The organism is Bacillus tuaregi (assembly GCF_900104575.1).
Classification (GTDB): Bacteria; Bacillota; Bacilli; order Bacillales; family Cytobacillaceae; genus Bacillus_BD; species Bacillus_BD tuaregi.
Map to the genome: position 1 here is coordinate 694879 of NZ_LT629731.1, position 115343 is coordinate 810221.

The 115343-nt window shown below is 42.3% G+C and carries 107 protein-coding genes, 1 tRNA gene, 1 other RNA gene, 1 pseudogene and 3 riboswitches (1 of these 113 running past the window's edge); of the genes and pseudogenes, 86 read left to right on the forward strand and 24 right to left on the reverse strand.

The features are described from left to right. From BQ5321_RS05535 to glnA, 20 genes are all read left to right on the forward strand, one after another. Positions 1–2129: the 3' portion of a Lon protease family protein gene (locus BQ5321_RS05535; RefSeq protein WP_071393565.1), read on the forward strand. Its footprint begins 292 nt before the window's first position; the window shows 2129 of its 2421 coding nt (coding positions 293–2421); its start codon lies off the left edge, out of view; the stop codon is at positions 2127–2129. A gap of 20 nt (positions 2130–2149) precedes the next feature. Beyond that, positions 2150–2350, forward strand: a complete 201-nt coding sequence (locus BQ5321_RS05540; protein ID WP_071393566.1) for a YjfB family protein — start codon at positions 2150–2152, stop codon at positions 2348–2350. 167 nt (positions 2351–2517) lie between these two features. Next, positions 2518–2895, forward strand: a complete 378-nt coding sequence (flaG, locus tag BQ5321_RS05545; RefSeq protein ID WP_071393567.1) for a flagellar protein FlaG — start codon at positions 2518–2520, stop codon at positions 2893–2895. A gap of 30 nt (positions 2896–2925) precedes the next feature. After that, positions 2926–5037 carry a flagellar filament capping protein FliD gene (gene fliD / locus BQ5321_RS05550; protein ID WP_084786664.1) on the forward strand — a complete coding sequence of 704 codons (2112 nt, stop codon included), beginning with the start codon at positions 2926–2928 and terminating at the stop codon, positions 5035–5037. A 26-nt stretch (positions 5038–5063) separates the two neighbouring features. Beyond that, a complete protein-coding gene (gene fliS / locus BQ5321_RS05555; protein ID WP_071393569.1) occupies positions 5064–5465 on the forward strand; it encodes a flagellar export chaperone FliS in 402 nt (133 codons plus the stop codon). Further along, entirely contained in the window at positions 5465–5815 is a 351-nt protein-coding gene (locus tag BQ5321_RS05560) for a flagellar protein FliT (RefSeq protein WP_071393570.1), read from the forward strand. Before fliS ends, BQ5321_RS05560 begins: the two co-directional genes overlap by 1 nt. 664 nt (positions 5816–6479) lie before the next feature. Beyond that, the gene (gene hpf / locus BQ5321_RS05565; protein WP_071393571.1) at positions 6480–7031 is read left to right on the forward strand and encodes a ribosome hibernation-promoting factor, HPF/YfiA family; all 552 of its coding nucleotides are present in this window, start codon (positions 6480–6482) and stop codon (positions 7029–7031) included. Between the two features lie 223 nt (positions 7032–7254). Next, entirely contained in the window at positions 7255–7491 is a 237-nt protein-coding gene (locus BQ5321_RS05570; RefSeq protein WP_071393572.1) for a hypothetical protein, read from the forward strand. Further along, on the forward strand, positions 7476–9986 hold the full coding sequence (secA, locus tag BQ5321_RS05575) for a preprotein translocase subunit SecA (protein ID WP_071393573.1): 2511 nt from the start codon (positions 7476–7478) through the stop codon (positions 9984–9986). Before BQ5321_RS05570 ends, secA begins: the two co-directional genes overlap by 16 nt. 295 nt (positions 9987–10281) lie before the next feature. Continuing rightward, positions 10282–11383, forward strand: a protein-coding gene (prfB, locus tag BQ5321_RS05585) for a peptide chain release factor 2 (protein WP_139187761.1) whose coding sequence is annotated in 2 segments (ribosomal slippage) — positions 10282–10353 and positions 10355–11383 — 1101 coding nt in all. Because the reading frame shifts where the segments join, the coding sequence is not laid out codon by codon here. A 316-nt stretch (positions 11384–11699) separates the two neighbouring features. Next, positions 11700–12050: a cytochrome c551 gene (gene cccB / locus BQ5321_RS05590; protein WP_071393576.1), complete on the forward strand. Its 351-nt coding sequence runs from the start codon at positions 11700–11702 to the stop codon at positions 12048–12050. 581 nt (positions 12051–12631) lie between these two features. Further along, complete coding sequence (gene ftsE / locus BQ5321_RS05595; protein ID WP_071393577.1) at positions 12632–13318, forward strand: cell division ATP-binding protein FtsE; 687 nt, start codon at positions 12632–12634, stop codon at positions 13316–13318. Further along, on the forward strand, positions 13308–14201 hold the full coding sequence (ftsX, locus tag BQ5321_RS05600) for a permease-like cell division protein FtsX (protein WP_071393578.1): 894 nt from the start codon (positions 13308–13310) through the stop codon (positions 14199–14201). The genes ftsE and ftsX overlap by 11 nt, the downstream gene beginning before the upstream one ends. A gap of 129 nt (positions 14202–14330) precedes the next feature. Continuing rightward, a complete protein-coding gene (locus BQ5321_RS05605) occupies positions 14331–15617 on the forward strand; it encodes a murein hydrolase activator EnvC family protein (protein ID WP_234978360.1) in 1287 nt (428 codons plus the stop codon). 394 nt (positions 15618–16011) lie between these two features. Then, on the forward strand, positions 16012–17499 hold the full coding sequence (locus BQ5321_RS05610; RefSeq protein ID WP_071393579.1) for a S41 family peptidase: 1488 nt from the start codon (positions 16012–16014) through the stop codon (positions 17497–17499). Between the two features lie 218 nt (positions 17500–17717). After that, a complete protein-coding gene (locus tag BQ5321_RS05615; RefSeq protein WP_071393580.1) occupies positions 17718–18296 on the forward strand; it encodes a DUF2238 domain-containing protein in 579 nt (192 codons plus the stop codon). 156 nt (positions 18297–18452) lie between these two features. After that, entirely contained in the window at positions 18453–19694 is a 1242-nt protein-coding gene (locus BQ5321_RS05620) for a PDZ domain-containing protein (protein WP_071393581.1), read from the forward strand. A gap of 628 nt (positions 19695–20322) precedes the next feature. Further along, positions 20323–24840 (forward strand): glutamate synthase large subunit, encoded by a 4518-nt coding sequence (gene gltB, locus BQ5321_RS05625; protein WP_071393582.1) that lies wholly within the window; start codon positions 20323–20325, stop codon positions 24838–24840. Positions 24841–25168: 328 nt separating this feature from the next. Further along, on the forward strand, positions 25169–25612 hold the full coding sequence (locus BQ5321_RS05630; RefSeq protein WP_071393583.1) for a diaminopimelate epimerase: 444 nt from the start codon (positions 25169–25171) through the stop codon (positions 25610–25612). Positions 25613–25657: 45 nt separating this feature from the next. Continuing rightward, entirely contained in the window at positions 25658–26992 is a 1335-nt protein-coding gene (gene glnA, locus BQ5321_RS05635) for a type I glutamate--ammonia ligase (RefSeq protein WP_071393584.1), read from the forward strand. A gap of 85 nt (positions 26993–27077) precedes the next feature. Here glnA and BQ5321_RS05640 read toward each other — a convergent pair whose 3' ends face one another. The 3 genes from BQ5321_RS05640 to BQ5321_RS05650 all read right to left on the reverse strand — a co-directional run bounded on the left by BQ5321_RS05640 (position 27078) and on the right by BQ5321_RS05650 (position 29107). Next, entirely contained in the window at positions 27078–27410 is a 333-nt protein-coding gene (locus BQ5321_RS05640) for a hypothetical protein (RefSeq protein ID WP_234978361.1), read from the reverse strand. A 57-nt stretch (positions 27411–27467) separates the two neighbouring features. Then, positions 27468–28055, reverse strand: a complete 588-nt coding sequence (locus BQ5321_RS05645) for a YitT family protein (RefSeq protein ID WP_084786666.1) — start codon at positions 28053–28055, stop codon at positions 27468–27470. A gap of 185 nt (positions 28056–28240) precedes the next feature. Then, positions 28241–29107 carry a cation diffusion facilitator family transporter gene (locus BQ5321_RS05650; RefSeq protein WP_071393585.1) on the reverse strand — a complete coding sequence of 289 codons (867 nt, stop codon included), beginning with the start codon at positions 29105–29107 and terminating at the stop codon, positions 28241–28243. A gap of 277 nt (positions 29108–29384) precedes the next feature. On the opposite strand from BQ5321_RS05650, the gene BQ5321_RS05655 reads away from it, so the two are divergent. Then, on the forward strand, positions 29385–30317 hold the full coding sequence (locus BQ5321_RS05655; protein WP_071393586.1) for a cation diffusion facilitator family transporter: 933 nt from the start codon (positions 29385–29387) through the stop codon (positions 30315–30317). On the opposite strand, the gene BQ5321_RS05660 is transcribed toward BQ5321_RS05655, so the two are convergent. After that, the gene (locus BQ5321_RS05660) at positions 30314–30631 is read right to left on the reverse strand and encodes an ArsR/SmtB family transcription factor (protein ID WP_159433404.1); all 318 of its coding nucleotides are present in this window, start codon (positions 30629–30631) and stop codon (positions 30314–30316) included. The two genes, BQ5321_RS05655 and BQ5321_RS05660, sit on opposite strands and share 4 nt — an antisense overlap. Before the next feature lie 282 nt (positions 30632–30913). Here BQ5321_RS05660 and BQ5321_RS05665 point away from each other — a divergent pair, with 282 nt between their 5' ends. Next, entirely contained in the window at positions 30914–32242 is a 1329-nt protein-coding gene (locus BQ5321_RS05665; protein ID WP_071396793.1) for a hemolysin family protein, read from the forward strand. Between the two features lie 84 nt (positions 32243–32326). After that, the gene (locus BQ5321_RS05670; protein ID WP_071396794.1) at positions 32327–32560 is read left to right on the forward strand and encodes a CsbA family protein; all 234 of its coding nucleotides are present in this window, start codon (positions 32327–32329) and stop codon (positions 32558–32560) included. Positions 32561–32673: 113 nt separating this feature from the next. Here the strand turns inward: BQ5321_RS05670 and BQ5321_RS05675 are convergent, their stop codons facing one another. Further along, complete coding sequence (locus tag BQ5321_RS05675; RefSeq protein ID WP_071393587.1) at positions 32674–33681, reverse strand: DUF3231 family protein; 1008 nt, start codon at positions 33679–33681, stop codon at positions 32674–32676. A 278-nt stretch (positions 33682–33959) separates the two neighbouring features. Here BQ5321_RS05675 and uvrB point away from each other — a divergent pair, with 278 nt between their 5' ends. The 24 genes and pseudogenes from uvrB to BQ5321_RS05795 all read left to right on the forward strand — a co-directional run bounded on the left by uvrB (position 33960) and on the right by BQ5321_RS05795 (position 58941). Then, positions 33960–35939: an excinuclease ABC subunit UvrB gene (gene uvrB / locus BQ5321_RS05680; RefSeq protein ID WP_071393588.1), complete on the forward strand. Its 1980-nt coding sequence runs from the start codon at positions 33960–33962 to the stop codon at positions 35937–35939. Positions 35940–35946: 7 nt separating this feature from the next. Next, positions 35947–38808: an excinuclease ABC subunit UvrA gene (gene uvrA / locus BQ5321_RS05685; RefSeq protein ID WP_071393589.1), complete on the forward strand. Its 2862-nt coding sequence runs from the start codon at positions 35947–35949 to the stop codon at positions 38806–38808. Between the two features lie 99 nt (positions 38809–38907). Beyond that, positions 38908–40026, forward strand: a complete 1119-nt coding sequence (locus tag BQ5321_RS05690) for a DUF4097 family beta strand repeat-containing protein (protein WP_315970085.1) — start codon at positions 38908–38910, stop codon at positions 40024–40026. A 134-nt stretch (positions 40027–40160) separates the two neighbouring features. After that, positions 40161–40520 (forward strand): phage holin family protein, encoded by a 360-nt coding sequence (locus BQ5321_RS05695; RefSeq protein ID WP_071393591.1) that lies wholly within the window; start codon positions 40161–40163, stop codon positions 40518–40520. Positions 40521–40709: 189 nt separating this feature from the next. Continuing rightward, positions 40710–41639, forward strand: a complete 930-nt coding sequence (gene hprK, locus BQ5321_RS05700) for an HPr(Ser) kinase/phosphatase (protein ID WP_071393592.1) — start codon at positions 40710–40712, stop codon at positions 41637–41639. Positions 41640–41739: 100 nt separating this feature from the next. Further along, a complete protein-coding gene (gene lgt, locus BQ5321_RS05705) occupies positions 41740–42558 on the forward strand; it encodes a prolipoprotein diacylglyceryl transferase (RefSeq protein WP_071393593.1) in 819 nt (272 codons plus the stop codon). 73 nt (positions 42559–42631) lie between these two features. Beyond that, a complete protein-coding gene (locus tag BQ5321_RS05710; protein ID WP_071393594.1) occupies positions 42632–43588 on the forward strand; it encodes a nucleoside recognition domain-containing protein in 957 nt (318 codons plus the stop codon). Then, entirely contained in the window at positions 43578–44228 is a 651-nt protein-coding gene (gene ppaX / locus BQ5321_RS05715; protein WP_071393595.1) for a pyrophosphatase PpaX, read from the forward strand. The genes BQ5321_RS05710 and ppaX overlap by 11 nt, the downstream gene beginning before the upstream one ends. Continuing rightward, a complete protein-coding gene (locus BQ5321_RS05720; RefSeq protein WP_071393596.1) occupies positions 44225–44728 on the forward strand; it encodes an acyltransferase in 504 nt (167 codons plus the stop codon). Before ppaX ends, BQ5321_RS05720 begins: the two co-directional genes overlap by 4 nt. A 419-nt stretch (positions 44729–45147) precedes the next feature. Continuing rightward, positions 45148–46335: an ATP phosphoribosyltransferase regulatory subunit gene (locus BQ5321_RS05725; RefSeq protein WP_071393597.1), complete on the forward strand. Its 1188-nt coding sequence runs from the start codon at positions 45148–45150 to the stop codon at positions 46333–46335. After that, positions 46332–46973, forward strand: a complete 642-nt coding sequence (gene hisG / locus BQ5321_RS05730; RefSeq protein WP_071393598.1) for an ATP phosphoribosyltransferase — start codon at positions 46332–46334, stop codon at positions 46971–46973. The genes BQ5321_RS05725 and hisG overlap by 4 nt, the downstream gene beginning before the upstream one ends. 34 nt (positions 46974–47007) lie before the next feature. Beyond that, positions 47008–48273, forward strand: a complete 1266-nt coding sequence (gene hisD / locus BQ5321_RS05735) for a histidinol dehydrogenase (protein WP_071393599.1) — start codon at positions 47008–47010, stop codon at positions 48271–48273. Positions 48274–48375: 102 nt separating this feature from the next. Continuing rightward, positions 48376–48966 carry an imidazoleglycerol-phosphate dehydratase HisB gene (hisB, locus tag BQ5321_RS05740; protein ID WP_071393600.1) on the forward strand — a complete coding sequence of 197 codons (591 nt, stop codon included), beginning with the start codon at positions 48376–48378 and terminating at the stop codon, positions 48964–48966. Continuing rightward, positions 48967–49584 (forward strand): imidazole glycerol phosphate synthase subunit HisH, encoded by a 618-nt coding sequence (gene hisH / locus BQ5321_RS05745; RefSeq protein ID WP_071393601.1) that lies wholly within the window; start codon positions 48967–48969, stop codon positions 49582–49584. A 25-nt stretch (positions 49585–49609) separates the two neighbouring features. After that, positions 49610–50341 carry a 1-(5-phosphoribosyl)-5-[(5-phosphoribosylamino)methylideneamino]imidazole-4-carboxamide isomerase gene (gene hisA, locus BQ5321_RS05750; RefSeq protein WP_071393602.1) on the forward strand — a complete coding sequence of 244 codons (732 nt, stop codon included), beginning with the start codon at positions 49610–49612 and terminating at the stop codon, positions 50339–50341. Next, positions 50341–51099, forward strand: coding sequence for an imidazole glycerol phosphate synthase subunit HisF (hisF, locus tag BQ5321_RS05755; RefSeq protein WP_071393603.1), 759 nt, complete (start codon positions 50341–50343; stop codon positions 51097–51099). The genes hisA and hisF overlap by 1 nt, the downstream gene beginning before the upstream one ends. After that, positions 51096–51746, forward strand: a pseudogene (hisIE, locus tag BQ5321_RS24625) (bifunctional phosphoribosyl-AMP cyclohydrolase/phosphoribosyl-ATP diphosphatase HisIE). Before hisF ends, hisIE begins: the two are co-directional and overlap by 4 nt. Before the next feature lie 200 nt (positions 51747–51946). After that, on the forward strand, positions 51947–53446 hold the full coding sequence (locus BQ5321_RS05765; protein ID WP_071393604.1) for a tetratricopeptide repeat protein: 1500 nt from the start codon (positions 51947–51949) through the stop codon (positions 53444–53446). Between the two features lie 198 nt (positions 53447–53644). Beyond that, positions 53645–54598 (forward strand): thioredoxin-disulfide reductase, encoded by a 954-nt coding sequence (gene trxB, locus BQ5321_RS05770; protein WP_071393605.1) that lies wholly within the window; start codon positions 53645–53647, stop codon positions 54596–54598. Positions 54599–55079: 481 nt separating this feature from the next. Beyond that, positions 55080–55538 (forward strand): NUDIX hydrolase, encoded by a 459-nt coding sequence (locus BQ5321_RS05775; protein WP_071393606.1) that lies wholly within the window; start codon positions 55080–55082, stop codon positions 55536–55538. A gap of 113 nt (positions 55539–55651) precedes the next feature. Next, on the forward strand, positions 55652–56545 hold the full coding sequence (gene rapZ / locus BQ5321_RS05780) for an RNase adapter RapZ (RefSeq protein WP_071393607.1): 894 nt from the start codon (positions 55652–55654) through the stop codon (positions 56543–56545). Beyond that, positions 56542–57528, forward strand: a complete 987-nt coding sequence (locus BQ5321_RS05785) for a gluconeogenesis factor YvcK family protein (RefSeq protein ID WP_071393608.1) — start codon at positions 56542–56544, stop codon at positions 57526–57528. Before rapZ ends, BQ5321_RS05785 begins: the two co-directional genes overlap by 4 nt. 34 nt (positions 57529–57562) lie before the next feature. Continuing rightward, positions 57563–58504 (forward strand): DNA-binding protein WhiA, encoded by a 942-nt coding sequence (whiA, locus tag BQ5321_RS05790; protein ID WP_071393609.1) that lies wholly within the window; start codon positions 57563–57565, stop codon positions 58502–58504. A gap of 179 nt (positions 58505–58683) precedes the next feature. After that, complete coding sequence (locus BQ5321_RS05795; RefSeq protein WP_071393610.1) at positions 58684–58941, forward strand: HPr family phosphocarrier protein; 258 nt, start codon at positions 58684–58686, stop codon at positions 58939–58941. 95 nt (positions 58942–59036) lie between these two features. Here the strand turns inward: BQ5321_RS05795 and clpP are convergent, their stop codons facing one another. Continuing rightward, positions 59037–59642 (reverse strand): ATP-dependent Clp endopeptidase proteolytic subunit ClpP, encoded by a 606-nt coding sequence (clpP, locus tag BQ5321_RS05800; RefSeq protein WP_071393611.1) that lies wholly within the window; start codon positions 59640–59642, stop codon positions 59037–59039. A 277-nt stretch (positions 59643–59919) separates the two neighbouring features. Next, positions 59920–59991 (reverse strand) — tRNA-Arg (locus BQ5321_RS05805). A 188-nt stretch (positions 59992–60179) separates the two neighbouring features. Between BQ5321_RS05805 and rpoN the strand changes: the two genes are divergently transcribed. The 14 genes from rpoN (at position 60180) to ssrA (ending at position 75233) form a co-directional block, all read left to right on the forward strand. Further along, positions 60180–61511 carry an RNA polymerase factor sigma-54 gene (gene rpoN / locus BQ5321_RS05810; protein WP_071393612.1) on the forward strand — a complete coding sequence of 444 codons (1332 nt, stop codon included), beginning with the start codon at positions 60180–60182 and terminating at the stop codon, positions 61509–61511. 21 nt (positions 61512–61532) lie between these two features. Continuing rightward, the gene (locus tag BQ5321_RS05815) at positions 61533–61772 is read left to right on the forward strand and encodes a glutaredoxin family protein (protein WP_071393613.1); all 240 of its coding nucleotides are present in this window, start codon (positions 61533–61535) and stop codon (positions 61770–61772) included. Positions 61773–61906: 134 nt separating this feature from the next. Next, positions 61907–62929, forward strand: coding sequence for a sugar-binding transcriptional regulator (locus BQ5321_RS05820; protein WP_071393614.1), 1023 nt, complete (start codon positions 61907–61909; stop codon positions 62927–62929). Between the two features lie 61 nt (positions 62930–62990). Further along, the gene (gene gap / locus BQ5321_RS05825) at positions 62991–63998 is read left to right on the forward strand and encodes a type I glyceraldehyde-3-phosphate dehydrogenase (RefSeq protein WP_071393615.1); all 1008 of its coding nucleotides are present in this window, start codon (positions 62991–62993) and stop codon (positions 63996–63998) included. A gap of 450 nt (positions 63999–64448) precedes the next feature. Further along, positions 64449–65633: a phosphoglycerate kinase gene (locus BQ5321_RS05830; RefSeq protein ID WP_071393616.1), complete on the forward strand. Its 1185-nt coding sequence runs from the start codon at positions 64449–64451 to the stop codon at positions 65631–65633. Positions 65634–65675: 42 nt separating this feature from the next. Further along, positions 65676–66437: a triose-phosphate isomerase gene (gene tpiA, locus BQ5321_RS05835; RefSeq protein ID WP_071393617.1), complete on the forward strand. Its 762-nt coding sequence runs from the start codon at positions 65676–65678 to the stop codon at positions 66435–66437. Continuing rightward, positions 66430–67965: a 2,3-bisphosphoglycerate-independent phosphoglycerate mutase gene (gene gpmI, locus BQ5321_RS05840; RefSeq protein WP_071393618.1), complete on the forward strand. Its 1536-nt coding sequence runs from the start codon at positions 66430–66432 to the stop codon at positions 67963–67965. Before tpiA ends, gpmI begins: the two co-directional genes overlap by 8 nt. A gap of 522 nt (positions 67966–68487) precedes the next feature. Then, on the forward strand, positions 68488–69783 hold the full coding sequence (gene eno, locus BQ5321_RS05845) for a phosphopyruvate hydratase (RefSeq protein ID WP_071393619.1): 1296 nt from the start codon (positions 68488–68490) through the stop codon (positions 69781–69783). A 185-nt stretch (positions 69784–69968) separates the two neighbouring features. Continuing rightward, positions 69969–70250: a hydrolase gene (locus BQ5321_RS05850; protein WP_390622138.1), complete on the forward strand. Its 282-nt coding sequence runs from the start codon at positions 69969–69971 to the stop codon at positions 70248–70250. A gap of 173 nt (positions 70251–70423) precedes the next feature. Next, the gene (secG, locus tag BQ5321_RS05855) at positions 70424–70657 is read left to right on the forward strand and encodes a preprotein translocase subunit SecG (protein WP_071396796.1); all 234 of its coding nucleotides are present in this window, start codon (positions 70424–70426) and stop codon (positions 70655–70657) included. 150 nt (positions 70658–70807) lie between these two features. Continuing rightward, positions 70808–71554 (forward strand): alpha/beta hydrolase, encoded by a 747-nt coding sequence (locus tag BQ5321_RS05860; protein ID WP_071393620.1) that lies wholly within the window; start codon positions 70808–70810, stop codon positions 71552–71554. 96 nt (positions 71555–71650) lie between these two features. Beyond that, entirely contained in the window at positions 71651–74017 is a 2367-nt protein-coding gene (rnr, locus tag BQ5321_RS05865) for a ribonuclease R (RefSeq protein ID WP_071393621.1), read from the forward strand. 166 nt (positions 74018–74183) lie between these two features. Beyond that, positions 74184–74651: an SsrA-binding protein SmpB gene (smpB, locus tag BQ5321_RS05870; RefSeq protein WP_071393622.1), complete on the forward strand. Its 468-nt coding sequence runs from the start codon at positions 74184–74186 to the stop codon at positions 74649–74651. 220 nt (positions 74652–74871) lie between these two features. Continuing rightward, positions 74872–75233, forward strand: a transfer-messenger RNA (tmRNA) gene (gene ssrA / locus BQ5321_RS05875). A gap of 144 nt (positions 75234–75377) precedes the next feature. Here the strand turns inward: ssrA and BQ5321_RS05880 are convergent. From BQ5321_RS05880 to BQ5321_RS05915, 8 genes are all read right to left on the reverse strand, one after another. Beyond that, positions 75378–76454: a Ger(x)C family spore germination protein gene (locus BQ5321_RS05880; RefSeq protein ID WP_084786667.1), complete on the reverse strand. Its 1077-nt coding sequence runs from the start codon at positions 76452–76454 to the stop codon at positions 75378–75380. Beyond that, the gene (locus BQ5321_RS05885; protein ID WP_071393623.1) at positions 76438–77538 is read right to left on the reverse strand and encodes a GerAB/ArcD/ProY family transporter; all 1101 of its coding nucleotides are present in this window, start codon (positions 77536–77538) and stop codon (positions 76438–76440) included. Before BQ5321_RS05885 ends, BQ5321_RS05880 begins: the two co-directional genes overlap by 17 nt. A gap of 10 nt (positions 77539–77548) precedes the next feature. Then, positions 77549–79030, reverse strand: coding sequence for a spore germination protein (locus tag BQ5321_RS05890; protein WP_071393624.1), 1482 nt, complete (start codon positions 79028–79030; stop codon positions 77549–77551). A 144-nt stretch (positions 79031–79174) separates the two neighbouring features. Next, a complete protein-coding gene (locus tag BQ5321_RS05895; protein ID WP_390622139.1) occupies positions 79175–79591 on the reverse strand; it encodes a DUF350 domain-containing protein in 417 nt (138 codons plus the stop codon). Beyond that, complete coding sequence (locus BQ5321_RS05900) at positions 79588–80886, reverse strand: glutathionylspermidine synthase family protein (RefSeq protein ID WP_071393625.1); 1299 nt, start codon at positions 80884–80886, stop codon at positions 79588–79590. Before BQ5321_RS05900 ends, BQ5321_RS05895 begins: the two co-directional genes overlap by 4 nt. Before the next feature lie 2 nt (positions 80887–80888). After that, on the reverse strand, positions 80889–81194 hold the full coding sequence (locus BQ5321_RS05905; RefSeq protein ID WP_071393626.1) for a hypothetical protein: 306 nt from the start codon (positions 81192–81194) through the stop codon (positions 80889–80891). A gap of 16 nt (positions 81195–81210) precedes the next feature. Then, positions 81211–81672 carry a hypothetical protein gene (locus tag BQ5321_RS05910; RefSeq protein ID WP_071393627.1) on the reverse strand — a complete coding sequence of 154 codons (462 nt, stop codon included), beginning with the start codon at positions 81670–81672 and terminating at the stop codon, positions 81211–81213. A 183-nt stretch (positions 81673–81855) separates the two neighbouring features. Further along, positions 81856–82053 carry an IDEAL domain-containing protein gene (locus tag BQ5321_RS05915; protein WP_071393628.1) on the reverse strand — a complete coding sequence of 66 codons (198 nt, stop codon included), beginning with the start codon at positions 82051–82053 and terminating at the stop codon, positions 81856–81858. A gap of 209 nt (positions 82054–82262) precedes the next feature. Here BQ5321_RS05915 and BQ5321_RS05920 point away from each other — a divergent pair, with 209 nt between their 5' ends. Further along, positions 82263–83471: a hypothetical protein gene (locus BQ5321_RS05920; RefSeq protein WP_071393629.1), complete on the forward strand. Its 1209-nt coding sequence runs from the start codon at positions 82263–82265 to the stop codon at positions 83469–83471. A gap of 85 nt (positions 83472–83556) precedes the next feature. On the opposite strand, the gene BQ5321_RS05925 is transcribed toward BQ5321_RS05920, so the two are convergent. Next, on the reverse strand, positions 83557–84951 hold the full coding sequence (locus BQ5321_RS05925) for an arsenic transporter (protein ID WP_084786918.1): 1395 nt from the start codon (positions 84949–84951) through the stop codon (positions 83557–83559). Positions 84952–85482: 531 nt separating this feature from the next. Here BQ5321_RS05925 and BQ5321_RS05930 point away from each other — a divergent pair. From BQ5321_RS05930 to BQ5321_RS05945, 4 genes are all read left to right on the forward strand, one after another. Further along, entirely contained in the window at positions 85483–86433 is a 951-nt protein-coding gene (locus tag BQ5321_RS05930) for an ABC transporter permease (RefSeq protein WP_071393630.1), read from the forward strand. Beyond that, positions 86426–87370: an iron chelate uptake ABC transporter family permease subunit gene (locus tag BQ5321_RS05935; RefSeq protein WP_071393631.1), complete on the forward strand. Its 945-nt coding sequence runs from the start codon at positions 86426–86428 to the stop codon at positions 87368–87370. Before BQ5321_RS05930 ends, BQ5321_RS05935 begins: the two co-directional genes overlap by 8 nt. Positions 87371–87385: 15 nt before the next feature. Beyond that, positions 87386–88144, forward strand: coding sequence for an iron ABC transporter ATP-binding protein (locus BQ5321_RS05940; RefSeq protein WP_071393632.1), 759 nt, complete (start codon positions 87386–87388; stop codon positions 88142–88144). A 166-nt stretch (positions 88145–88310) separates the two neighbouring features. Further along, a complete protein-coding gene (locus tag BQ5321_RS05945; RefSeq protein WP_071393633.1) occupies positions 88311–89288 on the forward strand; it encodes a siderophore ABC transporter substrate-binding protein in 978 nt (325 codons plus the stop codon). Positions 89289–89424: 136 nt separating this feature from the next. On the opposite strand, the gene BQ5321_RS05950 is transcribed toward BQ5321_RS05945, so the two are convergent. Beyond that, a complete protein-coding gene (locus tag BQ5321_RS05950) occupies positions 89425–89958 on the reverse strand; it encodes a QueT transporter family protein (RefSeq protein ID WP_071393634.1) in 534 nt (177 codons plus the stop codon). Positions 89959–89964: 6 nt separating this feature from the next. Further along, positions 89965–90009: riboswitch (PreQ1 riboswitch) on the reverse strand. Between the two features lie 506 nt (positions 90010–90515). Between BQ5321_RS05950 and BQ5321_RS05955 the strand changes: the two genes are divergently transcribed. After that, entirely contained in the window at positions 90516–91331 is an 816-nt protein-coding gene (locus BQ5321_RS05955) for a TerC family protein (protein WP_071393635.1), read from the forward strand. 95 nt (positions 91332–91426) lie between these two features. Continuing rightward, positions 91427–92005, forward strand: a complete 579-nt coding sequence (locus BQ5321_RS05960; RefSeq protein ID WP_071393636.1) for a serine/threonine-protein kinase — start codon at positions 91427–91429, stop codon at positions 92003–92005. A gap of 290 nt (positions 92006–92295) precedes the next feature. Here the strand turns inward: BQ5321_RS05960 and BQ5321_RS05965 are convergent, their stop codons facing one another. The 4 genes from BQ5321_RS05965 to BQ5321_RS05980 all read right to left on the reverse strand — a co-directional run bounded on the left by BQ5321_RS05965 (position 92296) and on the right by BQ5321_RS05980 (position 95629). After that, positions 92296–93033 (reverse strand): ABC transporter ATP-binding protein, encoded by a 738-nt coding sequence (locus tag BQ5321_RS05965; RefSeq protein ID WP_071393637.1) that lies wholly within the window; start codon positions 93031–93033, stop codon positions 92296–92298. Continuing rightward, positions 93030–93728 carry an ABC transporter permease gene (locus tag BQ5321_RS05970; RefSeq protein ID WP_071393638.1) on the reverse strand — a complete coding sequence of 233 codons (699 nt, stop codon included), beginning with the start codon at positions 93726–93728 and terminating at the stop codon, positions 93030–93032. Before BQ5321_RS05970 ends, BQ5321_RS05965 begins: the two co-directional genes overlap by 4 nt. 76 nt (positions 93729–93804) lie before the next feature. Next, a complete protein-coding gene (locus BQ5321_RS05975; RefSeq protein WP_071393639.1) occupies positions 93805–94710 on the reverse strand; it encodes an ABC transporter substrate-binding protein in 906 nt (301 codons plus the stop codon). Positions 94711–94729: 19 nt separating this feature from the next. Then, positions 94730–95629 (reverse strand): substrate-binding domain-containing protein, encoded by a 900-nt coding sequence (locus BQ5321_RS05980; protein ID WP_071393640.1) that lies wholly within the window; start codon positions 95627–95629, stop codon positions 94730–94732. A gap of 470 nt (positions 95630–96099) precedes the next feature. Between BQ5321_RS05980 and BQ5321_RS05985 the strand changes: the two genes are divergently transcribed. Continuing rightward, on the forward strand, positions 96100–97269 hold the full coding sequence (locus tag BQ5321_RS05985) for an FtsW/RodA/SpoVE family cell cycle protein (protein WP_071393641.1): 1170 nt from the start codon (positions 96100–96102) through the stop codon (positions 97267–97269). A 41-nt stretch (positions 97270–97310) separates the two neighbouring features. Here BQ5321_RS05985 and BQ5321_RS05990 read toward each other — a convergent pair whose 3' ends face one another. From BQ5321_RS05990 to BQ5321_RS23650, 3 genes are read right to left on the reverse strand one after another with little or no spacing between them, the layout of a single operon-like run. Next, positions 97311–97676 carry a spore coat protein gene (locus BQ5321_RS05990; protein ID WP_071393642.1) on the reverse strand — a complete coding sequence of 122 codons (366 nt, stop codon included), beginning with the start codon at positions 97674–97676 and terminating at the stop codon, positions 97311–97313. A gap of 22 nt (positions 97677–97698) precedes the next feature. After that, complete coding sequence (locus tag BQ5321_RS05995; protein WP_071393643.1) at positions 97699–98004, reverse strand: hypothetical protein; 306 nt, start codon at positions 98002–98004, stop codon at positions 97699–97701. Between the two features lie 31 nt (positions 98005–98035). Next, a complete protein-coding gene (locus BQ5321_RS23650) occupies positions 98036–98173 on the reverse strand; it encodes a YuzL family protein (protein ID WP_084786668.1) in 138 nt (45 codons plus the stop codon). Positions 98174–98358: 185 nt separating this feature from the next. Between BQ5321_RS23650 and BQ5321_RS06000 the strand changes: the two genes are divergently transcribed. The 17 genes from BQ5321_RS06000 (at position 98359) to sufU (ending at position 115286) form a co-directional block, all read left to right on the forward strand. Next, complete coding sequence (locus BQ5321_RS06000) at positions 98359–100743, forward strand: 3-hydroxyacyl-CoA dehydrogenase/enoyl-CoA hydratase family protein (protein ID WP_071393644.1); 2385 nt, start codon at positions 98359–98361, stop codon at positions 100741–100743. A gap of 68 nt (positions 100744–100811) precedes the next feature. Next, positions 100812–101987: an acetyl-CoA C-acetyltransferase gene (locus tag BQ5321_RS06005; RefSeq protein WP_071393645.1), complete on the forward strand. Its 1176-nt coding sequence runs from the start codon at positions 100812–100814 to the stop codon at positions 101985–101987. Between the two features lie 16 nt (positions 101988–102003). Next, the gene (locus BQ5321_RS06010) at positions 102004–103788 is read left to right on the forward strand and encodes an acyl-CoA dehydrogenase family protein (protein WP_071393646.1); all 1785 of its coding nucleotides are present in this window, start codon (positions 102004–102006) and stop codon (positions 103786–103788) included. A 196-nt stretch (positions 103789–103984) separates the two neighbouring features. After that, entirely contained in the window at positions 103985–104341 is a 357-nt protein-coding gene (locus BQ5321_RS06015) for an arsenate reductase family protein (RefSeq protein ID WP_071393647.1), read from the forward strand. A 65-nt stretch (positions 104342–104406) separates the two neighbouring features. Continuing rightward, entirely contained in the window at positions 104407–104790 is a 384-nt protein-coding gene (gene gcvH, locus BQ5321_RS06020; RefSeq protein WP_071393648.1) for a glycine cleavage system protein GcvH, read from the forward strand. Between the two features lie 50 nt (positions 104791–104840). Further along, the gene (locus tag BQ5321_RS06025; protein WP_071393649.1) at positions 104841–105197 is read left to right on the forward strand and encodes a toprim domain-containing protein; all 357 of its coding nucleotides are present in this window, start codon (positions 104841–104843) and stop codon (positions 105195–105197) included. 4 nt (positions 105198–105201) lie between these two features. Continuing rightward, entirely contained in the window at positions 105202–105510 is a 309-nt protein-coding gene (locus tag BQ5321_RS06030) for a thioredoxin family protein (protein WP_071393650.1), read from the forward strand. Between the two features lie 172 nt (positions 105511–105682). Continuing rightward, positions 105683–106048 carry a hypothetical protein gene (locus BQ5321_RS06035; protein WP_071393651.1) on the forward strand — a complete coding sequence of 122 codons (366 nt, stop codon included), beginning with the start codon at positions 105683–105685 and terminating at the stop codon, positions 106046–106048. 50 nt (positions 106049–106098) lie between these two features. Continuing rightward, positions 106099–106198, forward strand: a riboswitch (SAM riboswitch). Positions 106199–106280: 82 nt separating this feature from the next. Continuing rightward, positions 106281–107585 carry an O-acetylhomoserine aminocarboxypropyltransferase/cysteine synthase family protein gene (locus BQ5321_RS06040; protein WP_071393652.1) on the forward strand — a complete coding sequence of 435 codons (1305 nt, stop codon included), beginning with the start codon at positions 106281–106283 and terminating at the stop codon, positions 107583–107585. Between the two features lie 136 nt (positions 107586–107721). After that, positions 107722–107838: riboswitch (SAM riboswitch) on the forward strand. A 132-nt stretch (positions 107839–107970) separates the two neighbouring features. Further along, positions 107971–108996 (forward strand): methionine ABC transporter ATP-binding protein, encoded by a 1026-nt coding sequence (locus BQ5321_RS06045; RefSeq protein ID WP_071393653.1) that lies wholly within the window; start codon positions 107971–107973, stop codon positions 108994–108996. Then, positions 108989–109657, forward strand: coding sequence for a methionine ABC transporter permease (locus BQ5321_RS06050; RefSeq protein ID WP_071393654.1), 669 nt, complete (start codon positions 108989–108991; stop codon positions 109655–109657). The genes BQ5321_RS06045 and BQ5321_RS06050 overlap by 8 nt, the downstream gene beginning before the upstream one ends. Before the next feature lie 13 nt (positions 109658–109670). Further along, positions 109671–110519 (forward strand): MetQ/NlpA family ABC transporter substrate-binding protein, encoded by an 849-nt coding sequence (locus tag BQ5321_RS06055; protein ID WP_071393655.1) that lies wholly within the window; start codon positions 109671–109673, stop codon positions 110517–110519. Positions 110520–110835: 316 nt separating this feature from the next. Further along, positions 110836–111009, forward strand: coding sequence for a YuzK family famiily protein (locus BQ5321_RS24380; protein WP_187143721.1), 174 nt, complete (start codon positions 110836–110838; stop codon positions 111007–111009). 501 nt (positions 111010–111510) lie between these two features. Further along, positions 111511–112296, forward strand: a complete 786-nt coding sequence (gene sufC, locus BQ5321_RS06060; RefSeq protein ID WP_071393656.1) for a Fe-S cluster assembly ATPase SufC — start codon at positions 111511–111513, stop codon at positions 112294–112296. A gap of 17 nt (positions 112297–112313) precedes the next feature. Continuing rightward, entirely contained in the window at positions 112314–113624 is a 1311-nt protein-coding gene (gene sufD, locus BQ5321_RS06065; RefSeq protein ID WP_071393657.1) for a Fe-S cluster assembly protein SufD, read from the forward strand. After that, positions 113624–114853, forward strand: a complete 1230-nt coding sequence (locus BQ5321_RS06070; protein WP_071393658.1) for a cysteine desulfurase — start codon at positions 113624–113626, stop codon at positions 114851–114853. Before sufD ends, BQ5321_RS06070 begins: the two co-directional genes overlap by 1 nt. After that, positions 114843–115286: a Fe-S cluster assembly sulfur transfer protein SufU gene (sufU, locus tag BQ5321_RS06075; RefSeq protein ID WP_071393659.1), complete on the forward strand. Its 444-nt coding sequence runs from the start codon at positions 114843–114845 to the stop codon at positions 115284–115286. The genes BQ5321_RS06070 and sufU overlap by 11 nt, the downstream gene beginning before the upstream one ends. The last annotated feature ends 57 nt before the right edge of the window (positions 115287–115343 follow it).

Sequence of the window (115343 nt, forward strand, 5' to 3'; positions counted from 1 at the left end):
GGTGCTATGTTTATAACTTTGATAACCCAGATCGTCCGCTTGTCATTTCCTTTCCAACCGGTGAGGGTCAGCAATTTCAACGTGAAATCGAGATTTTACTAATCGACATTCAACGGGAAATCCGCTCGGCTTTTTCCAGTGAAATGTTCGAGAAGAAAAAGCGGACCATTCTCGAGGAATTTCGGTCAAGCATTGATGAGCTTTGGGCTAAAGCAGATACCTATGCGTTCGAGCATTCGGTGAAAATTGAACGCACCCATGCGGGAATCAATACAATTCCGCTCTTGTTCGGCCGCCCGATTCAGGTTCAGGAATTTGAGAAAATGCCTGATGAAACAAAGGATATGATTAAGGAGAACGAAAAAAACGTCGAGGAAAAAATCCAGGAAACCGTCTATCAAATCCGAAAAATGGATGAACAGCTTCGGAAAAACGTCCAGCAGTTTATGAAGCAAACCACAGTCAACGCTGTTGAAGGCTTATTCCTGCCGCTTCGTGAAAAATATACCGAGCATCAAAAGGTCCTCCTCTATTTAGACGCCTATTTACGTGATGTGGTCGAGCATTACTCCTTTTTCACCGATCAGGAAGAGGAAAATCAACTGATGAGTGCGTTAACGGGTTCCAAGGAGCAGCAGCTTCATCGCTATACCGTTAACCTGTTTGTCAATAATCGGCAGTGCAAGGGGGCGCCGGTTATTTACGAAACCAATCCAAGCTACCATAATTTATTCGGTAAAGTAGAATACAGGGGTGCCTTTGGCAGCTATGTGACGGATTTTACATTTGTCAAACCAGGTGTCCTGCATTTGGCCAATGGAGGCTACCTCATTCTGCAGGCAACAGAGCTATTGCAGCAGCCGAATGCCTGGGTTCTGTTAAAAAGGGCACTGCAAACAGGAAATATTCAAATTGAAAATCCATATGAAGACCGGAGTGTTTTTCCAACGAGCGGGATTAAGCCTGAGCCGATTCCGCTCAATATTAAGGTCATTATTATCGGTTCTTACTATCTATATGATTTGCTCTCCACAGTGGACGAGGATTTTCATAAGCTTTTCAAGGTAAAAGTAGAATTTGATACGGTCATGAAAAAGGATGAGGAAAACAGCCAGAAAATGGCTCGCTTTATTAAAAATTATGGCGACAAGCATGGGCTGCTGCCTTTCCATCGCAGGGCTGTGGCAAAAATCATTGATTACAGCTCCCGTTTAGTTGAGGAGCAATCCAAGCTGACCACGCGGTTTCAAGAAATCACGAAGGTGCTGGTGGAATCCAGCTATTGGGCGAAGAAGGATGAGCAGGACTTTGTCGATGAACAGCATATCCATAAGGCGCTGATTGAAAAAATGAACCGCTCCAATCATGTATCAGAAAAGTATCGGGAATTGATTCATAATGGTACGATTATGGTGGATACAGACGGATTTCGAATTGGACAAATCAATGGTTTGGCGGTAATGGGAACTAGAGATTCGATTTTTGGTATTCCGACGAAAATCACCGCTCAAACCTTTGTTGGCAAAAGTGGGATTATGAATATCGAAAGAGAGGCGGCACTTAGTGGACAAATTCACAGCAAGGGTCTGATGATCCTAACCGGCTTCCTTTCCGGTGAATTTGCGAAAAACCGCCCGATTCCACTCTCAGCCAGTATTACGTTTGAGCAAACCTACTCACCGATTGACGGCGACAGCGCTTCAAGCACCGAGCTTTATGTGCTGCTCTCCTCTCTGTCAGAGGTACCGATTAACCAGGGCATTGCCGTAACAGGCTCTGTTAACCAATGGGGAGAAATCCAGCCCATTGGCGGTGTGAATGAAAAAATTGAAGGCTTTTACCATATCTGTAAAGAAAAAGGGCTGACCGGCAAGCAGGGTGTGATGATTCCGGTACAGAATGTGAAGAATCTCATGCTGGATATCGAGGTCGTCGATGCGGTGAAAAAAGGAAAGTTCCATATATGGTCTGTCAGCCATATTGCCGAAGGAATGGAAATCTTAACCGGTGTTAGTGCCGGAAATATCCGAGATGCTAACGGAGAATATCCGTCCGAGACGATTTTTTCAAAGGTAGAAGGCCGGTTTAACAAAATGTATGAAGCAGCAAGAGAAACCAAAAAATCATAGTGTAAAAGGATGATAGCATAATGGATATTGCAGCTATGTCAATGGCGCTGAGCCAGGGACAGTTGAGCCAACAGGTATCACTGAGCCTGATGAAGCAGGTGATGGATCAGGCGGAGGGAAATGCTGATTTCATCAACAAGATGATGAGTCCACATGCAGTAAAGGCCCTGGAGCTGAAAGCACAGCCCCATTTGGGCGGGAATATCGATATAAAAGGATAGATAAAAGTTGAAAAAGTCTGAGTGGACTAGGACTCAGGCTTTTTCATTTTTTGACACCGACACCCATTTCCTTAAGAACCTTATAAATTCTGCTTTCTTTCTATTAAAAATTTCTAGCTATTGCCGATATAAAGGGTAGCAAGTGAATTGTATAGGAGTGAAATTCTATGAATATTGAGCGGTTGCCGAATCTAACTAATCCTAATCCTTCTAATGCATCAAGAGTAAAGCCGGTAGAAAAAACTCAGCCCGCCCAACCGGTTGAAGAGCTTTTGAAAAAAATGGATCAACAGCAGCAAGAATCCAAGCTAGTAGAGATAGATAAGGAAAAAATGGAGGAGGTTGTGAAGGGGTTAAATGAATTTATTCAGCCTGTCAGCACCTCAATCCGCTTCGAACTTCACGATAAATTGCACGATTACTATGTAACGATTGTTGATGATAAAACAGATGAAGTAATTAGAGAAATTCCATCAAAAAAGCTGCTGGACACCTATGCCAACATGCTGGAGTTTGTCGGATTGCTCGTAGATAAAAAGATTTAAACGTTTAAAGAGATATAGAGGTGAATGAATATGGTGCGAATCAGTGGATTAGCGAGCGGAATGGATATTGATTCCATTGTGGCCGACATGATGAAAATCAAGCGAATGCCGCTCGACAAGCTCAAGCAGCAAAAGCAAACAATGGAATGGCAGCGTGACGATTATCGCGAAATGAACACATTGCTACTCAACTTCCGTTCGGAATTAACACAAATGAAGCTATCGACAAGATACCGAACAAGGACCACGACTACGACAGATGATTCGAGAGTGACGGCAACAGCTTCAAGTGCTGCGGCGCTTTCTTCGTATTCGATATCAAATGTTAAACAATTAGCGAGTGCAGAAACTAGAATTAATACAGGAAGCATCTCCAAGACGGGTAAATCTTTTGAAGCTAACAAAAGTATGTTCTCGCAAATGGATGCATTAGATGCAGAAACTTTCACTTGGAATACAGGGGCAGTTTCAAGTAAAACAATAGATGTCAAAACAGCGAATAATACGTTTAAATTAGAGGATGATACTGCTAAAACTTCATCGATTAGCACTTGGAGTGTAAGAGTAAATGGAATAGGCTATAAAGTGGTAGCCAGTGATTCAAACGATCTTAAATTAAATGAAAATGAAGTACAAATCAAAACAACTGGAGAAATGGTTTTCGGGAAAACATTAGCTGCAAATAGTACTGTAAAGGTTGATTATGTTGCTAATAATCGTACAGATAAAATTAGTATATCTTCAGATAGCGCAACAATAAAGTTAAGTAAAGGTGCTATTAATAATATAGTAGACAATAAGATTACATTAAAAACAATTAATGATGGAGTTGAAGCCGAACCTATTATTTTACAGATAAGTAATGAAGTTAATGATAAAGGTTTATATACAATAAAAAATGGCGATGACACTGTCGGCAAATTAAATAAGGAAACTGGTGAGATTACATTAGAAGGTAAGATGCCAAGACCTGATAAAAATTCAAAAACAACCATGTCACTTGAGGTTACTTACGACCATAATTATAAAGCCTTTTCTATTGATACCCATACTTCAAAAGGGGAAAGACATGATTTCTTCCTTATATCTGCTAGTGACTCTCTGAATTCCGTAATTAATCAAGTGAATACGTCTAGCGTTGGTGTTAACATGTTTTTTGATTCAGTTACTGGCAGAATGACAATGACCAGAAATGAGACAGGTGATTTTAACTCTGATGAAAATAAATCAGATATAAGTTTTACTGGTACCTTTATGAATGATGTGCTTAAATTTAGAAATTCTGAGACAGTAGTTAAAGGTCAAAATGCAAAATTCACAATCAATGGTTTAGAAACCGAACGTGATTCCAACACCTTCGCCATCAACGGAGTCACGTTCACCCTAAAACAAACCTTTAATGAAACTGAAGATAAAACTGCTCCACCCGTAACCATCGCGATCAACAACAACAACGATGCGATCTTTGAAAATATCAAAGGCTTCATCGATAAATACAATGAGCTAATCGGGAAAATTCAAGAAAAAACGCAGCAGGAGCGGTACAAGAGCTATACGCCGCTGACGGATGAGCAGCGCGAGCAGCTGTCGGACAAGCAGCAGGAGCAGTGGGAGGAGAAGGCGAAGAGTGGTCTTCTTAGAAGGGATCAGACCCTGACAAGCCTGCTTTCCTCGATGCGAATGGATTTTTACGGAAAAGTAGAGTCCGAGAAGATCAATCCAATCTACAGTCAGCTTGCCAGCATTGGCATTAAGACAACCGCTAACTACCTGGAAGGCGGAAAGCTTGAAATCAATGAAGCCGAGCTGAAAAAGGCAATTGAGGAGGACCCACAATCCATCGAAGCATTATTCAATGCATCCGGTACAACAAATGGACAAAAAGGGATTGCCCAGCGCCTTTACGATACAGTCGGCAGAACGATGGATATCCTAAATGAAAAAGCAGGAAAAGCCTTTTCCACAAACAATCAATTTACGATTGGTAAGCAGCTGAACAGTATCGATGATCAAATCGACAGTCTCGAGGACAGAATGAAGGCTTTAGAGGACCGCTACTATAGACAATTTACCGCGATGGAAAAAGCCATCCAAAGTGCCAACCAGCAATCGGCCTATATTATGCAGAACTTTTTCAATTAATGGAGCAATAGAAAGGAAGTACTAAAATGGCAGTTCAAAACCCGTATCAATCCTATAAGCAGAATTCTGTGAACACCGCTTCACCGGGGGAATTAACGCTTATGCTCTATAACGGATGCATTAAATTTATTCGCTTTGGCAGAAAAGCGATGGAAGAAAATCAGATTGAGGAAAAAAACACGAACCTCCTCAAGGCACAGAAAATTATCCAAGAGCTGATGGTGACATTAAATATGGATATCCCTGTTTCTCAAAACATGATGTCTCTATATGATTATTTGCACCGTCGCTTGATTGAAGCCAATACAAAAAATGATCCAGCGATTTTAGATGAAGTGGAGGGCTTTGTCACAGAATTCCGTGATACCTGGAAGGAAGTCATTCAAGTGAATCGGCAGAAGAAATATGCTGAAGGCGGTCAAATCTAGTGAGCGCCGTAAAGGATTACTATTTGATCACGGTAGAATTAATAAAACTACTTCAAAACGAGCAGTCTAATGACCGGGAAGCTAAAATGGCGAAAATCGAAGAGCTATTAGAAAAAAGGGCGGGTTTCATGCAAGGGATGAAGCCCCCTTTTTCACCAGAGGAACAGGAGACAGGCAAGCAGCTTGTTCTGCTGGAAAAAAAGCTGGCATTGCTCTTGGATCATCTAAAAGAGGCGATCAAAAGAGATCTTGTCACACTCAATAAGAAGAAGCAATCGCAAACAAAATACCATAATCCGTACGAATCCCTTTCCACAGCTGATGGCGTCTTTTACGATAAAAAAAATTAAGGCTGTGTTAAAGTACATGGTTGATTTTTAGCAGGTTGATTGTAGTGGAAGGTACGCAGACTCCCGCGGGAGAAGCGAGGCAGTCGAGACCCCGCTAGAACAAAGTGGCGAGGAGGCTCGGCGGTCGCCCGCAGGAAAGCGAAGTGCCTGGAACGAAAATCAACACTCATGTTTAAAATAGCCAAAATTAAAAATAACTTTGTTATCTAGTGTGAGATTTATCTCTTTTAACATCATTCAGCAAAAGTCTTCCACTTCTACAAGTGGAGGATGAAGGCAAATGGTACTTCGATTCAGTGGGGGTTCAAACCCCGGCTGAATGAAGTTAAGCCTCCGGCGGATGTCACGGATTTTTTAAGGGAGTTTATCGAGCGAACTCGATAAAAATCCGGACGCAAATTCGACGGGCGAATTTGATTTGCCTATCAGCCCTGTTATTCCTGCTATTCTACAAAAATGTCACTTTTTCGACATATTTTTAAAAAAATAACTGATTTAGCAGGAGATTGGAAGGGCAACATAGAAATATAATCCTATAAGAAATTAAAAACACACACAACGGCAATTTCTAAGGTTATAATACTGATAAAGGTAGGAATAAAACGCTTACCTTTACAAATAACTTTGGCATTGCCGAAAGTGAAAGAAAAGGAGGAGTTCACTTATGAACTACAACATTCGTGGTGAAAACATTGAGGTAACTCCAGCGATAAGAGAGTATGTTGAGAAGAAAATCAGCCGTCTTGAAAAATACTTTACAGAGACACCTAAAGCAAACGTAAATGTTAACCTAAAAGTATACAATGATAAAAAGGCAAAGGTTGAAGTTACCATTCCAATGCAAAACCTAGTGTTACGTGCCGAGGAAGTAAATGAAGACATGTATGCCGGAATTGACCTCATTACTGACAAGCTTGAGCGCCAAATCCGTAAACATAAAACAAAGGTAAACCGTAAATTCCGTGAAAAGGGCGGAATTAATACATTATTTAATGTAACGACTGAACCAGGTGAGCCAGTCGTTGAGGACGACAATGAGCTTGAGGTTGTTCGTCAAAAAAGCTTTGACTTAAAACCAATGGACAACGAAGAAGCGATTCTTCAAATGAACATGCTTGGTCACAGCTTCTACGTCTTCACAAATGCTGAAACAAACCGTACAAACGTTGTGTACAAGCGTAAAGACGGACGTTATGGCTTAATCGAAGCTCATTAAGACTCGAAGGATAAGTGAAATCCGATTCTAAGAACTTACAACGCAGCTCTTCCAAACAAGGGCTGCGTTTTCCTATCTTCAATGAGGCTAGCGAAGTGCCTGGAACGAAATCAACTACAACATTAACCCCAAACCATCTATCCTAAATCAGCCAAGACATATTTCTTCATCTGTAATATCCATCTTGCATAAGTTGTCACTATCCAATGGAAGTGGTAAGATAATGAAGGAAATTAGCGGTTTTTATTGGGAGGATTCGGTATCTAAAAAGCGAATCTTTTTTCATTCAAATAAAAAAGTTAAACAACAGGTCTATGAAGGAAGCAGGCGGATCCAACACCGCCGTTGCATAAAGGAAGCAGGAGTTCCAATACAATGCTTTCTAAATGGAAGTAACAGCACCAACCCCGTGCTTCCTCATGAAACAAATAAAGGAGCGTTTGTATGGCTGGGATTTTAAGTAAAGTATTTGACCCGAATAAGCGGGAGTTGAAACGCCTCACGAAAATGACGGAGAAGGTTGTGGCTCTTGCGTCTGATATGGAAAAGCTTTCGGATGACGAGCTGCGCGGCAAGACAGAGGAATTCAAGGCTCGTTATCAGGGCGGAGAATCCCTTGATGATTTATTATATGAAGCGTTTGCTGTTGTGCGTGAAGGAGCCAAACGGGTTCTTGGCATGTTTCCATATCCTGTTCAAATCATGGGAGGGATTTCCCTTCATGAAGGAAATATCTCTGAAATGAAAACAGGGGAAGGGAAGACGTTAACGTCAACCATGCCTGTTTACTTAAATGCCATAACAGGAAAAGGCGTTCACGTCGTAACCGTCAACGAATATTTGGCAAGCCGAGATGCCAGCGAAATGGGCCAGCTCTATACATTCCTTGGACTGACAGTGGGATTAAACCTGAACAGTCTTTCAAAGGAAGACAAACAGGCCGCCTATGCCTGTGATATCACCTATAGCACTAATAATGAGCTGGGCTTCGATTATTTACGTGATAACATGGTTCTGTATAAAGAGCAAAAGGTACAGCGTCCGCTGCATTTTGCCGTGATTGACGAGGTCGACTCGATTCTGATTGATGAGGCTCGTACGCCGTTAATTATTTCCGGCTCTGCACAGAAATCAACGCAGCTATACATTCAAGCCAATGCGTTTGTCCGCACACTTGTGAAGGAAGAGGATTTTACCTATGATGAAAAAACAAAAGGGGTCCAATTAACTGAGAGCGGGATGACAAAGGCTGAACGTGCTTTTGGGATTGAGAACCTGTTTGATATTCGTCATGTTGCGCTTAACCACCATATTACCCAAGCGCTAAAGGCTCATTCTAGCATGCACCGTGATGTTGACTATGTCGTGCAGGACGGAGAAATTATTATTGTTGACCAATTTACCGGTCGTCTCATGAAGGGGCGTCGTTATAGTGATGGTCTGCACCAGGCGATTGAAGCAAAGGAAGCCCTTGAAATTCAAAATGAGAGCATGACCCTTGCGACGATTACCTTCCAGAACTATTTCCGGATGTATGAAAAATTGTCAGGTATGACAGGTACAGCCAAAACAGAGGAAGAGGAATTCCGTAACATTTATAATATGAACGTTATTGTGATTCCAACGAACCTGCCGATTGCTCGTGATGACAGAGCCGATTTAATCTATGCCAGCATGGACGGGAAATTCCGTGCTGTTGTGGAGGATATTGCTGAGCGTCATCAAAATGGTCAGCCTGTCCTTGTAGGTACGGTTGCAATTGAAACGTCAGAGCTGATTTCCCGCTATTTAACGAAAAAAGGGATTAAGCATAACGTCCTTAACGCGAAGAACCATGAGCGTGAAGCAGAAATCATTCTTAATGCCGGACAGCCTGGTGTCGTTACGATTGCGACTAATATGGCTGGTCGTGGTACAGACATTAAGCTTGGTGAAGGTGTGAAGGAGGCTGGCGGTCTTGCTGTAATCGGAACAGAGCGCCATGAGAGCCGTCGGATTGATAACCAGCTACGTGGACGTTCAGGCCGTCAAGGAGACCCTGGTGTCACACAGTTCTATCTTTCCATGGAAGATGAATTGATGCGCCGCTTTGGCTCTGACAATATGAAGGCGATGATGGAAAAGCTGGGCATGGATGATACCCAGCCAATTCAAAGCAAAATGGTGTCAAAAGCGGTTGAATCTGCGCAAAGACGAGTGGAAGGGAACAACTTTGATGCCCGGAAGCAGCTTTTACAATATGATGATGTCCTGCGTCAGCAGCGTGAAATTATTTACGCTCAGCGTAATGATGTGTTAGAATCAGAAAATCTCCGCAGTATTGTCGAGAATATGATTCAAGCCGCCTTATCACGGAATGTAGCGATTCATCTGACAAGCGGAGACAATCCGGAGGATAAGGATTACCAAGCACTCTTAGATTATATCAACGGTAATCTTTTAGCAGAGGGCGATATCACACTGGATGATCTTCATGGCAAGGACAGCCAGGAAATTATCGAGTTCGTATTAGCAAAGGTACAAGGTAAATATAATGCAAAAGAAGAACAGCTGGGTGAAGCGCAAATGCGTGAGTTTGAAAAGGTCATTGTTCTAAGAGCGGTTGATTCGAAATGGATGGATCATATCGACACAATGGACCAGCTGCGTCAGGGAATTCATTTGCGTGCCTACGGTCAGGTCAATCCGCTTCGTGAATACCAGCAGGAAGGCTTTGCAATGTTCGAGGCCATGGTTGAAGCGATTGAAGAAGATGTGGCGAAGTATGTGATGAAGGCAGAAATTCGCAACAACCTTCAGCGTGAGGAGGTTGCCAAGGGGCAGGCTGTCAATCCGAAGGAAGACGGAGAAGTCAAGAAAAAGCCGGTTGTGAAAAAGAATATCATCAAGCGTAATGATCCGTGCCCATGCGGCAGCGGTAAAAAATATAAAAATTGTCATGGATTGTTGGAGTAGTCCAGTCCATCCATGATGTTGCTGCATAACAAAGTCTATTGTGAATAGACTTTGTTATGTCTGTTTTTTGGGTGTCTACTTAACTTCATTCAGCGAAAGTCCTCCACTTCTACAAGTGGAGGATGAAGGCAAATGGTACTTAGATTCAGTGGGGTTCAAACCCCGGCTGAATGAAGTTAGGCCTCCGGCGGATGTCACGGATTTTTTAAAGGTAGTTTATCGAGCGAGCTCGATAAAAATCCGGACGCAAATTCGACGGGCGAATTTGATTAACTATTGTTTCGAGGTGAAGGTAATGGAATTAGCGGAGATTCGTAATGAATTAGAAAAAACAGCTAAAAAATTAGCGGACTTTAGGGGGTCTCTTTGACTTAGAGAACAAAGAGGCGCGTATTGCCGAGCTGGATGAGGTGATGCTTCAGCCGGGATTTTGGGATGATCAGCAGCAGGCACAGGGTGTTATCAATGAATCCAATGCCTTAAAGGATCAGGTCAATGAGTTTCATGGTCTTTATGAAATTTATGAAAATCTGGAGCTGACCTATGAGCTTGTGAAAGAAGAGCCGGATGATGAACTTCAAGCGGAATTAGAAGATGAAATTGGGACACTTGCGGAGCGCCTGGCACAATTTGAGCTACAGCTTCTGTTAAGTGAGCCATATGATAAAAATAATGCGATTCTCGAGCTTCACCCTGGTGCGGGCGGTACAGAATCACAGGACTGGGGCTCCCAGCTTTTACGTATGTATACACGTTGGGCTGAGAAAAAGGGCTTTAAGGTGGAAACGCTCGATTATCTGCCTGGTGATGAGGCTGGAATTAAGAGTGTCACGCTTGCGATTAAAGGTCACAACGCCTATGGCTATTTAAAGGCTGAAAAAGGTGTACACCGTCTCGTGCGAATTTCACCGTTTGATGCTTCAGGTCGTCGCCATACATCGTTTGTTTCATGTGAAGTGATGCCTGAGTTCAATGATGATATTGAAATTGATGTTCGGACAGAGGATTTGAAGGTGGACACGTATCGTGCCAGCGGTGCCGGCGGTCAGCATATCAATAAAACAGAATCCGCGATTCGGATTACCCATCTTCCAACAGGCATTGTCGTAACCTGTCAATCGGAGCGTTCACAGATTAAAAACCGTGAGTCAGCGATGAAAATGCTGAAATCAAAGCTGTATCAGCTGGAAATTGATAAAAAGGAAGAGCAGCTGGCTGAAATCCGTGGCGAGCAAAAGGATATCGGCTGGGGCAGCCAAATCCGTTCCTACGTTTTCCATCCGTATTCGATGGTAAAAGATCACCGCACCAACACAGAAATTGGAAATGTGAATGCCGTCATGGATGGCGATATTGATGAATTTATCAACGCTTATCTCCGTTCGAAGATTTCCTAATTATTAATTGGTTTGTAATATTTGGTAATATTATCGTAATCAAACAGACCTTTGTCCATGGGGAGGACGAAGGTCTGTTTTTATTATTAATAGATTTTATTAATAATATAATTTTTATAAAAATAATGAAGTGGATATTAAACTTCTTTACTAGTTAAAAATAATTCACAAATTTGAAACAAATGACACAAAACCTTCATACTATTGGACTTTTCGCAAAAAGCAACCATAAAAGAAGATTAGAAATAGTTTTAAAAGAAAATGATTATGCTATAATATATCTGAATTATGTAGTCATTTCAAAGGGGGATCTAGCATGAAGTTTAAGGGGAAACTAGCAGCCCTGTTAGTGGGTTCTGCACTTGTACTTGCAGCCTGTGGCGGCGGGGATGAAGAAGCATCAACAAGCACATCTAATGATAGTGCTTCAACCACAACGGATACAGCAAGTGCGAACGGTGAGAAAATTTTCAATCAAAAGTGCTCAAGCTGTCATGGGATGAATCTTGAAGGTGGAGTGGGACCTGAATTAACAACAGTCGGCTCCAAAATGTCACAGGAAGACATTGAAACCTTAGTTAAGGATGGAAAAGGCGCCATGCCTCCAGGCTTAATTGATGGTGAAGATTTAACGGCTGTTGCAGAATGGCTGGCAGCTAAACAGTAATTTTTGTCTATCTAAGGGGGCCGATCACGCTAAGATGTGTTCACATTGTCTGTGTGAGAAGCTACCCTTATTTCGGGTTGTTCATCTCCTTCTTTTTAGCTACTAAATGGGAATATCTTTAACTTCATTCAGCAGAAGTCCTCCACTTCTACAAGTGGGGGATGAATGCAAATGGTTCTTCGATTCAGTGGGGGTTCAAACCCCAGCTGAATGAAGTTAAGCCTCCGGCGGATGTCACGGATTTTTTAAAGGTAGTTTATCGAGCGAGCTCGATAAAAATCCGGACGCAAATTCGACGGGGCGAATTTGATTAAAACACTCCTTTTATCCTGTACATTGCATAAATTACCAACCTATCTTCTTCTCCTCATAAAAATCCATGATGTGTCTTTATTTTACAAGCATAAACCTCCGTTAAACGACATTTTTTTCACCGTGAAAAGAAACTGTAATATTTTTAACACTATTTTTGCTGGATTATGATGTTATAATGGTGTGTGTGAGAAAAACATAAATATTTTGTAGAAAAATGTCGACAGACTTTTCTGTTTTTTTCAACACAAAAAACTTTGGGTGATAACATGATAGAAATGGAAGATGTTTTTAAGAAGTATCCTAACGGGGTAGTTGCAGCCAATGGGATTACCGTTTCCATTAAGCAAGGTGAATTTGTCTATGTCGTAGGACCTAGTGGTGCAGGTAAATCTACGTTTATAAAAATGATGTATCGCGAAGAAGTTCCAACAAGAGGAACGATTATGATTAATGGTGTCAATCTGGAAAAGTTAAAAGCAAACAAGGTTCCGATGCTGCGCCGTCAAATTGGCGTTGTATTCCAGGACTTCAAGCTGCTTCCGACCTTGACGGTTTTTGAAAATGTCGCCTTTGCGATGGAGGTTATTGAAGCCCAGCCGGAGGACATTAAGCGGCGGGTGATGGAAGTGTTGACACTTGTAGGCTTAAAGCATAAGGCGAGGATGCTGCCATCAGAGCTATCGGGTGGGGAGCAGCAGCGTGTCTCGATTGCCCGATCGATTGTGAACAAGCCTAAGGTGGTCATTGCCGATGAGCCGACAGGAAACCTGGACCCGGATACATCCTGGGAGATTATGAAAATTTTTGAAGAAATTAATATGAGTGGGACAACCGTTGTCATGGCCACACATAATCGTGATATTGTTAACGCGATTAAGCATCGGGTCATTGCCATCGAAAATGGTATGATTGCCCGTGACGAACTGAGAGGTGATTACGGTTATGAAGGCTAGTACACTTCGCCGCCATGTGAGAGAAAGCTTTAAGAGCTTAGGAAGAAATGGTTGGATGATGTTTGCATCGGTCAGTGCAGTCACCATCACGCTTCTCTTGGTTGGGGTCTTTTTCGTTATTATGCTGAACCTTAATAATGTGGCAAAAAGTATCGAAGAGGACGTTGAAATCCGTGTCCATATTGATGTTGCGGCAACAAAAGAAGAACAGACGGTATTAAAGAGTGAAATAGAAAAGCTGCCCGAGGTGGAAAGTGTTAAATTTTCCCCTAAGGAAGACGAGCTTGATAATCTGATTACCAGCTTAGGTGAAGAGGGAGAAGCCTTTACATTATTTGAACAGGATAATCCGCTTAACGACGTATTTGTCGTAAAAACGAAAAACCCAACAGATACCATGAAAGCGGCTAAGCAGATTGAAAAAATGCACTTCGCTTCAAAGGTAAAATATGGACAGGGCAGTGTTGAGAAGATTTTTGAAGTCACGAGCATCAGTCGAAACATTGGTCTTATTCTAGTCATCGGACTCTTGTTTACGGCCATGTTCTTAATCTCCAATACGATAAAGATTACAATTTTTGCAAGAAGAAAAGAAATCGAAATTATGAAGCTTGTAGGAGCGACAAACGGATTTATCCGCTGGCCGTTTTTCCTTGAAGGACTATGGCTTGGATTGCTAGGCTCTATTGTCCCCATTATTGTTGTTGGAATCAGCTATTACTATGCCCACGGCTATTTATCACAGAAGCTTACAGGGAATTTCATTCAACTATTAGAATTTAGCCCGTTTATTTATCAGATATCGGCCCTGTTAATTCTATTAGGGGCACTAATTGGGGTTTGGGGAAGCCTGATGTCTGTTCGAAAGTTCTTAAAAGTATAAGAATGTATGAAGGGAACAAGCAGGACTTGTTCCTCCCTACATATTAAATCCATCTCACTATTGATGGATTTTACTATCTTACTAGAATAAGAGAAACATAACTTGCCTGGTAGAGAGGAGAAATCACAATTGAAGAAAACCATCATGACATTATCCATTGCAGCTTCAGTTGGACTGGGTACAGCTTTTACAGGAATTCCAGCCGGGACCGTTTCGGCGGAATCAATCAGCGAACTACAAAAGAAGAGTCAAGAGATTCAAAGTAAGCAGGAAGGCGTCCAGAATGAAATTAATCAGACGGAGGCCCAACTGAATGAAATCAGTGCTGAAAAGGCGCAAATCAATGCAGAGATTAATAGAATTGATTTGGCGATTGGTGATACAACAACGAAAATCATAGAAAAAAACCAGCAGATTGATGAAAAGAATGCTGAAATTACTCAGCTTAATAAAGAAATAGACGGCTTGAAAGAGCGAATTGAAACTAGAAATAAATTATTAAAAGACCGAGCGCGCTCCTATCAGGAAAGCGGCGGTATGGTTAGCTATATTCAAGTGCTCGTAGGAGCTGAAAGCTTTTCTGACTTCATCGATCGTGTGGGAGCGGTCGCGGTTATTTTAGAAGCCGACCAGGACATTCTTGCACAGCATAAAGCAGATAAAGCGGCACTTGAGCAAAAACAGGCCAAGCTTGAAAAGGATTTAAGTGAGCTTGAGGCGATGCGTGCAGAGCTTGCAGAGCTGCAGGCAGGTTTAAATGTGCAAAAGGAAGAGAAAAATCAATTAATGACCTCGCTTCTTCAGGAAGAAGCACAGGTGAACGAGTTAAAAATGAGTCTTGAGGAACAAAACGAGAACCTGGCTGCCCAGGATGCAGCGGTGCAAAAGGCGATTGAGCTAGAGCAGCAGAGACAGGCTGAGCTTCGAAAACAGCAGGAGGCTGCCGCTTCATCAAGAGGCACATCAAATGGAGGCTCTGGTGGTGCTGTATCAACGATTCCAGTTTCATCCGGAACCTTCACTAGACCAGCAGCCGGTAGTATTACATCAGGCTTTGGCTGGCGCAGCTTTAATGGCGGCGGCTTCCACTACGGTGTGGACATCGCTAAGGCTGGCAGTGTGCCAATTGTTGCCGCAGCGGACGGCGTTGTTTCTAGATCCTATTCATCGTCATCGTACGGTGAAACGATTATGATTACCCATATTATTGACGGACAAACCTACACAACAGTTTATGCGCATCTGAGCAGCCGTTCAGTTGGAAACCTTGTCCCTGTCTCTAAAGGGCAGGTCATCGGCTATATGGGCAACACCGGCGATTCCTATGGTCAGCACTTACACTTCGAGCTTCACCGTGGCGGTTGGAATGCAGCGAAATCGAACGCAATTAATCCAGTTGGAATTGTCCCATTGTAAAAAGGATAGATTGCTAGCTTCAGATAAAAACGGAAGAGTGCTGAATGAACAGCTCTTCCGTTTTTTTTGTGCGTTTATGGAAGGAAATGTAAAAGCGCGGATAAGTGGTCTAAAACCGCGGATATCCGCTACACGGTGGTGAGAGTTCCGTAAAAACGTATATTTCCTGCTGAATTTTATGGTTGCTGTCTATGAAAATAACATCATTACCAAGCAGCAATATATCCTTTTATCCCGCTTCATTTTTTCCCCCTCTTAAATACCGTTTTTTTTCATAACCTGTCCATTCCAACATATATTGAACTAAGAAAGCTTGTGTTATTCCAGTTGAGGACATGCAGGATCCGTTTTAATAAAAAGCTAGGGTTCGTGAAAGGCAGAGAGGAAGATGGAGATGAACCGGAAATGGTTAGCGTTTCTTATGGCAGGCTCCCTGCTGACAGGGGCCGGCGGGACATATGCAGCCATCATGTTTAAAATGGAAACGATACCGCTCAAGCAGGAGCAACAGACTAAATTAGAATCGGATGAACAGGGACAGCAGTCCATGCCTAACCAGACGATTGGGGAAGGCAATATGGATAAAATTGTCCAGGCCTACCAGCTCATCAAAGGAAATTATATCGAGGAAGTGAAGGAGGAGCAATTGGTCGAGGGTGCCATTCAGGGGATGCTCACGACCTTGGATGACCCTTATTCCGTGTACATGGACAAGGAGACCGCTAGGCAGTTCAGCCAGTCGTTGGATTCATCCTTTGAAGGAATTGGCGCAGAGGTGAGCATGGTCGACGGGAAAATTGTCATTGTGTCACCATTTAAGGATTCACCGGCAGAAAAGGCAGGAATCAAACCCAATGATCAAATCCTCAAGGTGGACGGTCAAAGTGTGGAAGGGCTTGATTTATATGAGGCAACATTAAAAATCCGTGGGGAAAAAGGTACAACAGTCAAGCTGCAGATTATGAGACAAGGGTTAAAGGATCCGATAACGGTCCAAGTTAAGCGTGATGAAATCCCGCAAATTACTGTTTATTCGAAGGTCAAAAAGCAGGAGGAGCAATCTGTCGGATATATCGAAATTACGTCTTTTTCAGAGGAGACGGCTGCTGAATTTAAAAAGCAGCTGAAGCAGCTTGAGAAAAAGAATATCGATGGACTTGTGATTGATGTACGTGGCAATCCGGGTGGTTTCCTCGAAAGCGTGCAGGAAATTCTGAAGGAATTTGTCACGAAGGAAAAGCCGTATATGCAGATTGAAAAGCGTAATGGTGAAAGAGAAAAGTATTTTACGACGTTAAATAAGGAAAAGACTTATCCGGTTGCGGTATTGATTGATAAAGGCAGCGCCTCAGCCTCGGAAATTATGGCAGGTGCTCTCCAGGAGGCAGAAGGGTTTACCTTAATCGGCGAGAAGACCTTTGGCAAAGGGACTGTGCAGCAGGCCGTTCCAATGGGCGATGGCAGCAATATAAAGCTGACCCTGTTTAAATGGCTGACACCGGAGGGAAATTGGATCCACAAAAAAGGCATCAAGCCGGATTTACAGGTCACCCAGACCGAGCTTTATCATACCCATCCATTGCAGCTGACAGAGCCATTAAAAAAGGATATGAACAATGAGCAGGTGAAAAATGCGCAGCAAATCCTCCTAAGCCTTGGCTATGAAACGGGCAGAAAGGATGGCTATTTTAACAAAGCGACCGAAACGGCCGTGAAGGCATTCCAGCAGGAAAATAAGCTGAGCGTAACCGGCATGATTGATGACAAAACGTCTGCTGCCCTTGAGCAGAAGGTGATGAAGGAATTGAAAAAGGAAAGCAATGACCTCCAATTACAGGCAGCGTTAAAATTTATCGCCCAAGCGGCAAAAAGAGAACCATAACAGGTTCATCCTATAATCCAAATGGCTGAAATAGGTGCTGAGTCTGGCAATCAAACAGAACTGGGATCAACCCAAATTCCAGCTCCTGCCTTTTGCTAGGTTCAGCGCTTTTTCGTACACTTTTGTTAACTTTTCAGAATATCAGAAACATGTCGAAGCCATAAGCAGTACAATAATCATAGAGTATAAAAAAACATCTCATGAAGGAGATGGACAAAATGGCTGAAAAGAATAACCGCCATAGACAATATGAAACAATAACCGGATGGCTGTTCATTGTCCTCCTTACAATAGCGACTGCAGTGAAGTTCCTAAATGGAAGCCTCGCAAAGGGAACGATGGGAATGATGACCATTGTGTTGTTAGCCGGCATCCTATTGTATCAGAGCCGTTCACCACGTCCTTTTCCAGTCGCCTTTACCATCATCATCTACAGCTTTACCTATATAGCCGTTGGACTTGGAACATTAGGCGGATTCTATGCAATCCATCATTTTGACGATGTTTTGCACTTTTTATCAGGAGTTTGGATTGGCTATGGAAGCTTGATTCTACTTCAAATCTTGGCAGGTGAGGACATGGCCGCACGTCTCCCAAAAGGGTTTGTCACCCTTTATATGATTAGCTTCGCCCTAGCGGCGGCGGGTCTTTGGGAGCTGTTTGAATTTGCTGGTGACAAATGGTTTCATATGACCGCCCAGGGCAGGAATCACGATGATACGATGTTCGACATGATCAATGGACTCACAGGAGGCACTGTAGCGGCACTCATCTATTGGCGAAAGCAGCGCAGCTGAGTACTCATCATACTTCAATCAACATCTTTAATAGAATTCTAAAATGTGTCAATACGCCTAATTTACTGTCACGCTTTAATTTGATAGAATAATATAATAGAAATGATAGAGATTCTGAATTTCTAAATGAATGATCAATAGAGGTTGGTGGCAGTATTGGCACTAGATTGGGGCATCGAGTTGTTAAAAGGAGTAGAAAGGCTCTTTCTACATCCGCTGTTTTATTATTTGTTGGTCGTTGCAGCTATGTTGGGAATCTCAAGAGTAAAGCGGGAACGCAAGCAATTCCATGTTCGTGTGAAAAATGCTTATTATGAATTACGACAGCTTTTACCGCTCGGATTCATCCTTGGTTTAAGCCTGTCTGTTGTAACCATTGGCGCCGGACTGGTGATTCCAATGGAAACGATTATTTTCGTTGCATTATTTACGTTTTTATGGAGCTTGACCACTAATTTTCGCTTTTTATCTCCGGTTTACACTGTTGGTTTTGCCTTTTTCACTACGCTGTTTTTTCTTAGTAAAAAATGGTCTCTTCCCCTTATTGAAAGTCATACGCCTGAGTGGAATCCATCCATTCTTCCTTCGATTGCCGCCTTGCTTGGTTTATTAATCGTGGCAGAGGGTATTTTTATTTTTCGAAATGGAAGGAAGGGCACGTCCCCTAAGCTGATCAAAGGGAAACGGGGAATGCGTGTCGGCGTACATGAAGTGAAGCGTCTATGGATGCTGCCTTTATTTTTGATTATTCCAGGTGAAGCCTTACAGGCACCCTTTGAATGGTGGCCGGTCTTTTCAGTCGGCGGTCAAACGTATTCCATTCTGCTTGTTCCGTTTGCCATCGGATACTACCAGCAGATTCAAGGGAAGCTGCCGGTCATGGCGGTTAAGCAGACCGGAAAAAAGATCATCCTATTCGGGGTTGTCATTACGATTCTCTCAGCAGCAGGATATTGGTATCCGCTTGCAGCGATTGTCGTTACCGCACTGGCGATGATTGGTCGCGAAATCTTATCGATGCGCCAGCGTATCGTCGAGGACAATCTCCCGTTTTATTTTTCAATGCGAAATCAAGGGGTCATGATCCTTGGTGTTATACCGGATTCACCGGCGGAGAAAATGGGTCTTCAGGTTGGTGAGGTTGTGTCAAAGGTGAATGGCGTGACGGTTGCAGACGAGGAAAGCTTCTATGATGCGATGCAAAAAAACCGGGCCCACTGTAAGCTAGAGGTGCTTGATGTAAACGATCAGATCCGCTTCGTGCAAAGAGCGCTCTATGAGGGTGACCATTACCAGCTCGGTATCCTCTTTGTTCAGGATGAGAAAAATTGGGCTGAGGAAGATAGGGTTATGAAACAGCAAAACGATCCGACAGTTATTAATCATTTCCCAGAATAACAACCATGCATGATGAATGACTGAAAAATATTGATTACAAAAGAAAAAACCACTTGTTAGATATCCAATCGATATCCATCAAGTGGTTTTTATTTTTGTGAAGTTATTGCATTTTTTTCGTAATGTAAAAAAATATTCTATTTAACTTCATTCAGCAAATGCTTTTTGTAAGGCAAATGGTACTTCGATTCAGTGGGGGATCAAACTCCAGCTGAATGAAGTTAAGCCTCCGGCGAGTCTTGCGATTTTTTAAAGGTAGTTTATCGAGCGAGCTCGATAAAAATCCGGACGCAAATTCGACGGGCGAATTTGATTGCTTCTTTAAATAAATTATTTTCATTAATTTTTAAAAATTTATATGGATTAATCTATATAATATTGACTAGAAAATGCCTGTCATGTAAGCCTTTACCATCCTAATATTAGGCATATGGCATCATTTTTCTTCTATTCATCTCGAAATTAGATTGATTTTATCCAAAATCAATATTAGAAAGATTACCGATGTTGTAATATGATGAATATATCGAAAATCAATACCAATTTGAGAACAGTTTGAAACAACCTATCTTGATATTGATATTAATGCTAGGTCATCATATTTTTATGCAAAGGGTGAAGTGAATTGATGAATCAAAGTAAAATTCCGGTAAAACAAGGTCTTTATAATCCAAGCTTCGAAAAGGATGCCTGCGGAATTGGCTTTATTGCCAATGTAAAAGGACAGAAAGAGCATAATATTGTTCAACAAGGTCTAACGATGCTGGCACGGATGGAGCATCGAGGCGGTCAAGGAAGTGACCTGGATACAGGTGATGGGGCAGGGATTATGACGCAAATTCCTCATGCTTTCTTCGCAAACATAAACCCCCAATTGAACACATATGGAGAAGGAAATTACGGAGTTGGAATGGTTTTCCTTCCGAGAAACGCTGAACAACGTGAGCAATGTGAAGCCGTATTGGCGAACTTGATTAAAGCGGAAGGTCAGGTTGTACTAGGCTGGAGAACGGTACCAACCAATGATCGTGCTATCGGAGTGAAGGCAAAGGCGAGCCAACCCATGATTCGTCAGTTATTCATCGGAAAATCAAAGGACATTCAGACAGAGCTCGATTTTGACCGAAAGCTATATGTCATCAGGAAACGAGCTGAGAAAGAGGTCCGTGAAAATCAGCTTGCCAAGGATTCTACCTTTTATTTTGCGAGTCTTTCGACAAAGACAATCGTCTACAAAGGGATGCTAACCCCTGAACAAATGGACCAATACTATTTGGATTTACAGGATGAAAGCTTTACATCTGCCTTTACCTTAGTTCATTCACGTTATAGCACCAATACCTTCCCGAGCTGGGAAAGAGCCCATCCCAATCGTTATTTGATTCATAATGGAGAAATTAATACCGTAAAAGGGAATATCAATTGGATGAAAGCACGCGAAAATATGTTTGAAAATTCTGTATTTGGTAAGAGCGGCCATGAAGTGCTTCCGGTTATTGATGAAACCGGCAGTGACTCCTCCTCCTTTGACAATGCCTTGGAATTTCTCCACCTATCCGGTCGTTCCTTAGCACATGCTGCGATGATGATGGTACCGGAGCCATGGGAAAAGGATGATGTAATGGATGAAAGCTTAAAGGCCTTTTATGAGTATCACAGCCATGTAATGGAGCCATGGGATGGTCCTGCTGCCTTTGCCTTTACAGATGGGAAGCAAATTGGTGCGATGCTCGATCGAAATGGTCTTCGTCCTGCCCGCTATTATGTGACCGCAGATGAACAGATCATCTTTGCCTCTGAAGCAGGCGTACTCGATGTGGATGAAAGCCGCATTCTTGAAAAAGGAAGATTAAGTCCAGGGAATCTGCTACTGGTTGATTTAGAAAAAGGTCGGATCATTCAAAACGATGAAGTGAAAAAACAGGTGGCCAATCAGGAGCCCTATCGACAATGGCTAAATAATCAAAGCGTTCATATCAATCAATTACCAGAGGGTGGAGACAGTGCGAAGACCGTAACAGCCAAGCTGAAATCATTTCAGCAAGCACATGGTTTTACACAAGAAGAATTAAATGATCAGCTTCTTCCCATGGCAAGAGACGGAAAGGATCCGATTGGTTCGATGGGGAGTGATACACCGCTTGCCGTACTCTCGAATCATTCACAGCTGCTATACAACTATTTCCAGCAGGTGTTCGCACAGGTAACGAACCCGCCGATTGATGCGATGCGTGAACAATATGTCACGTCAACCTCTACATTATTAGGTCCTGAAGGGAATCTTCTGCAGCTAACGGAAGCAAGCTGTCAGCGAATCCGGCTTGATGGACCGATTTTGACAAATGAAGATTTGCATAAGCTAAAGAATTTGAATGGAGTACCCTTCCAAGCTAGAACCTTCTCGATGCTGTTTGATGTGAAAAAGGGAGAGCAGGGTCTCGAGTCAGCCTTAACCCAGCTGTTCCAAGCTGTAGAAGCAGGCATTCATGAAGGAGTATCATTGGTTATTTTATCAGACAAGGGCTTGAGTCAAGAGGCAGCCGCTATTCCAGCCTTGCTTGCAGTCAGTGGACTACACCAGCATTTAGTCCGTCAAGGTACACGGACAAAGGTGAGTATCCTTGTGGAAACCGGTGAAGCGAGAGATGTCCATCAATTATGTATGTTAATTGGCTATGGGGCCGATGCCATCCATCCATATCTTGCCTATGCGACCATTGAAGACCTATTCGAAAATGGAAAGCTAGGAGAAATAGAGCTTCCACTCGCCATCAACCATTATGTTAAGGCCGTAACAATTGGGATTGTAAAGGTCCTCTCAAAAATGGGAATTTCAACGATTCAAAGCTATCGGGGAGCCCAAATCTTTGAGGCTGTTGGCATTCATCCGGATGTGATCGAAAAATATTTCACAGGTACAGCTGTTCAGCTAGGCGGCATAAAGCTTGAAACGATTGCAAAGGAAACGCTGATTCGTCATGAAAAAGCCTTTGGCGATGCTGAGAACGAAGCCCAGCCACTATTTGTCGGCGGTGATTTCAAATGGCGCAAAGGTGGCGAAGAGCATGCCTACAGTCCCGATATCATTCGCCAGCTAAAAATGGCTTGCCGGGCAAATGATTATGAGCAATATAAAGCCTATGCAGAAAAAGCAAACGAATCGAAACTCATCTTTATTCGCGATTTATTTACCTTCAAGGCAAATAGCCCGATTCCAATTGAAGAGGTTGAATCGGTAGAATCAATCGTTCGCCGCTTTAAAACCGGTGCCATGTCATACGGTTCCTTAAGTCAGGAAGCACATGAAACGATTGCGATTGCGATGAATCGTCTTGGAGCGAAAAGCAATAGCGGTGAAGGCGGAGAGCACCCTGATCGTTATCTTCCAGATGAAAATGGCGATCTGCGCCGCAGTGCCATTAAGCAGGTAGCATCCGCGCGCTTTGGCGTTAACAGCCATTATCTAATGAATGCAGAGGAAATTCAAATCAAAATGGCGCAGGGAGCAAAGCCTGGGGAAGGCGGACACCTGCCTGGCAGCAAGGTCTATCCGTGGATTGCAGAGGTTCGGGGCTCGACACCAGGAATTGGCTTGATTTCACCGCCACCGCATCATGATATCTACTCGATTGAGGATTTGGCCCAGCTGATTCATGATTTGAAAAATGCTAATCCAAAGGCGAGAATCAGCGTGAAGCTGGTATCTAAGGCAGGGGTTGGAACGATTGCAGCCGGTGTGGCCAAAGGACTTGCAGATGTTATTTTAATCAGCGGAGCAGACGGTGGAACGGGTGCAGCCCCAAGAACAAGCATTAAGCATGCCGGTATGCCGTGGGAAATCGGTCTTGCGGAAACGCATCAAACCTTACAATTAAATGGCCTGCGCGATCGGGTTGTCCTTGAAGCAGATGGGAAGCTGATGACTGGCCGTGATGTCGTCATGGCAGCCATGCTTGGGGCAGAGGAATTTGGTTTCGCCACAGCACCGCTGATTGTTTTAGGCTGTGTCCTTGTTCGCCAATGTCAAAATGACACTTGCCCAGTTGGGATTGCGACACAAAATCCAGAATTACGTAAGAAATTTCTTGGCAAACCAGAGCATGTGGAGAACTTTATGCGCTTTATTGCCCAGGATGTTCGTGAAATCATGGCGAGCTTAGGCATTAGAACGGTCCATGAATTAGTCGGTCGGACTGATTTATTAAGCCAGAGCGAAAAGGCCAAAACCCATTGGAAAGCGAAGGATTTAGATATTTCGTCTATTTTTTACCAGCCAGAGGGTACAGCAAATGGCGGACTAGGAAATAAACAAAAACAAGACCATGGTCTGGAAAAATCACTCGATTCTCGTGAGCTTTTAGCTGTGTGTCAGCCTGCCTTAGAACAGGGACAAAAGGTGGAAGCTAGCTTCCAGATTCAAAATATTAATCGAACAGTGGGTACGACATTAGGAAGTGAAATAACCAAACGCTATGGTGCGAAGGGACTGCCAGAGGATACGATTCTGTTGAACTTTTCAGGAACAGCAGGTCAAAGCTTTGGTGCCTTTATTCCAAACGGACTGACGCTTTCTCTAGAGGGCGAGGCAAATGACTATGTTGGAAAAGGACTATCAGGCGGAAAAATCATTGTAAAGCCATCTGACAAGTCAGTTTTTGTCGCGGAGGAAAATGTGATGATTGGTAATGTCGCATTTTATGGTGGAACAGCGGGAGAAGCCTATATCAACGGTCTTGCTGGTGACCGCTTCTGTGTTAGAAATAGCGGGGTCAACGCAGTAATTGAAGGGGTTGGAAACCATGGCTGTGAATATATGACAGGTGGCCGTGTCGTTGTATTAGGCTCTGTTGGTAAAAACTTTGCTGCTGGGATGACAGGTGGAATCGCCTATGTATATGCAGAGCAATATGCTGAATTCCAAACCCATTGCAATCAGGAATTAGTCGATTTAGAGGCTTTAGAGGAAGAGCAGGATATTCATGAGGTACACAGCCTTGTCCAAAACCACTACAACTATACAGGCAGTGTGAAGGCCTTCAACATTCTGAACAACTGGAATCAAAACCTTAAGAAGTGGGTGAAGGTGATTCCAAAGGAATATAAGGGAAAGCTTCAAGCGTTTTCAAGTCAGGCCCTAATGAAATAAATTTAACTTCATTCAGCAAATGCTTTTTGTACCGAAAGCTTGCGACAGGTACAGAAGTCCTCCACTTCTACAAGTGGGGGATGAATGCAAATGGTTCTTCGATTCAGTGGGGGGGGTTAAACCCCGGCTGAATGAAGTTAAGCCTCCGGCGGATGTCACGGATTTTTTAAGGTAGTTTATCGAGCGAGCTCGATAAAAATCCGGACGCAAATTCGACGGGCGAATTTGATTCGATAGGAACGACATAAGGCAGAAGGGAATCAGGATATTTTCTCGTTTGCCAATGAATTAAGTAAAGCGTCGCCGATTGATGGAGGTGAGAATTGGAATGCAGTTTACAAAAATGAACTGCCTCGGGAGCTCATTTGTCCTATTTAATCTTTTAGAAGACTCGCTCGATCAGGTTGATTTCCCGGGATTGGCGAAACGGGTTTCAGATGTAACGATTGGAATTGGCAGTGATGGGATGATCTTGATTGGTCCTTCCCATCGGGCCGATTTTAAAATGAGAGTCTTTAATAAAGACGGGATTGAAGCAGACACTTGCCTAAATGGCTTACGCTGTGTAGCGGCCTATCTCTATGACACGATGTATGCTGATACACCAGCCTTCACGATTGAGACATCAGCTGGAGGGATAGGCGTGAAGGTAGACATAGGTAAAAAGCGAAAGGCGAAAAGCGTACTAGTATGGGATAAACGTAAACGTGCCTGGACAAAAGGAGAGGTCAGTTATGTTTGTTATGGAGAATTAGAGAAGCTGAAAACGTAAGAATGTCCAACAACCCACTTAATGATAAAAAAGGAGAGATATGTGATGGCAAAGTATACAAAAGATGATGTGAGACGTATGTGTGAGGAGCAAAATGTAAAATATATCCGCCTTCAATTTACAGATATTTTAGGTGTAATCAAAAATGTCGAAATTCCAATCAGCCAGCTAGAAAAAGCGATTGATAATAAAATTATGTTCGATGGTTCCTCTATCGAAGGCTTTGTGCGGATTGAGGAATCAGATATGTACCTATACCCAGACCTTGATACCTTCGTTGTCTTCCCTTGGACAGCTGAAAAAGGAAAAGTGGCTCGCTTTATTTGTGATATTTATAAGCCTGATGGTACTCCATTCGATGGCGATCCGCGCAGTAATTTAAAGCGAGTATTAAAGGAAATGGAAGCCCTCGGATTTTCCGACTTCAACCTTGGACCTGAGCCTGAATTCTTCCTCTTCAAGCTGGATGAAAAGGGAGAACCAACGTTAGAGCTGAATGACAATGGCGGCTACTTTGATTTAGCCCCTACCGACCTTGGCGAAAACTGCCGTCGTGATATCGTGCTTGAGCTTGAGGAAATGGGCTTTGAAATCGAAGCCTCTCACCATGAGGTGGCTCCGGGACAGCATGAGATTGACTTTAAATATGCCGATGCCATTACAGCCTGCGACAACATCCAAACCTTTAAATTAGTCGTTAAAACGATTGCACGTAAGCATGGTTTACATGCGACCTTTATGCCAAAGCCATTATTTGGTGTCAACGGCTCTGGTATGCACAGTAATTTATCCTTATTCAAGGATGGCGAAAATGCCTTCTTTGATCCAAAGGCAGATTTACAGCTGAGTGAAACCGCTCGTCAATTTATTGCCGGTATCGTCAAGCATGCGGAAGCCTTCACCGCGATAACCAACCCGACAGTCAACTCTTATAAGCGTCTCGTTCCGGGATACGAAGCACCATGCTATGTAGCTTGGTCCACAAGCAATCGTTCGCCGTTAATTCGGATTCCAGCCTCCCGTGGTCTAAGTACTCGTATCGAAGTACGTAGTGTGGATCCATCGGCAAACCCTTATTTAGCCTTAGCGGTTCTTTTAAAAGCAGGTCTTGATGGTGTAAAGAATCAATTAGCTGCTCCTGCACCAGTTGACCGTAATATCTATGCCATGAATAAAGAGGAGCGTCTTGCAGAAGGAGTTTCTGACCTTCCGGCAACATTAGCACAGGCGCTTGAGCTATTAAAGCAAAATGAAGTGATAGTCTCTGCTCTCGGTGAGCATATCTTCGAACACTTCATTGAAGCAAAGGAAATTGAATGGGATATGTTCCGCACCCAGGTTCATCCATGGGAACGTGATCAGTATATGAGTGTCTATTAATCCAGCACTTTAACCCAGCTGAACATAGAAGAAAGCAGCCTTCGTAAAAAGGCTGCTTCTTTCATGTAAGTATTCATCATCCATATTAAAAATAATACGGGAATGGGAAGATGAAAGGAAATCCGAAGGCAAAGAATGGAAATCTGCGCCGGCGGAATCGTCTGAATCTTCTTCTGCCATAACCTCCAAAGCCTCCGTAACCACCATAGAATCGATCATCCTCTGCTTCGACATCCTCAGGCACTAGCATTGTGACACCATCATCGTCCACATTTTCTAGGATACCTTCCATTTGCGTGCCATCACTCATTTGCGTAATGACATGATAATTCATGTATTTCATGCAAAGGTCCTTCATATCTTGATTATTTTGCATATTGGGCATTTGTCCTGATGGGTAACCATGATTTTGGTTCATAACCATCCCTCCCTTTCTCCTTCTCTTCTCCCAAAATATGCAAATATTTAAAGATGGTTACTTGAATTTTTCGGGACCGATAATAAGGGAACTGATGACCCCAACCGTGATAATCGCAATGCAGGAAAAAAGAAAGATTCTCAGGCCTAATACACGGAGTCCAGCTGTCACAATCAAACCGTCAATCATGAAGATAATGATTCCTATATTCAAGGAAGAGGCGTTGGCCACTAATTTTGCCACTAAATCCGTCCCGCCGGTGCTAGTCTGATAGTGGAGCATGAGTCCGGTACCCACTCCAATAAAGGTTCCGCCTAACAGGGCGCTTGCCAGAATCGGCAGATGCAGCTGACCCTTAAGCGGTGCCAGCCAATCAATGAAAAAGGCCGCCGTAAACAGACCGTATAGACTGTGATAAAAATACATTCGTTCCCGATACCATGTATAGAGAAATAAAGGAATACTTAGCAGTACCATGCTAATTCCAATTTGGGTATCAAAGTAATAATGTAAAATAAGGGCAATCCCAATGATGCCGCCATCTATTAGATGATAAGGGACTAAAAAACCATTAATACCAATCCCGATTAACAGGCAGCCAATTAACACAACAGGTATTTTCTGAATAATAAAAGTCACCTTCATTTTAGAGGAGATAAACTACGGAATAATATATGTCCAAGACTTTTATCTTAGAAGGATTTTATGATTCGTCATTTATGAAAAAAAGTATATCTGGTGAGGGAATCGTAAAGAATGAAATAAGTTAAGAAAGCAGACAAAAAGAGCTAATCAGGCTGATTAGCTCCTTTGTTTCTGCCTATTGGGGTTTAGCCCATATTGGGTTCTATATGAATATGAGAATCATTAATCTGATGCTCGTCAAACAGACGGTCTTCCACATCCTCGGCAATCTGGTGGCCTTCAATCACCGTTAAGCTCGGTTCAACAAAGATGGTCGCATCAACAATCGGACGATTTCCATGGAGACGTGCTTTAATGTCCTTAACCAGCTGAACGCCAGGAGTGTTACGAATCGTCTCCTCAATTTCGTTTAGCTTTGACACCTCAAAGGCATCTGTTAAATCGAGGGCTGCATCCTTGAAAATATTCCAGGCCGTATAGCAAATGATAACCCCGACAATGCCGGCCGTCAGTGGGTCAAGCCAGCCAATTCCAAAATAGGAGCCTGTAATTCCGATGGCAGCACCGATACTAACCAAGGCATCTGAGCGGTTATCCTGTGCCGCTGAATAAAGGGACTTATTATTGAGCTTTTTTGATAAACCAAGATTGTAGCGGTAAATACCAAACATAAAGAGGGCAGAGGCTAGGGCGACAAAGGCCGTTATGATTTCAGGGGTCGTATCACTCGGATTGAAAAAGGCCTCGACCGAGCCGATAATAACTTGAATTCCCACTGATATCATAATAAACGCCGCCACTAATGAAGCAATCGTTTCAGCTCTGGAATGGCCGTAGCGATGATTTTCATCGGGCGGTTTTTGTGAGATTTTTAAGCCGATAAGGACAGCGAGTGAAGCCATAATATCGGTTAAGTTATTCAAACCATCTGCTTTTAATGCTGCAGAATTCCCTATATAACCCATAATAAGCTTAAAAGCCGATAATACCACGTAGGCTGAAATACTAATCAAGGCTCCTCGTTCCGCCTTTTTTAAGTTGGAGTTCCCCATTGCAAGCCTCCTAGTCATTACATACAGTTTTTCCACCTATATAGTATTGATTGGGGCAGACGATTATATACAAAGCGGGAGTAGTGTCTGAAAGGGTAAAAATGGAAGGAATCATGGCAAAAAAACCAATTTACCGTTTATTTATCTAAAATTCAAAAAATATACACATGACTTCTCTTTTTTTAGTTGAACTTTTCGCTAAAGTTTATCATAATATATATGAACACATATTCATATAAGAAAATATAAAGAACAGATTAGAAAGCAGGGATTGGAAATGGGTCATCATCACGGTCATTCGCATGGGCATTCACACGGTCATCACCATCATGGGCATTCTGCAAATAAAAAAGCGCTATTTCTTTCATTTATTATTATTACCTCCTTTATGGTGGTGGAGGTAATCGGAGGATTATTAACAAACAGTCTAGCACTTCTAGCTGATGCCGGCCATATGCTCAGTGATGCGGCAGCACTTGGACTCAGCTTCTTTGCCCTTAAATTAGGGGAAAAGGCTGCATCACATTCCAACACTTATGGATATAAACGGTTTGAGATTATCGCCGCTGCCTTAAACGGACTGACCTTAATCATCATCTCATTATATATTTTTTACGAGGCGTTCCAACGCTTTGCCAATCCACCTGAGGTGCAAAGCCTTGGCATGCTGACGATTTCAACGCTTGGCCTTGTCGTAAATATCATTGCTGCTTGGATTTTAATGCGCGGTGACAAGGATGAAAACCTCAATGTGAGAAGTGCTTTTCTGCATGTATTAGGGGATATGCTTGGCTCTGTTGGTGCCATTGTCGCAGCACTGCTGATGATTTTCTTTGGCTGGGGAATCGCCGACCCTATTGCAAGCTTGATTGTCGCAGTACTGATTATTATCAGCGGCTGGAGAGTGACAAAGGATGCGTTTCATATTCTAATGGAAGGCGCACCCGCTCAAATTCAAATGGAGGATGTAAAGGCGTCATTAGGAAAAATTGCAGAAGTGACAGAGGTGCATGATCTTCATATTTGGTCTATCACTTCGGGAATGCCGATGCTGAGCTGTCATATTGCGATTTCAGAGCATGGCGTTCATGATCATATTTTGGAGCAGGCGCAGGAGATTCTCCATGATGATTTCGGGATTGAGCATAGTACCATTCAAGTCGAAAGAAATGAATTAGGCTGTCCAAACCCGCATCAAGGCTGTAATTAATGGTGGGCATGCTCAATCGTTTGCTTTAATATATCCATGACATGCTCATCATCATGTGTGTAGTATAGAGTGGTCCCTTCACGGCGGAAGGTCACGAGCCGTAAATTTTTCAAAAACCGGAGCTGATGGGAAACCGTCGATTGCAGCAGGGATAATTTCTCAGCAATCTCATTGACTGAATGTTCGCCGGTAAATAATAAGTGAAGAATCCGGATTCGGGTTGGGTCTGATAAGGCTTTAAAGGTCTGTGACACAATAAAAAGGGTCTCTTCATCAAGCTCTTTAATGTCTTCAGTAGGATTTTCATTTTCCAAGGAAAACACCTCCACACCCTATTATAACGATTTTAAGAATAAAAATCATGGGCCGCCCTATACAGCCCATGATTTTTTTGCTTTTTATGTTAGAAGCCTATTTAAATAGGAAATCATACTGTTTCTTTTCATCCTTATAGCTTAGTAGTAAAATAAGAATAGATGAATTATACATTATTTATTCCGATTGGTTGTTTTCGTTTCAACGCAGCACTTCCTTTTTGATGAACAGGAAGGCTGCTTATTCAAGGAGGTGAACCTTCACGAAAGGTGAAGGGGGAATTGGACAGTCTAAACTTACTCATTCTTTTTATTTTAATTGCTTTAACGGCTTTTTTTGTAGCCGCAGAGTTTTCCATTATTAGAGTAAGAGGGACAAGAATTAATCAGCTGGTTGAGGAAGGCAATAAAAAGGCGCAAGCCGCACAAAAGATAACGAGTCATTTAGATGAATATTTATCAACCTGTCAATTAGGTATTACCGTGACAGCCTTAGGAATTGGCTGGCTGGGGGAACCGACCGTTTCCCACTTGATTAAACCGATTTTTCAAAGTCTGCAAATACCAGAATCGATCATAGGCACGGTCTCCTTTGTCATTGCCTTTTCTATCATTACTTTTTTAAACGTGGTGGTCGGGGAATTAGCACCAAAGACTGTTGCGATACAAAAAAGCGAGCAGATTACATTAGCAATCGCCAAGCCATTAGTCTGGTTTAATCACTTAACCTACCCGCTGGTTTGGTTTATGAACCATTCCGCGCGCTTTATTACCCGGTTATTCGGGATGAAGAATGTATCGGAAAATGAACTGTCGCGTTCAGAGGATGAGCTGCGGATTATTCTATCAGAAAGCTATGAAAGCGGAGAAATTAATCAATCTGAGTATAAGTATGTAACGAATATTTTCGATTTCGATGAGCGGATTGCCAAGGAAATCATGGTACCGAGAACAGAAATGGTCACCATTTCAACCGATGCCACGAAGGAAGAGGTCATTGAAATCATGGAAAAAGAAAAATACACCCGTTATCCTGTTGCCGAGGGTGGTGATAAGGATAGGATTGTTGGCATCATCCATATCAAGGATCCGTTAACCGCCTGGGTGGATAACCCTGATGTGAAGATCCAGGATTTTGTTAAGCCGGTCGTGTCGGTTATTGAATCCATTCCGATTCATGACCTCCTGTTATTGCTGCAAAAGGAACGCGGCTACATGGCGATTCTCCATGATGAATATGGCGGGACGGCGGGTCTAGTCACGATGGAGGATATGATTGAAGAAATCGTTGGTGAGATTCGTGATGAATTCGATGCAGATGAAGTGCCTGAAATCAGGAAAAAGGGAGAAGGGCACTATATATTTGACGCTAAGCTTCTGATATCAGAAGCCAATGATTTACTTGGCACTCATTTGGATGAAGAAGACGTTGACACTATTGGCGGCTGGTTTTTAACGAAAAGATATGATGTCAAATTAGGCGATGACATCGAAGCCGATGGTTATCGATTTACGATAAAGGAAATTGACCAACAGCATATTATGTTTATAGAAGTTGAAAAAATCGTCCAGGCTGACACAGAAGCTATGGAGCTAGAAGAAATGAAATAGTTCATAAGTCATGAGCGCTATTCAAACGGGAAAAGACTCTTGTACCGTTAAAGCTAAAATCTCCATGAGGAGCAGGTGATGTTTTTGTTTATTAAATTTTTATCCGCCTTTTTTCTACCCGGCCTCTTGGTCGTCTGGTTTACAAGGGTAACCTATAACCGCGTGCTTGCCCTCGTTCTGACGGTAGCACTCATTGCAGCCTCAGTCTATAAAGGCTATACCAATCATATTCTGCTGATTATTGTAGATGCCTTTTCCCTGACGGTCGGATTTTGGTATGGAGAACGGATTAAGCAAAGAATGAAGCAAACCTCATAAGTGTAAACACAGCCAAGACCCAAGTAATACTTGTGAAAGCTTGGCTGCTTCAAGAGAAAAATGGCGTGTTAACGGCTCATAAGTTATACACGCCATTTTTATACTCGCATTCTCTAGTCTCCTTTGATTAAATGATCTCGTCTGTCGGTTTGCGGCGGCTCCTCTAACCAGGCGTGCTTGATCATAATATTGGCTCCATCCTCGGCATATAAGGCAATCTCGGGGATCAACGATGCATATTTTAATCCCAGGTCTCTTCTCGGGCTGCCTGACATGGAGGCGCCATAGTTTCCAATTCCCGCAGCGATCATCGCTGAAATATGAAACATCATAAGCTTATCCGAATAAACCGGGTAGGTGGAATCGGTTACCGCCGTATCCCATGTCATGGGGGCAGGCAAATCCTCCTTTTTGAGAATCTCACTAAATAGGTCGATATGCTTTTGAGCAATTTTTTTTCCGCGTATAAAGAATTCCTTCACCTCTTTATTCTGTGAGGTTTGGGCAAACCCGACAATCAATGTTTTCCCAATCGCGTTTGTTTGAACATTGTTAAAAAGCATTGTGATTTCCTGAACGGTTAATGGCCGTACTTCCCCAAAATACCCCGCAAGGAACTTTTGTTTCTCGACAAAATCAGGCTTATCAGGATAGGAGGTAAAGGGAGGCCTCACATATGTACCTTGGGCTAACATTAATTCTCTCGTTAAATCCTGAAGGCCGACCGCTGTTTTCAGTACAATCTTAAAAAATGAAATGATATCCGGTCTAGTCACAAATCCAAGTGCAGCGCTCGCAGCAGCCATGGCTAATATAGACATATTCTTTAAATACATTAAGGTAAAGGTATCAGAAAATAATCTTGGTGCATCAGGATAAACATCCTTTTCGGTAAATCCAATCGGGATTGGAAAGTTTTCCTTTGTAAATAGGTCCGTTAAGAACGCTATATTATGCTTTGAACCATTCATCGCAAACTCAATGACAGGCCGTACCTCTTTGTCCTCCACCTTCTCTAAAAAATGAGAAAGAACACAAACCGTAGCCGTATCATTAATATATTGCGTCCATAAGGTAGCCATTTCAGCCGCTGTAAAACGGATTTTTGTCTTATCTTCCATAAGTTAGCGAACACCCTTCATAATATACATGGCATTATCTTTCCACATTAACGCAAATAGAATGTATAGCAGAATACATTTTTATCTACATTCAGCAAAAGCGCTCCACTTCTAAAAGCGGGAGCTGATAGCAAAACGTTCTCTCGCGAAAAAAATGGAATGTTTGTTCGCTATATTAGTGGTTTGTTTTTATGGCAATGTGGTAGAATGGGAATAGATGAAAAAATTGGATACGGTAGATAGTGAGACTGGAATAGAAGGAATGGGAGGAACACACCTTGAAGGATCAATTTGAGTTAGTTTCAAAGTATTCACCACAGGGGGATCAGCCGGAGGCGATTAGACAGCTTGTAGAAGGAATACAAGCCGGTAAACGTCATCAAACCCTGCTTGGAGCAACAGGAACAGGGAAAACCTTTACCATTTCAAACGTGATTAAAGAGGTGAACAAGCCGACGCTAGTGATTGCCCACAACAAAACCCTCGCAGGACAGCTGTACAGCGAATTTAAAGAGTTTTTTCCCAACAATGCAGTGGAGTATTTTGTCAGCTACTATGATTATTTCCAGCCGGAAGCCTATGTCCCTTCAACAGATACCTTTATTGAAAAGGATGCTAGTATAAATGATGAAATTGATAAGCTGCGTCACTCGGCCACATCCGCATTATTTGAACGGAAGGATGTTATTATCATCGCGAGTGTTTCCTGCATCTATGGTTTAGGTTCGCCGGAGGAATATCGTGACCTCGTCGTTTCCCTGCGTGTCGGCATGGAAATCGAACGAAATCAGCTCCTTCGTAAGCTGGTGGATATTCAATATGATCGCAATGACCTTAACTTTATCCGTGGGACGTTCCGTGTGCGCGGCGATGTTGTGGAAATTTTCCCTGCCTCAAGGGATGAGCATTGTCTGCGGATTGAATTTTTCGGAGATGAAATCGACCGCATTCGTGAAGTGGATGCGTTAACAGGAGAAATTATCGGTGAGCGAGAGCATGTCGCGATTTTCCCGGCCTCCCACTTCGTTACCCGTGAGGAAAAGATGCTGGTGGCGATTCAAAATATAGAGAAGGAGCTTGAGGAAAGATTGGCTGAGCTTCGTGAAGATGGGAAATTACTGGAGGCGCAGCGTCTTGAGCAGCGGACACGCTATGATTTGGAAATGATGAGAGAAATGGGCTTTTGTTCGGGGATTGAAAACTACTCCCGGCACCTGACTTTACGGCCTCCCGGTTCGACGCCGTACACACTGTTGGATTATTTCCCGGAGGACTTTATGATTGTCATTGATGAGTCCCATGTCACCCTGCCGCAAATTCGTGGCATGTATAATGGGGACCGGGCGCGTAAGCAGGTGTTGGTGGATCACGGTTTCCGTCTGCCGTCAGCGCTTGACAATCGTCCGCTCATTTTTTCCGAATTCGAACAGCATATCAAAAATATCGTCTTTGTCTCGGCTACTCCTGGACCGTATGAAATGGAGCATACACCGGAAATGATTGAACAGATTATTCGTCCGACAGGGCTGTTGGATCCGAATATTTCCGTTCGTCCAATTGAAGGACAGATTGATGACCTTATTGCAGAAATCAATGAGCGGGTGGAAAAGAATGAGCGTATCCTTGTGACGACACTGACGAAGAAAATGTCCGAGGATTTAACCGATTATTTAAAGGAAATCGGAATTAAAGTGAATTATTTACATTCTGAAATCAAAACGCTGGAGCGGATTGAAATCATTCGTGAGCTGCGACTAGGTAAATATGATGTCCTCGTTGGGATTAACCTGTTAAGAGAGGGCTTGGATATTCCTGAGGTATCCCTGGTGGCGATTCTTGATGCAGATAAGGAAGGCTTCCTTCGTTCCGAACGCTCGTTAATCCAGACCATCGGACGTGCCGCTCGTAATGCGAACGGAGAGGTCATTATGTATGCTGATAAAATGACCCATTCGATGGAAGTGGCGATTAATGAGACAAAGCGTCGTCGTGCGATTCAGGAGGAGTACAACGAAAGGCATGGCATTACGCCGATGACAATCCAAAAGGAAATCCGTGATGTAATCCGCGCGACACATGCAGCAGAGGAGCAGGAGGAATACAGTGCGGTATCAGGCTTTGTCAATCTGTCGAAGAAGGAACGCGACAAGGTGATAGCCGATATGGAAAAAGAAATGAAAGAAGCCGCGAAGGCACTGAACTTCGAACGTGCCGCAGAGCTTCGTGATTTAATTTTAGAATTGAAAGCGGAAGGATGACCTATAAATGGCGATGGATAAACTGATTGTAAAGGGTGCCAGAGCCCATAACCTGAAAAATATTGATGTCACGATTCCGAGAGATAAGCTTGTGGTGCTGACAGGACTTTCCGGTTCAGGAAAGTCCTCGCTTGCCTTTGATACGATATATGCAGAGGGACAGCGGAGGTATGTGGAATCCCTGTCAGCCTATGCTCGTCAATTTCTCGGCCAGATGGATAAGCCTGATGTGGATTCGATTGAAGGCTTATCACCGGCGATTTCGATTGACCAAAAGACGACAAGCAATAACCCGCGTTCAACGGTTGGGACTGTAACGGAAATCTATGATTATATGCGTTTGCTTTTCGCCAGGGTTGGTCATCCGACTTGCCCAACCCATGGAATCGAAATATCGTCGCAAACGATTGAGCAAATGGTTGACCGAATTATCGAATATCCTGAAAGAACGAAGATTCAAGTACTATCTCCTATCATTTCCGGTAAAAAGGGAGCACATGTTAAGGCCCTCGAGGACATTAAAAAGCAGGGCTATGTCAGAGTCCGCATTGATGATGAAATGTATGATTTAGGTGAAGACATTGAGCTTGAAAAAAATAAAAAGCATAGCATTGATGTCGTCATTGACCGGATTGTGGTGAAAGAGGGAATAGAAGCCAGACTGGCCGATTCACTGGAATCTGCCTTAAAGCTTGGTGGCGGCCGTGTGAAAATTGATGTCATCGGCGAGGAAGAGCTGTTATTCAGTGAGCACCACGCCTGTCCGATTTGCGGATTTTCGATTGCGGCCCTTGAGCCGAGGATGTTTTCTTTTAATAATCCATTCGGTGCCTGTCCTGAATGTGATGGTCTTGGAATGAAGAAAAAGGTAGACGTCAGTCTTGTGATCCCCAATAAGGATTTAACCTTAAATCAGCATGCGATTGCCCCTTGGGAGCCAGCCAGCTCGCAATACTATCCACAGCTGTTGAAATGCATTTGTGACCATTACGGAATCGATATGGACGTCCCGGTCAAGGATATTCCGCAGCATCAAATGGACAAAATCCTTCTTGGCTCTGATGGTGAAAAAATTCGTTTTCACTATGAAAATGATTGGGGACAGGTCCGAGATAATGAGATTGAATTTGAAGGGGTTCTCCGGAATGTGGAGCGCCGTTATTTAGATACAAGCTCCGATTATATTCGTGAGCAGATGGAAAAATATATGGCTGAGCATCATTGCCCGACCTGTAAAGGCTACAGATTGAAAAAGGAAACCTTGGCGGTCCTGATTGACGGCAAGCATATTGGGGAGGTAACGTCACTATCTGTTATCGAGAGTCTCCGATTTTTTGAACAGCTCGTGCTGTCAGAAAAGGAAATGAAAATTGCCCACCTGATTTTCCGTGAAATTAAAGAACGTCTCGGCTTTCTCGTCAACGTTGGATTGGATTATTTAACGCTGAGCCGTACGGCGGGTACACTGTCAGGAGGAGAAGCACAGCGAATTCGTCTCGCCACACAGATTGGTTCACGCCTAACGGGTGTCCTCTACATCCTTGACGAGCCGTCCATTGGACTTCATCAGCGTGATAATGACCGTTTGATTGAGACATTACGAAATATGCGCGATATCGGGAATACCCTTCTGGTCGTGGAGCATGATGAGGACACGATGATGGCAGCTGACTTTTTGATCGATGTTGGACCGGGTGCCGGAATCCGCGGCGGTGAAATTGTATCAATGGGTACACCGCAAGAGGTAATGGAGGATCCGAACTCGTTAACCGGACAATATCTGTCAGGCAAGAAGTTTATTCCACTGCCGCTCGAAAGACGGAAGCCGGATGGGCGCTTAGTGGAAATAAAAGGTGCGAAGGAAAATAACCTCAAGAATATTAACGTAAAATTTCCACTTGGCGTTTTTATGGCTGTAACAGGTGTTTCAGGGTCAGGCAAAAGTACGCTTGTTAATGAAATATTACATAAAGCATTGGCCTTAAAGCTGAACAGAGCGAAGAGCAAGCCTGGTGAGCATCGCTCCATGACAGGGCTTGAGCATTTAGATAAGGTGATTGACATAGACCAAACGCCGATTGGCCGAACACCGCGCTCCAATCCTGCCACCTATACAGGTGTGTTTGATGATATCCGTGATGTCTATGCCTCCACGAATGAAGCCAAGGTCCGCGGCTATAAAAAGGGCCGCTTTAGCTTCAATGTAAAGGGCGGTAGATGTGAAGCGTGCCGCGGCGATGGAATTATCCGGATTGAAATGCATTTTCTCCCGGATGTCTATGTACCTTGCGAGGTTTGTCATGGGAAGCGATATAACCGTGAAACCCTTGAAGTGAAATATAAGGGGAAAAATATTTCCGATATTCTCGATATGACCGTTGAGCATGCGGTTGAGTTTTTCGAAAACCTTCCGAAAATTAAACGGAAGCTGCAGACACTGCTCGATGTTGGACTTGGTTATATTACGCTCGGTCAGCCGGCAACCACCCTTTCCGGTGGGGAGGCACAGCGGGTAAAGCTGGCTTCAGAGCTGCACAGACGTTCAACAGGACGCTCCTTCTATATTTTAGATGAGCCGACAACAGGACTGCATGTCGATGACATTGCCCGTCTATTAGTTGTACTGGAGCGGCTTGTAGAAAACGGCGATACCGTTCTGGTTATTGAGCATAATCTAGACGTGATTAAGCGAGCGGATTACCTAATAGACCTTGGTCCAGAAGGCGGGGATAAGGGAGGTACCGTGATTGCGACGGGAACACCTGAGGAAGTAGCCGAGGTAGCTGAATCCTATACAGGCAGCTATTTAAAACCGATTTTGGAACGCGACCGTGAAAGGATGCGCAGTCAAATCGAAGTGACGCAATAAAACGCTACACTCAGTCTCTAGACGTATTCTTATAATTTTTGAAACATAATGTTGTTCATTTCGTATGTATAAATGAAGATGTTTCTCTAGGGAGGAATCATGATGAAGGAACAACGTAAACGAATACTAAAGATGGTGGAAGAAGGAAAGCTAACCGTAGATGAAGCCTTAACTTTATTGGAAGAGCTGGAGAAATCAACGAAAACAATGGAAGAAAAACAGGAGCAGCTAGTCACAGAGCTGTCAACCGTTGTACATTCTGAAGGACACTCGAAAGAGGAGAAACACTCCTATTCGAATTCGCAGCACAGCTACCAATCGACAAAGGAGAAGTTTTTTGAATTTGTCGATTCGGCGGTGAAAAAGCTGAAGGACCTGGATTTGGACTTGAATTTTGGAAAGAAAATGGATATTTCTCATATTTTTCAGCAGACAGACGCTGATTTCAAAGAGCTGATTGTCGATGTAGCGAATGGAAATGTCCGCATCATTCCATGGGAGCAGCAGGATGTCCGGATTGAATGTCAAGCCCAGGTATTCCGCGGAGAAAATCACGATGAAGCTAAAGCCAGCTTTTTAAAGGAAGTCACGTTTGCCATTAAAGAGGATCGTCTTTATTTTTCAACGCGGCAAAAATGGATTAAGCTAGAAACCGTCATTTATATTCCGAAGGCAGAATATGAATATGGTGATATCCGTGTTTTCAATGGAAATATTGAAAGTACCAATCTCTCCGTGAAAAAATATAAAGTGAAAACAGCAAACGGAAAAGTCATTATGGATGGCATGAGCAGTCGCGAGGTTGAAACCGAGACAGGATATGGCTTGATTCAATGCATTGGCTGTGAAATAAAATCCATTGATGCGGAAACCCTCCATGGTGCCATTAGGCTGAATGGTGACTTTACTAAGGCAGAGCTGCAGACGTTTAACGGGAATATACAGTGTAAAACCATTAATCCTGACTGTGAAAGAATTGAAGCGAAGACCACCACCGGTAGCATTGACCTCTCCGTTCCAGAGGAGGCAGCGGTGAATGGAATCCTGAAATCCAATTTGGGTAATTTCAATGTCGAGCTAGAAGGCATTCAAATTATTGACGAGAAAAGTGAATTAATCCAAAAAACGTTGAATTTTAAAACGGTAAAAGAATCGATGCATCAGCTTCAACTGTATGCTGATACCAAAACAGGTTCGATTGCCATTCATAAAGCTTAACTTTATTCATCAGAAGTCCTCCACTTCTATAAGTGGGGGATGAATACAAATGGTCCTTCGATTCAGTGGGTTGATTTTGCGCTGTGGTAGGGATTGAATTCTCTATCACGGCTTCGAATAAGAGGTGTTAATATATGAGATGGTTAGTGGGGATATTGATTAATGCGATTTTATTTATGGCCTTAGCGGGTTTTTTCAAGGAATCCTTTTATATTGATGGATTTCTTGCAGCCGTTGGGGCGAGCTTTGTGTTATCGGTGCTAAATATGATTGTCAGGCCTATCCTCATCATATTGACACTGCCCATAACGGTTTTTACGTTAGGAATCTTTTTATTTGTGATCAATGCCTTGACCCTCGTCCTGACAGACAATATCATGGGGGATTCCTTTGAAATTGAAAGCTTTGGCATGGCGTTTCTAATCGCAGTCATCATGTCTGTTGTCAATATTATTATTCAAAACCAACTAAATCGAAAAGAAGATAAGCATTAGCCTCGAAAAAGCTGACATGAAGGGATGAAAATCCTGATTGTCAGCTTTTTTTGCCTTTTTTTCAAAAGTGGAAATTCGACCATAAAAGGAAATCTAATTTGGTTATTGGTAAAAAAATGATAAAATAATGTGAAACTTACTATCATATCCAGCCATGATTATGGTTCATATAATAAAGGAGGCACCAAGTTGGTTAAAGTACGAACGAAAGACATAATTGAAGAGTTTGGTCTCGAGCTGCTTAGTGGTGAAGAGGGAATTAATCGCCCCGTCACAACAAGTGATATTTCAAGACCCGGCATTGAACTGGCAGGATATTTTGATTATTATCCGGCAAATCGAATTCAATTGCTCGGTATGACCGAGATGACCTTTGCCAGTAAGTTGAACGAAAGCGAGCGCGATTATCGTTTGGAAAGGCTCTGTACAGATGTGACTCCAGGGATTATTATCACAAGGGGCTTGGAGGCGCCTGAAGTACTTCTTGAAGCAGCAGAGCGGGAATCTGTGCCGGTCATGCGCTCCAAGCAAAAAACAACCCGCTTTTCAGGACAGCTAACGAATTTTCTTGAAAGCAAGCTGGCACCGACGACAGCGGTACATGGTGTTCTTGTTGATATATATGGTGTCGGGGTTATGATTACCGGGCAAAGTGGTGTGGGAAAAAGTGAAACGGCGCTTGAGCTGGTCAAACGAGGACATCGTCTCGTTGCTGATGACTGTGTTGAAATTCGCCAGGAGGATGAGAATACCTTAGTTGGGACCTCGCCTGAATTAATTGAACATCTCCTGGAAATTCGCGGATTAGGCATTATTGACGTGATGACATTGTTTGGCGCGGGTTCTGTTTTGAAGCATAAGAAGATTTCGCTTGTCATTAGTCTTGAGAACTGGGATCAGCAAAAGCAATATGACCGACTAGGCATTGATGAAGAGAAGGTCAAAATTATTGATACAGATGTGACGAAAATTACGATTCCGGTCCGTCCAGGACGAAACTTAGCCATCATTATTGAGGTGGCAGCTATGAATTTCCGCCTGAAGCGGATGGGAGTGAATGCAGCAGAGCAGTTTACTAACCGCCTCAGTGAAGTGATTGATGAAAAGAAGGAAATGTAAATACCTGAAAGTTGTCAAATAACAGCCTATCCTTCATAGTGGAGGAAGAGAGCTTTGAATGCAGTCATGATAGGATGATGTTGTAAAAGGAGTTGTAGTAATGGAGGAGAGTATTCAACCGCTTGATCCGATAGCCATTTCGCTCGGACCCATACAGGTTCACTGGTACGGGGTTATTATTGGAGTGGGAATTGCGCTTGGATTATATATAGCGATTAAGGAGTCAGAGAGGCGTGGGCTTGATAAGGAGCTGTTCACAGACCTGATGCTGTGGGCGATTCCGATTTCCATCCTGTCCGCTCGACTTTACTATGTTTTATTCGAATGGGAATATTATGCTCGCTATCCGGGCGAGATTATGGCCATTTGGCATGGAGGCTTGGCGATCCATGGTGCTTTAATCGGTGCGGTAATCACGGCGATTGTTTTTACTAGAAAGAGAGGCGTTTCCTTTTGGAAGCTGGCCGATATTGCCGCCCCAAGTATTATTCTAGGTCAGGCAATCGGCAGATGGGGAAATTTCATGAACCAGGAAGCGCATGGCGGAGAAGTAAGTCGTGCCTTTCTTGAGAATCTGCATTTACCGGAATTTATTATCAATCAAATGTATATTAACGGGGTCTATTACCATCCCACCTTTTTATATGAATCACTGTGGAATTTACTGGGCTTCATTCTATTAATGGTTTTACGAAAAGTAAATCTAAAGCGGGGCGAGCTATTCCTATCCTATGTTATTTGGTATTCAATCGGACGCTTCTTTGTTGAAGGCATGAGAACAGACAGCTTAATGCTAACAGAGAACATTCGGATGGCCCAAACGATTTCAGTTGCACTTATTTTGCTCGCCGTCATTTTACTTGTCTATAGAAGAGTGAAGGGATACGCAAGCATTCGTTATTTAGATAACAAGAGCTAAGCTTGTGAAATCGCTATTCAAAAATAAAGGGGAGTTGTCGTTGGTAAGACAACGAAGAGAAGGATGAGGAGCTATGCTAGGAACCATTAAAAACGGCTGTATGGTCGGTCTCAGGGTAACCTGGACGTTTGGAAAAATTATTTTTCCCATCACACTGATGATCACGATTCTGCAGCATACCCCTGTCTTACCATGGATAATCGATAAAATTGCACCATTCATGAGCTTGTTCGGTCTCTCGGGGGATGCAGCGATTCCGCTTGTATTAGGGAATGTATTAAATATTTATGCGGCAATCGGAGCGATATTATCACTTGATTTTACGGTTAAAGAAGTTTTCATCATTGCCGTCATGCTGTCTTTTTCCCACAGCATGATTCTTGAATCAGGGGTGGCAATCAAGACAGGCGTTAAGCTTTGGGTTGTTCTTTTAGTTCGTATTAGCTTGGCGATCCTTTCGGCGCTTGTCATTAACCTTGTATGGCAGGGTGGCTCAGAGCAGGCTCAATATGGCTTCGTGTCTGCTTCACAAAGTAATGAAGCGGTGACAGGCTGGCTGCAAATCGGCTCGGCTGGACTGCAGTCAGCCATTATGGGTGTTGTGCAGCTGGCGATGATTGTCATTCCGCTTATGATTGGTATCCAATTTCTGAAGGATTTGAAATGGATTGATGTTTTTTCAAAATGGATGGCACCCATCACTCGTTCCCTAGGAATGAATCCCAATACATCGACCACCTTGGCAGCTGGCTTATTGCTAGGTCTTGCCTACGGGGCAGGGGTGATGATTCAGGCTGTCAAGGAGGACGGCGTCAGCAAGAAGGATTTAACGATTGCCTTTATTTTCCTTTCCGCCTGCCATGCTGTGATTGAGGATACGCTGATTTTCGCTCCGCTTGGCATTCCGGTGCTGCCGCTCTTGTTGATCCGTCTGGTAGTGGCGGTTGTGTTAACGGCTTCGGTTGCGCTTATTTGGAATCGATCTATTATGGCAAAGACAAGGAGTAAAGAAATAACCTATGAACAATAAGATTACAACATTATTATTTGATTTAGATGGTACATTAGTGGATACAAATGAATTAATTTATACCTCCTTTCAGTACACGCTAGACCAGTATTATCCTGGTCAATACAAACGAGAGGATATCCTTCCGTTTTTCGGACCCTCTTTAACTGACACCTTTAGTGGAATCAATCCGGAAAAAGCGGAGGAAATGATTAAGGTTTACCAGACGCATAATAAGGCCCATCATGATCAGCTAGTGTCGATTTTTCCAGGTGTTTTTGAGACCGTTGCGAAGCTGAAGGAAGAGGGCTACAAGCTTGGAGTCGTGACAACGAAAAGGACAGAGGTAGCGAGGATGGGCTTGAACCTGACGAAGCTGACTCCATTCTTTGATGCCTTCATCGCGTTTGAGGACGTGGAAAAAACAAAGCCGGATCCAGAGTCCCTTTTTAAAGCGCTCGATATCCTTGACGCTCGCCCAGAGGAAGCAATCATGGTCGGGGATAATTTTCATGATATTTTGGCCGGAAAAAATGCCGGTATGAAAACAGCCGGTGTATCCTGGACCATCAAGGGTGTTGATTATTTGAAATCCTATGAGCCGGATTATATCCTCGAATCGATGAATGACTTAATGGATATTGTTGAGGGGCGAAAATGAGAAATACGGAGCGGTACCCTGTTGAAGGACCGAATTCACTCTGGCATGTCTACAAAACCGTTCCGTTTTGGAAGGTCATCAAAAACTTTGTCGTTATTCAATTAGCCCGTTATAGTCCCTTTCTTGGTCTGAAGAATTGGCTATACAAGCATTTTCTCGGGATGAAGGTGGGCGAGCAAACATCGTTTGCGTTGATGGTGATGCTGGATATTATGTTCCCTGAGAAAATCAGTGTCGGGCGTAATACAGTGATTGGCTATAATACAACGATTCTTGCGCATGAATACTTAATTAAGGAATATCGTCTGGGAGATGTGAAAATTGGCAGCGAGGTCATGATTGGAGCCAATTCCACGATTCTTCCTGGCGTCACGATTGGAGACGGTGCTATCGTTTCAGCTGGCACCCTCGTCCATAAAGATGTACCGGCCGGAGCCTTTGTCGGAGGAAATCCAATGAGAATGATAAGAGAAGATGCTCAGGAGCTTCTGCAGGACTAGAGCATCTCATCGACGTTTATTTCGGTAAACGCCAACCGGATTGGATGGAAGGTGACAGACGCCCATAATTGGTGCGCTGTCACCTTTTTTGTTGATGCAGAATGCTTGGCTAAAAGCAGCCAGGCCAGATATTCACTGGCACTAAGCTTAGCTTCTAGCAAGCAAGGCTGAAAATAGGTAAATTAGTCAGAACAAAGGCTCTACTCAGACAAAAACTAGTAAAAACCAATAATATCTGTCCAAAACCGAGCCCTACCCTACACAAGCCCCGTTCCCCCGGCAAGCAAGGCTGGTTAGTTTTTCCTTGACAACTATCGACAGATAGCGATACAATATCTTCAACTTACTACCACATTAGCGAACTAAAGCAAAACTGAAATTTCAGTACGCAGTGTGATGAACAGAGGTGTTCTTAGCAAATGAGCCGTTTATTTATGTTTGAAAAACCACTAGGCATGCGAGATACATTACCAGGATTATATGAGACAAAGCACAAAATCCGCCATGCTATCGGAGATGAAATGAAAAAATGGGGCTATCAATTTATTGAAACGCCTACTTTAGAATATTACGAAACCGTTGGTGCAGCTTCGGCCATCCTCGATCAGCAGCTTTTTAAACTGCTCGACCAGCAGGGTCATACGCTTGTCCTTCGACCAGATATGACGTCGCCAATTGCCAGAGTTGCAGCCTCCAAGATGCTAAAGGAAATTACGCCATTACGGCTTGCCTACACTGCCAATGTATACCGTGCCCAGCAGCGCGAAGGCGGGCGTCCGGCTGAGTTTGAACAAATTGGCGTTGAGTGCATCGGGGACCACACCATTAGTGCTGACGGGGAAGGCATTACCCTCCTCATCTCTTCATTAGAAGCATCAGGCCTGAAGAATTTCCAATTATCTGTCGGCCATATTGGCTTCGTTAAAGAATTTTTCAGCGATATCTTAGGCACGGAGGAGCGTGTCAATGCGCTTACGACCTTTTTATATGAAAAAAATTATGTCGGCTACAGAGAGCACGTCAAACAATTACCGTTATCTTCTATTGATAAGCAGCGTCTGTTAGATTTCTTAAATCTACGCGGAGGAGAAGAGGTCATTGAAGCAGCCTACCGTCTGCTTGAAAACGGCAAAGGACGCCAGGCATTAGACAATCTAAAGCAGCTTTCGGAGACACTCGCAGATTACGGCGATGCAGGGGCAAGAGTGAAGTTTGATTTATCCCTTGTCAGTCATATGAGCTACTATACTGGAATTCTATTTGAGGTATATGCGGACCAGGTCGGCTTCCCAATTGCCAGCGGCGGACGTTATGACCAATTGCTGAGCAAATTTGGCAAGGATACGGGTGCAACCGGTTTTGCTATCCGCCTTGATCGTTTAGTAGAAGCACTTGGTACGATTGAAGCTCGTGAGCCTGTTCAATGTATCTTATTCAGTGCCGAGCGCAGAAAGGAAGCCTACGCTTTAGCTGTGGAAAAAAGAAACAGCGGAATAAAGGTGGTCCTTCAGGACATTAACGGAGTTGAAAATCTTGATGCCACAACAGAGCTTTACGATGAGGTTACGATGCTAGTCGGAAAAGCAGGGAAGGAGACAGCGCAATGAAAGAGCCGTTAACAATTGCCATGCCGAAAGGGCGTATTTTTGAAGAAGCGGCGGCATTGCTTCGTGAAGCAGGCTTCAAGCTGCCGCCGGAATTTGATGATTCACGGAAATTAATTATCGATGTCGAAGAGGAGAATTTCCGTTTTATCCTCGCGAAGCCGATGGATGTGCCAACCTATGTTGAGCATGGTGTCGCAGACCTTGGGATTGCCGGAAAGGACGTCATGCTTGAGGAAGACCGTGATGTCTATGAAGTACTTGATTTGAAAATCAGCCACTGCTACTTAGCGGTAGCGGGGCTTCCAAATACGAAAATGAATGATGTAGCGCCGAAAATTGCCACGAAATATCCGAATGTTGCTTCAAAATATTTTCGTGAGCAGGGTGAGCAGGTTGAAATCATTAAGCTGAATGGCTCAATTGAGCTGGCACCGATGATCGGTCTTGCTGACCGTATTGCCGATATTGTCTCAACAGGCAGAACACTAGTGGAAAATGGGCTGGTTGAATATGAGCAAATCGTTGATATCACTTCACGGCTGATTGTCAATCCAGTCAGCTACCGCATGAAGGATAAGCGAATTAGTGAATTAGTGGAACGAATTGCCGACGTGCTGAACCAGAAAGCAACGGTATAAAAAGTTATCAATCTTTTATGTTAGGATGAGTACGGTGAAAATCATAACGATAAATGAAGGCATTTCAATTAAAAGATCGGTCGACAGCGGAACAGAAGAGCAGCGAAAAATTGTAAAAGACATTATTGGAAAGGTCAAAAACAATGGTGACGAGGCGTTAAAGGCCTATACGGAAAAATTTGACCGTGTCCAGCTCACCAATCTTGCTGTCACAGAAGCAGAAATAGAGGAAGCCTACAGCCAGGTTTCAGAGGAAATCATCGCGATTATAAAAGAAGCAGCGGATAATATTCGTTCCTTCCATGAAAAGCAGCTACGTAACTCCTGGATTACAACCGAGAAAAACGGAACCGTGCTGGGACAGAAAATCACACCGCTTGATTCTGTCGGTGTTTATGTACCAGGCGGAACGGCTGCCTATCCATCATCCGTGCTAATGAATGTCGTACCAGCACAGGTAGCAGGAGTGGAACGGATTGTCATGGTATCACCACCAGGCGTATCTGGGAATCTACCAGCAGGCGTTTTAGTTGCCGCGAAGGAAGCGGGTGTAAAGGAAATCTACAAAGTAGGTGGGGCTCAAGCGATTGCTGCGCTTGCCTATGGAACCGAATCGATTCAATCCGTTGATAAAATCACAGGTCCGGGCAATATCTTCGTTGCCCTCGCAAAACGAGAGGTTTTCGGTGATGTCGATATTGATATGATTGCCGGACCAAGTGAAATTGCTGTTTTAGCAGATGAAACAGCAAGAGCCAATGAAATCGCAGCCGATTTGCTGTCACAGGCAGAGCACGATGCGCGCGCCTGCAGTGTGCTCGTGACACCATCTCGTAAGCTTGCAGAAGCGGTTGCACAGGAAGTCGAAAAGCAGCTGGCAACCTTACCGCGTAAAAGCATTGCCGCTCAATCGATTGCAGATTACGGCGTGATTTATGTAACCGAAACAGAAGCAGAAGCGATTGAAACAATCAATCAATTAGCACCAGAGCATTTGGAAATCATGATGGAAAATGCGATGGAAAAGGTTGGTCAAATCCGCCATGCCGGAGCGATTTTTGTCGGCAGATACTCTTCAGAGCCTGTCGGCGATTATTTTGCCGGACCAAACCACGTCCTTCCGACAAACGGAACCGCTCGTTTCTCAAGTCCGTTAAATGTCGACGACTTCCAAAAGAAATCAAGCATCATCATGTACAGCGAACAAGCATTCAATGAAAATAGCGAAAAAATTGCGGCATTCGCCCGCCTCGAAGGCCTCGAAGCCCATGCCAGAGCCATCGAAGCCCGAAAACAATAAGAAGCAGAGGGACGTTTCTTCTGCTTCCTTTTCAACTAACAGTAGCATTATATGTATAAAATCGCTCACGACATAAACGAGCCAGGATAGGGAGATAGGATCATGACAAGAAGCGCATCGATACAGCGAAAAACCAATGAAACAAGCATCGAGCTTGAGCTTAACATTGATGGCTCAGGCCAATCTCAATTAGAAACCGGAGTACCCTTTTTAAACCATATGCTCGATTTGTTTGCCAAGCACGGTCAATTTGATTTAACCGTTAACGCAAAGGGAGACATCGAGATCGATGATCACCATACAACAGAGGATATCGCGATTTGCCTTGGACAGGTGTTTAAAGAAGCACTCGGTGATAAAAAAGGCATTAAACGATATGGGACCTTCTTTGTCCCTATGGATGAAACCCTTGCCCAGGTGGTGGTTGATTTAAGTAACCGTCCGCATTTAGAAATCCGCGGTGCTGATTTTCCAAGTCAAAAGGTGGGTACCTTTGATACCGAGCTTGTCCATGAATTCTTGTGGAAGTTCTGTCTAGAGGCCCGGATGAATCTGCACGTGATCGTCCATTATGGTCAAAATACACACCACATGATTGAAGCTATTTTCAAAGCGATGGCAAGAGCGCTAGATGAAGCGACCATCATTGACCCACGGGTAAAAGGTGTTCCATCATCAAAGGGGATGTTATAAATGATAGGAATTGTTGATTATGGAATGGGGAATTTGTTTAGTGTCAGCCAGGCATTAAAGCGTCTCGAGGTGCCCTTCTTTCTTTCTGAGGACCCAGCTGAGCTGGCGAAGGCCGACGGGCTCATTTTACCGGGTGTCGGTGCCTTTAAGGATGCGATGGCTCGTCTGAATGAATCAGGATTAACAGACTTCCTGCATGACTATGTAAAAACAGGTAAGCCGCTCCTAGGCATTTGCCTTGGCATGCAGCTGCTTTTTGAAGAAAGTGAAGAGGGCGGAATGACAAAGGGACTTGCACTGCTTCCCGGACGTGTGGTCCGTTTTCAAGGACAAACGGAAAATGGTGAGCCCTACAAGGTGCCACATATGGGCTGGAATCGTTTAAAATGGGAAAGTAGCTCTCCCATCACCGCCAACCTGGAAGAGGATTATGCTTATTTTGTTCATTCCTATTATGTCAAAACCATTAATAGAGAGATTCTCATCGGAACGGCCTCGTATCATGAAGAGGTTCCGGCAGTAGTCGGTCTTAACAACGTCTTCGGCATGCAGTTCCACCCGGAAAAAAGCAGCAAGCTTGGCGTCGAGCTGTTAACAAACTTTACGAAACTAGTATAAAGGCAGTGGAAAGGGGAACGGATTGATGGCTTTTACAATATATCCTGCTATCGATATGAGAGGCGGGAAGTGTGTTCGGTTAATTCAAGGTGATTATAATCAGGAAACGGTGTATGGGGATTCTCCGTTTGATATGGCCAAGTCCTTTAAGGATGCGGGAGCGCAGTGGATCCATATGGTTGACCTTGACGGTGCGAAGGACGGCAAGCGCGTAAATGATACGTTCGTTATCCAAGCAGCAAAGGAGCTCAATGTGAACGTCCAAATTGGCGGGGGCATCCGTACAGAAGCGGATATCGCTCATTATTTAGACAATGGCGTCACAAGAGTCATCATCGGCAGCATCGCGATTTCCAATCCAGAGTTTGCGATTGAAATGGTGAAGAAGTACGGCAAGCAGATTGCGATTGGCCTTGATGCGAAAAACGGCTATGTTGCCACACACGGCTGGTTAAATACCTCGGAAGTCAAAGCGGTTGAAGTCGGTAAACGCTTTGCCGATGCCGGTGCAGAAACGTTTATTTTTACCGATATTGCGACAGACGGTATGCTGTCAGGTCCTAACATTGACGCCGTAAAGCTTCTGGCTACTGAAACAGGCAAGCAGGTGATCGCTTCAGGCGGTGTTAGCTCGCTTGACGATTTAAAACGTCTAAAGGAATTTGAAGCAGCCGGCGTAAGTGGTGCAATTGTCGGAAAAGCCATTTACGAAGGCCGATTCACGGTTTCTGACGCCTTGAAAGAGGTTGGTGTATAATGATTACGAAACGGATTATCCCATGCCTTGATGTAAAAGATGGACGAGTTGTGAAAGGAATTCAATTTGTGCAGCTTCGTGATGCAGGCGATCCAGTCGAACTGGCGCGTTTTTATGATGAGCAAGGCGCAGATGAACTGGTATTTCTTGATATTTCTGCCTCCCATGAAGGTCGCAAAACCATGGTGGATGTCGTTAAGGATGTGGCTTCAGAGCTGGCGATTCCGTTTACCGTCGGCGGCGGTATCAACTCACTCGAGGATATGAAACGGATGCTGCGGGCGGGTGCGGACAAGGTTTCTTTAAATACAGCCGCAGTCAACCGCCCGGAGCTGATTACAGAGGGAGCTGACTTTTTCGGCACTCAATGTATGGTCGTGGCCATTGATGCGAAATATGACGAAGAATTGGGCTCATGGCGCGTTTACACGCATGGTGGCAGAACGCCGGTCGATAAAGAAGTCATTGCCTGGGCTAAGGAAGTGGTCGAGCGCGGTGCCGGCGAAATTCTGCTCACAAGCATGGATTCTGACGGCGAGAAAAAAGGCTTTGACCTGGCGCTAACAAAGGCTGTCAGCGAAGCCGTGACCGTACCCGTTATTGCTTCTGGCGGTGCCGGCAATGCCGAGCACTTCGAGGAGGCGTTTAAAGAAGGCAAAGCAGATGCCGCTCTTGCCGCTTCTATTTTCCACTATAAAGAAACCTCCGTCCACGAGGTTAAGGCCTATTTACGGGAAAAAGGTGTGAATGTTAGATGAACTTGGAACAGGTTAAATACGACTCACAGGGCTTAATCCCGGCAATCGTCCAGGATGCCAACACGAAGGAAGTCTTGACACTTGCGTATATGAACAGGACTTCGCTGCAGAAATCAATTGAAACAAGAGAAACCTGGTTTTATAGCCGCTCACGCCAGGAGCTGTGGCATAAAGGGGCAACAAGCGGAAACACACAAAGGATTGTGGAGATGAAGCTTGATTGTGACCGTGATGCCATCGTTGTGCTCGTTCATCCAGCTGGTCCTGCTTGCCATACCGGTGCAGTCAGCTGTTTTTCAGAGCCGATTTTAGAGGAGGAATAAAAAGTGACAAAGGAAGCAAAGCTCGAGGATTATCAAATACTCATCGATTTAGAAAACATTATTGATCAACGTGAAAAAGAACGCCCAGAAGGTGCCTATACGACCTATCTATTTGAAAAAGGCGTCGATAAAATCCTGAAAAAAGTCGGTGAAGAAGCGTCTGAAGTCATCATTGCGGCGAAAAACCGTGATCCTGAGGAATTAAAATGGGAAGCTTCCGACCTTTTGTACCATTTGCTAGTTCTGCTGCGTGAACAGGAGCTGCCATTCAAGGAAGTACTCCAGGTTCTCCAGGAAAGACATCTGCAGAAAGAAAGTAAATAATTTTCGGTGCCTGACACCACAAAAAGACACGGTCCTTTTGTGGTGTCAGGCACCTTTTTTTACCTCCGTATTATTTTACAAACAGCCACTTTCTGCGATGGGGAGGGTATGTTATAATTGTTTGGTTGAGCAAAAAACATAGTCTCGTGAACGAAGCGAGTTTCTATAAGTAAGTTAATTTGTACTATTTGGAGGATTACATGAGTAAAAACTCTCAAGCTAAAAAATCAAAAGGACAATTATTGTCATTTATCCCTACGGGTGAATATTATTTTTCAAAGGGCTTGAAGGCTTTTCACCGTCGTGATTTTCATAAGGCAATCAAATATCTAAAACGGGCGATGCAGCTTGAACCGGGTGAACCGATGATTGTCTGTCAATTAGCCATTATTCATACAGAGCTGGGAGAATATCAGGAATCCAATAAGCTGCTTCATTTCATTCTCGAAGAGCTGGATGAAGAGATGATGGAGTGCCACTATTTCCTAGCTAATAACTATGCGCACCTAGGCTACTTTAAGGATGCCTATGCACATGTGACCCTCTACCTAAAGGAAGAGGAAAGCGGTGAATTTGTTGAAGATGCAGAGGATCTTCTTGAGGTTCTGACCCTGGAGGCAGATGATTTAGATGAAGTGCTATATGAGCAGGACGATTTAATGGTAAAGCAGGAGCAAGCGAGAGACTTACTTGAATCAGGACATTTTCCAAAGGCGATTGAGCTTCTAGAGGATGTGATTGAGGAGTTTCCGGAATATTGGTCTGCCTATAACAATTTAGCCCTTGCTTATTTTTATTTAGGTGAGCTTGAAAAAGCGGACGAAACGTTGGAATTGGTGCTGGAGCGAAATCCAGGCAATCTACATGCGATGTGTAACAAGCTTGTATTTGCCTATTTCCAGAAACAGAAAGAGGAAACCGCTGCGATTGCGGATATCTTGAAAAAAGTAAAGCCAATGTTAACGGAGCATCAATTTAAGCTTGGGGCGACCTTTGCCTTAATTGGTGAGTATGAGCCTGCTTATCGCTGGTTCCGAAAGCTTCATAAACAAGGATATGAGGGTGATGGTTCCTATTATTACTGGTTCTCCTATGCGGCCTATTTTACTGGCAAAGAGCAGCTTGCCCACTCCCTATGGGAAAAGGTGTTGGAGATGAACCCTGGTAAGGAAGGACTTGAGCCTTGGAATGAAGAGCATCCGAGTGCGAACGGCTTTGAGGAGTATAACACCTCCATTCTCAAAAAGCTTGAAAGTGATTATATCGAGGAAAGATTGTTTGCTCTGTTCCTTATTTCGCTTTCTGAGCAAAAGGAAACCCTGTTAACCTCACAGGAAGTCGTGAAAAATCATAAATTTTCGACACTGGAAAATCAATATGTAAACATGGTGAAAGTGGGCAAGATAGATAGTAGTCAGCTTGTGGTGGCGCACGAAACAGCAAAAGCTCTATACGAGCACCACCATCCGATTGGAACGGTTGAAGCAGGGCTATATTTAATGTGGTTTTCGATCTTTGTTGAAATGAGCGAAGCGAAGATTGATTTGAAAAATAAGGACGCACTAGCAGCTGCAACGGAATACATGTGGAAAAAACTTAGAAATGAAAAATCATCGCAAAAGCTAGTGGCGCAGCAATACGGATTGTCGCCATCTACATTGCAAAAATACATCAAATTAGTAAATGGATATTTACAGTGAGCAAATGGTTGGACATCTGAAGTGATGTTTAATAGGATAGGGATAGGGGTATTTGACCACAATATGAGGAAAACGGTTTGACCAATATAAAAGGTATCAGACAGCGCTATTTTTGTAGCTAATACCAAAGGCAGTATAATGGATAAATCCTTTGGATGCCTGACACCTAATGGTGACCGAAAGAGGAGGATTTCAGACGTGACGGAAGAAAAAATTTATGATGTGATTATTGCAGGAGCCGGACCTGGCGGTATGACTGCTGCTGTATATACTTCACGAGCTAATTTGTCTACGCTGATGATTGAACGTGGAGTGCCTGGCGGTCAGATGGCAAATACAGAAGAGGTAGAAAACTATCCTGGTTTTGAAACGATTCTTGGTCCAGATTTATCAACCAAAATGTTTGAGCATGCGAAAAAGTTTGGTGCTGAATATGCATATGGTGATATTAAAGAAATTATTGATGGTAAGGAATATAAAACGGTTGTTGCCGGCTCGAAGCAATACAAAGCTCGTGCGGTAATCATTTCAACCGGTGCTGAATATAAGAAAATGGGTGTTCCTGGTGAAAGTGAGCTGGGTGGACGCGGTGTCTCCTACTGTGCCGTATGTGACGGAGCTTTCTTTAAAAACAAGGAATTATTTGTTATTGGTGGCGGAGACTCGGCTGTAGAGGAAGGCGTATACTTAACAAGATTTGCGAGTAAGGTAACGATTGTTCACCGCCGTGATGAGCTTCGTGCGCAAAAAATTCTTCAGCAGCGTGCCTTTGATAACGAAAAAATCAATTTTGAATGGAGCCATGTCCTGAAATCGATTAATGAAAAGGATGGCAAGGTTGGCAGTGTGACGTTAACTTCAACTAAGGATGGAGCGGAGAAAACATTGCCGGCAGATGGTGTCTTCATCTATATCGGAATGGTGCCGCTGTCCAAGCCGTTTGAAAGCCTTGGAATTACGAATGAGGCTGGCTATATTGTGACAAATGAAAAAATGGAAACAAAGGTACCAGGTATCTTTGCTGCCGGTGATATTCGTGAGAAGACACTTCGTCAGATCGTGACAGCAACAGGTGATGGCAGTATTGCTGCCCAAGCGGCTCAGCATTATGTAGAAGAGCTGATGGAAGAGCTAAAGGCAGAAGCAAAATAAGCGAGGCATAGGCCTATCACCTATTCAAAATTCACTTGGATTTAACTGTTTTGTAACAAGAACGAAATATAATTACGGTATGATAAAAATAGAAATTGACCCCCTTTAAGATAGTTACTTATTCTAAAAGCACAGGCTGCTGGCCTGTGCTATTTTTTTTTCGTAAAATATATTCTTTATAAAGAACAAATGGAGTTTTGTTAATTTTGAGTAGGTTGATTTTCGTTTCAGGCACAAAGAGTTTAGCATAGCCGTAGAAAAAAATAATCCCTTATATCTGCTAGTTTGGGTGTGGTAAGATGGAGACTATATCCATTGTGACGACCCCATAAAAATAGTATAATATATGGAAATAGTTGAGTTTAAACTAGGGATCACCCCCTGAATGTGTACGAAACCAAACATTGATTCATAACTCTAGGAATAGAATAATTGATAATCTATAAATTACTGTTGTTTTCTGATTGTGAGGCGAGCCGTGATGCAGCGAGTAACGAATTGTGTATTGTTAAAGGATGATAAAGTATTATTGCTACAAAAGCCGCGCCGTAATTGGTGGGTGGCACCGGGCGGTAAAATGGAGCCGGGTGAATCGGTTAGAGATTCCTGTATCCGTGAATTTAGAGAAGAAACAGGGATTTATTTACGCAATCCCAATATTAAAGGAATCTTTACCTTCATCATGAAGGATGGCGATCAAATCGTCAATGAATGGATGATGTTCACATTTTTCTCAAGGGATGCCGATGGCTTAAGTTTAGATGAATCGGATGAAGGAATTATCCGCTGGCAGCCTATCAATGAAATAAGAAAACTGCCAATGGCCGAAGGTGACTACCATATCCTAGACTACATGATCCACGGAAACGGAATCATCTACGGAACCTTCACCTACACACCAGACTTTGAATTACTCAGCTATCGACTAGACCCAAGTTAAAGGGCTGATAGTTAGTTGGACAGTTGGTTAGGGGTTAGTAAGCTTTTTTGATTTTTCTAACCAACGAACCGCTAACCAACTAACTTTTATTATTACAAGGAGGAGGAAAACAAATGAGTACCGGATCGCTTAATGACTCTCAAGTAGTGATTATTACAGGTATGTCAGGGGCGGGAAAAACAGTTGCTATCCAGAGCTTTGAAGACTTAGGTTTTTTCTGTGTAGATAATTTACCTCCTACTCTGCTTCCGAAATTTCTCGAACTGATGAAAGAATCAGGCAATAAAATGAATAAAGTCGCTTTAGTGATGGATTTACGCGGAAGAGAGTTTTTTGAAGACCTCTTTAAAGCGTTGGATAATTTAGTGGAAAGCTCCTGGGCAACCCCACAAATCTTGTTTCTAGAAGCAGATGATGAGACCCTCGTCAGAAGATATAAGGAAACAAGAAGAAAGCATCCGTTAGCAGGTACTGGCCTTCCGCTTGAAGGCATCCAAAATGAAAGAGCGATGCTGGCAGATTTAAAGGGAAGAGCGCAACACATATACAACACATCGCAGATGAAGCCACGCGCACTACGTGAAAAGATCCTAACAGAATTCTCTTCTAATAAAAAAGCAATCTTTACCGTCAACGTGATGTCGTTCGGCTTTAAACACGGAATTCCAATTGATGCTGATCTTGTGTTTGATGTTCGTTTTTTACCAAACCCGCACTATATTGATTCGATGCGACCGTTAACCGGCTTGGACAGTGAAGTCTCTGGTTATGTGTTAAAATGGAATGAAACGCATAAATTCCTTGAAAAAGTGACAGACCTGCTTGCTTTTATGCTTCCACATTATAAACGGGAAGGGAAGGCACAGCTAGTGATTGCCATCGGCTGTACGGGTGGACAGCACCGCTCAGTGGCATTGGCAGAATACATTGGGCACCACTTTGAAAAGGATTATCATACCCGTATCTCACATCGTGATATTGAAAAAAGAAAGGAACCACTAACATGACGCAAAATGGGCAGCCGCCAAGAATCGTCATCATCGGTGGCGGAACAGGATTGCCGGTATTATTAAGAGGATTGAAGAAATATCCTGTTGATATCACGGCAATTGTTACAGTTGCCGATGATGGAGGAAGCTCAGGTCGACTTAGGGATGAGCTGAACATTCCTCCTCCTGGTGATGTTCGCAATGTATTGGCCGCTCTATCAGATGTTGAGCCATTAATTGAAGAAATGTTCCAGCATCGATTCAAGTCAACTAATGATTTATCCGGTCATTCGCTTGGAAATTTAATCTTAGCGGCGATGACTTCTATTACAGGGAATTTCATGAACGCGATTCAGGAAATGAGCCGAGTATTGAATGTGCATGGAAAGGTTCTGCCTGCCGCTAATCAAAGTGTTGTTTTGCATGCAGAGCTGGAGGATGGTCATATGATTTCCGGGGAATCCAAGATTCCATTCTCTGGAAAAAAGATTAAGCGTGTTTTTTTAACTCCGGAAAATATTAAACCGCTTCCAGAAGCCCTTCAGGCGATTCAATCCGCAGATTTAATTATTATCGGACCGGGCAGTCTTTATACAAGTATTCTGCCGAATCTTCTTGTTCCGCAAATCGGTGATGAGGTTTGCCGGGCGAAGGCAAAGAAGGTCTATATCTGTAATTTAATGACCCAGGCAGGAGAGACACATGACTACTCAGCAAGTGATCATGTGCAGGCTGTCTATGATCATCTGAATGAACCATTCATCGATACGATTCTGGTTAACAGTGAGGATATACCAGAGGCGATTCAAAAGCGCTATAGTGAAGAGGCTGCCAAGCCCGTTCATTTTGATGTGAGCAATCTCTATGATTTAGGACTTGAGGTAATCTATGGTGAAATCGTGAGTCTGGAAAATGGTGTGATTCGCCATGATACAAATGAAGTAGCAAAAATTTTATATTCGTTCTTAATAGATGAAACCAACAAGCGTCATAATGCGTAATAATAGATAGAGCTTGTCAATGGGAGGTGCAGCAATGTCTTTCGCTTCAGAGACAAAAAAGGAACTGACAAATTTAGAGGTAAAGGATTGTTGTGGAAAGGCCGAACTATCAGCCCTCATTCAAATGAATGGCTCCCTCTCTTTTACAAATCGAAAGCTAGCAGTGGATATTCAAACCGAGAATGCAGCGATTGCTAGAAGAATTTACACGCTAATAAAGAAATACTATACCGTTAGCGTGGAGCTATTAGTTCGAAAAAAAATGCGCTTAAAGAAAAATAACGTGTATATTGTTAGAATGGTAGAAAATACGCGCAGTATTTTAGAGGACTTAAAAATAGTTGGGGAAGGCTTTGAATTTCAAACTGATATTTCACCAGAGCTAATTAAGAAAAAGTGCTGTAAGCGTTCCTATTTACGTGGAGCGTTTTTAGCAGGAGGCTCTGTCAATAACCCGGAGACTTCCTCCTATCATCTTGAAATCGCTTCACTCTACAAAGAGCACAACGATTCACTATGTGAACTCATGAACTCTTTTGATTTAAATAGCAAGACACTGGAGCGTAAGAAGGGCTTTATCACGTACCTAAAGGAAGCAGAGAAAATAACTGATTTTCTCATTATTATTGGGGCCAACAATGCCCTCCTTCGGTTTGAGGATGTTCGGATTGTTCGGGATATGCGAAATTCAGTCAATCGGTTAGTGAACTGTGAAACCGCTAATTTAAATAAAACGATTGGAGCGGCCATTCGTCAGGTGGAGAATATTAAATATATTCAAGAATCTGTCGGTCTCGAGATTTTGCCGGAAAAATTGCGCGAAATCGCCGAGCTTCGTGTTCATTATCAGGATGTGACCCTAAAGGAACTAGGTGAAATGGTTTCCGGCGGCACCATTAGCAAATCGGGCATCAATCACCGGCTTCGAAAAATTGATGAAATCGCAGAAAAATTACGAAAAGGTCAAACGATTTAAAATACTCTAAACAAAAGAAGTGTATAATAAAATAGTATAGTTACGAGAGCAAGGTCCACAGCAATGAAGGAAAATCGGAAATCGTATAGCTTTGTATCGTGACAGCTGGTTACAATTAGGGTCAAAACCCATTAATGATAAAGAGATATAATGATACTTTATTAGGAGGATTATGTGAGATGGTAGAAAAACAGGTTGAAGTGAAATTGAAAACAGGTTTGCAAGCTCGTCCTGCTGCTTTGTTTGTACAAGAAGCTAATCGATTTTTATCAAATGTTTATTTAGAAAAAGACGGTAAAAAGGTAAATGCAAAAAGTATTATGGGGCTTATGAGCCTTGCTCTTGGTTCAGGAAGCACGGTGCTATTGAGTGCAGAGGGAAGTGATGAGAACGAAGCGATTGAAGAACTGTCAAAGTATATTGAGCAGGAAGATTAATGCTGTTATTCAATTGAATCATATAAAAAGAAAAACTCGCAGCATTTTTCAATGCATGCGAGTTTTTTTAGTCATTAAAGCGCTCAGCACTTTAATTATTTATCATTCTTTTCAACAGCATTGCTGCGTGAAATAATATGGTCAATTAGGCCATATTCCTTTGCTCTTTCTGCTGTCATGAAGTTGTCACGATCAGTATCGCGAGAAATGACTTCAAGCGGCTGACCTGTGCGCTCTGAAAGAATCGTATTTAATTTTTCGCGTAGGAAAAGGATACGCTTAGCAGCAATTTCAATTTCAGTTGCCTGACCCTGTGCACCGCCAAGTGGCTGGTGAATCATGACTTCTGCATTTGGAAGAGCATAGCGCTTTCCAGGTGCACCAGCAGTTAGTAGGAAGGCACCCATTGAGGCAGCCATACCAATACAAATGGTTTGTACATCCGGTTTAATGAACTGCATAGTATCATAGATCGCCATTCCAGCTGTGATGCTTCCACCAGGGCTGTTAATATAAATGGATATATCCTTCTCAGGATTTTCTGCTTCAAGGAAAAGTAATTGTGCAACAATCGAGTTTGCTACGTTATCATCAATTCCGCTTCCTAGCATAATAATACGGTCTTTTAACAGTCGGGAATAAATATCATATGCTCGTTCCCCGCGGTTTGTTTGTTCAATAACTGTTGGGATTAAATTCATTTTTTATATCCTCCTTCTCATTACTATAGGTTCCGCAGCGATAGAAAGCGTATATCCTATAGCTGTTTGTAATTTAATCATACACTGATGGTCAAACAAGGTCAAATAATAGACCTGAATCTGAATCAAAGAATTATTCGACAATATTTTTGTTGTGATGTTGACCCGTATGTTTCCTCTTTCATCATAACCAAGCATCAGTGGTCTTAAACGAGTTTCATGCTTAAGTGCACAAAAAAACACCTATCCAAAGGGATAGGTGTTTTTGTTTTTAGTACGCCCTCGGAGGGAATCGAACCCCCATTTTAAGAACCGGAATCTTACGTGCTATCCGTTGCACCACGAGGGCAAAATAAAAGCGTCATTTAACAACGCCTTTTCATTATATGATAAGACATTTTTCTTTGCAAGTTTCTTTTTTATTATTTCTCTGTCAATTTCTAGCATAAAACAATAATTATAGTAGTATTTTTAAATAATCATATTTTCATTCACGAAAAAAGGTTCATATTGTAAAATTAACAAGAGGTGATGTTCATGAGTATGAAGGCAGGATTATGGCAGCAGCAAACGATGAAATTATCCATGACTCAGGAATTAACCCAGGCGATTGCCTTGTTGCAGTATTCCACCCAGGAATTAATGGAATTTCTCGAAAATAAGGCAATCGAAAACCCGCTTCTGCAAATCGAACCTGGGAGCATTCAATCCGTAGACCCTCGATATGATTCTGTTAAAAAGGTAAAAAAGTCCTTACGTGAGGATAAACACAATTGGCTCGAGCAAATGGCAAAAAATGAAACCACCTTAGCGGACTATTTATTAGCCCAATTAGATTTACGATCCTACAATGAAAGTCTAAAAAAGACGATTCTTTTTTTAATTAACAGCCTAGATGAAAACGGTTACTTACATATCGCTCTAGATGAAGTAGCCGATATTTTAGCTGTACCACAGCCAGTAGCAGAAAAGGCGTTAGAAACCATTCAGGCGCTGGAGCCTCCTGGGGTTGGCGCGAGAAACCTGCAGGAATGTCTGCTTTTACAGCTTAAATATAACCGTGATGAGGATAAATTAGCCTATCGAATCCTTTCCGACTATTTTCTATTATTTGCTGAAAAAAAGTGGCGTTTGATTGTGAAGCAGTTAGAGATAGAAATGAAGCAGATTCAGGAGGTTTTTGATGAGGTGCAGGCCTTAAACCCGAGACCAGGCTCGGATTATTCCTCAGAGCCATCGGCCTACATTATTCCTGATTTGATGATAAAATGGGATGGTGAAGCATTTTCTGTTCAAATGCTCGATGAGTCCCTGCCGAAAATTCAGTTTAATGAAGGCTATTATCAAAAATTTCATGCGAATGGTGATGCGAAGGTCAAGCGTTTTCTGCAGGAAAAACAGCAGGATTATCACTGGATTATGAAAAGCATAGAGCAGCGCAAAGAAACCTTGCTAAGGGTAGCTCTAAAAATGATTGAAAAACAGCCTGAATTTTTCAAGCATGGGAAGGAATACTTAAAGCCGATGACCATGAAGGAAATTTCTGAGGAGCTGGAGATTCATGAATCAACTGTAAGCCGGGCAGTGAGAGAAAAATATGCCCAAACGGTCTTTGGGACAATTGAATTAAAATCATTATTTTCCAGTACCATCAAAACAAACTCTAGCCAGGATGCTTCATCTGTTCAGGTGAAAAAGGAAATGGCTCAGATGATTGAAGCGGAGGATAAGCAAAAACCGCTTTCAGATCAGGATTTAGCTTCCCTTTTGGAGGAGCAGAAAGGCATCGTTGTTTCAAGAAGAACAATTGCCAAGTATCGTGATCAATTAGGAATTCCCTCCTCCTCGAAAAGAAAACGGTTCGGATGATAACAGAAAAGGATGAAGAAGATGAAGGTTGTAACACTGTTTACCAGAAATGGATGTCATTTATGCGATATAGCAAAGGAAATCATCATGGAGCTCAAAAATGATTTCGATTTTGCTTATGAAGAATGTGATATTGAAGAACGGGATGAATGGACTGAGGCGTATGGCTTAATGATTCCCGTTATTCTATTAGATGGGAAAGAAGTCCAATATGGACAAATAGACAAAACCTTATTATATAAAGCGTTTTCAGAAAAATAATTGATTCTTTGCTATTGAAATAGGAAAACTTTCCTGCTAGAATAATTTCTGCAGGGTAATTTTTTTTGTGTCAGGTGGGACATAATATGTCTAACGTGGACTTTTATTGACCAACCGTGAAGGAGTTACATAGAATGAAATCAATGATTGAATTACAAAAAAGATTATTACCTGACCTGCTACCTACTATCCAAAAAAGATTTCAAATTCTCCGTTTTATCGGAGCGATGGAGCCAGTCGGTCGGAGAAGTCTTGCTGCTTCTCTTGGTTTGACAGAGAGAGTGTTAAGAAGCGAGGTAGAATTCCTGAAGCTGCAAAAGCTCTTATTCAGCACGACAGCTGGAATGAGCTTGACAGAAGATGGAAGAGAGCTCGTGGAAGAACTCCAGAGCTACATCCGTGAGATTATGGGAATTGATGAAATGGAAGCAAGCCTTAAGAAGATGCTTGGGATAAACAAGGTCATCATCGTTTCCGGGGACAGTGAAGAATCTCCTTGGGTGAAGGATGAACTTGGAAAAGCATGTGTTACAAGCATAAATAATAATTTAACAGGAGAAAATATCATTGCAGTAACCGGCGGTACTACTATGGCTGCAGTTGCCGAAATGATGTCTCCGCAGTCACAGGATCGTCAATTATTATTTGTTCCAGCTCGTGGCGGTATTGGGGAGGATGTCAAAAATCAAGCCAATACGATTTGCTCGAAAATGGCAGAAAAAACGGGCTCGAAGCATCGTGTTCTTTATGTACCTGATCAAGTAAGCAATGAGATGTATCAATCGATGAAAAAGGATCCGGAAATTAAAGCAGTTTTGGATTTAATCAAATCGGCCAACATGGTTTTGCATGGAATTGGAGATGCTATAACCATGGCCAAGCGTCGAAAGACAAGTGCAGAGGACATCAACAAGCTTGAAGAGTCTGCAGCTGTCGGAGAAGCCTTTGGCTACTACTTTAATGAAGCTGGTGAGGTTGTTCATAAAGTGCAGACAATCGGCATGCAGCTGAAGGACCTTGAGAAGGTTAACCATGTTATTGCGATAGCAGGTGGTGCTTCAAAAGCAAAAGCGATTCGTGCTTATATGAAGCAGGCGCCGACATCAACTGTATTAATTACAGATGAAGCGGCAGCAACTAAGTTGTTACAAGGGTAAGGCCCTTTTAATAAAGATTCTATAAAAAATAATCCTTACATAATTAAAGGAGGAAATTATAATGACAGTAAAAATTGGTATTAATGGTTTTGGAAGAATCGGACGTAACGTATTACGTGCTGCACTAAATAACCCGAATGTAGAAGTGGTAGCTGTTAACGATTTAACAGATGCAAACATGCTTGCACACCTTTTAAAATATGATTCAGTACACGGAATTTTAAATGTTGAAGTATCTGTAAACGGCAATAACCTAGTCGTTAATGGAAAAGAAATCATTGTTAAAGCTGAACGTAATCCAGCTGACCTAGGCTGGGGAGATCTTGGCGTAGAAGTAGTAGTTGAATCAACTGGACGCTTCACAAAGCGTGAAGATGCAGCGAAACACCTTGAAGCAGGTGCGAAAAAGGTTGTTATCTCTGCTCCAGCATCTGACGAAGATATCACAATCGTAATGGGTGTTAACGAAGACCAATATGATGCGGCAAACCATCATGTACTTTCTAACGCATCATGTACAACAAACTGCTTAGCTCCATTTGCAAAGGTTCTTAATGACAAATTTGGCATTAAGCGTGGTATGATGACAACGATTCACTCATATACTAATGACCAGCAAATTCTAGATTTACCACACAAGGATTACCGTCGTGCTCGTGCAGCAGCTGAGAACATGATTCCAACTTCAACTGGTGCAGCGAAGGCAGTATCTCTAGTATTACCAGAGCTTAAAGGTAAATTAAACGGTATGGCAGTACGTGTACCAACTCCTAACGTTTCATTAGTTGACCTTGTTGCTGAGCTTGAGAAAGAAGTAACAGCTGAAGATGTAAATGCAGCATTAAAAGCAGCTGCTGAAGGTGAATTAAAAGGAGTTCTTCAATACAGTGACGAGCCACTAGTATCTAGAGATTATAACGGTGACCCACATTCTTCTTCTGTTGATGGACTTTCCACAATGGTAATGGAAGGAAACATGGTTAAAGTTATTTCTTGGTACGATAACGAAACTGGTTACTCTACTCGTGTAGTTGACCTAGTTGATTATATTGCAAAAAAAGGTCTTTAATTTAAAATAGGCGCCCATCTGCCCGATAGCATCTCGGGCGCCTTTCTTCTTTTATAAACAAAATAACTGCGCTAAACTTAGACTAGTGTCTAGCTTCAGCGCCTAGCGTCTAGTGGACTTCACACTTCCTCCTTACGATAAGTCAACATCGAATCACGCTAACGCGTTCTTCGTGTTTCCTTTATCTCAGTCCGGAGTGCTCCAGTCCATACGCCGCTGGGCAAGGCGCTTACGCTTTTCTATTTGTGAAAATAATTATAATGTTCGTTAAAGAAACTATTGGAAAATTTTCCAGCGAACGACTATAATGGTTAAGGGTATCACAGGGGAGGGGGAACATTCCCCGCTCCTTTTTTCATGCGGATGAATGGCATGAAAGAAGATTGACCATTCGATTACCGCTTATGGATTTGCTTTTCTATACTTACTTCTTAAAGGAGGATCTTTTCGTTGAATAAAAAGAGCGTAAAAGATATTGATTTAAAAGGGAAAAGAGTATTTTGCCGCGTTGATTTTAACGTACCAATGCAGGATGGTCAGATTACAGATGAAACCCGTATTCGTGCGGCACTTCCAACCATCCAGTACATGCAGGAGCAAGGAGCAAAGGTCATTCTTGCTAGCCACTTAGGACGTCCAAAAGGACAAGTAGTAGAAGAAATGCGTTTGACACCGGTTGCTAAGAGATTATCAGAACTACTTAGCAAGGATGTTAAAAAAGCGGACGAGGCTCACGGCGATTCAGTCAAATCACTTATCGCTGAAATGAATGAAGGCGATGTCCTCCTGCTTGAAAATGTTCGTTTCTACCCTGGAGAAGAAAAAAATGATCCGGAATTAGCGAAGGCTTTTGCGGAATTAGCAGATATATATGTAAATGATGCATTTGGAGCTGCACACCGTGCCCATGCATCAACAGAAGGAATCGCCCATCATCTTCCTGCAGTATCCGGCTTCTTAATGGATAAAGAGCTTGAGGTAATCGGCAAAGCCCTTTCTAACCCAGAACGCCCATTTACAGCGATTATTGGTGGAGCAAAGGTAAAGGATAAGATTGGTGTCATTGATAATCTGTTAGAGAAGGTTGATAATCTGATTATTGGCGGCGGTCTTGCTTATACGTTTGTGAAAGCACAGGGTCATGAGGTAGGGAACTCTCTTTTAGAAGAAGATAAGATTGAACTAGCAAAGACCTTTATGGAAAAGGCAAAGGAGAAGGGTGTCAACTTCTATATGCCAATTGATGCCGTTGTGGCAGATAAATTTGGTGCAGATGCCAATACAAATAATGTTTCCATTGAAGAGATTCCGTCCGATTGGGAAGCGTTGGATATCGGTCCGAAAACGGCTGAGCTATATGCTGACGTCATCAAAAAGTCGAAACTTGTCATTTGGAATGGCCCAATGGGTGTTTTTGAAATCGATAAATTCGCTAATGGTACGAAGGCAGTCGCTGAGGCCTTAGCAGCTTCGAACGATACATATTCGATTATCGGCGGTGGCGATTCAGCTGCAGCAGTTGAGAAGTTCAACCTTGCCGAAAAAATGAGCCATATCTCAACTGGTGGTGGTGCTTCCTTGGAATTCATGGAAGGTAAAGAGCTGCCAGGTGTTGTAGCACTGAACGATAAATAAGGGAAGCTAAGCTTTCTATAGCTTGAAAGGATGTATAACAAAATGCGCAAACCAATTATCGCGGGAAACTGGAAAATGCATAAGACCCTTCCTGAAGCCAAAAGCTTTATGGAAGAAATCATCAAGGCAGTTCCATCAAATGAGAAAGTAGAGTCCGTTGTATGTGCTCCAGCTTTATTTTTGCATAGTTTGGTGGAGCTTGCGAAAAATACAGATGTAAAAATCGGTGCTCAAAATATGCACTTTGAAGAAAAAGGTGCTTTTACAGGTGAAATCAGCCCGGTTGCCTTAGCAGACCTTGGTGTACAGTATGTGATTATCGGTCACTCTGAACGCCGTGAGATGTTTAATGAAACAGATGAGTCTGTGAACCAAAAGGTATTGGCTGCTTTTAAACATAACTTGATTCCGATCGTTTGCTGTGGTGAAACATTAGAGCAGCGTGAAAGCGGCGTAACAAATGAGTTTGTCGCTTCTCAAGTTCAGAAAGCTCTTGCAGGACTTTCAGCAGAGCAGGCGAAAGAGACGGTCATTGCCTATGAACCAATCTGGGCGATTGGCACTGGTAAGTCTTCAACAGCACAGGATGCGAACGAAGTATGTGCCCATATTCGTTCCGTTGTGTCAGAGCAGTTTTCAGCAGAAGTAGCGGAGGCAGTCCGCATTCAATACGGCGGCAGTGTAAAGCCGGAAAATATCAAGGAATATATGACAGAATCAGACATCGATGGAGCCTTAGTTGGAGGCGCCAGCTTAGAAGCGGCATCTTTCCTACAATTGTTGGAGGGTGGAAAGAATGAGTAAAGCGCCTGTTGCGTTAATTATTTTAGACGGTTTTGGCTGCCGGGACGAGCAAAAGGGAAATGCAGTGGCCCAGGCAAAGAAACCAAATTTTGACCGTTTGTGGAAGCAGTTCCCGCATAACCATTTAGGTGCCAGCGGTGAATCAGTTGGTCTTCCAGATGGGCAAATGGGAAATTCAGAGGTTGGCCATATGAATATCGGTGCTGGCCGAATTGTGTATCAAAACTTTACCCGCGTAAACATTGCGATTCGTGAAGGTGAATTTGAGAAAAATGAAACCTTCCTTGATGCGGTAAACCATGTAAAGCAGCATGATTCTGCCCTTCATTTATTTGGCCTATTATCTGACGGTGGTGTGCACAGCCATATTACCCATATGTATGCATTACTACGTATGGCAGCAGACCACGGTCTGAAGAAGGTGTACGTACACGGATTTTTAGACGGTCGTGATGTAGGTCCGCAAACAGCTGATATCTATATTAGTGAAGCACTGGAAAAAATGAAGGAATACGGCGTTGGTGAATTTGCCACGATTTCTGGTCGTTACTATTCAATGGACCGTGATAAGCGCTGGGAGCGTGTCGAAAAATGCTACCGTTCGATGGTATACGGTGAGGGTCCTTCCTACACTGATCCATTACAGGTTGTGAAAGACAGCTATGAGAACGGCATTTATGATGAGTTTGTGCTTCCTTCTGTCATTACAAAGGAAAATGGTGAGCCGGTTGCGACGATTCAAAACAATGACGCGGTGATTTTCTATAATTTCCGTCCAGACCGTGCCATCCAAATTTCGAACACATTTACGAATGAAGACTTCCGTTCGTTCGATCGTGGGGAAAAGCATCCATCCCCATTACATTTTGTATGCTTAACCCATTTCAGTGAATCGGTTAACGGCTATGTGGCCTTTAAACCAACGAACCTGGATAACACACTTGGGGAGGTTTTAGCGCAAAATAACTTAACACAGTTACGTATCGCTGAAACAGAGAAATATCCTCATGTTACGTTCTTCCTAAGCGGTGGACGTGAAGACGCATTCCCTGGTGAAGAGCGAATTTTAATTAATTCACCAAAGGTTGCCACATATGATTTACAGCCTGAAATGAGTGCCTATGAAGTGACGGATGCACTTCTTAAAGAAATTGCAGCGGATAAATTTGACGCGATTATTTTGAACTTCGCAAACCCAGACATGGTAGGACATTCCGGTATGCTGGAACCAACCATTAAAGCCGTTGAAACGGTTGATGAGTGCTTAGGTAAAGTCGTCGATGCCATCCTTGCTAAAGGCGGTCACGCCATCATCACAGCTGACCACGGAAATGCGGATGAAGTTATCACAATTGATGACAAGCCAATGACAGCTCACACAACGAATCCGGTACCGGTTATTGTAACGAAAGAGGGCGTAACCATCCGTGACGGTGGTATTCTAGCGGACCTTGCCCCAACCATCCTAGATCTACTAGGAGTAGAAAAACCAGCTGAAATGACTGGAACGACGATTATTAAAGCGTAAAGAACGGTATAGGCTACCGAAGAAGTGTAAAATTCGTAAGAGCGGTAGCCTATAAGCGGTATAAGCTACCGAAGAAGCGGAAAATTCGCAAGAGCGGTAGCCTATAAGCGGTATAGGCTACCGAAGAAGTGTAAAATTTGTAAGAGCAGTAGCTTATAAGCGGTATAGGCTACCGAAGAAGTGAAAAATTCGCAAGAACGGTAGCCTATAAGCGGTATAAGCTACCGAAGAAGTGAAAAATTTGCAAGAACGGTAGTCTATAAGCGGTATAAGCTACCAAAGAGTGAAAAATTCGCAAGAGCGGTAGCCTATAAGCGGTATAAGCTACCAAAGAAGTGAAAAATTCATAAGAGCGGTAGCCTATAAGTGGTATAAGCTACCGAAGAAGCGAAAAATTCGCAAGAGCGGTAGTAGCCTATAACTCCTCTTCAAGCGAAAACAAATAATTATAATCATTCTAGTAACTTAATTCTCTAAATCGGAGAAAAATATATTAATCATCTATTAAAGGAGAGATTTTCTATGCCATACATCCAACATGTTTATGCTCGTGAAGTACTTGATTCCCGTGGTAACCCAACCGTTGAAGTAGAAGTTTTAACAGAATCAGGATTTTTTGGACGTGCGTTAGTACCATCTGGTGCATCAACTGGTGAATACGAAGCCGTTGAGCTTCGTGACGGAGACAAAGGACGTTACCTTGGTAAAGGTGTTCTGAAAGCCGTTGAAAATGTAAACGACGTAATCGCTGAAGAAATCATCGGCATGGACGTAACAGACCAAGTGGGCATCGACCAAGCGATGATCGAATTAGACGGAACTGAAAACAAAGGCAAATTAGGTGCCAACGCGATCCTTGGTGTATCTATGGCTGTTGCACACGCTGCTGCTGAATCTGTAGGTCTTCCTTTATACCGTTATTTCGGTGGTGTGAACGCGAAGCAACTTCCAACTCCAATGATGAACATCATCAACGGTGGTTCTCACGCTGATAACAACGTAGACTTCCAAGAGTTTATGATTCTTCCTGTTGGAGCTCCTTCTTTCAAGGAATCGATTCGTATGGGTGCAGAAGTATTCCATGCCCTGAAGAAGGTTCTTTCTGGTAAAGGCTTAAATACAGCTGTGGGTGATGAAGGTGGATTCGCTCCAAACCTTGGATCTAACCGTGAAGCATTAGAAGTAATCATCGAAGCAATCAAAGCGGCTGGCTATGAGCCAGGCAAAGATATTGCTCTAGGCATGGACGTTGCTTCTTCTGAGTTCTTCAACAAAGAAACTGGCAAATATGATCTTGCTGGTGAAGGACGTACTGGCTTATCTTCAGCAGAAATGGTTGATTTCTATGAAGAGCTTTGCAACGAATTCCCAATCATCTCCATTGAAGATGGTTTAGATGAAAACGACTGGGAAGGTCACAAGCTTCTAACTGATCGCATTGGTAATAAAGTTCAGCTTGTTGGGGACGATCTATTCGTAACAAACACGAAGAAGCTAGCTGAAGGTATCGAAAAGGGTATCTCAAACTCTATCCTAATCAAAGTGAACCAAATCGGTACACTAACAGAAACTTTTGATGCTATTGAAATGGCGAAGCGTGCTGGCTACACAGCTGTTGTTTCTCACCGCTCTGGTGAAACAGAAGATGCTACCATTGCAGACATCGCTGTTGCAACAAACGCTGGTCAAATCAAGACTGGTTCTATGTCTCGTACAGACCGTATCGCAAAATACAACCAATTACTTCGCATCGAAGACGAACTTGGCGAGCAAGCAGTATACGCTGGCATCAAGTCTTTCTATAACTTAAAGAAGTAATTCAAACCTAACCGTTATTAGCCTCCATTCCGTGTGGGATCACGTCCCCGCAGATGGAGGCTTTTTCTCTTTTCTGTCAGAAAAATTGTGTTTTCGACATATAGGGTTTGTCCAAGCTCTTTTGAAGTCGGAGCATAAAGTATAAATGCGGGTGATATTTTTCAACGGAAAGGAGAGAATTCTGAATGAGTTATATGGGATTTCGTCAAGGCGAAGTAATGGGTGTTCAAGATAATGGTAATGGCAGATGTAGAGGCTGTGTATGTAACCAGCTTAGAGAATTGCAAACAGGTACTTCTGTCGATGTGTTTTTATGTGGAGGCACTATGTTTGCCGGATTAACATTTGTCAACTTTAATGATGATACCTGCTGTGCTTATTTTAGTGAAAATGGCTCCATTCTTGTCTTAGATTGTGGAAAAGTCCAAGCGCTTCGGGTTGTCAATTGCTGTAATGGCAATGGCTAATGCCGCAAAAAACGGGACTTTACGCTAGTCCCGTTTTTCTTATGTCTTTTTTTTATCAAGACCGAAAGATGTCATTTCAGTCTTTACAATTTCGTGAATTTGTTTGGTACTAGAATGGATAATATGATAAAATAGAAATATTGTAAAAGGGCGTTTTCAGGAGGTTTAATATGCTGCATACAATATTAATTACATTACTAGTGATTGTATCGATCGCTCTAATTGTTGTCGTTCTACTTCAATCTGGAAAAAGTGCAGGTTTATCTGGGGCCATTTCAGGTGGAGCAGAGCAGTTATTTGGTAAACAAAAAGCGCGCGGACTCGATTTAGTCCTTCAGCGTTTAACTATTGTATTATCTGTATTATTCTTTGTATTGGCAATCGTTGTCGCTTATTTTGGAATATAATACAGAAAAGACCTGGCCACGTGGTCAGGTCTTTTGTTGTCCCGATTAGGAGCTTCCGCTTTTCTGTTTAAATCAGAATATTAGCATGTTCCAAAATCATTTGTAAAAACTATGATTACCCGAATATATGAATAGAGAGGTCTGTTATTGATGAAAATTGTTACACCAAAACCATTTACATTTGGAAAAGGAAAGCGTGCGGTCTTATTATTGCATGGCTTTACGGGTAATACAGCTGATGTCCGTATGCTTGGCCGATTCCTTGAGAAAAAGGGCTATACCTGTCATGCACCTTTATATAAGGGTCATGGAGTACCGCCGGAGGAATTAGTCCAATCCGGACCTGAGGATTGGTGGCAGGATGTAAAAGCTGGCTATGAGTTTTTAAAAAGTCAGGGTCATAAAGAAATTGCGGCAGTCGGGCTCTCACTTGGTGGGGTATTTTCCTTAAAATTAGGATACACTTTACCTATAAAGGGAATTGTGCCAATGTGCGCGCCTGCTTATATAAAAAGTGAAGAAGTCATGTATGAAGGAATCCTAGACTATGCCCGCGAATATAAAAGACTAGAAGGCAAAACAGAGCAAGAGGTTGAGCAAGAAATGCAGGAGTTTCAAAAAACACCCATGAAGACACTCAAGGCCCTGCAAGACTTAATTGCTGATGTACGCGATCATATTGATATGATTTATGCGCCGCTTTTGGTGGTACAGGCAAGGCATGATCATATGATCAATCCAGATAGTGCAAATCTTATCTACACTCAAGCGGAATCCGTACAAAAGGAGCTGAAATGGTATGAAGAATCAGGACATGCCATTACATTGGATAAAGAAAAGGACCAGCTTCACGAAGACATTTATCAATTTTTAGAAGGACTTGACTGGGAAGAATAAGTGAATGGAAGCTTTTATTAATGGCTCTGTTAAGGCAACGTGTTGATTTTTCCAAGATTAACAGTTGAGCCTTATTCTATAAAAGGAGGGATATAGATGGATGCTACAATAAAACCGCATGTGGATCGATTATTACATTATATGAAGGATGAGGCCTATAAGCCTTTAACGGTTCAAGAATTAGAGCAGGCATTGGGTGTGGACGATTCTTCTACCTTCAAGGATTTTGTTAAAGCCCTAGTATATATGGAAGAAAAGGGGCTTGTCGTCCGGACGAGGAGCAACCGATATGGGTTGCCGCAAAAGATGAACCTAATCCGCGGGAAGCTGACCGGTCATGCAAAGGGGTTTGCCTTTGTGATTCCAGAGGAAGCGGGGATGGACGATATTTTTATACCGCCCAATGAAATCAATAATGCTTTGCATGGTGACATAGTACTTGCCCGTGTGTCATCAGAATCCTCTGGCCAGCGTAGAGAAGGAACGATTGTCAGGATTCTTGAACGAGGGATTCAAACAATCGTTGGGACCTATACAGAAAGTAAAAACTTTGGTTTTGTGATTCCGGATGAGAAAAAATTTGCCGGTGATATATTCATACCAAAGCAAGCGGCTAACGGTGCTGTCGAAGGTCATAAGGTCGTTGTGAAGCTAACGGTCTATCCGGAAGGCAGGATGAGTGCAGAAGGAGAAGTCATTGAAATTCTCGGTCATAAAAATGATCCAGGTGTTGATATTCTTTCGGTTATTCATAAACATGGACTGCCGGGAGAATTTCCGGAGGACGTTCTCAAGCAGGCACACGATACTCCTGATTCAATTGACGAAGAGGAGATTAAAAACCGCCGTGACCTTCGCCATGAAACCATCGTCACGATTGACGGTGCCGATGCAAAGGACTTAGATGATGCTGTAACCGTAACGAAGCTCGAGAACGGAAATTACAAGCTTGGTGTACATATTGCCGATGTCACCTATTATGTTACAGAGGAATCACCTATTGATAGGGAAGCGGCTGAAAGAGGCACGAGTGTCTATTTAGTGGACCGTGTTATTCCGATGATTCCACACCGTTTATCAAACGGAATCTGTTCGTTAAATCCAAAGGTTGACCGCTTGACACTTTCCTGTGAGATGGAAATAGATGAAGATGGTACCGTTGTAAACCATGATATTTTTCAAAGTGTAATTAAAACAACGGAAAGAATGACCTATTCCGACGTCAATAAGATTTTAGTGGATGAGGACGAAGAATTAAGCCAGCGCTATGAGTCTTTAGTGCCGATGTTCCGCCTCATGCATGAATTAGCAAAGATTTTAAATGGAAAAAGGCAGCATCGTGGAGCGATTGACTTTGATTTTAAGGAAGCGAAGGTGCTCGTCGATGAAGAGGGTAAGCCATCGGATGTCGTCCTTCGTGAGCGGTCTGTCGGCGAACGCCTGATAGAGGAATTTATGCTTGCGGCCAATGAGACCATTGCAGAGCATTTCCACTGGATGGATGTACCGTTTATTTACCGGATTCACGAGGATCCAAAGGAAGACAAGCTGCGCCGCTTCTTTGAATTTATTACGAATTTTGGCTATATCGTAAAAGGAACAGCCAATTCTGTCCATCCTCGTGCTTTGCAGGAGATTATTGAGGAAGTACAGGGTAAGCCGGAGGAGATGGTGATTTCAACCGTCATGCTACGCTCGATGCAGCAGGCAAAATATGATCCGGACAGCCTCGGCCACTTTGGACTTTCAACGGAGTATTATACGCATTTCACATCACCAATCCGTCGTTATCCCGATTTAATCGTTCATCGTCTCATTCGTACCTATTTAATAGAAGGAAAGCTAGATCAGATGACAAGGGAAAAATGGGACTCACGCCTTCCTGATATTGCCGAGCATTCCTCGAAAATGGAGCGCCGGGCAGTTGATGCAGAGCGCGAGACAGATGAGCTGAAGAAAGCAGAGTATATGGAGGATAAGATAGGTGAGGAATATGACGGGATTATCAGCTCTGTTACGAACTTTGGCATGTTCGTTGAGCTTCCAAATACAATTGAAGGGTTAATCCATGTCAGCTACATGACAGACGATTATTATCGCTTCGATGAGCGTCATTTCGCGATGATTGGCGAGCGGACAGGGAATGTGTACCGAATCGGCGATGAGATTACGGTTCGCGTCATCAACGTCAATAAGGATGAACGCTCAATTGATTTTGAAATCGTCGGCATGAAGGGCACACGCAGACGCGATCCAAGTGAAGGTGGTCGTGTCTTCAAGACAGGCAGCTCAGAGCGAAAGGCTCGTAAAGGTAAAGAGGGCGGCGAAGGAGGCGGCCGAAGCAGAAGTCGAAATGGCCGTGGCAAAGAAGCCAATGCCAGCAAACCATCTGCCAAGAAGAAAAATAGAAACAAAAAATTCTTCGAAAACGCCCCAGCAGCAAAACGCAAGAAAAAACGCTAACCAAGTAAAGCGTTACACCGCTGGGGGACAGTCCCCCAGCAAGGTAAAGCGTTAAACCGCCGGGGGACTGTCCCCCGGCGGAGTAAAGCGCTAAAGGTAGTGGATTTTGATTTGTTTGGAACGTGAATATTTGCTAAAATAGAGCAAGGAAAGTGGGGAAAGCTCTATGCCAAAAGGTGAAGGTAAGGTTATTGCGCAGAATAAAAAAGCGTATCATGACTATTTTATTGAAGAAACATATGAAGCAGGTCTTGTCCTGCAGGGGACTGAAATCAAAGCGCTTCGGGCGGGACGTGCAAACTTAAAGGATTCCTATGCGAAAATTTTGAATGGTGAGGTATTCTTAATTGGAATGCACATCAGTCCATATGAGCAGGGAAACCGCTACAATCATGACCCGGAAAGAACCCGGAAGCTCCTTTTACATCGCAAGCAAATCAATAAGCTAATCGGTGAAACAAAGGAAGTCGGCTACTCGTTAGTACCCTTAAAGATATATTTGAAAAACGGTTATGCAAAAATCCTCATCGGCTTAGCGAGAGGAAAGAAGAAATTCGATAAGCGTGAAGATTTGAAGAAAAAAGAAGCCAAGCGTGATATTGAACGTGCATTCCGTGAGAGACAGAAGATGTAGACGACAGGAGTTTGATTAAAGCTCCGTCCAATCTGTCTGCAAGCAAGCTGGCAGCTAAACCAGTAAATTACAATTGAAATCACCATGGATTATGGTATAATGAATTATGTCAGCAAGAGCTGATCACTAATCTTTGCTCGACCTTTGAGCATTCCTAACGTCAGCGCAGGTTTGCGCGAATCGATAAGATAATTCAGTTTATCCTCGATTTTCTCATAATGGGGACGCTACGGATTCGACAGGGGTAGTTCGAGCTTAGGTTGCGAGTCGAGGGGATCGGCCTCGTTAAAACGTCAAAGCCTATAACTGGCAAACAACAAAACAATTTCGCTTTAGCTGCCTAATAAGCGCTTAGCGGTTCCTCCCTCCATCGCCCATGTGGTAGGGTAAGGGACTCAACTTTAGTGGGCTACGCCGGATTCCCCCGTCTGAGGATGATGGAAGAGAACAATCAGACTAGCTAGCCCGGACGCCCGTCGATAGGCATATGGAGCGGCGAAACAGCAAATATATCGACTACACTCGTAGAAGCTTAAGTGACGATATCTTTGGACGTGGGTTCGACTCCCACCGTCTCCACCATACATAGCTTTGTTGGTGGTTTATACTTAATTATAACGGACTTGCCGAATAGGCAAGTCCGTTTTTGGTCGTTTTCAGCGGCGCCCCAACTAGATCAATAATGGGCGCCCATTATTGATCTGATAGCGAAAAATCCTCGATGCATTATTCAATAACACCGGTCTGCGTAATCATGACGTCTGATGTTACCTTCACAGTCAGATTTCGATAATCCTCTTTTACCCATTTTTTAATATCAAGCTGACGGGTTTGCGTTCTGACAAAATGCCCTAAACCTAGAGGATCTAGCTTTTGCGCTTGAAAGTCTTTAATGAGCTTCTCACATTCTCTGTTGATTTCCTTTTGAAAGGCCTGCTCTAATAAATCAATATTTTTCGGGGATAGCTTATTGCCAGTAAATTCGTTGATGAGCCCGCGAACGGTTATATGAATGGAGATTTCCTCTGGATTCCGTTTTGTCAGCTTAAAACGATGTCTAGATTTGATACTCCTAATGGCCGCATCCCCTTCATCGATACTGACCCGATGCATCCCCTCGCTAAATTTATCAACAAGGAGCTTAAAGAAAAACATCTTATCCGGCGGGACCACATCGATGACCTTTCCACGGCTAAAAAGAGCCATCCCGTTAATTTCTAATTTATTTTTAGAAAGCTGTTTAATCTGTGGAAGGTATGGCGTTTTCCCCTCCTGATAAAAATCAAACAAAAAGAGGTGAAGGTTTGATTGCGGAACCTCCTCCTGCTTGATGTTATGCTCGAATAAATTGGCAATAAACGTTCCATTTCCCCTTATCCCATAATCCCCCTCTAATAATGGTTTGGCATCCCCGTCAACGACAGCCAAAAATAGCCCGGCACCAACACCAGGGTCTCTTTGGAAGGCATCCACCAATTCAAGAATCCCCTCTTTCTTGGCGATATCTTTCCCAAATAATACTACCTCAAGACTTCCCGTAACAATCGGGTCTGGTGTTTGCTGCTGTATATCCTGCAGTATGGTCTTTTTAATGATCGCCTCAGCCGAGAAGGATTCATTCTTAGGTGGAGAGTCAGGCAAATAAAGAGGAAACGTAACGGTACCTAGAATTTGGCCATTTTCAGACATGTCAAAGCCAATCCCTTCGATTAAGCTGATATCATCCAATACTTCCTTTTGCACACATCCTCCAAGCAGGAAAAGGAGGACAAAAACGATGAAGTATTTACGTTTCTGTTTCACGCTTTTTCACCTTCTCTGCAATGATTGTGGCCAAAAATAATAATGGAATATAGACAAAATTGAAGTATAAGCCAATTTTGGCTGTAATGTCCGTTAAAATATTTACCATTTCACGCGTTAATAACAGACTTGTACCAATAATGCATAAGACTGACAGGGCAGGTACAGAGATTTTTTGCCGTAGCGAAAAAATTTGCTTGGCTAACCAGCTTGCACACCATATTGCAAGACAGGCATTAGGTAGGATAATTAAACACCAATTAGCAATCCCGATATATTCAAAGCGTTCCACGAACGGCATTTTAATAATTTTCCACATAGTAAGTAATGGCCAGGCGTTTTTTTGCAATTGGTTTTCCGAAAAATAGGAAAAGGTTAGGATGGCAATGTACAGACATAGCAAGATTGTATATAGATTTCCTAAACTAGCCCACTTTCGTGATTTCTCCGGGCTTTTGATAAATGGATAAAATATTAGGATTGTTTCAAAGCCAAGCACTGTAAGCGACATATCACGACTTCCACGCAGGATATCTGAAACTGGATGATCTAAAATTGGCAGTAGGTTCGTAAAATCCGAATAAGGTATGGTAATAAAAAACAATAGAACGATATAAAAGGGCAACACAACTGAGAAAAAGGCAATCCCGGTGACGGTCCTAATCCCGCCATTTACGATATAATTTAAGAGAATAAAAAAGACAACTGAAAACCAAAAGATACTTAGCTCCGGAAACATCCACACATGGACAATTTCAATAAATCCTCGCAGGACCGTCACTGTCAGTAAACAAAAGTAAATAATAAGCAGAGAGCAGATGGCTTTACTAAGCTTTTTTCCCAGAATGAAGCTGTGGATCGCTAGGATATCTCCGTCCGCCACTTTGGCCATTTTATAAATCATCCAAATAATTAACTGAATAACGAGCCCGGTCACGATAATCGAAATCCAACCATCATGACCGGCATTCTTGGCAATGATTCTGGTAAAGCCGAGGATGCCAATACCTGTCTGCATCGCATGGACGGTAAAGAATACAAGAAAAGGAGCGATTTTTTTGTTTTCCGGAATGGATACTTTCATAAAATAACCTCTAATCTTCGATATCTTTCTTTTCCTTTGCCGCCTTCTCAGGAAAACGGTCTGACTCTTGTGTCCGTAAGAAGAATGGCCGTTTTCTTTGTTTATTAAAAGGCAATCGGATCAAAGAATCCTTAAAATCCTGTTTCCTTAATGGGTATATTGGCTCTAAAAATGGTCTTCCAAGTGAAGTCAATCGAATGAGATGGGTAAGCAAAAAACAGAAGCAAAGCAATATTCCCAAAAGACCCCAGAGCTCAGCAAAAACTAAAAACGGGAAACGCAATAAACGGATGGTGTTACCCATTTTATATACGGGTGTAGTAAAGGATGCTAGTGCGGCGAGCGCGACAAAAATCAATAATACATTGCTTGTCAGACCTGCTTCCACACTAGCCGTTCCAATCACAATACCGCCCACGATACCGATGGTTTGTCCGACCTTTGTCGGCAGTCGGGCTCCTGCTTCACGTAAAAGCTCGATGGTTAATTCAAGAAATAATGCTTCGAGAATGGGCGGAAAAGGTATCGCCCTTCTCGAAGCCACCAATGCGCTTAATAAATCCTGCGGGATTAACTCGTAATGATAGGAAAGCGTTGCGACATAAATGGGTGTCACTAAAATAGAAAAGGCCACCGCAAATAACCGAATTAAACGAAAAAATGATGAAAGAATCCAATTTAAATAATAATCCTCAAATGAGCTGAAAAATTCTACTAAGGTTGTCGGTGCAATTAAAGCATGTGGTGAGCCGTTTACCATAACAGCTACCTTTCCTTCTGCCAGTATGGCGGCAACTCGGTCAGGTCTTTCTGTATCAAGCAGCTGCGGGAATGGTGAATTTTGATTATCACAAATCATTTGAACAATATACGAGCTATCCGTGATTTCATCAAATTCAATTCCTTTGATTCGCTGTCTGACCGTATCGACATTTTCGACATTGGTAATGCCCTCCAAGTAAAGAATAGCTACTCTTGTTTTCGATAGAGTCCCAATCGTTTGCTCTTCAATAATCAACTCCTTTACAGGAATTCTTTTTCGCAGCAGGCTTAAGTTTTGATCAAGTGATTCAACAAAGGCTTCCTTTGGACCAATGACACTGAATTCAACCTCAGGCAATGTGATGCTTCGCGCCGTGTCCTTTATGGCAGAGAAATAACAAAATTTTTGTGCTTCCCCGGGTATAGTCAGCAGTACATTGCCGGTGATGAGCTTTTCTTCTATGATCGATGCGTCCGTTGAGAGCTGTACATCTGGCAAGGGAAGAAGCTTCCTCGCATCCTCTAATTGATGAAAGTCTTTTTCCAGTAAATAAGGAAGAGCACACTCGCGAATTGTTTTTTCCTCGACAAGAGTGGTGAGAAATGTTAAGCAAAAAGAAAGCTTCGTTTTTTCGTTTTCAAATTCATAGGTTTTAAAATCATGTGATTTTGAAAAAACGTCCTTGGCACTTTCCTTTTCTTTGCCTTTATTTTTTAAAAAATTAAACACGATCGTAGTCTCCTTAGCAGATGAATCTAAAGCTTATTGTTTACCTTAATTGGAAAGAATATGAGTGATTTACAGGTTCAACTGTACATAAAAATGAAAAAAGCCGTATCAAGGGACCTTTCCCTGATACGGCTTTTTCAACTCTTAATAGGTTAAGCTTCCCGCAACAACCAAACCGACGGTAATTCCAGCGGCGAATAAGCTGAAGCCGACGGCTAGATTGCCTTCCTCGACCTTTTTCGCTAAGTTTGTTTTAGGTGTTAGTACATATTCGATAATCAAATACACAATGACCTGCGTGATGATTCCAATTAAGCCCCAAATAAAGGCATCTAAAATACTGACACTTCCACCCCAAACCGTGTAAAGCGTAATCGCTAATCCAATCACCTTACCCCACAGCTTTAATGCGACGGCTGTATTTCCATTCTTAATTAACTCCCATTCTGAGAATTTCGTTGTAAAAGCAAAGGCAAAAATTCCAATGATAATTAAGCCTAAGCCTGTTCCAACATGGGCGAGAAAAGCAAAAAAGCTTTCTGTTGATATGATTTCCATCATTTATTCTCCTCCTCGATATCGATGCCTACCGGTAGGAAATAGGCTTCATTGTCTGTAATTTGTCTACCAGCTCGGATCCCGATTGCACTTGCTTGTCCGTTAATGTAAAAGCACCCATACATATAATGAGCGTTCTTGGACCCATTGACCGTTTGAATCACGGTTTTTGGAAGCTTGATGAATTGCTGATATACGGGCAGTGAATCCTGATAGGTTTTATGAGCATCCTCGGCAACCTTTTCTCCACTGCCTGAAAAGATTTCGACCGTATCTCCCTCACGTCCAAAGGAGGGTTTTTTCACATACGAAATCTCTTGCTCAAGAAAATAGTCCTCATCCAAATAGGTGGGTAAAAAATAGCTATGAATCCATTCATGCTCTTCCGCTGTAAAAAAAGCATGCTCTTCCTCATGTAATCCCCATATTAACGCCATGACGGCTTTGGATTGCAGTAAAAAAGCAGAGGGCGGATTAATAATCGCTAATTCCTTTTCTTCAACGAGCTTCAGTAAAAGCTGTCCAACTTTCTCCTTTGTTGCGGGATCTTCATCCTCAACAAGGTGTTCAATGGGATAGGTCTGTCGGTATAGAACATCAATCTTTTCACCATGGCTATCGTAAAGTCCTTTTTCAATGAGAATTTGACCGTTCTCTGTTATAGACTCTGGTACAAGGCGAAGCTGACTGAGCCCGAGATACTGACTAGGTAATCCAGCGAGCTCCTGCAAATATTTCGTTGTTAAGCGGTCTTCTTCATGATCATTGTGTGAAGAAAAGACGATGCTTGGGCTTCTTCTATGAGCTTCTCTTTTTCCGAGTGATTGAAGAGCCATCTTAAGAGCCAGTTGGATAGCTTCACGAAGCTCCTTAGCACAGGTCTCATTCGGGTTGATTAATCCGAATGCTTTGCAAACCTCCCCATTGACAGAAAAGGTTTCTTTAATAAAAGTAGGTGTATCGGAGTTCACCTCTAGTAGCTTTATTTCATCAGCTGTAACAGCTAAATCAAGCCGTGCAATCACACTTTCGAAGGGCAGGGTTTGAAGTCTGATAAAGGAAAGTGCCGGCTTTGGAAAGCCAAGCTGAAGCAGGGTTTCTTCATCCAATTGCCGTAACAGCGGTGCTGCTTTAAACAAAATATGTCCGATCCGCTCTGCTGCCTGTCTAATGCGGTTTATTCCAGCGGTTGTCTCTTTTTTGACATCATATAAGGCATATTCAGTATTAAATAGATCATGCCAGAATCCCTCGATGTTTTCAAAAAAACGCTGCCTTTCCTGACGAAACGTATTCATGCTTATCCTCCAAATCCGCCTTTTGATCCACTGCCGATTCCTGATTTGTAGGAGCTTTCATAGGATTTATAGCTTGGACTGCTTTTGAGTGATGACTTACTAGAGTAAAAGGAGCCGCCATGATAATATCTGCCCCCATAATAGGAGTCATCATCATCACAGTAATAGGTTCCTGTTTCGCTGTCCCAATCCCAATCATCACAATCATAGCCGGTTGGTTCAGGAGGACGGTCCTCTGAGCATGCCGCTAAAGAGGTAACGAGTGTAGCGGCAAGGACACCCTTCATCATTTTTTTTGTCTTGTTCAATCTTAATCCCCTCTCTTTAATCTGTTATGGAATATCCTGTTGCTGTGACATACAAAACATAGGCTTTCCGATCCTCATCAATTTCGGCAGAATCGCGTTCCCACTCCTGCTGCTGATGGTATGTATAGACACTACCAAGAGTACTTAATACATCTAAGTGATCCGTCAAATATTCAGACGTCAGGAGCGGATACCCCTTAAGGGAGTTCAACTCTCTCACCTCAAGCAAAATCCCGTCCTCTGTTAAGATAGCGGCATCGACTGGTCCTTCCTCATATATTTCTACATAAATAATAAAGAGATTTTCCTCAATCGCCGAGGACAGCTGCTTGTATGTAATGCCATCCTTTACAAAAAACTCACATTCTCTCCTTGCTAAAATCTGCTCTAGCTCAATCTCCGGATAATGATAAATGGGAACAAACTGGTCATTCCCTTTACGAAGACGATATTCCAAAACAGCATTCCGAAATTTCATAATCCACACCCTTTTGTCCTTATTCATCAAGTAGGTACGCTTTATTATAAAAAAAGTTTCAGCATATTTGTCGAAAAAATCGTAATTTATATTTTTTGTTACTTATTAACCAGGAAAACATAATTAGCCTAAAACAAACAAAAACCCGATTTCACTGAAATCGGGAATTAATGTTCTATCATGTTATTCAAGAAATTTTTGTAATTTTTCTGTTAGTAGTAGAAATTGCTCTTTGTTTCTGTCATGTAACGATTGGTCGATTTCCTTTAGAATTTGCTCTTTCTGGAAATCGCGCAGCGCTTTGTCTAACACCATTTCAGCAAATAGTGAATCATCCATTACCTCAGTTTGTTGGGGTGTGTTTAGAGAGTACTTATTCATTGGAAATCAACTCCTTAACCTTTTTTCAATTATATCAATTAATTTCAGATAATTCAAACATTTTCGCTGTTTATTTTTAATTTCATTATTCAATAGGTACTTGTTTGATTATTTTGCTATATAGGTTGGTTCATCATGCAAAATTGTACTAATTAACGTATACATGCAATATATCTAACCATTTTGGAGGATGAACAAGGAGGATTAAGATGAGCAAAGATAAGCATAAGCAACATAACGCTGCGGACCACAGCTCGAAATCACGTTTTTATCATGCATTTTTTAAATCAATAAAAGGGAAGGAAGTCAAAATCTATCGAGGAGGACCAGAGGCAAAGCATGGAAAAGTAATTGATGTCAAATCAGACTACGTAGCCCTGGAGACGAAAAAGGCGGTCATTTATTACCAAGCAGAGCATATCAAAAGTATAAGTGAACCGACAAAACCAAAACCAGAACATCATGAGCACGATCATCATCATGAAAAGGAAAATAGCGAAACGCATCTATCAGCTAAAAGCTTTCGAAAGCTCTTAAAGAAAATGGAGCACAAGGTGATCCAATTAAATCAAGGAGGACCAGAATCGATTCATGGTGAGTTATTAAGTGTTAAGCATGATTTCCTTTTGCTGCTTGCTGAGGATGGATGTCTCGTATATGTGAATCTTCACCATGTGAAAAGTGTCTGTCAATCCTCGAAATCTTTTAAGGGCAACAAAGAGAAAATGAAAGGAAAACGTGTGAAAGCACATGATTTACATGGAGTTTTTCAGCAACTGAAAAATAAATGGGTTTCGATTAATCGTGGAGGACCTGAAGCGATAGAAGGAGTTCTGTTCGTCGACAAAGGCTTTTATAAGCTGATTCGTAATGAAGAGGTCATTCGAGTTGATCCTTTCCATATTCGCAGTATCAGCTCCGGGCCTAAAGAGATGAAAAAGGATAAGGGCGGGGACAAACATCATAAGGATGGAAATAAAGGTCATTCTGATGATAAGTACAAGGATTGTGATTTTGATTTCAAGGATGGTAAACGAGGCGGACGTAGTAATGGGAAAGATCGATACAAGAATCAGGATGATAAAAAAGATAAATATAAATCAGATACTAGTGAACGTTATAAGGATTGGTTTGAAGACAAGTCAGATGACAAGAAAGACTGTCCATTTAACTATCTAAGCAATGATGATGAGAAGGATAATCAAGACAAATATGATTACCAAAAGAATAATGATGGTAAGGATGACAGCAACAAGGATGATAACAAGGATAGTAAATATAGCAACAACAAGGATGATAATAAGGATAGTAAATATAGCAACAACAAGGATGATAATAAGGATAGTAAAAATAGCAACAATAAGGATGATAACAAGGATAGTAAAAATAACAGCAATAAAGATAATAAAAAAGGATAGTAGAGTCTATATCCAGATAAGGCCGCACAGAAAAAATTCCTTTTCAAAGAAGAAAAGGAATTTTTTCTTATTGCGCTGCATGCGGCTAATATATTATCCATTCAATCCAGATATAGAGAAGAATGAGGGTAAAGACAACCGTAATGGGAATCACTAGTAACGTTACCTTCAGATATTCCTTCCAGGTCACCTTTACATGATGCTGCCTTAAAATATGCATCCATATTAAGGTGGCTAATGTTCCGGTCGGCAGTAATAGGGCCCCGATGTCACTTCCGATAATATTTGCTAAATAAATGGTTTTCAGTGTGATTGGATCCAGCCCCATTTGTGTTAAAGAAAGAGTACCGATCATGAGCGCAGGGTGATTATTGAAGATATTAGATAAAACGGTCAATACTGAGCCCATAATCATACTTGCATGAAAGAGGCTGGAGGCTGCGAGTGGTTCGAGGTAGTTAATTAAGAGGCTAGTTAAGCCGATATTATGCAAGCCATAGACAATTACATACATGGTGAACGCAAAAATAAAGATATGCCAAGGGGTTTTTTTCAATAAATCGATCGGACTAACCTTTAAATATAGCCAGCGCCATAATAGTAATAGGAGAGAGCTTATCACAGCGACAAGTGAAATCGAGATATCTAAAAACGCTGCTACAAATAAGGCAATTCGAACAAAGAATACATAGGTAAGAACAGCAATCATGAGTCTAGTTTGTTTAGTTGAGTGATCCGGCTCAGCCAATGGATGCCTTGGCTGTTTTATCGGTGAAAGTTGTTTGTTGTGCTGTGGCTGGATTGGGTGATGGTGCATAGGTTGTCCATGATGAATTTGGGCGGGGTGATGGGGGACAATACCTGTGTGCGGATGGATGGCAGCCGGTAATGCTTTGCGAAACAGGAAGTAAAGTAGGCTGGCGAGCAGAAGTAAGCCTAGCGTTCCAGGCACAAATATCATCATGGTGTAGTGAATTAAATCCATTTCGATGATTTCTAAAGAGATTAAATTGACGATATTGCTTACACCGATTGGGGCGCTAGATGCAGTGGCAACTAAAGCTCCGCTAATTAAATAAGGCAGCTTTTGTTTGGTGTTCAGGCCTAGCTTTTTTAACAGTAAGAGAAGAATCGGGGTGGTAATGAGAATACTGCCGTCATTGTTTAGAAAAAGTGTCATGAAGAAACAAAGTAGATTGGTTAGCCAAAACAACCTGTGACCTGAACCCTTTGCCAATTCTAATAGCTTCTGTGCCCCCCATTGGAAGAAACCGATGCTTTCCATGGCGATCGCCATAATCATGGTTGCCAGTATTGTGATGGCTGCCCCCGTTACCTTTTCACCAATCACTACGATATCTGATAGGGTAACAGCACCGCACCAAAAGATAAGAATCGCACCGAGTGTTGCCGGGATGGCTTCGTTTATTCCCTTTGGTCTCCAAAAAATAAGCAGCATGGTGAATAAAAAGGATAAAATCGTTAGCCAAAAGGTGAATTGTGTCAATGAAACACCTCCTTTCAGGGACCCTATTACAGTGAATGATTCCTCGATTTTTCTACAATGGTGTCTTCTATAGTATACGTAAACGCTAAGAAGTTGTCCTAAACGTTTTCATTAAACGAAAATCAATAACATAGTTAAAATACAAAAATAATTCTTTATTAGACTCACTATTCCGAAAACATTATCTTGCTTTGGTTTTTTTTTATTAAAAAACATTGACACAGGACAAATAAATGTTAGAATTTTATGTATAAAGATTAAATGATAATCAATCTCATCCAAAAGGATGCGATTATTATTTTCACTTATATTGATAATGAATCTCATTGAGTTATTTTTTTAATCTCCAGTGATAATAGTTATCAAATAAAACGATTTCACTAGCCTCAAATGATCATTTTCTTCATTTGGGGAATTTCTACAACATCAGTTGATAATGAATCTCATTATTAAATAGATTCATAGCTACATATTCATGTCAAAAGAAGAGAGTTAGGGAAACAAATGAAGAAAAGATATCTAGTCATATTACTTATCTTATTATCATGCATATCGCTGTTTATAGGTGTTTCCAATATTTCACCGTTTGAGATCTTTAAAATGAGTGAAGAACAGGCGAAAATTTTCTTTTCCAGCCGGGTGCCAAGGCTTGCCAGCCTCATTATCGCCGGAGTGGCGATGAGTATCAGCGGTTTGATCATGCAGCAGCTGAGCCATAATAAATTTGTCTCGCCAACAACGGCCGGTACAGATGATTCTGCCCGCTTTGGTATTCTGATGGCGATGATGTTTATTCCAACGGCTGGAATCTTAGCCAAAACGGCTATGGCCTTTGTCTTTGCCTTACTGGGTACTTTCATTTTCATGAAAATATTAGATAAGGTGAAATTCAAGGATGCTGTGTTTATTCCTTTAGTAGGTTTAATGTTTGGTAATATCATTAATTCCCTTACTACGTTTTTTGCCTATAAGAATGACCTAATTCAAAACATGACGGCATGGCTGCAAGGAAACTTTTCGATGATTGTGAAAGGGCAATATGAACTTATCTACTTCAGTATCCCGCTTGTCGTCATTTCTTATCTTTTTGCCAATAAGTTTACAGTAGCAGGAATGGGTGAAGAATTCGCTGTTAACCTAGGGCTCAAATATAAGCGAGTTGTCAATATTGGTTTAAGTCTGGTGGCGATGATGTCAGCCGTGGTTATTTTAACAGCAGGGATGATTCCATTTCTAGGGTTAATTATTCCGAATATTGTATCTATTTATAATGGAGATCATTTACAAAAAAATCTCTCACATACGGCGTTACTCGGTGCGGTGTTTATTCTAGCTTGTGATATTTTCAGCCGCCTGATTATTTATCCATATGAGATTCCAATCGGCTTAACGGTTGGCGTCATTGGAAGCGGTATATTTATCTTTTTACTACTGAGGAGAAAGGCTTATGCGTAATTGGACAAAAATCGGAATACTCTTTATAGCAGCAGCCATTCTTATCGCGGTCTTTTTATTTACCGATATTAGAGGATCCTGGGAGTATGTACTGTCGAAAAGAACTGAAAAAATCGCGGCTATGGCACTAACAGGAGCAGCGATTGCCTTTGCAACGGTTATATTCCAAACGATTACTAATAATAAAATTCTTACACCAAGTATCATTGGTCTGGATTCCCTTTATATGTTGATCCAAACAGTTTTGGTTTTTGCATTTGGCTCCAGTCTTAGTCTAATGAGCAAGAGCGTGAACTTTTTTATCTCCATTGCGCTTATGGTTCTATTTGTTGGAATTTTATACAAAATTATTTTTAAAAGAGAAGGCAGCAATCTTTATTTTCTCCTACTCATCGGAATCATCTTCGGTACCTTATTCCAAAGTGCATCAACCTTTATGCAGGTGCTAATCGATCCAAATGAGTTTATGAGAGTTCAAGATAAAATGTTTGCCAGCTTTAATAATATTAATGGGGACCTACTGCTCCTTTCAGCAGTCCTTATTCTCCTAGTAACCTTGTACTTCCTTCCATTTAGAAAGTATCTCGATGTTATCTCTTTAGGGAAGGAGCAGGCCATTAATTTAGGAGTGGATTATGATCGGATTGTGAAACGACTGCTAATTATTGTCGCTATCCTCATATCTATCGCAACCGCTCTAGTTGGTCCAATTACCTTTCTTGGTTTATTAGTTGTCAATGTCACCTATCAACTTTTCAACACGTATAAGCATACCTTTTTAATTCTCGGCTCGATGTTAGTTAGTATTATTGCCCTTGTCGGTGGTCAGTTAATAGTTGAGCGGGTATTCACCTTTTCAACAACCTTAAGTGTCATCGTGAATTTCATCGGTGGAGTGTACTTTATCTATCTTTTATTAAAACAAAGCAAAGCCTAGTGAGGAGGAGAAGAGATGTTAAGTGTTAGAAATTTGACAAAACGATTTGGTACGAAGAAAGTGGTAGACGGGGTCACGATGAAAATTCAAAAGCAGAAGATTACTTCGTTTATTGGTCCGAATGGTGCAGGGAAAAGTACCGTCCTATCGATGATTAGTCGCTTAATTCTGGCAGATGAAGGAATGATTCATATTGATGAAAAAGAGCTTTCATCCTGTAAAAGCAATGATTTAGCCAAGAAAATTTCAATCCTGAAGCAGTCTAACCATATCAATGTCCGCTTAACCGTTAGGGAGCTTGTTTCCTTTGGACGCTTCCCATACTCACAGGGTCGTCTAACAAAAGAGGATTGGCAATTCGTTGATGAAGCGATTGAGTACATGGAGCTTGAGGATATGCAGGAAAAGTACCTTGATGAGCTGAGCGGCGGGCAGCGACAACGGGCCTATATCGCGATGGTTATCGCACAAAACACTGAATATATTCTTCTCGATGAACCGCTTAATAACCTTGATATGAAGCATTCTGTGCAAATTATGAAGGTGCTGCGCAGATTAGTTGATGAACTTGGAAAAACAGTGGTTATTGTGATCCATGACATTAACTTTGCCTCCTGCTACTCCGATTATATTGTGGCATTAAAGGATGGGAAGGTTGTACAGGAAGGTCCAACAGACGAAATTATCAAACCAGCTGTATTAAAGAATATTTATGATATGGATATCAATATCGAGCATATCGATAACAATAAAATCTGTGTTTTTTATGCATAGGTAATTATGTTTGCTCTCGAGTGAGAAATATTCTCATATGTGATCATAGATGTGCGCACATCTTTCTGAAAGGCTGTGATCACAGGGGAAATCTCGATCGATAATAAGCATTATTATAGATAAGAAAATAATATGACAATAACAAAACTACTATGAGGTGTAAAACATGAAGCAGAAATTAATGGTTTTTATCTTAGCGATATTTGTTCTCATTTTAGCAGCATGCAGTTCTGAATCATCAACAGAAGAAAGCAAGAGCACAGACTCAGCTGAACCGAAAGAAACAGCTGAAGCAAAAGAAATGACGGTTAAACATTTATTAGGTGAAACTCCTGTAAAGGTTAACCCGGAAAATGTGGTTGTGTTTGATTTTGGCGTATTAGAAACATTAGATACATTAGGAGTTGAAGCAGTTTCAGCATTGCCAAAGGAAGGTACAATACCGAGCCAGCTAGAAAAATATACTTCTGATGACTATGAAAGTGTTGGATCATTAAAGGAACCTGATTTTGAAAAGATTAACGAGCTTCAACCGGAACTCATTATTATCTCAGCTAGACAACAAGAATTATATGAAGATTTCCAAGAAATTGCGCCAACGATTTATATGGGTGTAGATACGACAAAGTACATGGAATCATTTAAAGAAAATACAGAAATCCTTGGTCAAATTTTTGATAAGGAAGCAGAAGTAAAAGAAGAATTAGCAAAAGTGGATGAAGCGATTCAAGCACTTAATGAAAAAGCAGCAGCATTAGAGGATAAAGCATTAGTAACATTAATTAATGAAGGTAATATCAGTGCCTATGGACCAGAATCACGCTTTGGCATCATTCATGATGTATTCGGTGTAAAAGCAGTGGATGAGAACCTTGAGGTTTCAACACATGGTCAGAGTGTTTCTTTTGAATACCTAGTCGAGAAGGATCCTGAAATCCTTTATGTTATTGACCGCGGTGCTGTTGTAACAACAGGTCAAGCGTCAAGCCCGGCAAAAGAAGTGTTAAACAATGATCTTGTGAAGGGAACAAAGGCGTTTAAAGAAGACCGTATTGTTTACCTTGATCCTAACGTATGGTATCTATCTGGCGGCGGACTTATTTCTGTAACGGAAATGGTCAAAGCAATCGACGAAAGCCTATAAAAAAATAAAAGAGTACAAACAAGTGTACTCTCCTAAAAAGATGGTGTAAAAAGACTGAGTGTTTCTGGCACTCGGTCTTTTGATTATTATAGCCATAATAAAAAGTGATTAGCAAGTAAAAAAGGCTGACGAAGCGTCAGCCTTTTTCTGATATAACTTTATGCTTTGAAAAGGAAACGGAGGTTTCCAGCATTTTTGCAAAATCGACCCGTTTATTGACGGCGTACATAATCGGTGCGCCAATCACCATGACAACCAGTTCTCCGGCAGCTGTTGTTAGCCAAGTAAAGAGGAATGGAAGTCCGAACGCAAGGTTCAGCTCAAAGGCAATGATGAACATGGTGAAGGTGAATACAATCGTGTTAAAGGCCATTCTGGCCCAGATGCCTTTAATGTAACGCATTGAGAAGATGGTCACGAGAAGGGCAACAATCGACTGTCCAACACCAAAGACAAGATCATAGGCAACCATTGGCGAAAAGAAAAGGTTAGTTAAGAAAACGCCAAGGACAATTCCGTAAATAAATTTCTTGTTAAATACGATGAGATGATTGAACATCTCAGAGACACGAAATTGTACATTCGTGAAGCCAAAAGGCTGAATGACAAAGCTAACAGCAATATATAATGCCGCCACAATGCCATTGACTGCAAGGGTTTTGATATTCATGATAATCTCTCCTTAGTTTTTTATCGTGGGAGGGTCTCGAACCACGTGTTTGAAGCAGAATCAAACTATAATATTATACTATGAAAATGAAAAAATAAAACCTTTTTCAAAAAGTTAAATGATGGAAAAAAGTCTAATGAAGTTAAAGTTACCAAGATTATTCTTGACATTATCTCCTAGACTCTTTATCATTACCTTATCAGAATAAGAGTTTCCCTAAAGGGGAGTAGCTTTTACAGCAAAGTCGTCATTACGGAGTTCGCTCCCGGCTTTGTTGGCAACTTGTATGAGTTGTTAGCAAGACCTTTACCAATAGTCAAGGTCTATTATATTGCGTAAAATTAGACCTTTACTATCGGTAAGGGTCTTTTATTTTGTTTTCGATGGGAGGAGAGTTAATGGAAAAGGAAAAGACACGGTACAAGATGCTGACACAGATAGAAGCGATAAAACTCTCTGTCAGTCGGGCAAATGGAACCGAGACTTGAAAATGAAAAAATCCATTACTTGCAATCAATGAGTCGAAGCTTATAGTACATTTTCGAGGGAGGTAAAATATGGAATTTTCATTATTGTTAGAGTATGGCTGGGTTTTATTAGTATTGATTGTATTAGAAGGATTGCTGGCAACTGATAATGCTTTGGTCCTCGCGATTATGGTAAAGCATTTACCGGAGGAACAGCGTAGAAAAGCATTATTTTATGGCTTAGCCGGTGCGTTTCTATTCCGATTAGGATCACTATTTGTTATCTCACTTCTTGTTGATATTTGGCAGGTGCAGGCACTTGGTGCCGCGTATCTCATCTTTATGTCCCTGAATCATCTCCTTAAACATTTTCTTAAGAAGAAGTCGGCGGGAGAGGAAGAGGAGAAGCCAGAAAAGCCTAAGAAGCAAAGCGGCTTCTGGATGACCGTATTAAAGGTTGAAGTGGCGGATATCGCCTTTGCGATTGATTCAATTCTAGCAGCTGTTGCGTTGGCGGTTACACTGCCTGTTATTCCGACTCTAGGAGAAATTGGCGGTATGCATGCCGGTCACTTCATTGTCATTTTTGCCGGTGGGTTCATTGGTCTTGTCATCATGCGATTTGCGGCCAATATGTTTGTTAAGCTGTTAGCGAAAAAGCCAGGCTTGGAAGTGGCTGCATTTGTTATTGTTGGATGGGTGGGAGTCAAGCTTCTCGTTCAAACCCTAGCACACCCGGCTGTTGCCGTTGTCTCAGAAGGCTTTTCCCATTCAACAGCCTGGAAAGCAACCTTCTACATCGTATTAGTTGGAATTGCCGTTGCCGGCTGGTTTCTGTCAAAGGACCATCAAACAGAAGCAGAATCCGATTCAGCATCAGATAATGTGAAAAAGGTGAATGCGTAATTCATATTGTCAGACCGGAAAGTGGGAAGGAGTACCACTTGAATTTCTATAGCGAACTCGCACGCAGTGTTTCGTTTTCAAAGAGAGGCTCCAAAATGATTCTCACAGGAAAGCATAAGGATTTGGAGTTTGTTGGTGCCGGCAGAAGTGCCTATGTATTTAGAATCAAAACAACGGAAAAAGTCATAAAGGTTTTCTTCCCTGCTTTTACCGAGGTCGCAAAGGAAGAGGCAGGAATTTATCGGGCCCTGCAGGGAGTCGATGATTATCCCTCATTGTATGCGGCAGGAGAAAATTATATCGTGATTGATTATCTTCGCGGCATGACTTTTTTTGAATGCTTAAGCAGCGGACATAGGATTGAGCCGAAGCATATCAAGGCTGTTGATGATGCACTAAACCTGGCAAGGCAAAGAGGGTTAAACCCCTCTGATATTCATTTGCGAAATATCCTCTTAACGAGTAATGGTGATATTAAGCTCATTGATGTTGCCCGCTTTAGGCAACAAAAAGATTGTCATCAATGGGAGGACTTAAAAAAGGCCTATTATCAATATTATCAAAAGGGACTTTTCCCAAAGAAAATGCCGGTTTGGCTGTTAAATCGAATAGCCGACGTGTATAAAAAAAGATGGCTGCCAAGGCTGCCCCAGCTGAATGGGGATCATCGGTAAGACCTATCTAATATGGAGGCAGACGCAAAAAAGACCTCCTATCAAATAGGAGGCTAGAAAAGGGGGGTTTTACACTTATGACTAGTATGACCCTTCTGATAAAATTTATTCAGCTTTGTTCTTGTTTTTAGGAAATTTAAGCCCTTTTTGTTGCAACTGGTGATGAGCCTGTACAAAAAGTGAACAAGCTTCATATGTAATAGTAAGGATAGCTTAAAGTTTGTCCTTACCGTTAAACCCTAACCTCCTATATTTATTCTAAAGCCGTATGACCATCATACGGCTTCTTTTTATATAGTTAAATAGCTTTTCCATTCATTAAGGAAGGAACGGGTTTCTTGATTTGGATTTTCGATTACATCCATCGTGGAACCTTTCTGTTTTAATTCGCCGTTTTTTAAAATAAATAATTCATCTGTTAATGATTTGACTTCAAGTAAATCATGGCTGACAAATAAAGCCGTCGTGTCAGCTGCAGACAATATCGATTTGAAATCAGCAATGAGCTTCATCTTCGTCGGAAAATCAAGAGCCGAAAAGGGCTCATCGAGGCAAAGCAGCTCAGGCTCAAGAATCATCGCTCTGGCTAAATTAACCCGCTGCGCTTCACCGCCTGAAAGCTTGGACACATGCTTTTCCGCCAGATGGGTAATATTGAATTTTTCCAGCCATTCATATACCTTTTCCTTAATGACCTTCCGCGGCAGTTTTCTTATTTTTAAGCCGACAGCAATGTTTTGAAAGACAGTCGTATCTAAGAGCAGTGACTGCTGAAGAGCAATCGCAATCTTTCTCCGCTCCTCTAGTGTCACGGTTTTGGCTGATACTCTTTTACCGTTAAACGTAATCGTACCACTTGTAGGAGCATCTAGCAGGGAAAGAAACTTAAGCAGCGTGCTTTTTCCCGCCCCATTTGGTCCCATAATACCGTATACATGACCTTTTTCGAGCACAAGCTCCGAAATGGAAAGAATACTCCGTCCTGGTACTTGAAATTCCAGCTTTTCAGCTCTAATCATTTCTGTCATTCCGTTCGCCTCCTTTGCTGAAGTGTGGTTAGGCTGAACGTAATAATAAAAGCGAGTGTCATTAAGATAAACGAAAGGGCAATCGCCACATCAAAATTCCCCTTTGAAACCTCCATCATAATTGAGGTCGTTAAGATCCTTGTCTCGCCTAGAATATTACCGCCGACCATCATGGCCGCTCCCACCTCTGCAATGACACGGCCAAAACCGGCCATAATCGCAGCTAATAAAGCAATCCGCATTTCCTTTAGTAAAATAAACAATGTTTGTGTTTTCGTTGCTCCAAGCGCTTTAATCTGCAGGAGCATTTTTTCATTTATTTGCTGAAAAGAGGAGCTTGTTAACCCAGTAACAATTGGTAGGGAAACAAGGATTTGTGCCAAGATGATAGCGGTCGGAGAATATAACAGGGAGTAATCTCCAAAAGGGCCTGATCGCCAAAGCAGCATCGTAATCGTTAGACCGGCAATAACGGGTGGCAGTCCCATGCCAATATTAATAAAGGCAAGAATGATCTTCCTTCCTTTGAAACGGGCTAATCCTAAAAGGATGCCAATGGGAATACCGATTAATGTGCTGATAAGAATGGCGGTAAAGGATACACGGAGGGTGAGAAAGGTAACCTCAAAAACACCTTCGTCGCCAGATGTAATCAATTCAAATGCTTTTAATAAACCTTCTATAATGAGATCCATATGACCAACCAACTCCTGCTCAAATAAAACGGTGGCGGTAAGTATCAATACTCACCGCCAGCCTATTTTCTCTCTATTATTTAGCATCCGGGAAGAATAAAGCTTGACCATACTCTTCTTTACCGAATTCACCGATTGTCTTCTGTGTATCACTATTAATCATAAACTCAACAAACTTTTCTGCGCCTTCACTGTTGACTTTATCATGCTTCTCAGGATTAACCTGCATCACATGGTAAATATTTTTTAAATCTTCATCACCTTCGACAACGATTTCAAGGCTTGTTAAATTCTTTTCTTGCGCTAACCAAGTTGCTCTATCCGTTAATGTATAGCCATTCTTTTCATTGGCAATTTGTAATGTAGCTCCCATACCTTGTCCAGCTTCCATATAGGCTTCATTATCAGAAGGTGTCTTGCCCATCTTATCCCAAATGCCAAGCTCTTTTTTGTGAGTACCTGAATCATCACCACGTGACACAAATACGGCACCCTCTGACATGATTTTATCAAAAGCTTCATTAATAGGTAAACCCTTTACTCCCGCTGGGTCATCCTTAGGACCAACAATAATAAAATCATTATGCATCACAAGTTGGCGGTTTACAGCATCGCCGCTTTCAACAATCTCTTCTTCAGAAGCAGGAGCATGAACAAGCAGTACATCTGCTTCTCCTTTTGTTCCCATTTCTAACGCTTGGCCTGTACCAACCGCAATAGTTTTTACATTAATTGCCGGGTTTTGTTCCTCAAACAACGGGATTAGCTCGTCTAATAAGCCGCTGTCCTGTGTACTTGTGGTGGTGGCTAAAATAAGATCCTTTGTTTCAGCTGGTTCTTCCGTTTTTGCCTGTTCCTCTGTTTGGTTAGTCTCATTGTCAGTTGATTCAGCGGCGTCCTCATTATTATTTCCGCAAGCTCCTAAAACCAGCAATAACAAGGCAAAGAGGCTTGCTGCTAAAAATTTATTTAGTTTTTTCATCGTTCATTTCCTCCTTTGTTTAATGATGCTCGTAGATGATGGTTCCAAACTCTGATACATCATAGCCAGCAGTATTCTGCAGACTATCTTTAAAAGATGTGCGAGTAAGCAATTCGATTAATTGCTTTAGTGCGGTTTGGTTTTGCTCCGTCCACCGGAATACAAGATCAAATTGCTCCTTCATAATGGGGATAAAATCTAATGGCAAATTATCTGTTGCAGATTGAATTCCCAATGCGACATCTGCTCTTCCACCGCTAATCAGTGATGCTGTTGATAGGTGGGTCCATTCCTCATTCTCATAGCCTTTAATGTCTTGAGGATTGATTCTTTCTTCAGCTAAATAATAGTCCAGCAGATAACGGGTTCCTGACCCCTTTTGCCGATTAACAAAGACAAGGTCTTTTCTCGTTAAATCATGAAAGCTCTTTATGTTTTTCGGATTTCCTTGTGCTACAATAAAACCCTGCTCTCGAGCTGCAAACCGCATGACCGTAAGTGGTTCATGGACAAAAAGCTGCTTTATAAAAGGAATATTATATTCCTTTGAAGAGGGGTCTAATAAATGAATCGCTGCTACATCACAATGATTTCGATATAGCATCATCAGCCCTTCAAGACTGCCGACATATGTAGGTTGAAGCGATAAACCTTGTCCTTGGCGTGCCGTATACTTGACCAAATGTTCGACGAGAAAATCATGGCTGCCGGCAAGTCGAATGGAATGAGAAGTGGATGATTTAGCGGCGGGTGCTGTTTCCATCTGCTGTTTATATCGATTCACTTCATTTTGCTCAATCCGCATTTTATTGCCGACTTTAAAGGCACGAAGTTCCCCGCGTTTAATCAATTCATAGACTGTATGCTTTGATATTTTAAACAATTGGGCTACTTCATCAGGTGTGTATATTTCGTTCATAGGTCTCTCCTTTCGTTCATTTTTTAACTTCATTCAGCCAATGCTTTTTGTACCGAGGGCTTGCGACATGTACAGAAGTTCAAACCCCGGCTGAATGAAGTTAAGCCTCCGGCGGATGTCACGGATTTTTTAAAGGTAGTTTATCGAGCGAGCTCGATAAAAATCCGGACGCAAATTCGACGGTCGAATTTGATTCGTCCAACATTGAGTCAAAAGTTGCATGCAAAAAAAGTTTAACATACAGTTTTATTGTAGAACAATTAGTTTTGTTAAGTTTCGTTAAGTTTTGTTAGGGTACTAGTGGTTTGTTCACATTATGTTCATTAAGTCACATAGGTAAAAAGTTATAGTTAAAAAAATCCAATGGAAATGATTTTGTTGAGATTTGTCGAAAATAAAAATATAATGAGGAATTGTAAGCGAAAATGGATGGGCTGTTTTTTAAATAGCCTTATAGAAGGTGAAAGAACATGACAAACAAACAATCAACATCAAGATTAGATTTCGGTCTTGTACTTATATTATTACTGTTATGTTTGGCCAGCTGTATTTCGATATACAGTGCACAAAAAACGGGACAGTACAGTGAAAATTTTCTTTTAAAACAAATCGTATGGTATATCGTTGGCACAGGAATTATTGCTGCCGTCATTACACTAGACTCAGACCAGCTGAAGAAGCTGTCCTGGTACGCCTACGGCTTTGGGATTTTTCTTTTAGCCTTTTTAATTGTAGCTCCGTCAAGTATTGCCCCAGTGATAAATGGAGCAAAAAGCTGGTATAAGGTACCGGGGATGGGCTCCCTGCAGCCGTCGGAATTTTTTAAAGTGTTTTTGATTCTGGCCTTAGCCCGTGTGATTGTGGAGCACCACCAAAAGTTTCTCTTAAAAACAATTCAAACGGATTTATGGCTTTTAGTGAAGCTTGGACTCGTTACCCTGCTGCCGCTGCTCCTTGTCATGCAACAGCCTGATTTAGGAACATCATTGGTCTTGATGGCTATTTTTCTCGGAATGCTGGTTATTTCAGGGGTTTCCTGGAAAATCCTCACCGCCATTTTCGGTAGTGGAGCTGTCCTTATATCCGTAATATTTTACTTTGTCCTTTGGCAGCCTGAGATTTTGGAAAAGTACTTAGGGGTGAAAGAGTACCAATTTGGCAGAATTTATTCATGGATTGATCCTTATAACTATCAAAGCTCAACAGGCTTTCAGCTGACTCGCTCCTTGCTTGCCATCGGGTCTGGAGAAACATCTGGCAAGGGCTTTGGGACAAGAGAGGTCTATTTGCCGGAAAGTCATACTGATTTTATCTTCAGTGTTGTCGGGGAAGAGTTCGGTTTTATTGGGGCCAGTATTTTAGTCAGTCTTTTCTTCCTGCTCATCTACCACATTACAAAGGTGGGCATGGAAACAAAAAACCACTTCTATTCCTATATTTGTGTCGGTGTGATTAGTATGATTACGTTTCACGTCTTTCAAAATATTGGCATGACGATTGGAATACTGCCCATTACAGGTATTCCGCTATCATTCATCAGCTACGGCGGCAGCTCCCTAATGGGGAATATGCTCGCCCTTGGATTGATTTTCTCGATCCGCTACCATTATAAAAAATATATGTTTTCAACAAGTGATTAACAAAAGCCGCTTTGACAAGGTCAAAGCGGCTTTTTCCTTCTTTATTGAAGCTGCCCGTCGCTATATGGAAATTGAGTGGTGGTGTAATTATAGAATTGCTGGTGTTTTTGCTGAAGCTTTTGTGCTTCCTCCTGCTCAAGCTTATACCAGCCCTTTTTAAACATCAGATTATATAGCTGTCTCTGTTCATTTTGCGTTTCGGTAAATACGGACAAAATATCCTGATAAAGTGCCTCGTGGCTTGCCTCATTTAAGGCAATATTGTAGGCAGATGTCATATATTTTTCCGTTGCTAATACATCATTTAAATAATCTCGGTCATTCATTTGTGGCGTTTTCTGCAATTGGGTTGTCTTTGGATTACTAATCGTTTGACTTTGCCCGCCTTGGTTCTGGTTTTGATTCATGTTTCACACCTCCAAAAAATGATTACATCATCCCATTATTCATCTGTTGATTATTCATTTGCTGTGTATTCATCTGTTGGTTTTGCGTGTTCAGATGAGAAAGGATTTTTTCATAATGACGCTGGTGCATCTGACCGCAGCGTTCGAGCTCTGCGACAATTTCAGGGTCATGGCATTGCTGGGCAAAGGAATGGGCCTTTTTCATTGCCAATAGATTCCAAGATAGCATATCGGTTAAGTATAATGTATCCTTTGTTGAAACAATTGCCGGTGGTTCCTGATAAAAGACACCTTGATTTTGCGTATTCATATTTGATTGCTGCTGCATGCTTTCAATCCTCCTTTAGATACCAATACAACTACCTTTTATATTGGTTATTTTGACTGTTCACTTTATCGCGGCCTTGAGCCTCCGCTTCATAGCCGGGTCCGGCATTCCCTTTAACACTAGCCGCGCTTACGGCTGCTCTCGACGGATTCTTTCCTCGTTTTACCATGAAAATCACCTCCATGTTTTAGGTTAACCTGTTCTTATAAAATCATTTAATAGGGATATTTTTTCTAATTTTCCGGAATGTTTGTCTGAAATTTCAATATATTTTATAAGTAAAATAAATCATTCATCAGGAGACATCCATCCTCGAAATAAAGCAATATAGACTCTAAAAAGGAGGGTAACAAAATGCTTTCATCTATCCGTAAAGCGGCTGTTCTCGGGTCTGGTGTTATGGGCTCGGGAATTGCTGCCCACCTGGCCAATATCGGGATTCCGACCCTGCTGCTTGATATTGTGCCAGAGCAATTAACAGAAACTGAAAAAGCAAAGGGCTTAACGCTTGGAGATAAACAGGTACGGAACCGCATCAGTGAACAAGCGCTGCAAAGGCTCCTCAAGCAAAAGCCGGCACCGTTAACGACCTCGAAGAACCTTTCGCTTATAGAGGCTGGTAATTTAGAGGATGATTTGCCCCGTCTTGCAGAGGTTGATTGGATCATTGAGGTGGTGGTTGAAAATCTTGATATTAAGAAGCGGCTCTTTACAAAGGTTGATCAATACCGAAGACCTGGGAGCATCATTAGCTCAAATACATCCGGTATTTCCGTCGAAGCAATGGCAGAAGGGCGATCTGAAGATTTTAGAAAGCATTTTCTCGGCACCCATTTTTTTAACCCGCCCCGCTATTTAAAGCTTTTAGAGGTGATTCCGACACAGGATACGGACCCACAGGTCGTTTCTTTTATGAAGCAATTGGGCGAAGAGGTGCTCGGTAAAGGTGTCGTGATGGCCAAGGATACACCAAACTTTATTGCCAACCGGATTGGAACATATGGTTTGCTTGTAACCGTGAAGGAAATGCTGAAAGGCGGCTACAGCGTCGGGGAAGTTGATTCGGTTACAGGTCCGTTGATAGGACGGCCGAAAAGTGCTACCTTCCGAACCCTTGATGTCGTGGGACTTGACACCTTTATTCATGTCGCTCATAACGTATACCAGCAAACTGAAGGTGAGGAGAAGGAAGTTTTTGACATTCCTGTGTTCATGGAAGACATGCTGGAAAAGGGATGGTTAGGAAGCAAAGCTGGCCAGGGCTTTTTCTTGAAAAAGGGAAAGGAAATTCTTGAATTAGACCCAGCCACAATGGAATATGGACCGCGTAAAAAGCTGATAACTGCAGCGGTAGAACAGAGCAGACAGGAAAAAAGCAAGACTAAAAAAATGAAAACGCTTCTATATAGTGAGGACCGTGCCGGCAAGCTGCTATGGAACATCATTCTTCCGGTTCTTGTTTATTCAGCTGATAAGCTTGGAGAAATTGCCGAAACAATTGTCTCCATCGATCAGGCCATGAAATGGGGCTTCGGCTGGGAGCAGGGGCCGTTCGAGCTATGGGATAGCATCGGACTAGAGGAATCACTGCAAAAGCTTGAGGCAGCGGATATCAGCATCCCTCAGGTCGTGAAGCAAATGCTTGAAAAAGGCTTTACCTCCTTTTACCGAGAGGAGAACGGCAAGGATTATTACTATCATAACGGAGAGTACCGATTAATGGAGGAGAATCCGAAAATCCTTAATCTGGCAAAAATCAAAAACCAACAGGGTGTCATCAAACAGAATAGCGGTGCTAGCTTGATCGATATAGGTGATGGTGTGGCGCTCTTGGAATTCCACTCGAAAAGTAATGCCATTGGACCTGATATCTTACAAATGATTCAGTACGCAGTGGACGAAGTGGAGCAGAACTATAAGGGGCTTGTCATTGGGAATCAGGGCAAGAATTACTGTGTCGGTGCCAATTTAGCGATGATACTTATGGAAGCGCAGGATGATGCTATATTTGAACTCGATTGGATTATCTCATCCTTTCAACAAACGATGATGAAAATAAAATATAGCACAAAGCCCGTTGTTGTAGCACCGTTTGCTATGACGCTAGGAGGCGGAGCAGAGGTGTGCCTTCCAGCAGCTCGTATTCAGGCTTCGCTGGAAACCTATATCGGCTTAGTGGAAACGGGTGTCGGTCTGATTCCGGGTGGCGGTGGTAACAAAGAGCTCTATCTAAAGCATTTGCAGGCCATTCCGGAAGGGGTCGACATGGACCTGCAAAAGATCGCCAATCAGGTGTTTGAAACGATTGCCCTTGCGAAGGTTTCATCCTCTGGTACGGAGGCGCGAGAAATGCGCTTTTTAAACCGTGATGATGGGATTAGTGTCAATGGAGATTATCTTCTTTATGATGCCAAGCAGGCCGTGCTGTCATTATATGAAAAGGGCTATAAACCGCCGCGTAAAGAGAAGATTCCTGTTGTCGGAGAAACCGGCTATGCCACTCTGTTATTAGGCGCACGGGCAATGAAAGCCTCCGGCTATATATCTGATTATGATTTGAAAATAGCCCAAAAGCTTGCCTTTGTGATTGCGGGTGGAAGAGTACCGTATGGAACAAAGGTAGAGGAGGAATATTTACTGCAACTGGAAAAAGAAGCATTCCTAAGCCTTGTGACGGAAAAGAAATCTCAGGAACGGATGCAGCATATGCTTTTAAAGGGTAAGCCGCTACGAAATTAACAGAAGCGATACAGAATGGCAAGGAATGAATTAGGTGATTTAGTTTCGAAGGGAAAGGAGCCTATTAAATGAGAGAAGCGGTTATCGTTAGCGGAGCCCGTACTCCCGTTGGGAAAGCGAAAAAAGGTACGCTTGCGGCCTTTCGTCCGGATGATCTTGGGGCCATCGCTGTAAAAGAAACCTTAAAGCGGGCCGGCGGCTATGAAGGGAATATTGATGATTTGATTATTGGCTGTGCGATGCCTGAGGCAGAGCAGGGCATGAATATGGCTCGCAATATCGGAGCCTTAGCAGGGCTGCCCCATACGGTTCCTGCCATTACCATCAACCGTTATTGCTCCTCAGGATTGCAGTCGATTGCCTATGGGGCCGAGAGGATTATGCTAGGGAGTGCCGATACGATTATTGCTGGCGGAGCTGAATCGATGAGCCTTGTCCCGATGATGGGGCATGTCGTGCGTCCGAACGTCAGGCTAGCGGAGGAAGCGCCAGAGTATTATATGAGCATGGGTCATACCGCAGAGGAAGTGGCAAAAAGATTCGCTATTTCGCGTGATGAGCAGGACCAGTTTGCTGTCCGCAGCCATCAAAAGGCAGCGAGAGCGGTTGTTGAAGGGAAATTTGTTGAGGAAATTGTTTCTGTCGACGTTCCTGTTCGTTCCATCGGAAAGGATAATAAATTGCAGGAAAAGGTCATAAGCTTTCGTGAGGATGAAGGGGTTCGTAAGGATACAAACCTAGCCTCATTGGCGAAGCTACGAACCTCGTTTTCTGTTAATGGTACGGTAACGGCCGGAAATAGCTCACAAATGAGTGACGGGGCGGCTGCGGTGATGGTGATGGATCGTGAAAAGGCGAAGTCAGTCGGTCTCCAGCCCATTGCGAAGCTGAGAGCCTTTGCTGTGGGTGGAGTTCCGCCGGAAATCATGGGAATTGGACCTGTTGCTGCTGTCCCAAAGGCCTTGAAGCTAGCGGGCTTAGAGCTTTCGGATATTGGCTTAATCGAATTAAATGAGGCCTTTGCCTCCCAATCGATTCAAGTCATCCGTGAGCTTGGTTTGGACGAGGAAAAAGTCAATGTGAATGGCGGTGCGATTGCCTTAGGACATCCGCTTGGCTGTACCGGAACGAAGCTGACCCTGACGCTTTTGCATGAAATGAAACGAAGACAGGTGCAGTTTGGCATTGTAACGATGTGTATTGGAGGTGGTATGGGGGCGGCCGGTATTTTTGAATTAGTATAAGAAAGGAGAAGGATGCATGGCTAACAAAACGAACCGAGTGCCAAAGGGTGGAAGTTTTTTAATAGATGATGTTTCCTGTGAGCAGGTATTTACGCCTGAGGATTATAGTGATGAGCATAAGCTGATTGCCAAAACAACAGAAGAGTTTGTGACGAATAGCGTTCTCCCACAGGTTGAGCAGATCGAAAATCATGAATTTGACCGCTCTGTCAAGTTATTAAAGGAAGCGGGAGAGCTGGGGCTATTGGCTGCAGATGTACCAGAGGATTATGGCGGCTTAGGGCTTGATAAGGTAAGCTCTGCCTTGATCGCAGAAAAAATGTCCAGGGCGGGCGCCTTTTCAATCACACATGGAGCCCATGTTGGGATTGGAACGCTGCCGATTGTCTTGTTTGGCAATGAAAAGCAAAAGCAAACGTACTTACCACCATTAGCCTCAGGAGAAAAAATTGCTGCCTATGCCCTGACAGAGCCTGGTTCAGGTTCAGATGCACTCGGTGCTAAAACAAGTGCTAAGCTGAATCCTGAAGGAACCCATTATCTATTAAACGGCGAAAAACAATGGATAACCAACTCGGGGTTTGCCGATGTCTTTATTGTCTATGCCAAAATCGATGGACAGCACTTTTCTGCTTTTATCGTCGAAAAGGATTTTCCAGGCGTGTCAACCGGCTCAGAGGAAAAGAAAATGGGTATTAAGGGTTCATCGACAAGAACCTTAATCTTTCAGGATGCCCTTATCCCGAAGGAAAATCTGCTTGGTGAGTATGGAAAGGGGCATGTGATTGCCTTTAATATTCTCAATATCGGTCGCTATAAGCTAGGTGTTGGGGCAGTCGGGGCGGCGAAGCGTGCCTTTGAGTTGACTGTTCAGTATACAAACCAGCGGCAGCAGTTTAAGCAGCATCTTTCAAGCTTCCATTTGACGAAAGAAAAATTAGCTACAATGGCATCCAGATTATATGCCGCTGAAAGCTCCGTGTACCGGACTGTGGGTTTATTTGAAGAACGAATGAGTAGCCTGTCCACAAAAGAGATTAACGACGGTCGGGAAGTGGCGAAGTCGATTGCAGAGTATGCGATTGAATGCTCGATAAATAAAGTATTTGCCTCCGAGATGCTTGATTATCTGGCGGATGAAGGCGTGCAGCTCCATGGCGGTTATGGGTATATGCAGGAATATGAAATCGAACGAATTTATCGGGATTCAAGAATTAATCGAATTTTTGAAGGAACAAATGAAATTAACCGTCTGTTAATACCAGGAACCTTCATACGAAAGGCGGTAAAAGGGGAGCTGCCGCTCATCCAAAAAGCCAAGAGTCTGCAGAAAGAACTCATGGTGTTTATGCCCGAGGAGCCAGGGGAGGAACCGCTTGCCAAGGAAAAAAATTTGGTTGCGAATGCAAAAAGAATCGGTCTCTTAGCTTTAGGGCTGGCTTTGCAAAAATATGGCGAAGCCCTTGAAAAAGAGCAGGAGATATTGGTCAACATCGCGGATATCTTAATCCATACCTTTGCTATGGAGTCCGTTGTATTACGAACGGAAAAAGCGATTGCCAATACGGGCGCAGAGAAAAGCAGGCAGAAGCTTCTTTATACAGAAATTTTCTGCCAGGAGGCATTTCAAAAGATTGAGCAGGATGCGAAGGAAACGCTAATAGGGGTGGAGCAGGGTGACACATTAAGGATGATGCTGTCTGCTCTCCGCAAGTTTACTCGTCATACACCAATCAATGCTATAGCTAAGAAAAGAGATGCAGCGCAGAAAGTGATTGCTGCCGAGCGATTTACCGTTTGATTGTAACACCATCAGCGGGGCTTCCCTGCTGATGGTTTCATAATCAGAAGCTAATTTTTCTTTCATAGAATAATTTTAAATTAATTGGAGGATATTGATAAGAAAAGTAGAATAAATGTATAAGGTCTATTTATGACCTTATGTTTTCAAGAAAAAGTATGCTGATATTTGGACAAGCTAGATATGAGGTGATGAATTGGCACTTACGTTGTATTGGTACCCTAAATGCGGTACATGTAGAAAAGCAAAAAAGTGGTTGGATGACCGCGAAGTGAAGTATGAAGAAATACATATTGTTGACAATCCGCCGTCACGCGCTGAGCTGGAAACGATGTACAAGAACAGTGGCCTTGAAATCAAAAAGTTCTTTAATACAAGCGGTCAAAAGTACCGTGAGCTCGGGATGAAGGATCGAATCAAGGAAGCATCTGAAGAAGAGCTGCTTGATTTATTAGCATCAGACGGAATGTTAATTAAACGTCCAATTGTAACAGACTCTGAAAAGGTAACCGTTGGCTTTAAGGAAGAGCAATTTGCTGAAACCTGGGGTTAAGGCTTAAAATGAAATAGGACTGCAGGTCATAAATGGTCAAAAACATAAAAGCTGGAGGGATAGGAATGAATGCACCAAAAGAATTACGTTACTCCGAAGAGCATGAATGGGTAAAGGTTGAGGGTGACAAGGTACGTGTCGGTATTACTGAGTTTGCACAGCATGAGCTTGGTGATATTGTATTTGTCGAGCTTCCTGAACCAGGAGATGAACTAAAGGTAAATGAGCCGTTCGGAAGTGTTGAGTCTGTAAAAACGGTTTCTGAGCTATATGCTCCAATCAGCGGGAAAGTTGTGGAAGTTAATGAAGACTTGGCAGATGACCCACAATTTGTCAATGAATCCCCTTATGAAAAGGCATGGATGGTCGTGATTGAGCCGACAGATCTGTCAGAGATTGATCAATTAATGACGGCAGAGCAATATGAGGAAATGACCAAGGAAGACTAAAATTCGAGCAGACTGCGCCTTATGGGCGCATTCTGTATTTAAAGGGGGAAATGGGAATTTTAGGTCATGATAAGGTGATTATTGTCGAGGGAACGACAGATAAAAGAAAAGTGAAGACCATTATCAAAGAACCGATTGATATCCTTTGTACAAATGGAACGATTAGCGCTACGCTTTTAGATGAATGGAGTGATACATTATTTGATAAAGATGTCTATGTATTAGTGGATGCAGATGAAGCCGGCGAGAAGCTTCGCCGGAAGTTAAAGCGAGAATTTCCACTGGCAGAGCATCTTTATATTGATAAAATGTATCGGGAAGTAGCAAGTGCACCAGAATTCCATTTGGCAGCCATTCTCATCGCTGCCGATATCGAGGTTCACGCACAATACTTAGACAGAGGTTAACGTAATGGATGAATGGAGCAGAGAGAAACTAGAAGGTTTTATCGAGAATCAAGGCTCAGGATTAATCTATTTGTATACGCCCTTTTGCGGGACATGCCAGGTAGCGGGTAAAATGCTATCTGTTGCGGAGGAGTTAATACCTGAAATCGCAGTAGGCAGGATTAATTTGAATTATATGTCGGAACTGGCAAGGCAATGGGAAGTTGAGAGTGTACCGTGTTTAGTCTTTCTACAGGAAGGTATCATGGTTGATAAACTCTATGCTTTTCAATCCGTTCCGTTTCTATTACAAAAAATTAAATCATGTTTTTAGACATCCGTATTAAAAGGGGTGGAGGACTTGCGCTAGCTAATAGATCCTCCACCCTTTTGATGTGTTGTACTAAAAGAAAGGGATAAGAGAATGACTCACCATAAGCAGGAATTTTGCGCAGCTGCAGTGAATATATACTTAAAATGTGAGTAAAGCAGGGTGGTGGTTCAGAATGATAGAGCAAGTAATAAGCTGGCTTAGTGAAGTGAACCGAAAACAAGGTGTCCGGCTTCTGATTCGCAATATTCGATTCTCCTTTGCTGTGAAGACTGAGCAGGACGAGCTATATGTGAAAATTGATGATGGTCTCGTTGCCCTTCATGAAGCAGGGGAGTCGTCATCAGCTGGAAAAAGAATCGAAGTGTCGTCTGACGTTTTACATTCCATTCTAACTGGTGAAAGAAAGCTCAGAGAAGCGGTGAAGTATCGAGAAGCAGCGACGACATGTACTTTCCGTGAGCTTTTATTACTGGAATCCTTGTTTTTTTTAGCAAAACCCGACAAAACTCATATACTTAATAAAAATTTATCGAAATAATTGACGAATATTTCGTAATCATGGTAATATTTCATTATCAATTAAATAGTTTCTTATCAAGAGCGGTGGAGGGACTGGCCCGATGAAGCCCAGCAACCGGGGAAACACGGTGCTAAATCCAGCAGAGTGAAAGACTCTGACAGATAAGGAGAGACGACGAAGCCCTTCTTCCTGTGATAGAAGGCTTTTTTTGTATCTTCTAACTACTTTATATGAAATGGGAGAGATGAAGATGTCAGAAACTGAGAAAAACTATCGTTTAGAAACATTAGGGATTCATGGAGGACTTCAGCCTGATCCGGTAACAGGTGCAAGAGTGGTACCGATTTATCAAAACAATGCCTATCAATTTAAAAATACGGACCATGCCGCTAACTTATTCGCTCTTGCAGAGCCAGGCTATATCTATACCCGGATTCACAATCCTACTGTCACCGTGTTTGAAGAAAGAATGGCTTTATTAGAGGGTGGAATCGGTGCGCTTGCGACTGCCAGTGGCATGGCTGCCATTACGCTTGCCATATTAAATATTGCGGAAGCCGGAGATGAAATTGTCGCTGCCTCCAATCTATATGGCGGTACATATAATCTGTTCGCTGTTACCCTGCCAAAATATGGCATCAAGGTAAGCTTTGTCGATCCAGAGGATCCAGAAAACTTCCGCTCAGCGATCACCGAGAAAACGAAGGCTGTGTTTGCTGAAACAATCGGTAACCCAAGCCTGAAGGTGCTAGACATTGAGAAAGTGGCTGAAATTGCTCATGAAGCAGGCGTGCCGCTGATTATTGACAATACGTTTGCAACGCCGTATCTATGCCGTCCGATTGAATTTGGTGCAGATATTGTCGTTCATTCGGCAACCAAATGGTTATTAGGTAATGGAACGACAACAGGCGGAATTATCGTCGATGGTGGTAAATTTGATTGGAATTCACCGAAGTTCCCTGGCTTTACAGAGCCTGATGACAGCTATCACGGTCTTGTATATGCGGAAGCAGTTGGTGCTGCAGCTTATATTACAAAAGCACGTGTGCAACTTCTACGTGATATGGGACCTGCTTTAAGCCCGCAAAATGCTTTCTATTTCGTTCTTGGACTGGAAACATTGCATGTAAGAATGAAGGAGCATGTGGCGAATGCTGTAAAGGTAACCGAGTATTTAGAAAACCACCCTGGCGTCGACTGGGTTCTATACCCTGGTAGTGAAAGCAGTGCGGATAAAGCACTTGTGGAGAAATATTTACCAAAGGGCGCTGGCTCTATGATCGTTTTTGGCATCAAAGGCGGCAGAGAGGCTGGAGCAAAGCTCATTAACAATATTGAACTTTGGGCACATGTGGCGAATGTCGGTGATGCAAAGAGCCTGATCATTCATCCAGCTAGTACAACTCACCAGCAGCTTGACGCAGAAGGCTTGCAAGCAGCCGGTGTAACAGAGGATTTAATCCGTCTTTCTGTTGGAATTGAAAATGTTGAGGATTTAATTGATGATTTAGAGCAGGCTATTCAAAAGGCAACTGGAGAGACTTCACGATAAGCGGTAAGGACGAATTAGATTAAACTATTATTATAGTAGAATATGAATATTTGTTGACACCCTTTTCTATCCATGATACGATATCACTCGTAATTGTCAGAGAAATTGATATCTTTGAACTTAATATACAGGTTTGCTCTTATCAAGAGAGGTGGAGGGATGTGCCCGATGAAACCCGGCAACCGTCAATTGCTAATGGTCAATTGACACGGTGCCAATTCACACAAAGCGCTTGAGCTTTGATAGATGAGAGAAAGGTAGCAACAGCCTAGTGCCTTTCTGCTCATATGCGGAAAGGCATTTATTTGTATAAAAGCTAATGATTAACCTAATTTCTGTTAAGCAGAATGGGATATTCTATGGATAGTAAAGGGGTGAAATCACGATGATTTCAATCAAGAATGTAAAAAAAATATTCTCTACAAGGCAAGGCAATGTGACAGCCGTTACAGATGTTAATCTTGAAATTAAAGAAGGCGAAATATTTGGTGTCATTGGCTATAGTGGTGCCGGAAAAAGTACACTCATTAGAATGCTGAATGGTCTGGAGCTCCCTTCTGACGGAACGGTTACGGTCGCAGATAAACAGGTATCACATATAAAAGGGGCTAAGCTGAGAGAAGCCCGCCAAGAAATCAGCATGATTTTCCAGCATTTTAATCTTTTATGGTCGAGAACGGTAAGAGAAAATATCTCCTTCCCGCTTGAAATTGCCGGGGTTTCGAAGCAAAAGCGTATGAAAAGAGTCGATGAGCTGATTCAGCTTGTTGGACTTCAAGGCAGAGAGGATTCCTATCCGTCACAGCTAAGCGGTGGTCAAAAGCAAAGGGTTGGGATTGCAAGAGCACTTGCTAACAATCCAAAGGTATTATTATGTGATGAAGCGACATCAGCGCTTGATCCAGAAACAACAGATCAAATTTTGGAGCTGTTGGTTGATATTAACAAAAGACTTGGATTAACGATTGTCCTAATCACCCATGAGATGCATGTCATTCGAAAGATTTGTCATCGTGTTGCCGTCATGGATGCAGGGAAAGTGGTAGAAATGGGCACAGTATTAGAGGTCTTTAAAAATCCGCAGCAGGCCATTACGAAGCGCTTTGTTCAGCAGGTGACAGAGCCTGAGGAGACAAAAGCAACCATTGATCATTTGCTTTCAGAGTATCATTCCGGAAGAGTGGTTCAGCTTACCTTTATTGGTGATGGTGCTGAAAAGCCATTAATCACCAATTTAATCCGGCATTTTGAGATTACGATTAATATTCTTCAGGGGAAAATCTCGCAAACACAAAATGGGGCCTATGGGACCTTGTTTATCCACCTTGATGGGGAAAATAGCGAAATTGAAAAAGCCATTGAGTATATCGATACACAGCAGGTTGGCTTGGAGGTGATGCCGAATGCTTAATCAATGGTTCCCAAATGTGAACTGGGAAAAAATGTGGGAAGCGACAAATGAAACCTTATATATGACAGGGATTTCCACTCTTGCTACGTTTATTCTTGGTATTATTCTAGGATTACTATTATTTTTAACAGCAAAGGGGAATTTATGGCAGAATTACGCCATTAATAAAGTAATTAGTGCCGTGGTGAATATCTTTCGCTCGATTCCGTTTATCATCTTGATTGTTCTATTAATTCCTTTTACAAAGCTGGTATTTGGAACGATGATTGGTGAAAATGCGGCATTACCGGCCTTGATTATCGGTTCAGCGCCATTTTATGCCCGTATGGTAGAAATTGGCCTTCGGGAAATTGATAAAGGGGTCATTGAAGCAGCAAGGTCAATGGGAGCGAAAACCTCGACGATTATTTGGAAGGTATTAATTCCGGAATCACTTCCGGCTCTCATCTCAGGGATTACCGTTACAGCCATTTCATTGGTTGGTTTTACGGCCATGGCAGGTGTCATCGGTGCGGGAGGACTAGGAAACCTAGCCTATCTTGAAGGGTTCCAGCGCAGCCGTTTCGATGTTACGTTAATGGCCACGATTATTGTTCTTGTGATTGTATTTATCATCCAATTTATTGGAGATATTATAACAACTAAAATAGATAAAAGGTAAAGGGGATGTCAAAATGAAAAAGTGGTTAACTGCATTATTCTCATTAGTGTTTGTACTTGTGCTGGCAGCTTGCGGCGGTGCGGCAGATGAAAGTAAGGACGATTCTTCAGCAGATTCAAAAGAAGAAACGAAAAAGCTTGTAATCGGTGCATCTAATGTACCACATGCTGAAATTCTGGAAGAGGCTAAGCCTATTTTAGAGGAAAAGGGAATTGAGCTTCAAATTGAAACATTCCAGGATTATGTGCTTCCAAATCAGGCCCTAGATTCAAAGGATCTTGATGCAAACTTTTTTCAGCATATCCCATATTTTGAAAATCAAATGAAGGAAAATAATTATGATTTTGCCAATGCGGGTGGGATCCACATCGAGCCAATTGGTATTTATTCCAAGAAGTATAAATCTTTAAGTGATCTACCAGAGAAAGCACAGGTGATTATCAGTAACTCTGTGGCAGACCATGGACGTGTACTTTCCTTGTTAGAACAAGAAGGCTTAATTACCTTAAAAGACGGCATTGATAAAACAGCAGCTACATTAGAGGATATTGTGGAAAATCCTCGAAACCTAGAATTTGACACAGAGTATGCAGCAGAGCTACTGCCACAAATTTATAATAACGACGAGGGTGACATTGTACTAATCAATTCCAACTTTGCCATTGATGCTGGCTTAAATCCACTTGAGGATTCCATTGCCATCGAAGACAGTGAATCACCATATGTCAACATTATTGCTGTTCGCAGCGGAGACGAAAATAAAGAAGAAATCAAAACGTTAGTTGAAGTGTTACGCTCAAAGGAAATTCAAGATTTTATTTTAGAACAATATGAAGGTGCAGTTGTACCTGTATCTGAGTAAAAGGCATCATAGTAAAGCCGCAGCGCTGCCATCCATAAGGATGGTGGAGCTGTGGCTTTACGTTTTTTTTACAATAACAAAATGGGTCTTGCAAGCCAAGCGGGGATGTTTTTATCCACGAAAATAGCCGAGAATGTAAGAAAAGTGTCGAACGATATGAATGAATAACCAAAAAACGGGAAAAATCGCCGAAAATGGGTTATTTTCAGGTTTGAGCAGTATCGTGCGGTGGTGTTAGAGTATAAAAATAAAAAACATCAGGCTATAACAGACGCATTCTATGTCGAAGGGATTGAGGACCATTAGCAGCCTAAATATGAATTATACTCATGAAATGGAAAAAGCCATGCATCATGCCCATGGGATTGGCTATGAGGTTTACTGCCAAAAGCATGAAGTAAGAATGAAAGTCGAAAATCGACGTGAAGAGGAATATAACCAAAGCAGAAAAATCGTCGAAAACCATGTCAAAAAGCAGCATCATTTCTAAAATAGACAATATCATGTATAATAACCATATACAAACCAGTGCCAACCCACGCGCTGGTTTTTTTGGTTCCTGACACCAAATGAAAACGAACGGATTGCAGCATACTAATGATAGGGAAAAGTGAAATTCCATAAAGATGACGGTGGTGTGCGCAGTGAGTACGTGATGATTAGGTGTTAGCAGGTTGATTGTAGCAGATGGCACGAAGACTCCCAAGGAATGCCAAGTGCCTGGAACGAAAATCAACAAGTATCTTTAAAAAATAAAAAATTTATTAAAAAAATTTTTTATTAAAAGCTAATTGAAAATAGCCTAAAACCATTCTCAATAGCGATTAAACGGACTTTCGAAATAGTTTTGTTTGAAAAGCTTGTAAATACTACATAAATGTTGCTAACAAATATGATTTAGTATAAGATTGTAATGAGAATAGATTGAGAATTGAAAAAGCCGGTTTTATAACCGACAAGATAAATTATTTTTCTGGAGGGTAATTATACTATGGCAGGATCTGTACTAACCATTAAAGACTTACATGTCTCTATTGAAGGTAAAGAAATACTTAAAGGTGTAAACCTTGAAATAAAAGGCGGAGAATTCCATGCAATCATGGGGCCGAATGGAACAGGTAAATCTACTCTATCTTCAGCGATTATGGGACATCCAAAATATGAAGTGACACAAGGCAGTATCACACTAGATGGACAAAACGTATTGGAAATGGAAGTTGACGAGCGTGCCCGTGCAGGTCTATTTCTTGCCATGCAATATCCAAGCGAAATCAGCGGTGTAACAAATGCAGAGTTCTTACGTTCTGCGATTAACAGTCGCCGTGGTGAAGGCAACGAGATTTCCTTAATGAAATTTATTCGTTCAATGGACAAAAAAATGGAATTCCTTGATATGGATCCCAATATGGCACAGCGCTATTTAAATGAAGGCTTCTCAGGCGGTGAAAAGAAGCGTAATGAAATCCTTCAATTAATGATGCTTCAGCCGAAAATTGCCATCCTGGATGAAATTGACTCAGGACTTGATATTGATGCATTAAAGGTTGTTTCTAAAGGAATCAATGAAATGCGCAGTGAGGATTTTGGCTGTTTAATGATTACTCACTATCAGCGTCTGTTAGACTATATCACTCCTGACTATGTGCATGTCATGATGCAGGGACGTATTGTGAAATCAGGCGGTCCTGAGCTTGCAGAGCAATTAGAAGCAGAAGGGTATGACTGGATTAAACAAGAGCTCGGAATCGAAGACGAAACAGTCGGTCAAGAAGCGTAAGTTAGGAGGATTAGATCATGACAACAGAAATGAAAAAAACTTTTGAAAAAGAGTACATCAGCTCTTTTTCAAAGGAAATGGGTGAGCCAGGCTGGTTAACAGAGCTTCGTGTGAGTGCTCTTAAACAGGCTGAAAGTCTTCCCATGCCGAAGCCGGACAAAACTAAAATTGACAAATGGAACTTTACACAGTTCGAAAAACATATAATAAAAAGTGAAGATTTTACTTCCTTCGAGGAACTACCTGAAAGTGTAAAATCTTTAATTAATGTAAATGAACAGGATCAAACCTTGTACATTCAACGGAATAACCGCCCAACACTTTTATCACTTTCAAAGGAACTGCAGGAAAATGGGGTCATATTCACTGACATCTTTACTGCAGCCCGTGAGCATGGCGAACTTCTGCAAAAATATTTTATGAAGGATGCTGTAAAGGTTGATGAGCATAAGCTAACTGCGTTGCATGCGGCTTTGTTAAACGGCGGAACTTTCTTATATGTTCCGAAAAATGTGGAACTGAAAGACCCTGTGCAGGCTGTCTTTTTACATGATGATGCTGAGGCAAATGTATTTAATCATGTGTTAATCGTTGCTGAGGATAATAGCTCTGCTACGTACGTTGAAAACTATATCTCGACTGTGGAAGCAACGGATAGTGTGTTTAACATTGTAACGGAAGTCGTTGCGAACCAGAATGCACATGTTCAATATGGAGCAGTTGATAATCTTGCAAAAGGCGTTACAACCTATGTAAACCGCCGTGGAGTTGCTGCGAAGGATGCGCGCATCGGCTGGTCACTTGGTTTAATGAATGATGGAAATACCATCTCTGAAAATACAACCAATCTTATTGGTGACGGTTCAAGCGGCGACACGAAATCAGTGGTTGTCGGCCGTGGTGAGCAGATTCAAAACTTTACGACAAAGATTGTCCATTATGGTCGTAATACAGAAGCAAACATCCTTAAACGCGGTGTCTTGAAGGAAAGTGCGACAACCATTTTTAATGGAATTGGGAAAATTGAGCACGGTGCATCGAAATCAAATGCTGAGCAGGAATCCCGTATTCTGATGCTAAGTGAAAAAGCCCGTGGGGATGCAAACCCAATCCTTCTTATTGATGAAGATGATGTAATGGCAGGACATGCTGCATCAGTAGGCCGAGTGGATCCAACACAGCTTTACTATTTAATGAGCCGCGGAATCTCACAGAAGGAAGCGGAGCGTCTTGTTATTCATGGATTCCTGGCACCTGTTGTCGATCAATTGCCAATCGAAGGGGTTAAAAAACAACTCGTTGAAGTCATTGAAAGGAAAGTTCAGTAATGAATATCAAAGAGATTAAGCAATTATTTCCTATTTTAAATCAAGAGGTAAATGGGCATCCATTAGTCTATCTTGATAGTGCAGCGACTTCACAGAAGCCGATTCAGGTCATTGATGCGATTACAAACTACTATCGTCAGGATAACTCGAATGTTCACCGTGGTGTTCATACACTTGGAACAAGAGCAACTGATGCATATGAAGGGGCCCGTGAAAAGGTCAGAAAATTTATCAATGCGAAATCGATTGAAGAAATAATTTTTACAAGAGGAACAACGACAGCTTTGAACCTGGTTGCTTCCAGCTATGGAAAGGCCAACCTTAAAGAAGGCGACGAGATTGTCATCACGTATATGGAGCATCATAGCAACCTGATTCCATGGCAGCAGGTGGCGAAGGATACCGGAGCAACCTTAAAGTATTTCCCACTTCAGGAAGATGGTACATTATCGTTGGATGATGTAAGAGCGACGATTACATCCAATACGAAGCTTGTTGCGATTACAATGGTTTCAAATGTCCTTGGTACGATGAATCCAATTAAGGAAATCGCCAAAATTGCTCATGACAATGGGGCTGTTATCGTAGTGGACGGAGCACAGGGTGCACCGCATGTAAAGCTAGATGTACAGGATTTAGACGTAGATTTCCTTGGCTTCTCAGGACATAAAATGTGTGGACCGACTGGTATTGGTGCCCTTTATGGTAAAAAGAAGCTGTTGGAAAATATGGAGCCAATTGAATTTGGCGGTGAAATGATTGATTTTGTAGGACTTTACGAATCTACCTGGAAGGAGCTTCCGTGGAGGTTTGAAGGCGGTACACCGATTATTGCCGGAGCGATTGGCTTAGGAGCCGCTATTGATTTTCTAGAGGAGATTGGGTTGGACAATATTCTCGAGCATGAACATAAGCTTGCCGCTTATACGCTTGAAAAAATGTCCGCGATTGAAGGAATTTCAATCTACGGTCCGAAAGAAGCAGAGAAACGGGCTGGGGTTGTGACATTTAATCTTTCCGATGTTCATCCACATGATGTTGCAACGGTCCTTGATGCAGAAGGAATTGCTGTCAGAGCAGGTCACCACTGTGCACAGCCGTTAATGAAATGGCTAGATGTATCAGCAACTGCCCGGGCTAGCTTTTATCTGTATAATTCAGAGGAGGATATCGATCGACTTGTGGAAGGACTCGTGAAAACAAAGGAGTATTTTAGCGATGTCTTCTAATAATTTAGATACCCTCTATAGACAAGTAATAATGGATCATTATAAGAACCCTCGTAACAGAGGCGTCATTGAAGATGAAAGCTTGACGATTAATATGAATAATCCGACCTGTGGGGACCGGATTCAGCTGACGATGAAGGTTGAGAATGACATTGTAGTGGACGCAAAGTTCGAAGGGGAAGGCTGTTCCATCTCGATGTCATCTGCATCCATGATGACGGACGCCATTAAAGGCAGACCGGTTGAGGAAGCGTTAAAGCTTGCCCATACCTTTTCAGATATGGTACAGGGAAAAGATGTGGACGTTGATGATGACGATGATCTCGGCGATATTGAAGCCCTGCAGGGAGTGTGTAAGTTTCCTGCTCGTATCAAATGTGCAACACTAGCGTGGAAAGCCATGGAGAAGGCTCTTCATGAAGAAGATAAATAAGCATCTATCCAATGAAGGATAGATGAGGTTAAAAAATAAGTGGAAGCTGCATAGCTT

Bases quoted from the DNA above. Each gene is read 5' to 3' on its own strand.
- BQ5321_RS05930 (WP_071393630.1), top strand. From the start codon at position 85,483: ATGAAGAAAAGATATCTAGTCATATTACTTATCTTATTATCATGCATA.
- BQ5321_RS06010 (WP_071393646.1), top strand. From the start codon at position 102,004: ATGGCTAACAAAACGAACCGAGTGCCAAAGGGTGGAAGTTTTTTAATA.
- gpmI (WP_071393618.1), top strand. From the start codon at position 66,430: ATGAGTAAAGCGCCTGTTGCGTTAATTATTTTAGACGGTTTTGGCTGC.
- BQ5321_RS05775 (WP_071393606.1), top strand. From the start codon at position 55,080: ATGCAGCGAGTAACGAATTGTGTATTGTTAAAGGATGATAAAGTATTA.
- hisG (WP_071393598.1), top strand. From the start codon at position 46,332: ATGAAAGAGCCGTTAACAATTGCCATGCCGAAAGGGCGTATTTTTGAA.
- BQ5321_RS05945 (WP_071393633.1), top strand. From the start codon at position 88,311: ATGAAGCAGAAATTAATGGTTTTTATCTTAGCGATATTTGTTCTCATT.
- BQ5321_RS05815 (WP_071393613.1), top strand. From the start codon at position 61,533: ATGAAGGTTGTAACACTGTTTACCAGAAATGGATGTCATTTATGCGAT.
- clpP (WP_071393611.1), bottom strand. From the start codon at position 59,642: ATGAATTTAATCCCAACAGTTATTGAACAAACAAACCGCGGGGAACGA.
- rapZ (WP_071393607.1), top strand. From the start codon at position 55,652: ATGAGTACCGGATCGCTTAATGACTCTCAAGTAGTGATTATTACAGGT.
- BQ5321_RS05990 (WP_071393642.1), bottom strand. From the start codon at position 97,676: ATGAATCAAAACCAGAACCAAGGCGGGCAAAGTCAAACGATTAGTAAT.
- BQ5321_RS05610 (WP_071393579.1), top strand. From the start codon at position 16,012: ATGAACCGGAAATGGTTAGCGTTTCTTATGGCAGGCTCCCTGCTGACA.
- hisA (WP_071393602.1), top strand. From the start codon at position 49,610: ATGGCTTTTACAATATATCCTGCTATCGATATGAGAGGCGGGAAGTGT.
- smpB (WP_071393622.1), top strand. From the start codon at position 74,184: ATGCCAAAAGGTGAAGGTAAGGTTATTGCGCAGAATAAAAAAGCGTAT.
- sufC (WP_071393656.1), top strand. From the start codon at position 111,511: ATGGCAGGATCTGTACTAACCATTAAAGACTTACATGTCTCTATTGAA.
- BQ5321_RS06000 (WP_071393644.1), top strand. From the start codon at position 98,359: ATGCTTTCATCTATCCGTAAAGCGGCTGTTCTCGGGTCTGGTGTTATG.
- hisF (WP_071393603.1), top strand. From the start codon at position 50,341: ATGATTACGAAACGGATTATCCCATGCCTTGATGTAAAAGATGGACGA.
- BQ5321_RS06005 (WP_071393645.1), top strand. From the start codon at position 100,812: ATGAGAGAAGCGGTTATCGTTAGCGGAGCCCGTACTCCCGTTGGGAAA.
- BQ5321_RS05920 (WP_071393629.1), top strand. From the start codon at position 82,263: ATGAGCAAAGATAAGCATAAGCAACATAACGCTGCGGACCACAGCTCG.
- hisB (WP_071393600.1), top strand. From the start codon at position 48,376: ATGACAAGAAGCGCATCGATACAGCGAAAAACCAATGAAACAAGCATC.
- gltB (WP_071393582.1), top strand. From the start codon at position 20,323: ATGAATCAAAGTAAAATTCCGGTAAAACAAGGTCTTTATAATCCAAGC.
- cccB (WP_071393576.1), top strand. From the start codon at position 11,700: ATGAAGTTTAAGGGGAAACTAGCAGCCCTGTTAGTGGGTTCTGCACTT.
- BQ5321_RS05690 (WP_315970085.1), top strand. From the start codon at position 38,908: ATGATGAAGGAACAACGTAAACGAATACTAAAGATGGTGGAAGAAGGA.
- glnA (WP_071393584.1), top strand. From the start codon at position 25,658: ATGGCAAAGTATACAAAAGATGATGTGAGACGTATGTGTGAGGAGCAA.
- BQ5321_RS05910 (WP_071393627.1), bottom strand. From the start codon at position 81,672: ATGAAATTTCGGAATGCTGTTTTGGAATATCGTCTTCGTAAAGGGAAT.
- ftsE (WP_071393577.1), top strand. From the start codon at position 12,632: ATGATAGAAATGGAAGATGTTTTTAAGAAGTATCCTAACGGGGTAGTT.
- BQ5321_RS05785 (WP_071393608.1), top strand. From the start codon at position 56,542: ATGACGCAAAATGGGCAGCCGCCAAGAATCGTCATCATCGGTGGCGGA.
- whiA (WP_071393609.1), top strand. From the start codon at position 57,563: ATGTCTTTCGCTTCAGAGACAAAAAAGGAACTGACAAATTTAGAGGTA.
- BQ5321_RS05720 (WP_071393596.1), top strand. From the start codon at position 44,225: ATGAGAAATACGGAGCGGTACCCTGTTGAAGGACCGAATTCACTCTGG.
- BQ5321_RS05725 (WP_071393597.1), top strand. From the start codon at position 45,148: ATGAGCCGTTTATTTATGTTTGAAAAACCACTAGGCATGCGAGATACA.
- BQ5321_RS06050 (WP_071393654.1), top strand. From the start codon at position 108,989: ATGCTTAATCAATGGTTCCCAAATGTGAACTGGGAAAAAATGTGGGAA.
- BQ5321_RS05615 (WP_071393580.1), top strand. From the start codon at position 17,718: ATGGCTGAAAAGAATAACCGCCATAGACAATATGAAACAATAACCGGA.
- ftsX (WP_071393578.1), top strand. From the start codon at position 13,308: ATGAAGGCTAGTACACTTCGCCGCCATGTGAGAGAAAGCTTTAAGAGC.
- BQ5321_RS05850 (WP_390622138.1), top strand. From the start codon at position 69,969: ATGAGTTATATGGGATTTCGTCAAGGCGAAGTAATGGGTGTTCAAGAT.
- hpf (WP_071393571.1), top strand. From the start codon at position 6,480: ATGAACTACAACATTCGTGGTGAAAACATTGAGGTAACTCCAGCGATA.
- BQ5321_RS23650 (WP_084786668.1), bottom strand. From the start codon at position 98,173: ATGGTAAAACGAGGAAAGAATCCGTCGAGAGCAGCCGTAAGCGCGGCT.
- BQ5321_RS05965 (WP_071393637.1), bottom strand. From the start codon at position 93,033: ATGACAGAAATGATTAGAGCTGAAAAGCTGGAATTTCAAGTACCAGGA.
- sufD (WP_071393657.1), top strand. From the start codon at position 112,314: ATGACAACAGAAATGAAAAAAACTTTTGAAAAAGAGTACATCAGCTCT.
- rpoN (WP_071393612.1), top strand. From the start codon at position 60,180: ATGAGTATGAAGGCAGGATTATGGCAGCAGCAAACGATGAAATTATCC.
- BQ5321_RS05695 (WP_071393591.1), top strand. From the start codon at position 40,161: ATGAGATGGTTAGTGGGGATATTGATTAATGCGATTTTATTTATGGCC.
- BQ5321_RS06025 (WP_071393649.1), top strand. From the start codon at position 104,841: ATGGGAATTTTAGGTCATGATAAGGTGATTATTGTCGAGGGAACGACA.
- BQ5321_RS05895 (WP_390622139.1), bottom strand. From the start codon at position 79,591: ATGATGGAAATCATATCAACAGAAAGCTTTTTTGCTTTTCTCGCCCAT.
- BQ5321_RS06055 (WP_071393655.1), top strand. From the start codon at position 109,671: ATGAAAAAGTGGTTAACTGCATTATTCTCATTAGTGTTTGTACTTGTG.
- BQ5321_RS05640 (WP_234978361.1), bottom strand. From the start codon at position 27,410: ATGAACCAAAATCATGGTTACCCATCAGGACAAATGCCCAATATGCAA.
- gap (WP_071393615.1), top strand. From the start codon at position 62,991: ATGACAGTAAAAATTGGTATTAATGGTTTTGGAAGAATCGGACGTAAC.
- BQ5321_RS05650 (WP_071393585.1), bottom strand. From the start codon at position 29,107: ATGGGGAACTCCAACTTAAAAAAGGCGGAACGAGGAGCCTTGATTAGT.
- BQ5321_RS05630 (WP_071393583.1), top strand. From the start codon at position 25,169: ATGCAGTTTACAAAAATGAACTGCCTCGGGAGCTCATTTGTCCTATTT.
- fliS (WP_071393569.1), top strand. From the start codon at position 5,064: ATGGCAGTTCAAAACCCGTATCAATCCTATAAGCAGAATTCTGTGAAC.
- BQ5321_RS05675 (WP_071393587.1), bottom strand. From the start codon at position 33,681: ATGGAAGATAAGACAAAAATCCGTTTTACAGCGGCTGAAATGGCTACC.
- ppaX (WP_071393595.1), top strand. From the start codon at position 43,578: ATGAACAATAAGATTACAACATTATTATTTGATTTAGATGGTACATTA.
- BQ5321_RS05940 (WP_071393632.1), top strand. From the start codon at position 87,386: ATGTTAAGTGTTAGAAATTTGACAAAACGATTTGGTACGAAGAAAGTG.
- BQ5321_RS05795 (WP_071393610.1), top strand. From the start codon at position 58,684: ATGGTAGAAAAACAGGTTGAAGTGAAATTGAAAACAGGTTTGCAAGCT.
- BQ5321_RS05885 (WP_071393623.1), bottom strand. From the start codon at position 77,538: ATGAAAGTATCCATTCCGGAAAACAAAAAAATCGCTCCTTTTCTTGTA.
- BQ5321_RS05960 (WP_071393636.1), top strand. From the start codon at position 91,427: ATGATTCTCACAGGAAAGCATAAGGATTTGGAGTTTGTTGGTGCCGGC.
- BQ5321_RS05765 (WP_071393604.1), top strand. From the start codon at position 51,947: ATGAGTAAAAACTCTCAAGCTAAAAAATCAAAAGGACAATTATTGTCA.
- hisH (WP_071393601.1), top strand. From the start codon at position 48,967: ATGATAGGAATTGTTGATTATGGAATGGGGAATTTGTTTAGTGTCAGC.
- sufU (WP_071393659.1), top strand. From the start codon at position 114,843: ATGTCTTCTAATAATTTAGATACCCTCTATAGACAAGTAATAATGGAT.
- BQ5321_RS06040 (WP_071393652.1), top strand. From the start codon at position 106,281: ATGTCAGAAACTGAGAAAAACTATCGTTTAGAAACATTAGGGATTCAT.
- lgt (WP_071393593.1), top strand. From the start codon at position 41,740: ATGGAGGAGAGTATTCAACCGCTTGATCCGATAGCCATTTCGCTCGGA.
- BQ5321_RS05900 (WP_071393625.1), bottom strand. From the start codon at position 80,886: ATGAATACGTTTCGTCAGGAAAGGCAGCGTTTTTTTGAAAACATCGAG.
- BQ5321_RS05950 (WP_071393634.1), bottom strand. From the start codon at position 89,958: ATGAATATCAAAACCCTTGCAGTCAATGGCATTGTGGCGGCATTATAT.
- BQ5321_RS05970 (WP_071393638.1), bottom strand. From the start codon at position 93,728: ATGGATCTCATTATAGAAGGTTTATTAAAAGCATTTGAATTGATTACA.
- tpiA (WP_071393617.1), top strand. From the start codon at position 65,676: ATGCGCAAACCAATTATCGCGGGAAACTGGAAAATGCATAAGACCCTT.
- rnr (WP_071393621.1), top strand. From the start codon at position 71,651: ATGGATGCTACAATAAAACCGCATGTGGATCGATTATTACATTATATG.
- BQ5321_RS05955 (WP_071393635.1), top strand. From the start codon at position 90,516: ATGGAATTTTCATTATTGTTAGAGTATGGCTGGGTTTTATTAGTATTG.
- gcvH (WP_071393648.1), top strand. From the start codon at position 104,407: ATGAATGCACCAAAAGAATTACGTTACTCCGAAGAGCATGAATGGGTA.
- BQ5321_RS05540 (WP_071393566.1), top strand. From the start codon at position 2,150: ATGGATATTGCAGCTATGTCAATGGCGCTGAGCCAGGGACAGTTGAGC.
- eno (WP_071393619.1), top strand. From the start codon at position 68,488: ATGCCATACATCCAACATGTTTATGCTCGTGAAGTACTTGATTCCCGT.
- BQ5321_RS05985 (WP_071393641.1), top strand. From the start codon at position 96,100: ATGACAAACAAACAATCAACATCAAGATTAGATTTCGGTCTTGTACTT.
- BQ5321_RS06035 (WP_071393651.1), top strand. From the start codon at position 105,683: ATGATAGAGCAAGTAATAAGCTGGCTTAGTGAAGTGAACCGAAAACAA.
- BQ5321_RS05820 (WP_071393614.1), top strand. From the start codon at position 61,907: ATGAAATCAATGATTGAATTACAAAAAAGATTATTACCTGACCTGCTA.
- BQ5321_RS06070 (WP_071393658.1), top strand. From the start codon at position 113,624: ATGAATATCAAAGAGATTAAGCAATTATTTCCTATTTTAAATCAAGAG.
- BQ5321_RS05975 (WP_071393639.1), bottom strand. From the start codon at position 94,710: ATGAAAAAACTAAATAAATTTTTAGCAGCAAGCCTCTTTGCCTTGTTA.
- fliD (WP_084786664.1), top strand. From the start codon at position 2,926: ATGGTGCGAATCAGTGGATTAGCGAGCGGAATGGATATTGATTCCATT.
- BQ5321_RS05570 (WP_071393572.1), top strand. From the start codon at position 7,255: ATGAAGGAAATTAGCGGTTTTTATTGGGAGGATTCGGTATCTAAAAAG.
- BQ5321_RS05655 (WP_071393586.1), top strand. From the start codon at position 29,385: ATGGGTCATCATCACGGTCATTCGCATGGGCATTCACACGGTCATCAC.
- BQ5321_RS05915 (WP_071393628.1), bottom strand. From the start codon at position 82,053: ATGAATAAGTACTCTCTAAACACACCCCAACAAACTGAGGTAATGGAT.
- BQ5321_RS05860 (WP_071393620.1), top strand. From the start codon at position 70,808: ATGAAAATTGTTACACCAAAACCATTTACATTTGGAAAAGGAAAGCGT.
- BQ5321_RS24380 (WP_187143721.1), top strand. From the start codon at position 110,836: ATGAATTATACTCATGAAATGGAAAAAGCCATGCATCATGCCCATGGG.
- secA (WP_071393573.1), top strand. From the start codon at position 7,476: ATGGCTGGGATTTTAAGTAAAGTATTTGACCCGAATAAGCGGGAGTTG.
- BQ5321_RS06030 (WP_071393650.1), top strand. From the start codon at position 105,202: ATGGATGAATGGAGCAGAGAGAAACTAGAAGGTTTTATCGAGAATCAA.
- BQ5321_RS05995 (WP_071393643.1), bottom strand. From the start codon at position 98,004: ATGCAGCAGCAATCAAATATGAATACGCAAAATCAAGGTGTCTTTTAT.
- BQ5321_RS05645 (WP_084786666.1), bottom strand. From the start codon at position 28,055: ATGAAGGTGACTTTTATTATTCAGAAAATACCTGTTGTGTTAATTGGC.
- BQ5321_RS05980 (WP_071393640.1), bottom strand. From the start codon at position 95,629: ATGAACGAAATATACACACCTGATGAAGTAGCCCAATTGTTTAAAATA.
- BQ5321_RS05710 (WP_071393594.1), top strand. From the start codon at position 42,632: ATGCTAGGAACCATTAAAAACGGCTGTATGGTCGGTCTCAGGGTAACC.
- uvrA (WP_071393589.1), top strand. From the start codon at position 35,947: ATGGCGATGGATAAACTGATTGTAAAGGGTGCCAGAGCCCATAACCTG.
- BQ5321_RS05935 (WP_071393631.1), top strand. From the start codon at position 86,426: ATGCGTAATTGGACAAAAATCGGAATACTCTTTATAGCAGCAGCCATT.
- flaG (WP_071393567.1), top strand. From the start codon at position 2,518: ATGAATATTGAGCGGTTGCCGAATCTAACTAATCCTAATCCTTCTAAT.
- BQ5321_RS06045 (WP_071393653.1), top strand. From the start codon at position 107,971: ATGATTTCAATCAAGAATGTAAAAAAAATATTCTCTACAAGGCAAGGC.